The sequence below is a fragment of the Rhodococcus sp. NPDC055024 genome, from assembly GCF_053608585.1.
Map to the genome: position 1 here is coordinate 956,646 of NZ_JBSGVT010000001.1, position 113,263 is coordinate 1,069,908.

103 protein-coding genes and 1 pseudogene (1 of these 104 running past the window's edge) are annotated in these 113,263 nt (G+C 62.1%); 46 read left to right on the forward strand and 58 right to left on the reverse strand.

Features of this window, described 5'->3' with window-relative positions:
• Window positions 1-14 precede the first annotated feature (14 nt).
• Both ACWF6P_RS04365 and ACWF6P_RS04370 read right to left on the reverse strand, forming a co-directional pair.
• Window positions 15-1,157 (reverse strand): Ig-like domain-containing protein, encoded by a 1,143-nt coding sequence (locus ACWF6P_RS04365; protein WP_452620119.1) that lies wholly within the window; start codon window positions 1,155-1,157, stop codon window positions 15-17.
• Window positions 1,158-1,428: 271 nt separating this feature from the next.
• Window positions 1,429-3,351 (reverse strand): O-acetyl-ADP-ribose deacetylase, encoded by a 1,923-nt coding sequence (locus ACWF6P_RS04370; RefSeq protein WP_452620120.1) that lies wholly within the window; start codon window positions 3,349-3,351, stop codon window positions 1,429-1,431.
• Between the two features lie 78 nt (window positions 3,352-3,429).
• On the opposite strand from ACWF6P_RS04370, the gene ACWF6P_RS04375 reads away from it, so the two are divergent.
• The 3 genes from ACWF6P_RS04375 to ACWF6P_RS04385 all read left to right on the forward strand — a co-directional run bounded on the left by ACWF6P_RS04375 (window position 3,430) and on the right by ACWF6P_RS04385 (window position 5,772).
• Complete coding sequence (locus ACWF6P_RS04375) at window positions 3,430-4,110, forward strand: NUDIX hydrolase (RefSeq protein ID WP_452620121.1); 681 nt, start codon at window positions 3,430-3,432, stop codon at window positions 4,108-4,110.
• 61 nt (window positions 4,111-4,171) lie between these two features.
• Entirely contained in the window at window positions 4,172-5,296 is a 1,125-nt protein-coding gene (locus ACWF6P_RS04380) for an NAD(P)H-dependent amine dehydrogenase family protein (RefSeq protein ID WP_452620122.1), read from the forward strand.
• Window positions 5,293-5,772, forward strand: coding sequence for a carboxymuconolactone decarboxylase family protein (locus ACWF6P_RS04385; RefSeq protein ID WP_452620123.1), 480 nt, complete (start codon window positions 5,293-5,295; stop codon window positions 5,770-5,772). The genes ACWF6P_RS04380 and ACWF6P_RS04385 overlap by 4 nt, the downstream gene beginning before the upstream one ends.
• Before the next feature lie 2 nt (window positions 5,773-5,774).
• Here ACWF6P_RS04385 and ACWF6P_RS04390 read toward each other — a convergent pair whose 3' ends face one another.
• Genes ACWF6P_RS04390 through ACWF6P_RS04415 form a run of 6 tightly spaced genes read right to left on the reverse strand, consistent with a single transcriptional unit; the run spans window position 5,775 to window position 13,552 of the window.
• Window positions 5,775-6,563, reverse strand: a complete 789-nt coding sequence (locus ACWF6P_RS04390; protein WP_452620124.1) for an SDR family NAD(P)-dependent oxidoreductase — start codon at window positions 6,561-6,563, stop codon at window positions 5,775-5,777.
• Entirely contained in the window at window positions 6,553-8,298 is a 1,746-nt protein-coding gene (locus ACWF6P_RS04395) for an N-acyl-D-amino-acid deacylase family protein (RefSeq protein ID WP_452620125.1), read from the reverse strand. The genes ACWF6P_RS04390 and ACWF6P_RS04395 overlap by 11 nt, the downstream gene beginning before the upstream one ends.
• Window positions 8,295-9,956, reverse strand: a complete 1,662-nt coding sequence (locus ACWF6P_RS04400; RefSeq protein ID WP_452620126.1) for a class I adenylate-forming enzyme family protein — start codon at window positions 9,954-9,956, stop codon at window positions 8,295-8,297. The genes ACWF6P_RS04395 and ACWF6P_RS04400 overlap by 4 nt, the downstream gene beginning before the upstream one ends.
• A gap of 19 nt (window positions 9,957-9,975) precedes the next feature.
• Window positions 9,976-11,016 (reverse strand): NAD(P)-dependent alcohol dehydrogenase, encoded by a 1,041-nt coding sequence (locus tag ACWF6P_RS04405; protein ID WP_378530515.1) that lies wholly within the window; start codon window positions 11,014-11,016, stop codon window positions 9,976-9,978.
• Complete coding sequence (locus tag ACWF6P_RS04410) at window positions 11,013-12,167, reverse strand: serine hydrolase domain-containing protein (protein ID WP_452620127.1); 1,155 nt, start codon at window positions 12,165-12,167, stop codon at window positions 11,013-11,015. The genes ACWF6P_RS04405 and ACWF6P_RS04410 overlap by 4 nt, the downstream gene beginning before the upstream one ends.
• Window positions 12,164-13,552: a flavin-containing monooxygenase gene (locus ACWF6P_RS04415; RefSeq protein WP_452620128.1), complete on the reverse strand. Its 1,389-nt coding sequence runs from the start codon at window positions 13,550-13,552 to the stop codon at window positions 12,164-12,166. The genes ACWF6P_RS04410 and ACWF6P_RS04415 overlap by 4 nt, the downstream gene beginning before the upstream one ends.
• A gap of 167 nt (window positions 13,553-13,719) precedes the next feature.
• Here ACWF6P_RS04415 and ACWF6P_RS04420 point away from each other — a divergent pair, with 167 nt between their 5' ends.
• Window positions 13,720-14,376, forward strand: a complete 657-nt coding sequence (locus ACWF6P_RS04420) for a TetR/AcrR family transcriptional regulator (RefSeq protein ID WP_378541686.1) — start codon at window positions 13,720-13,722, stop codon at window positions 14,374-14,376.
• Window positions 14,377-14,379: 3 nt separating this feature from the next.
• Here the strand turns inward: ACWF6P_RS04420 and ACWF6P_RS04425 are convergent, their stop codons facing one another.
• Complete coding sequence (locus tag ACWF6P_RS04425; protein ID WP_452620129.1) at window positions 14,380-14,952, reverse strand: TetR/AcrR family transcriptional regulator; 573 nt, start codon at window positions 14,950-14,952, stop codon at window positions 14,380-14,382.
• 36 nt (window positions 14,953-14,988) lie between these two features.
• On the reverse strand, window positions 14,989-16,104 hold the full coding sequence (locus ACWF6P_RS04430) for an agmatine deiminase family protein (RefSeq protein WP_452620130.1): 1,116 nt from the start codon (window positions 16,102-16,104) through the stop codon (window positions 14,989-14,991).
• A gap of 174 nt (window positions 16,105-16,278) precedes the next feature.
• Here ACWF6P_RS04430 and ACWF6P_RS04435 point away from each other — a divergent pair, with 174 nt between their 5' ends.
• Window positions 16,279-16,593 (forward strand): hypothetical protein, encoded by a 315-nt coding sequence (locus ACWF6P_RS04435; protein ID WP_378448288.1) that lies wholly within the window; start codon window positions 16,279-16,281, stop codon window positions 16,591-16,593.
• A gap of 30 nt (window positions 16,594-16,623) precedes the next feature.
• Here ACWF6P_RS04435 and ACWF6P_RS04440 read toward each other — a convergent pair whose 3' ends face one another.
• The gene (locus tag ACWF6P_RS04440) at window positions 16,624-18,210 is read right to left on the reverse strand and encodes a helix-turn-helix domain-containing protein (protein ID WP_452620131.1); all 1,587 of its coding nucleotides are present in this window, start codon (window positions 18,208-18,210) and stop codon (window positions 16,624-16,626) included.
• A 171-nt stretch (window positions 18,211-18,381) separates the two neighbouring features.
• On the opposite strand from ACWF6P_RS04440, the gene ACWF6P_RS04445 reads away from it, so the two are divergent.
• The 3 genes from ACWF6P_RS04445 (at window position 18,382) to ACWF6P_RS04455 (ending at window position 21,059) form a co-directional block, all read left to right on the forward strand.
• Window positions 18,382-19,212 (forward strand): siderophore-interacting protein, encoded by an 831-nt coding sequence (locus tag ACWF6P_RS04445; RefSeq protein WP_452620132.1) that lies wholly within the window; start codon window positions 18,382-18,384, stop codon window positions 19,210-19,212.
• Window positions 19,213-19,286: 74 nt separating this feature from the next.
• A complete protein-coding gene (locus tag ACWF6P_RS04450; RefSeq protein WP_452620133.1) occupies window positions 19,287-20,372 on the forward strand; it encodes an ABC transporter substrate-binding protein in 1,086 nt (361 codons plus the stop codon).
• Window positions 20,373-20,597: 225 nt separating this feature from the next.
• Complete coding sequence (locus ACWF6P_RS04455) at window positions 20,598-21,059, forward strand: hypothetical protein (protein WP_378541696.1); 462 nt, start codon at window positions 20,598-20,600, stop codon at window positions 21,057-21,059.
• Between the two features lie 88 nt (window positions 21,060-21,147).
• On the opposite strand, the gene ACWF6P_RS04460 is transcribed toward ACWF6P_RS04455, so the two are convergent.
• The 10 genes from ACWF6P_RS04460 to ACWF6P_RS04505 form a co-directional block, all read right to left on the reverse strand.
• On the reverse strand, window positions 21,148-22,695 hold the full coding sequence (locus ACWF6P_RS04460) for an ATP-binding cassette domain-containing protein (protein ID WP_452620134.1): 1,548 nt from the start codon (window positions 22,693-22,695) through the stop codon (window positions 21,148-21,150).
• Window positions 22,695-24,326, reverse strand: a complete 1,632-nt coding sequence (locus ACWF6P_RS04465; protein WP_452620135.1) for an ATP-binding cassette domain-containing protein — start codon at window positions 24,324-24,326, stop codon at window positions 22,695-22,697. The genes ACWF6P_RS04460 and ACWF6P_RS04465 overlap by 1 nt, the downstream gene beginning before the upstream one ends.
• A gap of 129 nt (window positions 24,327-24,455) precedes the next feature.
• Window positions 24,456-25,349 carry a hypothetical protein gene (locus ACWF6P_RS04470; protein WP_452620136.1) on the reverse strand — a complete coding sequence of 298 codons (894 nt, stop codon included), beginning with the start codon at window positions 25,347-25,349 and terminating at the stop codon, window positions 24,456-24,458.
• A 46-nt stretch (window positions 25,350-25,395) separates the two neighbouring features.
• A complete protein-coding gene (locus tag ACWF6P_RS04475) occupies window positions 25,396-27,168 on the reverse strand; it encodes a sulfite reductase subunit alpha (protein ID WP_452620137.1) in 1,773 nt (590 codons plus the stop codon).
• A 33-nt stretch (window positions 27,169-27,201) separates the two neighbouring features.
• Window positions 27,202-32,670 (reverse strand): glutamate synthase-related protein, encoded by a 5,469-nt coding sequence (locus tag ACWF6P_RS04480; protein WP_452620138.1) that lies wholly within the window; start codon window positions 32,668-32,670, stop codon window positions 27,202-27,204.
• A gap of 182 nt (window positions 32,671-32,852) precedes the next feature.
• A complete protein-coding gene (locus ACWF6P_RS04485) occupies window positions 32,853-33,896 on the reverse strand; it encodes a ParB/Srx family N-terminal domain-containing protein (RefSeq protein ID WP_452620139.1) in 1,044 nt (347 codons plus the stop codon).
• A gap of 184 nt (window positions 33,897-34,080) precedes the next feature.
• On the reverse strand, window positions 34,081-34,941 hold the full coding sequence (locus ACWF6P_RS04490; protein WP_378447589.1) for a 3-hydroxyacyl-CoA dehydrogenase: 861 nt from the start codon (window positions 34,939-34,941) through the stop codon (window positions 34,081-34,083).
• A gap of 18 nt (window positions 34,942-34,959) precedes the next feature.
• The gene (locus ACWF6P_RS04495) at window positions 34,960-35,571 is read right to left on the reverse strand and encodes a TetR/AcrR family transcriptional regulator (protein WP_378627820.1); all 612 of its coding nucleotides are present in this window, start codon (window positions 35,569-35,571) and stop codon (window positions 34,960-34,962) included.
• Between the two features lie 84 nt (window positions 35,572-35,655).
• Window positions 35,656-36,252, reverse strand: coding sequence for a hypothetical protein (locus ACWF6P_RS04500; protein ID WP_452620140.1), 597 nt, complete (start codon window positions 36,250-36,252; stop codon window positions 35,656-35,658).
• A 4-nt stretch (window positions 36,253-36,256) separates the two neighbouring features.
• A complete protein-coding gene (locus ACWF6P_RS04505; protein ID WP_058038394.1) occupies window positions 36,257-36,715 on the reverse strand; it encodes a hypothetical protein in 459 nt (152 codons plus the stop codon).
• 101 nt (window positions 36,716-36,816) lie between these two features.
• Between ACWF6P_RS04505 and pip the strand changes: the two genes are divergently transcribed.
• Window positions 36,817-37,776 carry a prolyl aminopeptidase gene (gene pip, locus ACWF6P_RS04510; RefSeq protein ID WP_452620141.1) on the forward strand — a complete coding sequence of 320 codons (960 nt, stop codon included), beginning with the start codon at window positions 36,817-36,819 and terminating at the stop codon, window positions 37,774-37,776.
• On the opposite strand, the gene ACWF6P_RS04515 is transcribed toward pip, so the two are convergent.
• The gene (locus ACWF6P_RS04515) at window positions 37,764-38,366 is read right to left on the reverse strand and encodes a TetR/AcrR family transcriptional regulator (protein WP_452620142.1); all 603 of its coding nucleotides are present in this window, start codon (window positions 38,364-38,366) and stop codon (window positions 37,764-37,766) included. The genes pip and ACWF6P_RS04515 overlap by 13 nt on opposite strands.
• 106 nt (window positions 38,367-38,472) lie before the next feature.
• Here ACWF6P_RS04515 and ACWF6P_RS04520 point away from each other — a divergent pair, with 106 nt between their 5' ends.
• A complete protein-coding gene (locus ACWF6P_RS04520) occupies window positions 38,473-39,552 on the forward strand; it encodes an alpha/beta fold hydrolase (RefSeq protein WP_452620143.1) in 1,080 nt (359 codons plus the stop codon).
• On the opposite strand, the gene ACWF6P_RS04525 is transcribed toward ACWF6P_RS04520, so the two are convergent.
• Window positions 39,523-40,644, reverse strand: a complete 1,122-nt coding sequence (locus ACWF6P_RS04525) for an endonuclease/exonuclease/phosphatase family protein (RefSeq protein ID WP_452620144.1) — start codon at window positions 40,642-40,644, stop codon at window positions 39,523-39,525. The genes ACWF6P_RS04520 and ACWF6P_RS04525 overlap by 30 nt on opposite strands.
• Before the next feature lie 132 nt (window positions 40,645-40,776).
• Here ACWF6P_RS04525 and ACWF6P_RS04530 point away from each other — a divergent pair, with 132 nt between their 5' ends.
• Entirely contained in the window at window positions 40,777-42,069 is a 1,293-nt protein-coding gene (locus ACWF6P_RS04530; protein ID WP_452620145.1) for an MFS transporter, read from the forward strand.
• Here ACWF6P_RS04530 and ACWF6P_RS04535 read toward each other — a convergent pair.
• A complete protein-coding gene (locus ACWF6P_RS04535) occupies window positions 42,044-43,057 on the reverse strand; it encodes an ABC transporter substrate-binding protein (RefSeq protein ID WP_452620146.1) in 1,014 nt (337 codons plus the stop codon). The genes ACWF6P_RS04530 and ACWF6P_RS04535 overlap by 26 nt on opposite strands.
• A gap of 88 nt (window positions 43,058-43,145) precedes the next feature.
• On the opposite strand from ACWF6P_RS04535, the gene ACWF6P_RS04540 reads away from it, so the two are divergent.
• Entirely contained in the window at window positions 43,146-43,973 is an 828-nt protein-coding gene (locus ACWF6P_RS04540) for a transglutaminase domain-containing protein (protein ID WP_452620147.1), read from the forward strand.
• A gap of 13 nt (window positions 43,974-43,986) precedes the next feature.
• On the forward strand, window positions 43,987-44,781 hold the full coding sequence (locus ACWF6P_RS04545) for a 2-phosphosulfolactate phosphatase (protein WP_452620148.1): 795 nt from the start codon (window positions 43,987-43,989) through the stop codon (window positions 44,779-44,781).
• On the opposite strand, the gene ACWF6P_RS04550 is transcribed toward ACWF6P_RS04545, so the two are convergent.
• From ACWF6P_RS04550 to ACWF6P_RS04565, 4 genes are all read right to left on the reverse strand, one after another.
• The gene (locus ACWF6P_RS04550; protein WP_452620149.1) at window positions 44,736-45,527 is read right to left on the reverse strand and encodes an ABC transporter permease; all 792 of its coding nucleotides are present in this window, start codon (window positions 45,525-45,527) and stop codon (window positions 44,736-44,738) included. The genes ACWF6P_RS04545 and ACWF6P_RS04550 overlap by 46 nt on opposite strands.
• Window positions 45,524-46,465: an ATP-binding cassette domain-containing protein gene (locus ACWF6P_RS04555; protein WP_452620150.1), complete on the reverse strand. Its 942-nt coding sequence runs from the start codon at window positions 46,463-46,465 to the stop codon at window positions 45,524-45,526. The genes ACWF6P_RS04550 and ACWF6P_RS04555 overlap by 4 nt, the downstream gene beginning before the upstream one ends.
• A 14-nt stretch (window positions 46,466-46,479) precedes the next feature.
• Window positions 46,480-47,355 (reverse strand): DUF4097 family beta strand repeat-containing protein, encoded by an 876-nt coding sequence (locus ACWF6P_RS04560; protein WP_452620151.1) that lies wholly within the window; start codon window positions 47,353-47,355, stop codon window positions 46,480-46,482.
• 65 nt (window positions 47,356-47,420) lie between these two features.
• Window positions 47,421-47,936 carry a toxin-antitoxin system HicB family antitoxin gene (locus ACWF6P_RS04565; RefSeq protein ID WP_452620152.1) on the reverse strand — a complete coding sequence of 172 codons (516 nt, stop codon included), beginning with the start codon at window positions 47,934-47,936 and terminating at the stop codon, window positions 47,421-47,423.
• Between the two features lie 131 nt (window positions 47,937-48,067).
• On the opposite strand from ACWF6P_RS04565, the gene ACWF6P_RS04570 reads away from it, so the two are divergent.
• Window positions 48,068-48,664: a CHAP domain-containing protein gene (locus ACWF6P_RS04570; protein WP_378530578.1), complete on the forward strand. Its 597-nt coding sequence runs from the start codon at window positions 48,068-48,070 to the stop codon at window positions 48,662-48,664.
• Here the strand turns inward: ACWF6P_RS04570 and ACWF6P_RS04575 are convergent.
• Window positions 48,655-49,425, reverse strand: coding sequence for an acyl-[acyl-carrier-protein] thioesterase (locus ACWF6P_RS04575; protein WP_452620153.1), 771 nt, complete (start codon window positions 49,423-49,425; stop codon window positions 48,655-48,657). The two genes, ACWF6P_RS04570 and ACWF6P_RS04575, sit on opposite strands and share 10 nt — an antisense overlap.
• A gap of 126 nt (window positions 49,426-49,551) precedes the next feature.
• Here ACWF6P_RS04575 and ACWF6P_RS04580 point away from each other — a divergent pair, with 126 nt between their 5' ends.
• Complete coding sequence (locus ACWF6P_RS04580) at window positions 49,552-49,896, forward strand: ArsR/SmtB family transcription factor (protein WP_378530582.1); 345 nt, start codon at window positions 49,552-49,554, stop codon at window positions 49,894-49,896.
• Complete coding sequence (locus tag ACWF6P_RS04585) at window positions 49,896-50,567, forward strand: cation transporter (protein WP_452620154.1); 672 nt, start codon at window positions 49,896-49,898, stop codon at window positions 50,565-50,567. Before ACWF6P_RS04580 ends, ACWF6P_RS04585 begins: the two co-directional genes overlap by 1 nt.
• A 54-nt stretch (window positions 50,568-50,621) precedes the next feature.
• Here ACWF6P_RS04585 and ACWF6P_RS04590 read toward each other — a convergent pair whose 3' ends face one another.
• Window positions 50,622-51,095 carry an SRPBCC family protein gene (locus ACWF6P_RS04590; protein WP_452620155.1) on the reverse strand — a complete coding sequence of 158 codons (474 nt, stop codon included), beginning with the start codon at window positions 51,093-51,095 and terminating at the stop codon, window positions 50,622-50,624.
• Between the two features lie 145 nt (window positions 51,096-51,240).
• Here ACWF6P_RS04590 and ACWF6P_RS04595 point away from each other — a divergent pair, with 145 nt between their 5' ends.
• Window positions 51,241-51,657, forward strand: a complete 417-nt coding sequence (locus tag ACWF6P_RS04595) for a DUF7144 family membrane protein (RefSeq protein WP_378530586.1) — start codon at window positions 51,241-51,243, stop codon at window positions 51,655-51,657.
• A gap of 96 nt (window positions 51,658-51,753) precedes the next feature.
• Here ACWF6P_RS04595 and ACWF6P_RS04600 read toward each other — a convergent pair whose 3' ends face one another.
• Window positions 51,754-51,966 carry a hypothetical protein gene (locus ACWF6P_RS04600; RefSeq protein ID WP_003943015.1) on the reverse strand — a complete coding sequence of 71 codons (213 nt, stop codon included), beginning with the start codon at window positions 51,964-51,966 and terminating at the stop codon, window positions 51,754-51,756.
• 258 nt (window positions 51,967-52,224) lie between these two features.
• On the opposite strand from ACWF6P_RS04600, the gene ACWF6P_RS04605 reads away from it, so the two are divergent.
• The 3 genes from ACWF6P_RS04605 to ACWF6P_RS04615 are packed head-to-tail and all read left to right on the forward strand — an operon-like array spanning window position 52,225 to window position 55,310.
• The gene (locus ACWF6P_RS04605; protein WP_452620156.1) at window positions 52,225-52,884 is read left to right on the forward strand and encodes a GAP family protein; all 660 of its coding nucleotides are present in this window, start codon (window positions 52,225-52,227) and stop codon (window positions 52,882-52,884) included.
• 15 nt (window positions 52,885-52,899) lie between these two features.
• Window positions 52,900-53,613, forward strand: a complete 714-nt coding sequence (locus ACWF6P_RS04610; protein WP_452620157.1) for a GAP family protein — start codon at window positions 52,900-52,902, stop codon at window positions 53,611-53,613.
• The gene (locus tag ACWF6P_RS04615) at window positions 53,610-55,310 is read left to right on the forward strand and encodes a SulP family inorganic anion transporter (RefSeq protein ID WP_452620158.1); all 1,701 of its coding nucleotides are present in this window, start codon (window positions 53,610-53,612) and stop codon (window positions 55,308-55,310) included. Before ACWF6P_RS04610 ends, ACWF6P_RS04615 begins: the two co-directional genes overlap by 4 nt.
• On the opposite strand, the gene ACWF6P_RS04620 is transcribed toward ACWF6P_RS04615, so the two are convergent.
• From ACWF6P_RS04620 to ACWF6P_RS04630, 3 genes are all read right to left on the reverse strand, one after another.
• Window positions 55,302-56,123, reverse strand: coding sequence for a hypothetical protein (locus ACWF6P_RS04620; RefSeq protein ID WP_452620159.1), 822 nt, complete (start codon window positions 56,121-56,123; stop codon window positions 55,302-55,304). The two genes, ACWF6P_RS04615 and ACWF6P_RS04620, sit on opposite strands and share 9 nt — an antisense overlap.
• Before the next feature lie 14 nt (window positions 56,124-56,137).
• The gene (locus tag ACWF6P_RS04625) at window positions 56,138-58,837 is read right to left on the reverse strand and encodes a LuxR C-terminal-related transcriptional regulator (protein ID WP_452620160.1); all 2,700 of its coding nucleotides are present in this window, start codon (window positions 58,835-58,837) and stop codon (window positions 56,138-56,140) included.
• 187 nt (window positions 58,838-59,024) lie between these two features.
• Window positions 59,025-59,648 (reverse strand): TetR/AcrR family transcriptional regulator, encoded by a 624-nt coding sequence (locus tag ACWF6P_RS04630; RefSeq protein WP_452620161.1) that lies wholly within the window; start codon window positions 59,646-59,648, stop codon window positions 59,025-59,027.
• A gap of 88 nt (window positions 59,649-59,736) precedes the next feature.
• Between ACWF6P_RS04630 and ACWF6P_RS04635 the strand changes: the two genes are divergently transcribed.
• From ACWF6P_RS04635 to ACWF6P_RS04650, 4 genes are read left to right on the forward strand one after another with little or no spacing between them, the layout of a single operon-like run.
• Window positions 59,737-60,519, forward strand: a complete 783-nt coding sequence (locus ACWF6P_RS04635) for an SDR family oxidoreductase (RefSeq protein ID WP_378643776.1) — start codon at window positions 59,737-59,739, stop codon at window positions 60,517-60,519.
• Window positions 60,520-60,568: 49 nt separating this feature from the next.
• Window positions 60,569-61,636 (forward strand): NAD(P)H-dependent amine dehydrogenase family protein, encoded by a 1,068-nt coding sequence (locus ACWF6P_RS04640; protein WP_452620162.1) that lies wholly within the window; start codon window positions 60,569-60,571, stop codon window positions 61,634-61,636.
• Entirely contained in the window at window positions 61,633-62,568 is a 936-nt protein-coding gene (locus tag ACWF6P_RS04645; protein ID WP_452620163.1) for an NAD-dependent epimerase/dehydratase family protein, read from the forward strand. The genes ACWF6P_RS04640 and ACWF6P_RS04645 overlap by 4 nt, the downstream gene beginning before the upstream one ends.
• 38 nt (window positions 62,569-62,606) lie before the next feature.
• On the forward strand, window positions 62,607-63,356 hold the full coding sequence (locus tag ACWF6P_RS04650; RefSeq protein ID WP_452620164.1) for an ankyrin repeat domain-containing protein: 750 nt from the start codon (window positions 62,607-62,609) through the stop codon (window positions 63,354-63,356).
• On the opposite strand, the gene ACWF6P_RS04655 is transcribed toward ACWF6P_RS04650, so the two are convergent.
• Window positions 63,341-64,357, reverse strand: coding sequence for a helix-turn-helix domain-containing protein (locus ACWF6P_RS04655; protein WP_452620165.1), 1,017 nt, complete (start codon window positions 64,355-64,357; stop codon window positions 63,341-63,343). The genes ACWF6P_RS04650 and ACWF6P_RS04655 overlap by 16 nt on opposite strands.
• A 100-nt stretch (window positions 64,358-64,457) precedes the next feature.
• Between ACWF6P_RS04655 and ACWF6P_RS04660 the strand changes: the two genes are divergently transcribed.
• Window positions 64,458-65,264, forward strand: a complete 807-nt coding sequence (locus ACWF6P_RS04660; RefSeq protein ID WP_452620166.1) for an alpha/beta fold hydrolase — start codon at window positions 64,458-64,460, stop codon at window positions 65,262-65,264.
• 30 nt (window positions 65,265-65,294) lie between these two features.
• Here ACWF6P_RS04660 and ACWF6P_RS04665 read toward each other — a convergent pair whose 3' ends face one another.
• The 4 genes from ACWF6P_RS04665 to ACWF6P_RS04680 all read right to left on the reverse strand — a co-directional run bounded on the left by ACWF6P_RS04665 (window position 65,295) and on the right by ACWF6P_RS04680 (window position 69,935).
• Window positions 65,295-66,485, reverse strand: a complete 1,191-nt coding sequence (locus ACWF6P_RS04665; protein WP_452620167.1) for a lipid-transfer protein — start codon at window positions 66,483-66,485, stop codon at window positions 65,295-65,297.
• Window positions 66,482-66,955, reverse strand: coding sequence for a Zn-ribbon domain-containing OB-fold protein (locus ACWF6P_RS04670; protein WP_161120541.1), 474 nt, complete (start codon window positions 66,953-66,955; stop codon window positions 66,482-66,484). Before ACWF6P_RS04670 ends, ACWF6P_RS04665 begins: the two co-directional genes overlap by 4 nt.
• A 211-nt stretch (window positions 66,956-67,166) precedes the next feature.
• Window positions 67,167-68,894: an FAD-dependent oxidoreductase gene (locus ACWF6P_RS04675; protein WP_452620168.1), complete on the reverse strand. Its 1,728-nt coding sequence runs from the start codon at window positions 68,892-68,894 to the stop codon at window positions 67,167-67,169.
• 33 nt (window positions 68,895-68,927) lie between these two features.
• Entirely contained in the window at window positions 68,928-69,935 is a 1,008-nt protein-coding gene (locus ACWF6P_RS04680; protein WP_214880718.1) for an AurF N-oxygenase family protein, read from the reverse strand.
• A 277-nt stretch (window positions 69,936-70,212) separates the two neighbouring features.
• Here ACWF6P_RS04680 and ACWF6P_RS04685 point away from each other — a divergent pair, with 277 nt between their 5' ends.
• The gene (locus ACWF6P_RS04685; RefSeq protein ID WP_378447553.1) at window positions 70,213-71,055 is read left to right on the forward strand and encodes an SDR family oxidoreductase; all 843 of its coding nucleotides are present in this window, start codon (window positions 70,213-70,215) and stop codon (window positions 71,053-71,055) included.
• A 65-nt stretch (window positions 71,056-71,120) separates the two neighbouring features.
• Here ACWF6P_RS04685 and ACWF6P_RS04690 read toward each other — a convergent pair whose 3' ends face one another.
• The 3 genes from ACWF6P_RS04690 to lanKC form a co-directional block, all read right to left on the reverse strand.
• Window positions 71,121-72,359, reverse strand: coding sequence for a DUF222 domain-containing protein (locus ACWF6P_RS04690; protein WP_452620169.1), 1,239 nt, complete (start codon window positions 72,357-72,359; stop codon window positions 71,121-71,123).
• A gap of 320 nt (window positions 72,360-72,679) precedes the next feature.
• Window positions 72,680-73,414 carry a hypothetical protein gene (locus tag ACWF6P_RS04695; RefSeq protein ID WP_452620170.1) on the reverse strand — a complete coding sequence of 245 codons (735 nt, stop codon included), beginning with the start codon at window positions 73,412-73,414 and terminating at the stop codon, window positions 72,680-72,682.
• Between the two features lie 422 nt (window positions 73,415-73,836).
• Window positions 73,837-76,419, reverse strand: coding sequence for a class III lanthionine synthetase LanKC (lanKC, locus tag ACWF6P_RS04700; RefSeq protein WP_452620171.1), 2,583 nt, complete (start codon window positions 76,417-76,419; stop codon window positions 73,837-73,839).
• A 371-nt stretch (window positions 76,420-76,790) separates the two neighbouring features.
• Between lanKC and ACWF6P_RS04705 the strand changes: the two genes are divergently transcribed.
• The 3 genes from ACWF6P_RS04705 to ACWF6P_RS04715 are packed head-to-tail and all read left to right on the forward strand — an operon-like array spanning window position 76,791 to window position 79,414.
• Window positions 76,791-77,984 (forward strand): thiolase family protein, encoded by a 1,194-nt coding sequence (locus ACWF6P_RS04705; RefSeq protein WP_452620172.1) that lies wholly within the window; start codon window positions 76,791-76,793, stop codon window positions 77,982-77,984.
• A 28-nt stretch (window positions 77,985-78,012) separates the two neighbouring features.
• Window positions 78,013-78,774 (forward strand): 3-hydroxyacyl-CoA dehydrogenase, encoded by a 762-nt coding sequence (locus tag ACWF6P_RS04710; RefSeq protein WP_452620173.1) that lies wholly within the window; start codon window positions 78,013-78,015, stop codon window positions 78,772-78,774.
• Window positions 78,775-78,787: 13 nt separating this feature from the next.
• Window positions 78,788-79,414, forward strand: a complete 627-nt coding sequence (locus tag ACWF6P_RS04715; protein ID WP_298781771.1) for a TetR/AcrR family transcriptional regulator — start codon at window positions 78,788-78,790, stop codon at window positions 79,412-79,414.
• A 73-nt stretch (window positions 79,415-79,487) separates the two neighbouring features.
• On the opposite strand, the gene ACWF6P_RS04720 is transcribed toward ACWF6P_RS04715, so the two are convergent.
• Both ACWF6P_RS04720 and ACWF6P_RS04725 read right to left on the reverse strand, forming a co-directional pair.
• The gene (locus ACWF6P_RS04720) at window positions 79,488-81,110 is read right to left on the reverse strand and encodes a long-chain fatty acid--CoA ligase (protein WP_366054722.1); all 1,623 of its coding nucleotides are present in this window, start codon (window positions 81,108-81,110) and stop codon (window positions 79,488-79,490) included.
• Between the two features lie 102 nt (window positions 81,111-81,212).
• Complete coding sequence (locus ACWF6P_RS04725) at window positions 81,213-82,898, reverse strand: dihydroxyacetone kinase family protein (RefSeq protein WP_452620174.1); 1,686 nt, start codon at window positions 82,896-82,898, stop codon at window positions 81,213-81,215.
• Window positions 82,899-82,952: 54 nt separating this feature from the next.
• Here ACWF6P_RS04725 and ACWF6P_RS04730 point away from each other — a divergent pair.
• Both ACWF6P_RS04730 and ACWF6P_RS04735 read left to right on the forward strand, forming a co-directional pair.
• Window positions 82,953-83,814: pseudogene (locus ACWF6P_RS04730) on the forward strand (patatin-like phospholipase family protein).
• Entirely contained in the window at window positions 83,811-84,665 is an 855-nt protein-coding gene (locus tag ACWF6P_RS04735) for an LLM class flavin-dependent oxidoreductase (RefSeq protein ID WP_452620175.1), read from the forward strand. The pseudogene ACWF6P_RS04730 and the gene ACWF6P_RS04735 overlap by 4 nt, the downstream one beginning before the upstream one ends.
• A 1-nt stretch (window position 84,666) precedes the next feature.
• Here ACWF6P_RS04735 and ACWF6P_RS04740 read toward each other — a convergent pair whose 3' ends face one another.
• A complete protein-coding gene (locus ACWF6P_RS04740) occupies window positions 84,667-85,677 on the reverse strand; it encodes a threonine aldolase family protein (RefSeq protein WP_452620176.1) in 1,011 nt (336 codons plus the stop codon).
• Window positions 85,678-86,011: 334 nt separating this feature from the next.
• On the opposite strand from ACWF6P_RS04740, the gene ACWF6P_RS04745 reads away from it, so the two are divergent.
• Together ACWF6P_RS04745 and ACWF6P_RS04750 are read left to right on the forward strand one after the other, a co-directional pair.
• The gene (locus ACWF6P_RS04745; protein WP_452620177.1) at window positions 86,012-86,551 is read left to right on the forward strand and encodes an HNH endonuclease; all 540 of its coding nucleotides are present in this window, start codon (window positions 86,012-86,014) and stop codon (window positions 86,549-86,551) included.
• A 19-nt stretch (window positions 86,552-86,570) separates the two neighbouring features.
• A complete protein-coding gene (locus tag ACWF6P_RS04750; RefSeq protein ID WP_452620178.1) occupies window positions 86,571-86,828 on the forward strand; it encodes a WhiB family transcriptional regulator in 258 nt (85 codons plus the stop codon).
• A gap of 4 nt (window positions 86,829-86,832) precedes the next feature.
• Here ACWF6P_RS04750 and ACWF6P_RS04755 read toward each other — a convergent pair whose 3' ends face one another.
• From ACWF6P_RS04755 to ACWF6P_RS04790, 8 genes are all read right to left on the reverse strand, one after another.
• Complete coding sequence (locus ACWF6P_RS04755) at window positions 86,833-88,254, reverse strand: DUF2252 domain-containing protein (RefSeq protein ID WP_452620179.1); 1,422 nt, start codon at window positions 88,252-88,254, stop codon at window positions 86,833-86,835.
• An 80-nt stretch (window positions 88,255-88,334) separates the two neighbouring features.
• Window positions 88,335-88,658, reverse strand: a complete 324-nt coding sequence (locus tag ACWF6P_RS04760) for a DUF6292 family protein (protein WP_283306201.1) — start codon at window positions 88,656-88,658, stop codon at window positions 88,335-88,337.
• A gap of 69 nt (window positions 88,659-88,727) precedes the next feature.
• Window positions 88,728-89,336 carry an NAD(P)/FAD-dependent oxidoreductase gene (locus ACWF6P_RS04765; RefSeq protein ID WP_452620180.1) on the reverse strand — a complete coding sequence of 203 codons (609 nt, stop codon included), beginning with the start codon at window positions 89,334-89,336 and terminating at the stop codon, window positions 88,728-88,730.
• A 6-nt stretch (window positions 89,337-89,342) separates the two neighbouring features.
• Complete coding sequence (locus ACWF6P_RS04770; RefSeq protein ID WP_452620181.1) at window positions 89,343-90,008, reverse strand: FAD-dependent oxidoreductase; 666 nt, start codon at window positions 90,006-90,008, stop codon at window positions 89,343-89,345.
• Window positions 90,009-90,055: 47 nt separating this feature from the next.
• Window positions 90,056-90,607, reverse strand: a complete 552-nt coding sequence (locus tag ACWF6P_RS04775) for an acyl-CoA thioesterase (protein WP_452620182.1) — start codon at window positions 90,605-90,607, stop codon at window positions 90,056-90,058.
• Between the two features lie 56 nt (window positions 90,608-90,663).
• Window positions 90,664-91,467, reverse strand: a complete 804-nt coding sequence (locus ACWF6P_RS04780) for a class I SAM-dependent methyltransferase (RefSeq protein WP_452620183.1) — start codon at window positions 91,465-91,467, stop codon at window positions 90,664-90,666.
• Window positions 91,464-92,123, reverse strand: a complete 660-nt coding sequence (locus ACWF6P_RS04785; RefSeq protein WP_452620184.1) for a FadR/GntR family transcriptional regulator — start codon at window positions 92,121-92,123, stop codon at window positions 91,464-91,466. Before ACWF6P_RS04785 ends, ACWF6P_RS04780 begins: the two co-directional genes overlap by 4 nt.
• 78 nt (window positions 92,124-92,201) lie before the next feature.
• Window positions 92,202-93,104, reverse strand: coding sequence for an Lrp/AsnC family transcriptional regulator (locus tag ACWF6P_RS04790; RefSeq protein ID WP_378447535.1), 903 nt, complete (start codon window positions 93,102-93,104; stop codon window positions 92,202-92,204).
• Between the two features lie 224 nt (window positions 93,105-93,328).
• Between ACWF6P_RS04790 and ACWF6P_RS04795 the strand changes: the two genes are divergently transcribed.
• Both ACWF6P_RS04795 and ACWF6P_RS04800 read left to right on the forward strand, forming a co-directional pair.
• Window positions 93,329-95,044, forward strand: a complete 1,716-nt coding sequence (locus tag ACWF6P_RS04795) for an amidohydrolase (protein WP_452620185.1) — start codon at window positions 93,329-93,331, stop codon at window positions 95,042-95,044.
• Window positions 95,044-96,378, forward strand: a complete 1,335-nt coding sequence (locus tag ACWF6P_RS04800; RefSeq protein ID WP_452620186.1) for an MFS transporter — start codon at window positions 95,044-95,046, stop codon at window positions 96,376-96,378. The genes ACWF6P_RS04795 and ACWF6P_RS04800 overlap by 1 nt, the downstream gene beginning before the upstream one ends.
• A gap of 223 nt (window positions 96,379-96,601) precedes the next feature.
• Here ACWF6P_RS04800 and ACWF6P_RS04805 read toward each other — a convergent pair whose 3' ends face one another.
• From ACWF6P_RS04805 to ACWF6P_RS04815, 3 genes are all read right to left on the reverse strand, one after another.
• Window positions 96,602-96,967 (reverse strand): antar domain protein, encoded by a 366-nt coding sequence (locus ACWF6P_RS04805; RefSeq protein WP_452620187.1) that lies wholly within the window; start codon window positions 96,965-96,967, stop codon window positions 96,602-96,604.
• Window positions 96,968-97,303: 336 nt separating this feature from the next.
• Entirely contained in the window at window positions 97,304-98,170 is an 867-nt protein-coding gene (locus ACWF6P_RS04810) for an alpha/beta hydrolase family protein (protein WP_452620188.1), read from the reverse strand.
• Window positions 98,171-98,260: 90 nt separating this feature from the next.
• Window positions 98,261-99,307, reverse strand: a complete 1,047-nt coding sequence (locus ACWF6P_RS04815; RefSeq protein WP_452620189.1) for a LacI family DNA-binding transcriptional regulator — start codon at window positions 99,305-99,307, stop codon at window positions 98,261-98,263.
• Between the two features lie 247 nt (window positions 99,308-99,554).
• Here ACWF6P_RS04815 and ACWF6P_RS04820 point away from each other — a divergent pair, with 247 nt between their 5' ends.
• The 5 genes from ACWF6P_RS04820 to ACWF6P_RS04840 all read left to right on the forward strand — a co-directional run bounded on the left by ACWF6P_RS04820 (window position 99,555) and on the right by ACWF6P_RS04840 (window position 104,782).
• Window positions 99,555-101,012: an APC family permease gene (locus ACWF6P_RS04820; RefSeq protein WP_452620190.1), complete on the forward strand. Its 1,458-nt coding sequence runs from the start codon at window positions 99,555-99,557 to the stop codon at window positions 101,010-101,012.
• Window positions 101,009-102,619 (forward strand): N,N-dimethylformamidase beta subunit family domain-containing protein, encoded by a 1,611-nt coding sequence (locus tag ACWF6P_RS04825; RefSeq protein WP_452620191.1) that lies wholly within the window; start codon window positions 101,009-101,011, stop codon window positions 102,617-102,619. Before ACWF6P_RS04820 ends, ACWF6P_RS04825 begins: the two co-directional genes overlap by 4 nt.
• On the forward strand, window positions 102,616-102,978 hold the full coding sequence (locus ACWF6P_RS04830; RefSeq protein WP_452620192.1) for a cupin domain-containing protein: 363 nt from the start codon (window positions 102,616-102,618) through the stop codon (window positions 102,976-102,978). The genes ACWF6P_RS04825 and ACWF6P_RS04830 overlap by 4 nt, the downstream gene beginning before the upstream one ends.
• The gene (locus tag ACWF6P_RS04835; RefSeq protein ID WP_452620193.1) at window positions 102,975-104,420 is read left to right on the forward strand and encodes an aminobutyraldehyde dehydrogenase; all 1,446 of its coding nucleotides are present in this window, start codon (window positions 102,975-102,977) and stop codon (window positions 104,418-104,420) included. The genes ACWF6P_RS04830 and ACWF6P_RS04835 overlap by 4 nt, the downstream gene beginning before the upstream one ends.
• Window positions 104,421-104,647: 227 nt before the next feature.
• Complete coding sequence (locus tag ACWF6P_RS04840) at window positions 104,648-104,782, forward strand: hypothetical protein (protein WP_003942853.1); 135 nt, start codon at window positions 104,648-104,650, stop codon at window positions 104,780-104,782.
• A gap of 14 nt (window positions 104,783-104,796) precedes the next feature.
• On the opposite strand, the gene ACWF6P_RS04845 is transcribed toward ACWF6P_RS04840, so the two are convergent.
• Window positions 104,797-105,450 (reverse strand): nucleoside/nucleotide kinase family protein, encoded by a 654-nt coding sequence (locus ACWF6P_RS04845; protein WP_452620194.1) that lies wholly within the window; start codon window positions 105,448-105,450, stop codon window positions 104,797-104,799.
• A gap of 124 nt (window positions 105,451-105,574) precedes the next feature.
• Between ACWF6P_RS04845 and ACWF6P_RS04850 the strand changes: the two genes are divergently transcribed.
• From ACWF6P_RS04850 to ACWF6P_RS04870, 5 genes are all read left to right on the forward strand, one after another.
• A complete protein-coding gene (locus ACWF6P_RS04850) occupies window positions 105,575-106,168 on the forward strand; it encodes a TetR/AcrR family transcriptional regulator (protein WP_452620195.1) in 594 nt (197 codons plus the stop codon).
• Between the two features lie 45 nt (window positions 106,169-106,213).
• The gene (locus ACWF6P_RS04855) at window positions 106,214-107,092 is read left to right on the forward strand and encodes a crotonase/enoyl-CoA hydratase family protein (RefSeq protein ID WP_452620196.1); all 879 of its coding nucleotides are present in this window, start codon (window positions 106,214-106,216) and stop codon (window positions 107,090-107,092) included.
• A gap of 14 nt (window positions 107,093-107,106) precedes the next feature.
• Window positions 107,107-108,750, forward strand: a complete 1,644-nt coding sequence (locus tag ACWF6P_RS04860) for an AMP-binding protein (RefSeq protein WP_452620197.1) — start codon at window positions 107,107-107,109, stop codon at window positions 108,748-108,750.
• A 99-nt stretch (window positions 108,751-108,849) separates the two neighbouring features.
• Window positions 108,850-110,403: an acetyl-CoA hydrolase/transferase family protein gene (locus ACWF6P_RS04865; RefSeq protein WP_452620198.1), complete on the forward strand. Its 1,554-nt coding sequence runs from the start codon at window positions 108,850-108,852 to the stop codon at window positions 110,401-110,403.
• A gap of 37 nt (window positions 110,404-110,440) precedes the next feature.
• Window positions 110,441-111,664 carry a PucR family transcriptional regulator gene (locus ACWF6P_RS04870; RefSeq protein ID WP_452620199.1) on the forward strand — a complete coding sequence of 408 codons (1,224 nt, stop codon included), beginning with the start codon at window positions 110,441-110,443 and terminating at the stop codon, window positions 111,662-111,664.
• Here the strand turns inward: ACWF6P_RS04870 and ACWF6P_RS04875 are convergent, their stop codons facing one another.
• The gene (locus ACWF6P_RS04875) at window positions 111,665-112,492 is read right to left on the reverse strand and encodes an SDR family oxidoreductase (RefSeq protein WP_378541819.1); all 828 of its coding nucleotides are present in this window, start codon (window positions 112,490-112,492) and stop codon (window positions 111,665-111,667) included.
• A gap of 166 nt (window positions 112,493-112,658) precedes the next feature.
• Between ACWF6P_RS04875 and ACWF6P_RS04880 the strand changes: the two genes are divergently transcribed.
• A protein-coding gene (locus ACWF6P_RS04880; RefSeq protein ID WP_452620200.1) for a PucR family transcriptional regulator crosses the window boundary here: on the forward strand, window positions 112,659-113,263 show its 5' portion. It continues 628 nt past the right edge of the window; 605 of the gene's 1,233 nt are visible here — the first part of the coding sequence; its start codon is at window positions 112,659-112,661; its stop codon lies beyond the right edge, outside the window.

Consider the following 113,263-nt stretch of genomic DNA (forward strand, 5'->3'; position numbering starts at 1 on the left):
TCTGCTCACAGATTTCACGACCCGAATCCGGCGGTGCCGAGGCTGCCGAGGCTCCCGGTGCCAGGCTCGGGCTCGGACGGTTCGACGACGTTGATCGTCACGGCGCCCGACATCGACTCCATGAAGCCTGCAGAGCCCGTGTAGTACGCCGTGATGTTGTGGTCGCCCGCTGTTGTCATCGTGCGGTTGGCCTTTGCGACACCGTTGACGACGGCCACCGGAGCGCCGAGGTCTACCCCACCGTCACGGAACTGCACTGTTCCACCCGACGGCCACGGAGTGACCGTTGCCGTCAACTCCACGGAGTCACCGACGACGGCCTTACCGGGCGCTTCGATTCGCGTCTGTGTCTGAGCGAGGCTGGAGTCGACGTTGATCACGGCGAGTGGCTGGCCGCCTGCGTTCAATCCGGCCGAACGATTGTCGCGTGGTGAGCAATTGGTGGTCAGCCAGTATTTGACGCCACCGAGCAGCGTCTCCTGTTGCAGGAAGGTCAGGTAGTTGGCGGCACTGTCGTAGGAACCCGAGTTGGTGTCGGACACGCGCAGCATGGGCTTGATCTGGGTGCCGACGGCCCCGGACGTGACGGTGACGTCAACTGCCGGGAGCTGGAACGTCTTTCTTCCACCGACCTCGATTCCGCCGCCGCCGTTGTTGTCGGTGTTGGGTCCGTTGCCCGCGGTGATGTTGTTGCCGGAGATACGAAGATGCGTCCCACTCGGATCGGGTGAACCGGCATCGTTCACCCGCGTGATCGTCGGGGCGACCCCACCCAGATTCGAGCTGGTGCCCGCCACGATCTGCGCCCCCACGTAGGTGGTGCCTGCGGGGATATCGAAATCGAACTTCAGTCGGGTCCAGTTCACGACGGACCTGAGGTCGTAACCGTCTTTGGGGACCGTCATCGGCTTGGGGGCGAGACGGTAAGTGAAGGTGGAGTTCGGCGGGACCACGGATGGGGCACTGATCGTGACGCCGGAATCGCGCGTCTCGTTGTGTGTGATCGGCCCGGGGAACTGCCACCCGTGGCACGATGCCGTGAACGGAAGGTTCACATCAGCTGCGGACGAGATTCCCGCTCCGCCGACGACCAGGGCAACGCATCCGGTCAAGGACGCGGCCACCCCTACTCCTCGGCGCATCAACGTCGACACCATTCACATTCTCCTTGAGTAGCGCTCGAAAAAATATCGAGCTCTCGGCTGAAAGCCGGGTCCGGGAACCGGCCTCGAGCTGACAGAGAAGCGAATGCGTCTTGTCGTCTGCTTACCACCAGCTCAAACCCTGGAGAGGAGTAGAACACAGAGCCGGACCGGAGATATGCGAATCGGACAAATTGTTGGACATACGTCCAACCGATGAAATTTCTCCACGTGATTGATCGATCTGGAGAGGTTCAACGTGGTGTGATGTGGGCCCGGTGAACGGTCAGGCGATGGCGCGGCGCATCAGGTCTGCCGTCTCCTTGTTGAATGCGACCAGCGTGACCGTCTCGACCTCGGTCTTCGCCGCGCGAATCGCTGAAACGGCCTGCCGGACCGCATCTTCCTTCGGCCAACCGTAGACCCCGGCCGAGATCAGCGGAAAGGCGACCGTACGGGCGCCGATCGAGTCGGCCACGGCGAGACTGCGCGTGTACGCCGATCGAAGCAATCCGGAGCGGTCCTCGGATCGCGAATATCTCGGTCCGACGGTGTGAATCACGGCCTTGGCGTGGAGCTTTCCCGCGGTGGCGGCTACGGCCGCACCCACCGGCAGACCGTCGGGAAGGCTGGTGTTGCGCAACACCTCGCAAGCCTTCAGGATCTCCGGTCCTCCGGCTCGGTGGATCGCGCCGTCGACACCGCCGCCACCGAGGAGCCTCGAATTGGCCGCATTGACGATGGCGTCGACGGTCAGCGTCGTGATGTCACCTTCGACGACTGTAATAGCGGGCATGGATCCTCCTGTGTTTCCGACGGCGGTGTTTCCGACGGCGGTGTTCCAGAGTTCGCGCTTCGGGCGAGCCCACGGCATAGCCGAGCGTACGTCGTAGGGATCACGTCCGATCAACATCGAGTACCGCGCCGCAACCGACGGCGTGCGACTGTGCGCCTGAACGCAATGCAGAAGTACGCGCTTTCCCTCAGCTCGCAACGCCTGGACAGTGCGCGCTGCGTCGTCGAGAACGAACTCGAGGTTGGAGTTGGCATCATGACCGTCGTCGACCAACCAGAACTCGACGTGTTCGGAGCTGACCTGTCGGTTTCCCATGCGGCACAGGCTGACCACGGCGTCGTAGTCCGCAGTGGACACCGCATCGACGCCGCCGAGCATGACGCCGTCGTCGTGCGGGTGCGTCGTCAGGTGGTGGGTTCCGCGGAACCTCGAGTAGTCGAGTTCTGCCGTCGACGGCCAACCGTTCTGGTCGTCGGTGCCGCCGCGAGCAGTCTTGATCGCCAGGCGAACCAGATCGGAGGAACGATATCCCGGCCAGCCGTGCATGATTCGGCGCCAGCGCGCGGGAACTGCCGATGCTCCCCAACGGGCGCCGAGCAACCCGCCTGCGATAGCCGCGGTCGTGTCGGTGTCCCCGCCGGCTCGTACGGCTGCTTCCAATGCGTACTGGAGGTGGCGAGCATCGCCATTGTCCGTGGAAGTGATTGCCCACCAAGCAGTCTGAAGTGCATGCACCACCCAACCGTTCTTGGAGAAGTCCTGCGGGTTCCCGGTTTCGGCCTGATCGAGCAGCGGGCCCCAGTATTCGGCGATCTCCTGATCGGCAACGGAGAGGAAGCCTCGAACGCCGTCGAAGTTGCCGACCACAACCGCATGACGGATGGCGTAGGTCCACAACTCGCACGCCTGTCCGGCACGCGGGTCGTCGTGCGTGAGTGAACTGATCCGGTGCGCTGCCGACCTGGCACCTTCTGCATCGTCCAAGTAGGAGAGGGCGACGGGAGCAGTCCGCATGAGCGAGCCGTTGCCGGCCTTGCGGCCGCTGATCGCCCGCGCACGATCCGCCATCGCCGCTGCGCTTTCGGAGCGGACGGACAACACTGCTCGCGTCTGGTTGCCGATGTCCGCGGGCTTCGAGTCGTACCACCGGATGAACTGTGCTGCAATGGCATCGAGACCGTCAGCGCTTCCGATGTCGATTCCGGTAGCGGCCACCTCGGCGATCGCAACTGCCATCGAGGTGTCGTCGGTCCATTCTCCCGGCGCCCAGTCGAACGGGCCGCCACCGATCATGTCGATCGTGACCTCGGCCTTCGGGTAGGTGAATTCGTAGCCGGCGCCGAGTGCGTCTCCTGCTGCGGTGCCGAGCAGAACGCCGGCCGCTCGATCGGACTGCTGTGCGGTGAGTTTCATAGCCACCTCTTCGGTTCGCGATGATCGTTTGATCAACTTTGCGCTAACCATAGATCATGTTTGAGATAACATGCAAGGGTGAATAAATGGACAGACACGAGCGGCAAGGGATTGACGGACTATCCGCGTCCGTCTGTGGCAGTGGACGTCGCGGTGCTGACGTACAGCGGTGGATCTCTGAAAGTTCTGGTGGTTCGGCACCGTCTCGGTGCGCTGGCGCTACCGGGAACATTTCTGCACGAACGCGAATTGCTCACGGCCGCTGCCGATCGTGCCCTGTCGGTCAAGGCAGAGTTGGCCCAGACGAGCTTCCACCAGTTGGCGATCTTCGACCGACCGGACCGCGACGACCGTGGATGGGTTTTGTCGGTCGCACACACGGCTTGCCTACCGGAATCGGCACTGCCCGATTCGGCGCTTCTCGTCGATGTGTACGACGACGAGGCAGTGAGCGGACTCGCATTCGATCACGCCGACATGGTGCGACTCGCGGTCACGGACCTACGCACGAGGTATGCGTCCTACGTGGATCCGGACGGATTGTCGGGCGGGACGTTCACCGTTGCCGAACTCAGAGGACTCTACGAGGTGATCTTCGATCGTCCCTTCCAGAAGGACAGCTTCCGCCGGCAGGTGATGGACGCGCTCGAAAGTACCGGCGAGATGAGCAGGCCCGGTAACGGCCGGCCGGCGGAGACGTACCGGAGACGGGGTGACGGCGCGCTGACTGCGCAGGCAATGGCTTTTTTGACCGGATGAAGTGAAACGAATTCTTGCAGTTCTGCTGACCTGACGCGCTGAGCTGGGTAATGTCCGATTGATGGGTGCAGTTTCGAATGAAGCCGAGTCCAAGATTCCAACTGTCGTGTGGGGTACCGGCAACGTCGGGCGTGCGTCGATTCGCGCTGTGACCGCCAATCCGGCCCTCGAACTTGTCGGCGTCATCGTTGCCAACCCTGCAAAGGTCGGGCGAGACGCCGGTGACCTCGCCGATCTGGGAGTGCACCTGGGCGTCGCGGCTACCGACGACGCCGAGGCCGTGCTCGCAGCGTCTCCCGGCGCGGTGGTCTACGCGGCGTCCGGCGACATTCGGCCCGATGACGCGGTTGCCGACATCACGCGGGCTCTGGCCGCCGGAGCTGTGGTGGTCACGCCATCCGTATATGCGCTGTACGACCCGAAATCGGCACCTCCGGAACTTCGAGATCCCGTCGAAGCTGCTGCCAAGGCAGGCAGCGGCGCCCTGTTCGTCTCCGGTATCGATCCGGGTTGGGGCAACGACATCCTGCCGATTCTCGTCAGCGGGCTCGCGGGGACAATCGATCAGATTCGGTGTCAGGAAATCTTCGACTACACGACCTACGAACAACCGGATTCGGTGCGCTACCTGATCGGAATGGGGCAGCCGATGGACTACGAACCTCCGATGGTCGCGCCCAGTGTTCCCACCATGGTCTGGGGCGGGCAGATTCGACTCATCGCGCGGGCACTCGGGGTGGAACTCGACGAGATCCGCGAGACCTTGCTGCGCCGCCCGCTCGAGGAAACCGTGTCGACCGAACATATGGGGGAGTTCGCGGCCGGCACCCAAGGCGCACTGCGATTCGAGGTTCAGGGAATCGTCGGCGGGGAACCCTTGATCGTGATCGAACACGTCACGCGTATTCATCCGTCCTGTGCCCGCGATTGGCCGCTTCCACCCGACGGTGGCGACGGTGCGCACAAGGTGATCGTCGAAGGACGACCACGAATAGAGATCAACGTCGAGGCCACCGATGAAGGTGGAAACCGCGCGGCCGGCGGAAACGCCACGGCCGTAGGACGTCTCGTCAATGCAATTCCTTGGTTGCGTCAGGCCGAACCCGGCCTTTACGACGCGCTGGACGTTCCGCTCACACCAGGCGTCGGCAAGCTCGGTGCCCGAAACTCGGAGGTACTCACATGAACATCGACATTCCCGAAGGTAAGAATCCGATCGGCTACGTGTGGGGTGAGATGGTCCCCGGCATCGGGCCTGCAGCGGCTGGATTCTCCCAAAAGGTCTACACGGACGGCACTCTCGGCCTCCGCGAGTTCGAAGCGGCCCGGCTCAGGATCGCTCAGATCAACGGATGCATCTTCTGTCAGGACTGGCGCACCGAGCGCGACGGCGAAACGGTGGAGTCGACGTTCGATCAGGCTGTCACCGACTGGCGCACCACCGATGCCTTCGACGACAGAACACGCCTCGCTGCCGAGTACGCCGAGAGATACGCCCTCGACCACCACGGACTCGACGACGAGTTCTGGGAACGCATGACCGCTCACTACTCCCAGCCGGAAATCGTCGAGTTGAGCATGTGCCTTGGGTCGTGGTTGGCCTTCGGCAGGCTCAACCACGTCCTCGGTCTCGACACTCAATGCGTGTTGCCCGGCAACTGAACCTAGTTACCCAGCGTTGTCAGGTCCGGGTAGTTCGAGACTTCCCAGCCACCGTCGACGACCAGACTGGTCCCGGTGATGTACGAGGCGTCATCGCTGGCGAGATAGAGACAGGGTCCGGCGATCTCGTCGGGAGTTGCTGCTCGGGACATGGGGATTCGGCTGAGGAACATGTCGCGGGCGGGTTCGTAGTTCATGACCGGCGCGACCAACGGCGTGTCGACCAGGCCGGGTAGAACGGAATTGACCCGGATTCGCGACGCAGCCAGTTCGATCGCGGCATTCTTGCTGAACATCTCGACCCCGGCCTTACCCGTCGCGTATGCGCTTCCATAGGGGCTCGGTACGTGCGCGTTGAGGGAGGATACGTTGACTATCGCACCGCCGCGACCGTGCTCTCGGATATGCCGCGCTTCATGTTTGGTGCAGAGGAAGACGCCCTTCTGAACCAAATCGATGGTGAAGTCCCAGTCGGCCTCCTCGAGGTCGACGATCTGCCCCACCCGCGATGCGCCGGCAACGTTGAAGGCAATGTCGATCCCACCGAACTCCGCTGCCGCCGCGGCAATTGCTTCGGCAACATCGGATTCCTGGGTGACGTCGGCCGGTGCGGCGAGATATGAACCGTCGTGTTGAGCCGCAATCGCCTTCAAAGCATCTGCAGCGATGTCGATTCCGGCTACCTGTGCACCTTCGCTGAGTAGCCGTAGGGCGATGGCCGCACCGATACCTGATGCCGCGCCGGTGACAACCGCGGTTTTGCCGGCAAATCTGGACGTGTTAATGGGCACCTGCCTTCAAGAACTTTCCGGTTCGGCGGTTGCCGAGAACCGGTGCTGCTTCTCCGTCGCCGAAGACGTACTCGCCGCCGACGAACACTGCGGTCACGGTCTGATCGTTGCGATTGACCATGCGTGAGAGGTTGTCGTACTCCACAACCGGGCTCTCCGCGTAGGTCTCGAGTGAATCGTCGAGATGGGCGGGATCGATGACGACGAGGTCGGCGCGGTCACCCAATCGCAGGTGTCCTGCATCCACGTCGTACCACTCGGCCAGTTCACCGGTGAGACGATGCACGGCTGCCTCGACCGTCATGAAGGGCCGGCCGATCTTTTGGGCGTCGTAGACTCGGCGCAACAGTCGTAGGCCGAAGTTGTAGAACGCCATGTTGCGCAAATGTGCTCCGGCGTCGGAAAATCCGAGTTGGACGCCGTTGTCCCGGGCGAACTTGTCCAAAATTTCCGGCCGGTGGTTAGAGATGGTTGTGCGCCACCGAACCTTCGTGCCGTGTTCGAGGACCAGATCCAGGAAGGCATCGACAGGGTGTAGGCCGCCACGTTCGACGCCGACCTGCCCGAAGCTCTTGCCGACAAGGGATTCATCAGGGCAGGCTACGATCTCGGCGTCGAAGAAATCGCGATGCCAGACTTTGACGCCGAACTTCTGGTCGTAGTCCTTGCGGAATTGTCGACGGTACTCCTCGCTCTGCATCAGAACGTTGCGTTCCATCTCATCAGTCAGATGCAGTGCCGCAGCGCCGGATCCGAACTCCTCGAAGACGACCAGATCGATGCCGTCGGCATATACCTCGAAGGGGACTGGCAGGTGCTGCCAGCGCAAGTTGCCGCCGAGTCGATTGACCAGATGCGCCAGCGGTCCGAGGATTACCACCGCCAGCTTGTTCGACTTGATGTCAGCTGCCGAGAGCATGCTCGTCTTGAGTCGCTTACGCCAGAGACCCACGCTGGTGAATGCCATCGCACCGGTATTCAAGGGGTTGGAGAGGTCAGGTCCGGCCTGAAATACACGGCCGCGGCGACGTAGGATCGCGTTGAGTCGGCGTCGTTCCTTCGTAGTCGAATAGGTCGACGGCAGGGTTCGTGAGCGGCAGGTTTCGCCGTCGAGTTTGTCGAACAGTAGTTGCTGCCCGGACATTCCGACGAAGCCGGCGTCGAGCGCCTCGGTCAACTGTGCTTCCATCGACGCGAGTTCGGCGTCTGTGGGACGCACGTCCTTCCGGGTTGCACGGTCCAGTCCCATCTCGGCGGCCCGCATGTCGGAGTGTCCGATGAAGGCTGCAATGTTGGGACCTAGCGGAAGCGCCTCGAGTGCAGCGACGTACTCTCTTGCGGAGTTCCAGGTCTTGGCCCGCGTGAGCGCATCGACGACGTGCTGACGAGGGATTGCTTCGACGCGGCCGAAGAGATCACCGGCATCGGAGGGGTTGGCGTGAATTGTGGACAGGGAACACGATCCGACAAAGATCGACGTAACCCCGTGCCGCAGGGATTCACTGAGTGCAGGCCCGTCCAGGATCTCGACGTCGTAGTGCGTGTGGATGTCCACGATGCCTGCGATCACCCACTTGCGCCGTGCGTCGATGACACGGGGACAGTCGGTTTCGTCGAGCGGATCGAGGGAGATGGCCGTGACCAGCCCGCCTCGGATACCCAGATTGCGGACAGCGGGTTTCGCCCCGGTGCCGTCGAACCACAGACCGTTGTTGATCACGGCGTCGTAGGTCATGAGAGAACCACCTTTGCGCGTATCGTTTTTCCGGTTGCGTTGCGGGGGAGAGGAGTTGTGCTCAGTTTCCACTTCACCGGCACCTTGAAGTAGGCGAGTCGTTCGGCGACGTAATCACGTAGTTCCTCTTCGCCGGCGGCGCCCTCGCTCCGCAAGACGACGACGGCTGCAACTTCTTGGCCGAGGTCAGCCGAATCAATGCCGATCACAGCGCATTCCAGTACAGCGGGATGCTCGTCGATGCACTGCTCGATTTCGAGGGGGTAGACGTTCTCGCCGCCGCGCAGGATCAGATCGGATCGGCGGCCCGTCAGGCGGAGTCGACCGTCTTCGAACACTCCGAAGTCGCCGGTCCGGAGCCATCGATCAGGACCGATGGCGGCTGCAGTCGCGGTCTCGTCGTTCCAGTACCCCAACATCACATAGGGGCTGCGTGCGCAGATCTCACCTTTCTCACCGTCGGGGACCGCAATCCCGAATGGATCACGGACCTCTACGCTCACCCCGATGATCGGCCGGCCGAGAGTTCCGGGGAACGCGGCAAGTTCCGGTGGTGTGGCAACTGAAATGCCGGTGGAGGATTCGGTGAGCCCGTAGCTGTCGACCAAGGTGTGCTGCGCAAAAGGCAGTCGTGCGCGCAGTCGGTCCTGCAAGGCCGGAGATGACGGCGCAGACGCGAGCGCAAAGGCGCTCAGTGAGGTCAGGTCGTACTTCTCGAGACTGCCGTGTTCGAGGAGACGGGTTGCCATGGTGGGGACCACCGCCCAGTTTGTGACCTTCTCGCGTTCGACGAGGGAAAGGACTTCGTCGACGTCGAAGGCGCCCTGATGGATGACCACCGCTCCGCCCGTCGCGAGTCGTGGGATCGCCAGGTTATGCAGGCTTGCAATGTGAAACAGCGGTGCGGTCAGCAGATACCGCAAGTCACTCGGTCGGCCGTCGCTGGGTTTTCCGGTGAACGCCGCAGCGAGGCGATCACTGTAGCGGTGGTAGTCGATGACGGCCAACACGTTTCGGTGAGTGTGAACAGCTCCTTTGGGGCGGCCGCTGGTTCCGCTCGTGTAGAGGATGACGGCCGGATCGTCCTCGTCGACAGAAGTGCGGGGGAGTGGCGATCCCGAGTACTTCTCCATCAAGGCCGGTAGATCTTCATCCATCGTGAGCACTCGAACTTCGGTGTTCAGTTCGGAAAGAACTTGTGCACGTTTGGCGTCGGCGATCACCACTGTGGGGGTGGTGTGATCGATGCCGTACGCCACCTCGCGGGCCACCCACCACGAGTTGAATCCGACGGCGATGGCGCCGAGGGACTGAGCCGCCCAGAAGGTCATCACCCATTCCGGCGTATTGGCGGCAAGTATGCCCACGCGATCGCCCTTGCGGACGCCGTACCGCTCGCGCAGCGCTGTGGCCAAGGCTGCTACGGCTTCACCGTGCTCGAGGTAGCTGAAGCGTCGGTCCTTGGTCACCAGGTAGTCGCGTGAGCCGTAGTCGAAGGACGCGGCGAGCACGTCGCCGAGTGCCTTGTCACGGTTCTTCATGACGGGCATCGAACTGCCGAGTACATCCTCGACTTGCATTTCGAAAGGACCACCGGGGCCGGTCAATCCGGCCATGACGGACGCGATGAATGCATGTGTATCAGCGGAAGTGGTCACGTGAAGCGCCTTTCGAAGATCAGGGTACGAGCACTGCGCGTCCGGTGACCTTGCCGTGTTCGAGACGATCGAGTGCGTCGCGGGCATCAGCGAGGTCGAAGCGGGCTACTTCTACGGTTACCAGACCGGCCTGCGCCAGGGCGATGGAATCGACGAGGTCGTTTCTGGTGCCGCCATAGGACTTCCGGATCGATGCGCCCCACGGCCAGCCTGGTCCGCCGGCAGCTTCGGCGGTGATTCCGGGGTTTCCGCCTCCGAGGCCCACCATGCGATACGCGCCGTTCGGTGCAACCGCTTGAACCGACATCTGTGCAGTTGCATCGACACCGACGAAGTCGAAGATGACTTCTGCGCCTCTGGCCGATGTGAGATCGAGGATCTGCCGCGCGGTGTCCGGTCCCGATTCGAGCGTGATGTCTGCGCCGCAGCGTTTGGCAAGATCGAGTTGATCCGGTCCGACGTCGACAGCGATGATGCGCACGGCACTGATTGCCCGAAGTATCTGTACTGCAACGTGACCGAGCCCGCCGATGCCGATTACCACGGCGGTGGCACCGGGCTGAAGATGTTCGCGGGCGCCGCGAATGGCGTGGTAGCTCGTCAGCGCCGCATCGGCGAGTGGTGCGGCCTGCAGGAAGTCGAGGTCTCCGATGGGCACGAAGGAGCGAGCCGGAATCTTGACGTACTCGGCCATGCCGCCCTCAGGGCCGAGCCCGGGGCAGGGCGGCATTGCAGTGCGTCCGGCGGCGAGGCACATGTTCTCGTTGCCGCTCATGCATTCTCGGCACTGTCCGCACGACCAACACAGGTAGACAACGCCGCGTTCCCCGGTGGAACGGCCGTCGACGGCACTGCCGACGGCTTCGATGGTGCCCGCGATCTCGTGGCCGATGGTCAGTGGTTCTTCGCGCATCTTGTACGGAAAGTGCAGGAGATGGAGATCGGAGTGACAGATTCCCGCTGCGCCAACCCGAATCAGTAGTTCCGACGGACCGATCTCCGGGACCGGCACGTCGTTGATTTCCAGGAGCCCGGGCCCCATGAGCTGAGCTGCCTTCATGAACTGACCTCGCTGACCTCGGAGTTGTATGCGGCGCTCAGGTAAGCGTTGCTGCGGTCGGATCCGATCAGACCCGGTGCCATCTTGTTCATGACGTAGGCGAAGGTCATCCGTCGGTCCAGATCGTTGACCAGCATCGAACCGCCGATACCTGCCCACCAGCAGGCGCGTCCGTCGGGAATCAGTGGCGCGGTAACCGGGTGCGGCAGTCCGTAGCCGATGCCGAACTTGAGTGGAGTCATGATCCCGAGATCGATACCGTCGGCTTGGATCTCGAAGATCAGGTCGATAGTGCTCTGCGAGAGCAGCTTCTGGCCGTCGAGCACACCGCCGCACGAGATCAAGGATTGGACCCTGGCGATAGAACGTGCGTTGCCGTGGCCGTTGACTGCGCCGATCTCGGCTTCCCGCCAGGGCGCGGTGTTGACCTCGGGGTAGTCGAGTAGTGGGCAGGTCAGGGTCTTGATGAAGATGCTGTCCTGATCGAGCGTGGACAGGTCGAATTCCAATGCGGGCGGCGGAACCAGAGTCGCGATTCGACCGAAATGCTCTGCGGACGTGCCGATGTGGAAGTCAGCGCCCAGTGGACCGGCAAGCTCTTCGGCAAAGAACCTGCCGAGAGTCCGCCCGTCGATGCGACGAATGACCTCGCCGACGAGATGGCCGTAGTTGATCGCGTGATAGCCCGACGCCGTACCGGGGGTCCACCACGGTGGCTGGGTGGCGAGGCGGGCGGTGGACGCCTCGAGGTCGTAGATGTCCTTCAGTTCGATCGGGCGCTCCCAACCGGAGACCCCGGACGTGTGTGACAGCAGGTGGCGAACTTCGATGTCTTCCTTGCCGTTTGCCGCAAATTCGGGCCAGTAGTGAGCAACCTTCTGGTACACGTCCAGTTGGCCACGTTCGACGAGGAGTAGTGCGCACAGTGCCGTCATCGTTTTGGTGATGGAGAAGGTGTTGACGATGGTGTCGCTGCCCCAAGGAGTGGTGCGAGATTCGTCGGCGTATCCACCCCAGAGGTCCACGACGGGTTCTCCGTCGACGGTGATGGCGATGGAGCCGCCGAGTTCCTCGCCGGATTCGAGTTGAGCCTCGAAGGCCGTGCGGATGGCTTCGAACTCGTTGTTGCAGTGACCGTTCACCAGACTCATGCGCGATCCGCCTTCTCGAGTTCGTGTGCGGCTGCACGCGCCGCAACAGGTAGCTTGTTTCCCGAGCCGTCGACACGCTTGGTGCCCTTGGCGATTTCCTTGTTCATGTTGCGAACGTAGGGATCGAACTCGAGCTGGATGGTGTGCCGCGGCGACTTGTAATAGGGGGCGAGGAAGTACGCCTCGTCGGCCTTGGTGATCTCCTGCATCTCGTTCGCAGACGGCAGTTGGTACTTACCGGTCAGGTAGGCCGCGACGAGCTTGCTCTGCTGCTCGGCGAAGTTGACGAGTGTCGGCATGGGCTGCGCCAGTCCCATGAAGAAGAGGTTGTCGATGCCGGGCTTCATCATTCGCTTGAACAGTGGGAATCGGTTGTCCTTGTCCGGCAGCAGATTCGGATCACTGAAGAAGGGGAAGCTGATGTTGTAACCGGTGGCGCAGATGACCACGTCTACGTCCTCGGCGGTGCCGTCCGCGAAGTGCACCTGCTTTCCGTCGAGTTTGGTGATGGCAGGCTTGAAGGTTATGTCGCCGGACCCGGCGCGTCCGAGGAACTCGCCGCTGGCCGACGGGTGGGCCTCGAAGGGGCGGTGGTCGGGCTTGGGTAGACCGTAGCCTTCCATCGTTCCCAGATTCTTGCCGAGGAATCGACGGCTCAGGAACAACCGTAGGCCACGCGGCATCCAGGGCGGGGTGATCAGTTTGTCGCCGGGCACTCCGCCCAGATATTTCGGCAGTACCCAGACTCCACGGCGAGCCGACACGATGAGCTTGTCGGCGAGGTATCTCTGGCCCAATTCGGAGGCAATATCCAAGCCGGAGTTGCCCATTCCGACCACGACTACCTTCTTGCCGCGCATGTCGACCGGGTCGAACGGGTCGTTGTAACTGTGGCTGTGCATGAGGACCCCGTCGAACTCACCGGGATAGTCCGGGATGTTGGGATCCCAATGATGGCCGTTACAGACCATCAGGACGTCGTAGGTGCGGACTTCACCGTCGGAGCGCGTGATGGTCCACAGTCCGTCTGCATCACGTTCTGCCGCAACAACACTGGTGTTGAAGATGATCGACTCACGCAGGCCGAAGTGCTCGACGTAGTCCTTGAAGTACTGGAAGAGTTCGGAATGGTGGGGGAAGTCGGGAAGGTCGGCAGAGACCGGGAAGTCCTCGAATGCCAAGCGCCACTTCGACGTGTCGATGTGCAGGCTCTGGTAGCAGGCCGACATCCCGTTGGGATTCTTGTAGTACCAGTTTCCGCCGACCTCGTCGGACGCTTCGTAGCAGTCGAAGGGTATTCCGAATTCCTTCATTCGCTTGGCTGTCGTGATTCCGGTGGGCCCGGCGCCGATGATGCACACGCTCGGCAAGGGGGAGGGGCTCATTCGCCATCGCTTTCTGTTCTGTCTCGGGCGTGCGAGAAGAGGAATCGAAGCCCGAGAAGTGACTTGAGTCATAGTGCGCCATTCGCTGACGTTGTGTCAATGAATGACGCAATGTTTTTTGATGACGGCGAGTTGGTGATTTGCCAGGAGGTCGAAATGCGAGCAAGGTGGGCGACGTGAGCACGACTACGGACGGCCCGAAGAACAGGCGGGGAACACTTCGCGACGAGCAGAAACGCGCGACGCGGGCCAAGCTCGTGGATGCCGCACGCACGTTGTTCGAGGAACGGGGATACGCGGCGGTGACGGTCGATGACATCGCCTCGGTCGTCGGATGCAGTCGAGCCACGTTTTACGTGCATTTCGCCAGCAAGGTGGAGATGCTCAAAACGATCGGCGCGGCGGGGATGGCGGCGAGTGCGTTCGCTTTCTACATCGATCTCGATCGGGTCCTCGACACGAACTCTCGCGTGGAATTCACGGCTTGGCTGCAGCGTGCCTTCGACTGGTTCGACGAGAACAAGCGCCTGCTGCCGGCGTGGGACGAGGCCGTGGCACTCGAACCGGAGTTCCGCGAGACAGCGCGAGACGGTATGACCCAACTACCGAATGCCATGCCCAAGTACCTGGGTCGGTGGCCGGCGGAACAGCACGACGAGGCGAGGTTGCGCGTCGAACTGCTCGTGAGTCAGTTGGAGCGATTCTTCACACGCTGGGCCGTGCAGGGGACGATCGACGTGACACGGGTTCAGGCCGCCGAGGTTCTGACCGACATTTGGTTCCCGGCTCTGTCGCCGGAATCAAAGGGCGTCGACGAGCGGTAGCGGCTAGTTCGGATCGATCTCCACACTGATCGCGCCGGTGAGCAGATTTCTGGCTCGTTCGATGGGGATCGAGCCGCTGAGCCAGCGTTCACTCAGACCCTCGACCAGGGCGGTGAGTCGTTCGGCGGCGTCGGCCGGGCTTGCCTTCGGATCAGCGAGCCCGGCGTCCTGCGCTTGGCGGATCAAAGATTCGACGTCGTCTGCCCACTCTTGCGTCGTGGTGCGTAGCGGTTCGCGCAGCTCGTCGGCGAAGACTGCGCTTGCTCGGAGTTCACCCCAGGCGATGCTGTTCTCCCGAATCTTCGGGGAATTCTGAAACTCCAGCAGGAGCATCTGCTCGAGCTGCGCACGAGGGTCTGTCTCGGTGAAGGCACTTTCGGTGTACAGCGCGGCGCGATCGTTGATGTGATCGAGGGCCCGGCGCAGCACACCGGCGCGGTTCTGGAAGTGGTAGTAGATGAGTGCCGTCGACACTCCGGCCTCGGCAGCGAGCGTCTCCACCCTCAGCCCGCGTACGCCGTGTTGGGCAATGACGCGGACTGCTGCTTCCAAGATTTGCGTTTGACGGTTCGACACGAGTCCGAATTCTACGAGGGTGGTCGGGACGGGTTTCTAGTCCGCGGGTTCCTGCTGGGTGGTGCAGTGAATGCCGCCACCACCGGCGGCGATGGCGTCGATGTTGATCTGCACGACGCGGCGGTCGGGGAAGAGGCGCTCCAATTCACTTCTGGCTGCCTGGTCGGCCTCGGGGTCACCGAACTCGGGTGCGATGACCGCCCCGTTGCACACGTAGAAGTTGATGTATCCGGCTGCGAAATCATCCGATTCGAAGTCGGGCCTGATCGCGACCGGCGCCTCGAGGACAACCACTTCCAGCTTCCGCCCCTGTGCGTCGGTCGCGTTCTGGAGAATCTCGAGGTGACGTGCGGTCACGTCGTGGTCGAACGACTCCGGGTCTGTGTCGAGGCCTGCGACCACGACACCTGGGCGTGCGAAACGGGCATAGAAGTCCGTGTGGCCGTCCGTGATGTCCTTGCCGGCGATTCCCGGTAGCCAGATGATCTTGTCGAGACCGAGCAGAGGGCCGAGTTCGGCTTCGACGTCCGACTTCGACCATCCCGGGTTGCGGTTGTTGTTGAGTACACAGCTTTCGGTGATGATGGCTGTGCCTTCGCCGTCGACCTCGATGCCGCCGCCTTCGAGGATTAGGTCGGTAGGCAATGATTCGACTCCCGCACGGGCGGCAACGAAGGCTGCGACCTGGCCGTCCTGATCAAAATCCTGCTTTTCGCCCCAGCCGTTGAAGTTGAAATCGATACCCGCTTTGGTCCCGTTGCCTTTCACGAATACGGGGCCGGTGTCGCGCATCCAGAGGTCGTCGAGAGGCGCGGTGATCAGTTCGACGGACGGGCCGACGAGGGTGCGAGCCAAGTCCAGTTCCTCGGAACGAACAAGCATCGAGACGGGCTCGAACTGCGCGATAGTCTGCGCGATCGTCGCGAGGTTGCGCTGGACCTCGGGCAGGAGAGCCGCTCCCCAGATCGCTTCACTGGCGCCGAATGCCATCCAGGTGCGCTTGTGCGGATCCCCCTCTTCCGGCATCACCCACTCGCGTGGATCGTCTTCGCCATTGCTCCCGCTCGAGGCGGAATCGGAATCGCTGCAAGCTGCCAAAAAGAGGCCACTGAGCGCAGCTGCGCCTGCCTGAATGAACCGACGTCTGTGCATTGCGGTGACTCCTTCTGCTCTTCGCGTGCTCGCTTGGTCTTCGAGGAATCTGTTCATCGCGCGCGAGCGGGGCAACATCCAGCTACTGTTCGATCGCACCAGATTTCTCCGGCGCCGACTTACTTGCACAGAGAATAGCTCCTGACTGAAAATTTAGTCAAGAAAGTAGTGATCATGAACGACGACATTCGGGATACCCGTCAGCCGATGGTGACTTCGCTCGGCATCATCTTGGGGTTCTTGCTGAACTTTCTGGCTCAGTGGGCAATTCGCGACGACGGCAAAGCGCCGGTGGAAACCACGACGGACTGGGTCATCGTGGTCACACTGTTCACAGCCGTCGCTCTGATGCTCGTAGTTCTCTTCCGGACTCTGAGTAGTTCGTACGAAGTGGAGCAGGCTCGCGAGAGGTACCGCGGCATCCTGCGTCTCTACTTGTTTGCCATCTCGCTGGTTTTCGCCGGAATGGCTGCCGCATTGTTCGTGTAGTGGCGCCTGTCGGAATTACTCCGACGAAGGTCACGAGTCGATGAGTCCTTCGGTCGCGCCTCGCCACCCACGGCGCTGGTAGTCCCGCGGCGACATACCGTGGGTAGCGACGAAGACCTTGGTGAAGCCGGAGGCGTGCGCGTAGCCGAGCCGGCGGGCAGTCTCTCCGGCCGAAAGGCCCTCCTCGAGATGAGCGCGGGCAAGGGTCATGCGCAACTGAGCGCGCCAGTGCGGGTAGCTCTGGCCGGTGGCCGCTACGAAGCGTTTGTGGAGCATGTTCTTGTCCACGCAGAGTCGAGCGCTCCACTCCGACAGCGTGCGCGAATCTTTGGGGTCCGCTCGGAGCGCGGCAAGCATCCGCTCGACGGGATCGGTCTGACGGCCGGCGGATGGACGCACCGCCGCGACACTTCGGACCTGCCTCGCGATCTGCGCCGGATCGTGGATCTCGGGGCGTAGGTGGGTGTAATTCGCGACCACCGTGTGCAACAGATACGCCTCCGCTTCGCGAGCGAAATGCAGCACTCGTGGCGGCGGTGCGGTGACGGGAGAGGCGCCCGGCTGGGATCCGAGCGGAAGTAACAGTGAACCCTCCCCGATCTCGACGCTGTTGCGTACTCCCGCGGGAAGCCACATCGCGTCGCCCCGCCTCAGATTCCAGGTTCGGTCGCCGAAAGTGACCCGGGCGGAACCTCGGTAGATCCAGACGACGACGTGAAAGTCGTTGACCCTTGCCCACGTTCCGGTTGCGGGGATCGCCGGGGGTGCCGGTGCAGAGTCCGACTGGGCGCCTTCCTCCGACAACAGTGCGACGCCCTGTGCCAGAGTCTCGTTCTCCTGGATCGGCGTCGAGCGTCGGTGGGCCCGCGCGTAGTCGCTGGGTGTCATGCCAGTGTGTTCACGGAACGCTCGGGTGAAGCCCGCGGGCGTCGCGAATCCCACCTGCATACCCGTCCAACCGATTTCGCGTCCGGCGTCCAGGTAAACGGTCGCCGCCGCGATCCGTGCTGTGGTGCGCCAGCGCACGAACGGCAACCCCGTTTCCTCGGTGAATCTGCGCTGCAGAGTGCGGACCCCGATCTTGAGTCGCCGGGCGAACTGGGCAAGGTCGGTGTCGTCGGCAGGCGTTCGTAGAAGCGTGCGAGCGATCTCGAGGGCCTCGGCCGAGCGTGGCAACTTCGGTGGGGCGTACGACACCGAAGCGTCGGCGTCGTGGGAATGGGCTCCCGCGACAAGCTCGAGTAGCCCGGCTCCCACAGCCGTCCCACCGCGCAGAAATCCCAAGTTGTGCGCGAACTGGTGGACGAGCCAGTCCTGCCAGGCTGCCGGGATCTCGAAGTCGATGATCCGGTTCAACGTCGGCGGCAGGTCGGCAGCGGGCATCGGAATGGGAAACGCGACCGCTCCCGGGTCGACCTGGATGCTGTATGCGATTCCCGCTGGTACCCACACTGCCGCCCCCACGGTCAGGCTGCGGACGCGGTCGCCGATCTGCAGTTCCGCGCGTCCGGTGTGCACCCAGAACAGCAGCGGTTCACGTTCATTCGCGATCGAGGCGAGTCGAGCAGCAGGGATCTTGGGTACTTCACCCGCGGAGAACACCAACCGTGGTCCCACGATGCCCTCCTGATGTAGATGCCTTCTCGCGTAGGCGGCCGATGAGTGTAAGAAGTCGGCACGCACGGATAACCGTAGCCGATTAGGGCAGGCTAGCTTTATTTATTGGCCCTCCCGCCGTGATCGAACGTGGGCCGAACCCCCGTCTGTGCGCTTCCGAGGAGTCTTTCCGTGCCCCGAAACACCCGTCCGACAACGGCGTATCCCGTTACCTTGCGCGAACTCGAGGTACGTCGCGTGACAGACGTGTCGCCGGGAATGCGAAGAGTGACGCTCACCGGAGCGCAGCTCGACTCCTTCACCAACGCGGACGGTCACGTCGAGCCTGCCTTCGCCAGCACGGGCTTCGACGACGACATCCGGTTGTTGTTCGCCTACCCCGGCGAAACCGATCCGGTCCTGCCGGTGATGGTCGACGGCAGTGTGACTTTCGCAGCGGGGCGCCGTCCACTCGCCCGCGCGTACACCGTGCGGCGCTACGACCCGCGAACAAGGGAACTCGACGTCGATTTTGTCGTTCACGGCGGTGGAGTGGCTACCACTTGGGCGCGCGACGCCAACCCGGGCGACCGAATGCATATCGCGGGTCCCTCGGTATCACAGGGACTTCCGAATGATTACGAGCATCTGTTGGTCGTCGGTGACGAGACGGCGCTGCCTGCGATCGCACGTCTGCTCGAGGAATTGCCCGCCGACGCCAGGGGGCAGGTGTTCGTCGAAATTGCGGACTCGGTTCGCATTCAATCGGTGCGCGAGTTGCCCGGGGTGAGCATCACGTGGTTGCCACGCGAGGAGGCCGAGCCCGGCATTACTTCTTTGTTGCTCGATGCGGTCCGTGCTGCCGAATGGTCTGACGGACGCGTATTCGCTTGGCTTGCAGGAGAGCAGGCGACGGTTCGATCGCTCCGTCGATACCTCATCCGTGATCGGGGGATCGCGAAGACCGACATCGACTTCACCGGCTATTGGAAGCGCGGGGACACCGTGCGCGCAGATTCCTGACCTGGATCCATCACTCGGTAACACCCAAGGCGCTCAATAACACCGAAAGTGTTCGATAACACCGAAAGGCAGAAATGACAGTCCTGCGCACCAGACGATCACGGATCACCGGACTGATCGGGGCCGCGCTCGCCGCAGCGCTCCTCGTAACCGGGTGCTCGGCCTCGGCCGAAGACTCGAAAACGGCATCCTCTCCCGGTTCGGAAGGGAGTGCCCTTCCTGCGGCGGAAGGAACAACCACCTACCCGCTCACCTTGGAATCGCCCTACGGTACAAGCATTCTCGAGAAGCGGCCGGAGCGGATCGCCGCCATCGTGCCCAACGCCGTCGACACGGAAATGCTCCTCGCCCTCGGCGTCAAACCCGTCCTCTCTTCGTCGATGGTCAAGGAGTCGGCTTCCAAGTCGTACTTGGTGCCTTACGACGCGGAGGAACTCGACACCTTCGAGTTCGCGATGGGCGGCACACTTCCCGTCGAAGCGATCGCCGCGAGCGAACCTGACCTCATCGTCGCCGTCGGCTGGGCCGACGGCCTGGGTGGTTTGTCGATGGGCGATTACTACGAACGTTTGTCCTCCATCGCACCGGTGGTGACGAGCCCCGACACGAAGTCACGGATGCTGGTTCCGTGGAAGGAGTCGATCCGCGTACTAGGCGAGACACTCGACCTCTCGAAGGCTGCCGAAAAGATCGTGACCGACCACGATCAGTATTTTGCGAAGGTGCGTCAGGAGAACCCCAACCTCACTGGCCTGACCGCAACCTGGGCGATCTTCTACGGAACCGGCAATGGGTTGCAGTACCTTTCAGCGCCCGGTTCGGCTCCGGCAACTTTCTTGGGTGAGCTCGGTTTCGCCGAGAACCCGCGCGCAAGAGAGTTCGTCACCCAGAGCACTGTCGGCGAGGAACTTCTCGAGAACATCGATGCGGACTTCCTGCTGATCGGCCGCAGTGCCGCCGGCAGCGAGGAAGATTTCAACAAGCTGACCGGCGGGAAGCTATTCCAAGCACTTGGAGCTGTGTCCTCCGGTCATTGGGTTGGCCTGCCTCCTCGCACCGCCGACGGAGGGGATGTTCTGTGGGCAATCACGAGCGGAGGCCCGATCGGAACGATGTGGGCGGCTGAACATATCGTGCCGCTCATCAGCGCGAAGCTGTAGGTACACAACTGCAGATCGGAAAGCACTCACCCGTCGCCACATGATCATGTGGCGACGGGTTTGTTCTTGTTGCGGCGATGACTGTGGGCATCTGCGCCGAGCCTCATTGTCGATGGCTTCGTTCACTGCGACGTGAAATACTTCACAATTCGGGCAGGCGTGAATGATCCGACCGGTCGTTCGCTTATGGTTCGCTGGTCGAGTTCGCGAGTAGTGGGAGAATCAGTGAAGGACAAGTTGGTCGGGGCACTGTTGTGCGCCACGGCATCTACAGGTTTGATTTTCGTGGGTGGCGGTGTCGCAAACGCAGGCACCTACATTCCCGCCGGTACCGATGGCACCTACCGAGTCGGCAGTGGCGAAGGCCAGATGCTGCCTGGTCTGTGGAGTACGTCTGGCGGCCGGTCTTGCTACTGGGAACGGACAGGTTACGGCCGGGACATCATCGCCAACAACTTCGGCGGTGGGCCGGAAACAGTGGAAATCATGTGGGGCGACACTAGTTTCACTTCCGACAGATGTGGTGCTTGGGAGCGCCACGCGCCCGTTCCCAACCCTATCCCCGGACTTCCGCCCATCGAAGCCGTTGATTACCGAAACATGATGTCGGCGCTGATTCCCCTGGGCGTTGGGTCGGCCGTCGTCGGCTCGTCAATGCTCCCAGCGTTGGTGCTCACGGGGAGCTGATTTACAGGTCCGTTCGCTGTGCGGGTCGAACGCTTTCATTGTGTTCGCCATGCCCGTCCATGCAGACCTCGCCTTAGGGCAAATGACATCAGAGAGTGATCCTGCGGGTGGGCTCCCAGATGGCAGGGTCGCGGTGGGTGACGACGAAGACGGTTGCCGCCAATTCCCGCACGGCGTAGGCGATGCGGCGTTCGGTGCCCTCGTCGAGAGCCGAGGTCGCCTCGTCGAGCACCAGGACGGGAGCGTCTTTGAGGAAGGCGCGAGCGATCGCCACCCGCTGACGTTCGCCGCCGGAGAGAGCGGCACCCTGGTGTCCGATGTCCTGATGGATTCCTAGCGTCGAGCGATCGAGAACGGCACCGAGGGCAGCACGCCTGGCGGCGTCCTCGATCTCGGTTTCGGAAGCGCCCGGTCTTCCGAGTCCGATGTTCTCACCGAGAGTGCCCGAGAACACGAGTGGATCCTGGGGGACGTAGCCGATGTGCGCCGCCAGGTCGTCGTAGGGCAAGTCGCGCAATGAAACTCCGCCGAGAGTGACGCTGCCTTGGTCAGGGTCGTCGAAGCGCATGAGTAGCCCGAGAAGTGTGCTCTTGCCCGTACCGGAGCGCCCTGCGACGAGAACACGCTCACCAGCGGGGATCTCCGCGTTGATACCATGCAGAACCGGAGCGTGGTCCACCACGACGACCTTGATGTCCGTCCCCACAGGGCGCGCGGCGTCCTGGGGTGCGGGCTCAGGCAGTGCGGGAGCCGAAGTCGCGGCGCGGTAGTCGCGAACCGTTGCGCGCAGTTCGTTGACTCCGATTCCGGCCAGGGCGAGTTCGTCGAGCGGCGCAGCGGCGCGAGCGGTGAGGATGACGAGGGCGAGTGCGGCTGCGGGATCGTCGAATCCGGTGGCGGCGAGGAAAATCACTGCGCCTGCCAGCGGCACAATGGTGGCGATCGCCGAAATGAATGTCGCTGGTGCCGCGGCGAGGTTTGTCCGTGCAAGTGCAGTTTCCTGATCCCGCCAGCTTCGCTCGATACGTTCGACGGAACGTGTGGGACCGGCTGCCGTACGCAGTAATTCGAGATGGTCGGTGAGCTCGAGTGTCGACTGCGTTGCTGCGAGTTCGGCTTCGTGTCGGCGCTCGTCCGCTCGGCTGAGCGCGCGTTGGGCCAGCGTCTGAGCGGCGAGCGACACGGCGAGCAGTCCGCCGACGAGCAGCATGACGCCGGGTCCCGCAACGACCGCGATTCCGGGAAGCAGGAGCAGCGGGATCAGTGGTGCAACGAGGAAGGTCTGAAGTTGGTGTGCAGGAACGCTCATCAGTGACGGGATCCCGCGGCCGGCGACGGTGGCGAGCAGTGCCCGGTTGTCGTCGGTGAACCAGGACAGCTTCGCGCGGGCGAACGCGCCACCGAGGGCGTCGTAGAGATCGCCGACGAGTCGGGCGCCGGTGAAGTATCCGGCTCGCGAGACGAGCACGGTCACGAAGAGCGCGATCGCCGCCGTGGCCAGGACAAGAACCGGTGACCGGTGATCGGCGATCGAGAGCGCGAGGGTGGTGTACGCGATCGCTTCGAGGACGGCAACGGACACCCAGCCGAATCCGATGGTGATCAAGCGTCGGCGGGCCGCATTGGCGCTGTTCATTATTCGGCTCCAATCAGGGCTGCATTGTGCGAGGTGGCATCGTGCACGTTTCGACCGCCGAGGTCGAGTCGATCGTCGGCATCGCCTGCGAGAGCGGGGTCGTGGGTGACGATCACAATCGTCTTTCCTTCGTCATGTGCGAGGTGTCGCAATTCCTTCAGCAGTTCGGCGGCCGTGCGATCGTCGAGTGCACTGGTCGGCTCGTCGAGCAGCAGTACTGTTGCGGGCGATAGGAATACCCGAGCAAGCCCGACGCGCTGGCGTTCTCCGCCGGAGAGTGAAGTGGCGTCGGCATCGAGGCTGACGTCGATCTGCGCCCGGCGTAGTGCGGCGGTGTATTCCGCGTCCGTTGCATCGGGTGCGGCCAATGCGATGTTCTCGCGCACCGTGGCAGGCAACACGTCTGCGCCCTGGGGTGTGAGCAGAATGGACTGTGGCCGCAGGTTCTCGTCGATCGCAGTGATGCTACGACCTGCGTAGCGGACGGTACCCAGCTCCGGGACTTCGAAGCCGGCCAATGCTTTCAGGAGCGTCGACTTGCCCGCTCCACTCGGTCCCGTGATCGCAGTGATCGTGGCTGGGCGGAATGCATGCGTAACGTCGTCGATGACTCTGCGGTCCGCGATCGTGACAGTCAGGTCGACGATCTCCAGTCGATCGGAGGGACTCGAGGCCGGAACGGTTGGCGCTTCACCGGCAGGGAGGGTGGGTTCGTCCAGAGCTGCTGCGAGTCGGACTGCAGCAGAGCGTCCCGCCGTGACGTAGTCGAGGCCGTGCCCGAGCCGCAGGGCCGGTGTCACGATTGCGAGGCTGAAGAGGATGGTTGCGGCTAACGTCGTTGCATCCCAGCGGAATCCGACGGCATAGGCGATCGCGAACGTCGCCGTCGCCTGCATGAGGGAAACTGCGACGGCCGCAGGGGTAGCCACGAGTCGAACGCGCTCCTGCATTCCGCGAGTGAACCGTGCCGTCGATGCTGCATAGTCGGCGGCAGCACCGGTCTGCGCACCGTAGATCCGACAGACGCGGATGCCGCGGGCATAGTCGTCCACGGAGGTCACGATGTCGCCCATGACATCCGCGCTTTCAGCGCTGTGCCGCGCGGCCATTCGGGGGATCACGATCAGGTAGAACAGTGCGGCAACGATGCCGGGGACCAGAGCGAGAAGCGCCACGGGGCCGGCCGAGATGACCAGCACCGTGATCGTGACCGCGGGGACCACGATCAGCGTCGAGAACTCGGCCGGTAGGTGCGCAGTCATATGGTGCAGCGCCGAGATGTCGTCCGAGACGAGCCTTCTCAGTGCGTCGCCGCTGTAGCGGGACAGCGCACTTGCCGGCAGACGAACGAGGTGGGCTGCGAGCTGGCGTCGGAGCCTGGCCTCGAAGAGCGACTCGGCGTGGTGCGAGAGCCACGACGACGTGGCCGCGAGCGTTACGCCGACGAACCAGAGCGCACATGCCCATCCAGCCCAGCTCATCGACGGTTCACCGATGAGCTGCACGACGCACCAGAGCGCACCGAGCATCGCGATTCCCGACGCCGCCGCCGAGACCACCCCGGCTGCCAATGCAGGCAGCGCCGGGCGCAAGGCCGGGACCAGCGACGGTTCGACGAGAGGGCGGGGCATGGATAACTCCTTGAATCAGCGTCAGGATGCAGGCACGACAAGTGACCGAAATCCAAGGCTAGGCTTCGGCCATCCTGTCTGGTTATCGCGGTACGCCGATTTCTTACACTCGATCAGCAGCTGTCGGTGTCAGGACGCGGCCGAAATCGAACTCATGACGTCTTCCCACGTACCCATCACCGCGGATTCGGTTGGGCCAGTCTGAGTGAACACGGCTACGCACTTGCTGCGGAAGTCGTACACCTCGATCGAGCTGGTCAGTCCGTGAACGCCGTGGGCGCGGGTCAGCCAGCACTCCGAGACGCCGTTCAGATCGATCATCGTCCGGCAGGTGTCCGACGCCAAAGTCAACGTCCCCCCGAACATCGCTGCGGCGTCGAGATCGCCACGGTGGATCTGCAGGCAACCGTTGCCTGCGACGACGGTCGTGACGGGCAGTTGGTGGTAGGACAGGTGCTCCATCCCGGCAGCCATGAGGTGTGGATCGATTCGCCGGTAACCGAGGGCGCCCAGAGCGACCAAACCGCTGCGGCGTTCGCTACCGCCGTCCGCGAGGATGAAGTCGAGTTGTGTCAGTTGATCGGCTTCGGCCCAGAAAGCGGGTGTATTCACTGACTGGACGGGAGGGCTTGTCTCCCTAGCAGTCTCCGGTGCGGCTCGCATCGCCTCGAAGGCGAGACGATCTGACGTCGGGGTCAAATAGGTGGTGTGTGAACTGGATCCGTGGGCATCGAACATCCGAAGTGTTGGCGGGAGGTACTGCTCTGCGTCAGTGGTCACCACCGAACCGAGGGCGGAAGGGTTCAAACGCAGAGAGACACGTCCGGGCGTGCAGACCAGTGGATCACCGGGAAACGTGGGAACGGCGTACTTGCCCGAGTTGTTGACAGCCGCTGGCCCCGCAACGGTGATGGCTACGACGTCGCCCAAGAGTGGCAGTATTTCGCCGACTACCGCGGGTGCAGTGTCGATCAGGCCACCGCGGAATCCTGGACGCGCGAGCAGTGCGTCCAGGTCGGACATGCGCGCCAAAGCTGCGCAACGACATTCGCCACGGTGTGGGCACATCTCAGTAAACATCCCGTAGATACCGCTTCGATCGTTTGAGGTTGTTGACGTAATCCTCAGCGGCATCCGCACCCAATCCGCCGTGCTCGGCGACCACCTCGTGCAACGCGTCGTCGACGTCCTTCGCCATCCGCGTGGCGTCGCCGCACACGTACACGTGCGCGCCCTTTTCGAGCCAGGCGAACAACTCCCGGCCCTTCTCGCGCATGCGGGTCTGGACATAGATCTTCTCGGATTGATCACGCGAGAAGGCCAGATCGAGACGCGTCAGGACGCCGTCACGGGTCAGCCCGGTCAACTCGTCCTCGTAGATGAAGTCGCTCGACTGATGCTGATCCCCGAAGAAGAGCCAATTCTGCCCCGACGCTTTGCGTGCGCGACGCTCGTACAGGAAAGCACGGAAGGGAGCGATACCGGTGCCCGGGCCGATCATCACGACGGGAACAGCGTCATCGGCGGGTAGGCGGAACGAATTGTTCTTGGAGACAAAAACTCCGACCCGATCGCCCTCGCCGACGCGATCTGCCAAATAGGTCGAGCAGACGCCACCGCGATCCCGCTCGCCGGAGCGGTAGCGCACACTCGCTACCGTCAGATGCACGGTGCCATCGTGGGCCAGCGGACTGGACGAGATCGAGTAGACCCGATGCTGAAGCGGACGCAGGAGAGCAAGCAACTCTTCGGGATTCATCCGAACGCTGCTGTCCAACCGCAGGAGATCGAGAACGTCCTTGCCCCACAGCCACGCGTCGAGCGCTTCCCGATCTTCGGTGTCGAGAATGTGTTGCAGTTCGGCGTCTCCGCTGCGTCGGGCGATGTCGTCGATCAAATCGCGCGAGGGAATCGAGATCTCGTAATCGCTGGTCAACGCCTGGTCCAACGGTGCGGAAGAGCCGTCTTTCGCGGTGACGACGTAGTCACTGCTGACACCGAGCTGATGGATGATCGCCTCGACGAGAGCAGGGTCGTTGATCGGGCGGATGCCCAATCCATCTCCGGCCTCGTAATCCAGACCGACCTCGCCGAGTGCAAAGGTGAAGTGTCGGACTTCCTTGGCGGAGTCCTCGCCGGACAACAGTCGGTTGTCGAGGACTGTTGCAGGATACGGGTTCTTGCGTGTCCATTGGGACTTGGTCTTCGTCGGAGCAGGCGCAACCGGCGAGACAGCCGCCCCCGCATCACCGTCGACACCGGCCACCGCAGCGACTGCACGAACGATCCACTCGGCAGCGGCATCCTCGTAGTCGACGTCGCAATCGGTGCGGTCGACAACCCTGGTCCCGCCGAGCGCTTCGAAACGGGCGTCGATGTTCTTGCCCGACTGGCAGTAGCCGTCGTAGCTGGTGTCACCGAGCGCGAGCACGCCGAAGTAGAGACCGTCCAATCTGGGTGCACTCTCGGATTCGACTGCTTCCCAGAACAGTTGCGCGTTGTCAGGCATTTCGCCCTCGCCGTACGTCGAGGTGATCACCAGTACCCGGCGCATCGCCGAGAGGTCGCCTATGTCCACGGTATCGAGGCCGGCGACGAGCGGTTCCAAACCGTGGGCACGGGCAGCAGCGGCCACGTCCTCGGCGACGGACTCCGCATTACCGGTCTGGCTTCCGAAGAGGATGTGCACGGCTGCGCCAGCAGTTCTCTCCACTGTTGCTGTTGCAGTACCGGTTTGACCGGTCATGACGGTTCGTGAGTGTAGGCCGGCCAAGAATCCGGAAAGCCACGCGCGCTGGTCGCCGGTGAAGGGTGCGTATTCGGGGATGTACGGAATTTCCATGATATGAAGCTCACCTACGTTCGGGGGAGGAGGTCAGGAGACCAGGTCGGGGATCGCACGCGAGGCGAACAACTCGTCGAAGTTCGGCAGCGATCCGAGCTTGTCCCGGTTCTTGTTGTCTTGAAACAGAATCCACCCGTACGTCGCCGGGCTGTCCATCGCCAGCACGTTGCGCAGACTCAACGCCTGCTTGTAGTCGTCGACCCGCTTGGCTGCAATCAGCGCTGCCAATTGTTCGTCGTCGTAGCCGGCCAGAATCTCTTTCGAGTACTTGACCAGGTGCTGGACGAGTGCAAAGTCCTCGGTCAGCACCAGGTTGCGGGCAGCTTTCTGCAGCGCCGGATCGTCGGGTCCGGACGCACCCGGCGTGCGGGCGGCGGCGAGTTGTTGCGCAAAGTGAAGCACGGTGTACTCACTGAGCAACGCATACATCGTCGCAGTATCGGTCTCGCCGTAGGCGGGGACCGCACCGCCCAGTGCAGGGCGCCCGTCGCGCACAGCGAGTTTGAACGTGCGAACCTGACGTGCTGCGATGGCGGACGCCAATTCTTCGAGAAGTTCCTTGTGCGTTTTGGCAGCCAGGATGGCGTCGCTGTCCTGGTAGAGCATCAGCGCCTTGGGCATCGCGTAGACAAACGAGTGCTGTTCGACTTCCCAGTTCTCGAGCAGCCGGATTCCGAGCGCGGATCCCGTTGCCTCCACATGCAGTTCGAGCAAGAGTTGCACTGCGTGGTTGTGGACGGCGGCAAGAGGGTCGGTCGCAGCCGTGATCGAACCCAGTAGCACGGAATCGGTACTTGCTCGCAGCGCCAGTTCGCCGCGAGGGTCGTACTGATAGAAGAACCCGCCACTCATGCCGTTGCCGACACCTTTGCCGAACTCGCCGAGATTCACGACAGCACCGTTTGTCATGTATTCGCCGGCGAAGTCGCCGACACCTTCGACGACAGCACTGGCGCCAGAATTGCGGACCGCAAAGCGATCGCCTGCTTCACCTTCGACGAACACTCGTCCACCGGTGGCGCCGAAGAGCGCGAAGTTGCCGATCAACACGTTGCCGCCGGCGTCACTGGAGCCGCCGCCTGGGCTGCGCACGGCAATCACTCCGCCGCTCATACTCTTTCCCACACCGTCGTTGCACGTCCCGGTGTGCTCCAGGTGCATGCCGTCATTGCAGAATGCGCCGAACGAGAGGCCCGCAGATCCAGTCGTCAGGACGCGCACGCTGCCCGGAGCCAGATACCGTCGCCCGCGCTCGTCGGTCAGTACTCCCGGAGCGAGAAGTCCGGCCGCTCCGTAGTTGAGTTCACGTTCGAGGTCGACCGCCAACTGCCCGCCGACACTCTTGTTCCGGTTACCCAGGCGCAGTGCACCTTCGGCGAATTCGGGTCCGGACACGGTGACCGAGGCCTCGCCGCGGTCGAAGAGCACCGCGCGAACCTCGCCCATGATCTTCTCGTCCAGCGCGTACTCACGCTCGAGGTACACGGGATTGGCGATAGTGATGTCCGGCGCCGACGCGAACATCGCATCCAGATTCAAATTGCCGACGATGGACGGGTGATCGATCAGATGCAGGAGATCGGTTCGGCCTCGCGCTTCCTGAAGAGATCGCATTCCCAGATTTGCCAACAGTTCCCGAGTTTCGTGAGCGATATTGAGAAGGTACTGCGCCATGGCGCGGGGATCGCCGTCGAACAGTTCCGGGTTGGTGGTCAGACCTGCCGGGCACTTGACGTTGCAGTTCTTGGCCATGACGCAGCCCATCATCATCAGCGCCGACGTACCGAACTCGAAGCTGTCCGCGCCGAGCAGCGCCGAGGTGATGATGTCGCTACCGGTCTGATGCGCGCCCGAGCATCGCAGAACAACCTTCTGCCGAAGGCCGTTGGCACACAGAGCCTGATGGACCTCGGCGATACCGACCTCCGCCGCACGGCCCGCGTACTTGAGGCTGGTCACCGAGGCAGCACCGGTGCCACCGGTGTTTCCGGCGACATTGATGACGTCCGCGCCGGCCTTGGCAACGCCGACGGCGATGGTGCCGATTCCTTCCGAGGACACCAACTTCACGATCACCCGGATGCGCGCTGCCTTGCAGTCGTGGATGAGCTGAGCGAGGTCCTCGATGGAGTACGTGTCATGGTGCGGCGGCGGCGAAACCAGTTCGACGCCGGGCGTTCCGCCGCGGGCCGCAGCGATGTCGACGGTGACCTTGGCGGCTGGAAGCTGCCCGCCCTCACCGGGTTTTGCGCCCTGGCCGAGTTTGATCTCGATCTCTTCGAGCATCGGATCGGCGAGGTATCCCGCCCAGATTCCGAAGCGGCCGGATGCAAACTGCTTGATACGCGAAGCTCGAATTGTGTTGTAACGAGACAGGTGTTCACCACCTTCACCGCTGTTGGACATCGCGCCGACCATGTTCGTGCCATGTGCGACGGCTTCGTGTGCCGGAGCATTGAGAGCGCCGTGACTCATGGCTCCCGACGCCAACTTCGGGGTGATGGCGCTGGCGCTCTGTACTTCGGAGAGAGGCACGCCTGCCGGTGCGACCCTCAGCTTGGACAGGAACTCTGCCGCAACACCGGTTGCCTTCAGCACCAGATCCGGCGCGGTGGCTTCGATGGTGACGTCGTCGGCAAAGGCGGCGGAGAGAGCATCGCCGAGTGCTACCACCCGAGCGGCGTCGTCGGCCAGGGGACCGTCCAGGCCAAGCGTGTACCGGTCGTCTGCGCCGGATTCGCACTGGATTCCGCGCATCACGATCGTTGTGTTGCCGCGCACCGAGAATCGACTGATCTGCTCGGTGAACTCGGCTGTCGTCACCGCAAACGTGACATCACCGGGCACGGAGATGACATCGCGCAACGCGGCGGGACGACGCGATCGTTCCGCAGCCATCACAGTGGAAAAGTCCCGGTACCCGGCGGTGATGTCGAAGTCGTCGATCTGCTCGGTGGTCAGCCGGTCGAAGCTCGTCGCCCGGTATGCCCCGGCGTCGAGGCGGAAGGCGTCGTCGAGCCGTCCGAGGGGAAGGAGACGCAGAGCCTCGAATTGTTCTGTTCCCGAGGGGCTGTCGAACGCGATCTTCTCCTCGGTGAGCTCGACGTACTTGCGGACCGCGGTGGTACCGAACGAATGCCCTGCGCCGTCTGCACGCTCCTTGAACAGGCCGAGCAGTGGCAGGTCCTTCTCACCCCCGACTTCGCTCGCACGCTCGTGCCACTGCTTCGAGGTCACCGCAACCGTCTCGAATCCGACGCCGCCCACCGGTGACTTCATGTTGGGGAACCACTGGCGCAGAACAGGGTCGGACGTATCGAGGAAGTTGGGTTCGAAGAATTCGCCGCCGATGTAGCTCTCGACGGTGCACAGGCCGACGCGTCCCATCGTCTTCATGAGGGATTTTTCGGCGGCCTTCGCGAAGCGCCGGAACGCGGCATCCGGGTCGGCCGCGAACTTCTCCTCAGCCCGTAACTGAACGGAGAGCGGGTAGACGGCGGAAGCGCCGAATCCGAGCGCAGCTGCAAGGTGGTGCGAAGACTCGATCTGGCCGCTCTCCACGATGAGAGAAACACGCAATCGCAGGCCTGCGTCGATGAGGCGCTGGTTCAGTGCTCCGACGACCATGATCGCGGGAAGTGTTGCACGCTCGTGAGATACGTGGCGGTCGGTTAGGACTGCGATCCCGCCCTGCTCGGCCGCGAAAGCCACAACTGCGTCGCCGAGCGCGGTCATCGCGTCGACCATCGCCTGTGCGTCGCCCTCGGCGGGATAGAGCATTTCGAATCGGCGGTGAGGCGTGTGGTTCTGCTCGCGGATCTTGAGCATGTCCAGATGCCGGAGGATCGGTGACGAGATGACGATCTGCTTGCCTTGTCCGGCCGTCATCTTCGCTCCCAATGCGACCCGGAGAGTCATACCGTCCGCCTCACGGATGCTGTCCAGCGGAGGGTTGGTGACCTGGGCGAATCGTTGCGAGAAGTACCGTGCCACACCGCCTTCACGGTCACTGAACGCGTTGATGGCGTTGCCGTACCCCATGGCCGATACCTTCTCGGCTCCGTGCGTGAGCATCGGATCCATCAGGAATTTGAAACTCTCCTGATCCAGGGAGTACGCCATGTAGCGCTGATGAACCTCGAAAGTGCCGTTGTAGCGCGTCGGAGAGCTCACCTTCTCCGCAGGTACGGCGGGAATGTCTTCGATCAGGATTCGCGAGTGCGCGAGCAACGACTGGTAGTCACGCTGCGCGGCAATCTTCTCCAGAGCTTCACGAGCGGTGTAGGTATGGCGATCTCGATGATCGAAGTAGAGCATTCCGCCGGCTTCGACGCGGCCACGGTGGATCACCGTCTCGGGTGGGAATGCGATCTGACCGGCTTCGGAGAATGCGCATACGTAGTCGTGTGTCTCGATCGTGCGCAGTGGACGCAGACCGAGGCGATCCAGGCGTGCACCGATGATGGTGCCGTCGCCGAACACCAGCGCTGCCGGTCCGTCATTCTTCTCCTCGTACAGCGAGAAGTACTCGAACATCGCCCGCACTGCGGGGGAGAGGGTGATGTCGTTTTCCCAGGCCGGCGGCATCATCGAGACCACAGCCGTCACCAGGTCGACGCTGTCCTCGATGACGCGAGCTTCCAGAGTCTGATCGAGTCGGCAACTGTCGGACTGGCCGGGCGGACGGACGATCGCACGTCGTTTTGCGCTGGCCACTGCAGCTTCGGAGAGCCGATTCTTCTTGTCGGTGTTCAGTTCTCCGTTGTGAGCCATGAAGCGGAACGGCTGCGCCATCGTGGGATGCGGGTCCGTGTTGGTCGAAAATCGCGTGTGGAAGTACATCGTGTGCACCGCGTGATCGGGGTCGACCAGGTCTCGGAAGTACGGGATCACTTCGTCGGAGTTCAAGCGGCCCTTGAGAACCTGAGTTCTCGCGCTGAGTGACAGCGGGTACAACCCGCGCAGCGCAGGCGTGTTGTACGCGATGGCTTCGATGGCGAGCAGAGCTTCGTGAACGAGGCGATCGACGACCGCAGGTTCGGGACGCGGAGTGGGGACCTCGAAGATCCACTGCCTGATCGGAAGCTGATGTGCGATCGCGGCCGGCCGAATCGCCGAGTTGTCGACCGGAACGTCGCGCACTCCGAGAGTGGTGAATCCTCGGTCGAGTAGTTCGCGTTCTACCAGTGCGGCTGCGCGAGCATGCTGAGCGTCGTCGTCGGGAAGGAAGAAGTTGCCGACGCAGAAGCGTCCGGCACGTAGGTCGGAGCGCCCGGTGACCTTGCGGAAGAACCGGAGGGAGAGATCCACCGAGACGCCGCCGCCGTCGCCGACGCCCTCAGAGGACATACCGCCGCGATGCGGAACCGAGCAGAGAGCTTCGCTGCCCTTGATCAGGACATCGTGGGTCTGCACGCCGTCCTTGCGCGTGATGAACCCGACCCCGCAACTGCTCTTGTCATCTGCGGGGTCGTACAAACCGACGATGGACGTGCTCACTGCAGCAACCTTCTCCCTGTCCTGGTTGCCCGGAGATTGTTCGACCGGGCAGATACGACGGCATGTATTCCGTCAGGGCAGGGCGTCGCTGCTTCGATGAAGCGGCACCCGAATGGGATCAGACTACTGAGTAGAGGCTTACCTTAGTCAAGTCTGTTGGGTGTGACTTGGATCCGAGCAGGTCAGAGGGTTGCTTGGTAGGCAAGTGCGTAAGCGATCTTGCCCGGCTTGTCGTCGGTGTACGACTTCGACAGCTTTGCGAACTCTCCCTTGGACTCGGCTTTGCCGTCGTTCCAGGCCGACAGGACGCCAAGATCGGTGGCTGTGAATCCGCTGTCGACGACGGCATCGCCCGTCAACGCAGTCTGTGCTTTGGTCACCGACTTCACGGTGCTCAGGTAGCTGGAGAGATCGTCGCGATTCCAGCTGGTGAGGTCGACGGGCGCGGTGTCGCGGACCCACGCACCCCAGTAGAACTCCTGGAAGGGGATAGAGCCTGCGGCAAACCCGATGTCGCGGGAGAAGTACATCAAGCTGCGGTACTTGTCGTCGGCGAAGTTCGCCAGGCCGACGCTCTTCGGCAGGGACTGGACCGGAACCGGGTTTCCGTCGACGTCACGCGACCAGACCCACTTGTTCTTTTCCATCTCGGTCCAGAAGGCACCTTCACTCAGGCCGCTGAGGTTACCGAGAACTCGCAGTCGCACGTGAAGGTCGGGACCCCCGTCTGCCGTCTCGATGAAGGACGTGAGGGTGTGGTGGCCGTCGGTCAGGTAGAGATCGCCGCGGGGGCCGACGACCACGGTCTTCATGGGCGCGATGCTCTCGGCGGTTTCCTGACCCACCGGGAGCTGGCAGGTGAAGGACGACGGGTCCTTCAGCGTCGACGCCGCAGTAGCGGTCGCGGCCTGGACCTGGCCGTTCGCCTCACACCAGTCGTCGAACTTCTTGTTGATCGTGTCTTTTCCGAGCGTGTATCGCCCGAGCTTGTAGTACACCTCGTCGTAGCCGAGGGAAGGTTGCGTCGCGTGAACGTCGCCGATGCGCACGTCCAGGAGGTCACCTTCCTTGGCGCACAGGTACTCCGAACCACCGGCGGAACCTGAGAACGAACCGGTGGAGATGCCGCCACACGCGAGGGGAGCGGCGACGGCGGGTGTGCCGGCCAGTGTTCCGGCACCGAGCAGTGCCAGTGTTGTGAGTGCCGAAATGGCGGAACGACGCATGTGGGGATCTCTCCTGAGGATGGGTTCGCACGTGAAGAAGCTTGCGTCACAATCGCTCAGGGTGGTTTCGGACTTACGGACAACAGACGTCCGCGCGGTGGCTACCACGTGAATTCACGTCGTAGTCACCGCGCGGTGAGCCGGTAAGTCGGTCAGCCCTGCAGTCGGTCAGCCCTGCAGTCGGTCAGCCCTTGTAGTTGTAGAAGCCCTCGCCGACAGCAACGCCGAGCTTGCCTTCGTCGATGTAGTTCTTCTTGATGTAGTCGGCGAATTCGCGCTGCTTCTCGCCGCCCTGGGAGGAGATGTTGTAGACGGTGGTCAATCCGACGACGTCCATGATCTGGAAGGGGCCGAACGGGGCTCCGGTGCCGATGCGCCAAGTCTTGTCGACCATGTCGGGATCAGCGATGCCGTCGATCAGCAGGTCGGAGGCCGCGTTGAGGAGCGGGACCAGGAGCGAGTTGAGTACGTAGCCCGCCTTCTCCTTCTTGAGTTCGATCGGCACCATGCCGATGTTCTTCGCGAACTCGACGACCTCGCGGTACACGGCGGGGTCGGTGGACTCGGTGCCCATGACCTCGGCAGTGTTGTTGACCCACACGTGATTTGCGAAGTGCAGTGCGAGGAACTTCTCGGGGCGGCCGGTGAACTCCTTGAGGTCGCTCGGCAGAAGCGTCGAGGAGTTGGTGGCGAACACCGTGTGCTCAGGGGCTACTGCGGCGAGCTTCTCGTAGGTGTCGCGCTTGATGGCGATGTCCTCGGGAATTGCCTCGATGATCAGATCGGCCTTGGCGACGGCTTCGGTGAGATCGTACGAGTACGTAATCCGTTGCAGCGCTTCGTCGGCCTTGCCATCCTTGGCGCCCTCGACGTTCTCGGCCTTGTAGGCCGCGGCCAACGAATCGAACCGAGTCTTGGCCTTCTCGATGACCTCCGCATTGATGTCGTACGCGACGACGTCGAAGCCGTGGTAGGCGGTCTGATAGGCGATCTGCGAGCCGAGAACTCCGGTACCCAGAACGGTGATCTGCTTCAGTTCAGTCATTTTCGATCCTCAATCCTTTTAGGTGGGTAGTCCGGCAAGGGTCAATCGGACCTGTGCGGCAACGATGTTCGTGAGCTCGTCTGCCGTGATCCGGTCCAATGCCGCGCGGGCTATTTCGAAGTGCAGCACGTTGGAAATCGTTCGCGCTGCAGTGGTGGTTCGGGTGGGGTGGTGGGGGTGACCCTCGTGCAGGATTTGTGCAATCCGCGTTTGCAGGCGTTGCGAGAGTTCGAGGCCTTCGGCCCGGAAACACTCGCTGGGCTCGCCGAACAGCACTTCGCGTTGGTAGATGCCGGTGTTCTCGTCGTTTCGGCGACTTGCGATCAGCAGGGGTGAAACAAGCTCGAGCACACGGTCTTCTGTGCCCGTCGACTTGGCCTCACGCTCTTCTCCCAGCTCGATCTGCTTGCGGTACTCCGCGTTGTACACCATGAGAAGTAGCTCGGCTTTGCTTGCGGCGTAACGAAAGAGTGTGCCGCCGGCCACATCGGCGCGGTCGGCGATTTCTTGAGTTGTGACCGCGCTGTAGCCCTTTTCTGCGAACAGTTCGGCTGCGGCGTCGAAGATGCGTGTCTGCTTCTCGAGCTTGTTGCGTTCGCGACGGCCCAACTCCTGGTCCGGCTTCGTCATCCCGCTCACCTCGCTTCATTTCGGATCACGCTCATAAATGAGTCTACTCCGAAATATCTGGAGGGTGGAGTCTCCTCCGTCACATCACCGCAGTCCGCTGACCCAACCGGCGAACACGTCGGAGAACACGTCCGCTTCGCACGCATGCGCCGATTCGGCGTAGGCGCACTCCGGGTATCCGGCGACGACGGTGGCAAGTTCGACGTTGCAACACTGTGCCAAGAGGCCACGCAGGAGATCTGCAGCCGACCAACCGGCAACGGATACCGCAGGGATCCCCTCTTCCTCGTACACCTTCACCAGATCGGCGTGCCTCCAGGATAATTCCTCGGCTACCAGTGCATCAGGGTTGAAAGACATGGCGCGGTCGAGTGATCCGCGCAAAAGTGAGTGTGGATCGTCCTCGCCGCGAAGCCTGGTCGCGAGGTCGGCCGGTGCCTTCTGCATGACGAACATCCAGGGTTTGCCGTCGGGAAAGACTCCGCCGAAGCCTGCCACGTTGAACGGTAGGTGACTACTGAGAAAATCGGTCTCCACGTCGACGTGCTGATCGTCACCCAGATGAATGAAGTGACCGGACGCAATCTCCTCGCCCATTGCCGGCTCGGCCCATGTGTTGTTCCACAGATCAGTCATCCGACTGCCTTCGGGAAAATCGAGTACCTCGAAGAGAAAACCCATGTCTCTACAACTCCCCGTCGAAGTGGGTGGTTACTCCACCGGTCAATCGAGAAACCGTCTGCGCCGAGGTCGCGAGGACGACTCGGCTTGTCTCGAAAGTCATCTCGTCGCGTTCGGTGTCCTCCGATTCGGGATCCTCGGCCAGTGAGAAGTCGAGTTCCACCTCTCGATCAGTGCTGGAACAGACCGAGATCATCAGCCCGAGTCGTTCGTCGGTGAACGACGGGAGCGAATTCTCGGGATGGAAGTCTGCGGCCGCGTGAAAGAAGAACGCCGCCAGCCGTTCGACAAACCCCTCGTCCGTGTGCCGGCTGAGGTACTGATTGAACCGATCGGGGCTGAGCAGTCCGACGTCGAAAACAAGTGTGGGCACGTCGGATTCGAAGACAGTGGCGGGAACCGCGTGACTGCGAAGGAAGACCGCGGCGCCGCCGTACCCCGGCAACCTGAACCCATCACGCATCTGGTGTACTCCCGTCGCAGAGGTGTCCTGTCCACGCTAGGCCATTGCCCGGCTGCGTGCTGCCTACTCGAGTAGGGGGCTTGATGGAAGAATCACCGCCTATGAGTGCTGTCGTGTACCCGCCTGTCGAACCGTACGAGTCCGGTCTGTTGGAAGTGGCGGATGGTCAGAGCCTCTACTGGGAGACACTCGGGAATCCGACGGGTATTCCTGTTCTCTATCTCCACGGCGGTCCAGGTTCGGGATGCACTGTCGGTGCCAGGCGCTTCTTCGATCCCGAAGCCTTTCGCGCAGTTCTGTTCGATCAGCGGGGCTGTGGGCGCAGTCTTCCGCTTGCGAGCAGTCCGGACGTCGATCTGACCGTGAACACCACGGCGCACATCCTCGACGATATCGACCGCCTTCGTGAGCATCTCGGTATCGAGCGATGGATCGTCACGGGACTTTCCTGGGGCGTCAGTTTGGGACTGGTGTACGCCCAGGCGTTTCCCGAGCGGGTGATCGCGATGGCCTTGGGTGCGATCACCGGCGGGACGAGGGTCGAAATCGAGTGGATCACCCGCGCTATGGGCAGAGTATTTCCGCGCGAGTGGGAAGAGTTCGTCGCGCCACTGCCCGTGGACGAGCGTGACGGAAACCTCCCCGCGGCATACGCGCGACTGCTCGCCGATCCGGATCCTGTTGTGCGGGAGAATGCTGCGTTGCAGTGGTGCCGTTGGGAAGACGTGCACGTGTCGCTGATGCCGGGGTGGACTCCGAGTGTTCGATACCAGAATCCGGATTTCCGCCGCGTGATGACCAGGCTGGTCACGCATTACTGGGGTAACGACTGCTTCCTGGCGCCGAATCAGATATTGGACGGAATGGACCGTCTCGCTGAGATTCCCGCGATTCTCGTGCACGGACGGTATGACATTTCCGGTCCACTGGATACTGCCTGGGCGATCCACCAGCGGTGGCCGGGTAGTCAGTTGGTGGTGCTCGACGACGCCGGGCATGGCGGTGGCGGATTCGACGAGGCAATCGTGGAAGCTCTGAATTCACTGGCTCATTCGGTCTGATCGAGTGCCCCGGCGCGGGCCGCGGCGAGCGCGCCGGCAGCAGCACGATCGGCAACCGACTGGTCGACGGGTAGATCGGCGACCAGCAGGCGATAGTAGATGGGGGCGGCGACGGCCGCCAGAAGATCAGCGGCTGAGACCTTCTCGGAGATTTCCCCGCGTTCGACCGCCCTGCGGACGACGATGTCTGCCAGTTCGTAACGTGCGGAATAGAACTCGCGCTTGAGTGTCGCCACCTCGGGCGTGCGGACGGCGTCCGAGAACAGTGCAGCCACCAATGCGCCGCCCGACTCGCTGGTCACCAGTGCGACTATCGATCTGGCCATCTCGCGTAGGTCGGATTCGATGGAACCGGTATCCGGGATGGGAACGGTGGTTGCCGACACCTCGACGGCAGTGTCGGCCACCAACTGGGCGAGCGTGCTCCACCGCCGGTAGATCGTGGTCTTGTGGACTCCGGAACGGGTGGCTATGTCCTCGATGGTCATCGCCGCGAATCCGCGTTCGGACAATTCGGCCGCGGTGGCTGCCAGGACGGCCTCGCGCACCCTGGCGCTACGCCCTCCGGGCCGCTGTGGTGTCGAGGTCATGGGCCAACCTTATCGCAACAAGGCGTTGTGTTAGTTCCAGCCACGTGGTTCACTGAGCTAATGCAACTGATCGTTGCATTAGAGATGAATTGAGGGGTGTTTTCCCATGTCATACGAATTTCCTGTCGATCACCGAGGCCTCTTCGAAGAGCGAACAGGTCAGTTCCTGAGCTTCGGGCTCCCCGTCTCGGATCTCGAGGAATTGCGCGCGTCCATCGACTCGACCTGGGCCGACGCGCCGGGTGGTTGGTCGTACGAATGGTCGGCGCTGGCGGCAAAGTATTCCGCCGACGGCAATCATTCACTCGCGGCGATGATCTACGGAATCGCCAAGTTTCCCGTCCTGGCCAACGAGTCGCGGCGCCGGGCCCTGCAGAATCAGGTGGACGAATACGTCAAGGCAGCTCCAGGCTTCGGGCTCGAGTTCGAGCGTCGAATCCTGTCCCTGCCTTACCGATCCGGCGAGATCGAGCTACCGGTACACATTCTCTCCGTGGACGGAAGGTACGAAGACGCACCCGTCCTGTTGTTCAGCGGAGGCGTCGACGGCTGGAAGATGGACATGCATCCGTTGGTCAGTGCGTTCGCGAAGAACGCCGGCGTGACTGTTGTTGCCTTCGATCAGCCCGGAACTGGTGAATCACCGGTTCCTCTCGATGCTTTCGGTGACGAGGTGATCGACGGATTGGTGGCGACGGCTCGCACTCTCGGCAATGGCCAGGTGGCGCACCTGGGTGTCTCTTTCGGTGGCAACTTCGCCGTGCGGTCGGGGCTGACCGGCGCCGTCGATGCGGCGATCAACATCGGCGCCCCGGTCAAGGGTGCATTCGAGACCGCGAACGCGGAGCGCCTGGTCTACGGCATGGGTGACATCGTCGGAAACGCACTGGGTTTCGATGCACCGGCAACCAAAGAGGCACTGGTACAGGGTCTTCGCGCCTTCGATCGCAGTTCATTGATGGCCGCAGACGACGGCCGGACCCCGATGCTTGTGGTCAACGGGGCCGACGACGTTCACATTCCGCTCTCGGACACCACTCTCTTCGAAGAGCGTCCGAACACTCAGGTACACGTCATCCCGGATGCGGGGCACTGCGCAGTGACCAAGCTGCCCGAGTTGACGCCGATGATGATCGACTGGCTACGAGATGCCCTGTCAGGAACCGCTCCACGAACCGGTCGATGATCCGCCGCCGAAGCTGGCAAAACGATACGTCGCAAGAACGGCCTTGTGATCGGTCGGCCACGGCGTCGGCGAAGCGATGAAGTTGTCTTGGGAGTTCTCTTCCACTCTTTGGTTGTGCACGATCGTCTTTCGCGGACCGATGATTCCGACAGATCCCAGCTTCAGGTCGGAAGCGCGGTCGGCGAAGATGTAGTCGATCCGATCGCGTTCGTCCGCCTCGGGTGCCCAGGTGAGCTGTGATGTGTCGACGTCGGGATTGTCGGACGGCCAGGTGAAGCCCGGGTGGGTGGCCGGGTTCGGGTACTTACTGCGGTAAGCGTCGACGAATCCGGCTTGGTCGAGCAGACGAGTGGATTCCCAGGGAATGACGACACCGTTGTGGTCGAACAGATTTCGCGTCCCGTCGGTCCAATCCAGGGCCGACGGTTCGTTGAAATCGCCACCGAGAATGACGGATCTTCCCTTGGCCCGTTCTTTGGCCGCATCGTCGATGAACGTCGAAATTGCCTTGGGTCGTCCCGAATTGACGTTCACACGCTGAACCGTCTCGGGGTCCGTGACCGGACCGGACGGCATCTTGTTCCAGCCGAACTCGGAGAACTCTCCTGGCTTGGGAACGCCCGCGCCGTATCCGCGCGGTAGATACGTCGCGTAGGACGTGTAGGCCAGATGTGCCGAGTAAGCAGCGATTTGTTTGCCGTCGACCGTCACGACTGCCTTGATCATCGAGTTCAGGTCAGCTGTTTCCTCGATCGGAAACTTGGAGAGAATCCCCACGTCGGAGGACGCTGCTCCGTAGAAGGTGGTTCCTGATTTGGTCAGCATGTCGGCCAATACAGTTGTCGCAGTGCCGGCTTCCGACAGGAGAACTATCGACGCCTGTGTCGAGATGATCATGTCGGCGATCAGCTGCAGGCCACCGTTGATCTTGGTTCCGCCGTGCCAGGTATTGAGGGAGAGCACTTTGATCTCCTGTGCGGGGTTCGCCCCCGCGACGGAGGTATTGGCACCCAATGTAAATGCGCTCGCGGTGACTGTGCCCGCGGCTACCGCCATCGCCTTGACCATCTGGCGGCGCGTCAATCCATTCATCAAATCCCGGCTCTCGTTGTCGTGTGCTCGAACCCCCGGAAGATGATTACCATCGCTACCTAAACGGACAGTTAACCAATTGCAAAATGGCAGATTTCCACAGAACGCCGTGCGGGCAATAGTCTTCTGATCGTGGTCCTCAGAGAGCGTTTCCCCGGTAACAAGACCTTCGCGAAGGTTCGTGTCCTGCCGCCGGTGGTGAAGCTGCTCCTGCTCTCGATGGTGCTGTTCAACATCGGGTTCTATCTGGTTGTCCCCTTTCTGGCGGTACACCTTTCGGAGGATCTCGGATTTGCGGCCTGGATTGTCGGCCTGGTCCTCGGGCTTAGGATGTTCAGTCAGCAGGGCATGTTCTTCATCGGTGGAAGCCTCGCCGACAGGTTCGGCAAGCGTCCGATCATCCTGCTGGGCGTAGCCGTTCGTGTGGTCGGTTTCCTGATGCTCGGTCTGGCCGAAAGCATGACCGCCGTGATCGTCGGCGTGCTCCTGGTCGGCTTTGCTGCCGCGCTCTTCGCACCCGCCGTGGAGTCGGCCAACGCGGAATACGGACGCGAACTCGAGTCCGCCGGAGTTATGCGTCGTACCGATTTGTTTGCAGTGGAACAGATGTGCAGTCGACTGGGAACGGTGATCGGTCCGGCGCTGGGAGCTGCTCTCCTGATGTTTCCGTTCTCGTGGACGGCGTCGAGCGCCGCGTTGCTCTTCGCGATCATGTGGGTCGGGTTTTTCATCTGGTTCCCCCGACCCGGCGATGTACACGACGGCCCGGTGTCGACCTATACGCTGCGCGACGTCTGGCGAAGCGTCCTGACCAACAACAACTTTCTGCTCTTCGCGACGCTCTGCAGTTTTCAGCTGGTTGCGTACAGCCAGCTGTACCTGATGCTCCCGGAACAGCTCGAGCGCGGAGTCGGTTCGCAGGCGGCGCTGGGATGGTTCTACGTGGGCGCGGCGGTGTTGGTGATCGTCGGGCAGGGACCGACGGTCGCGGTGGCCCACCGCATCGGGCATCGGCGCGCGATCACCTTCGGGCTTGTACTCATTTCGGTGTCGTTCCTGGTTCCGCTGGTCACCGGCGTCAGCGCCGCAGCTTCGGCGTCGACGCAGATAGTTGGTCTGGCGGTGTGGATCGGGCTGCTGCACCTGGGACAGATGTTGATGGTGCCGCCGATGCGAGACACCATCGCGATTCTCGGTCGTGAAAGCAACCTCGGAGCGCACTTCGGCATGCTCAACACGATCGGCGGACTGCTCGCGCTCCTGGGAACGGTGGGAGTCGGATTCGTGTACGACCTCGTCGACAACGGCCACGCAGCGCCGGCGTCACCGTGGGTGATGGTTGCGCTCTGCGTGGCCGTGTCGGCTGTGGTGTTGTGGGTGTGGTCCGGCCGAACGAAGGTTATCGACCCGCGATCGTCTGATTGATCTTTGCTACGAAATCTTCCAGCACAAACGGAATGGTGAGCGGGTTCGGCATGGACACCGCGTCGCTGACGATGGGGTCCAAGCTGATCAGGCCGCCGGTCTTGACCACGTTCAGATTGGTGAATGCCGGCTGCGACTCCATCTCGGGACGAGCCTTCTCGTAGTTGTCGAAGAGCAGGTAGTCGCACTCGAGGAGGTCGTAGTTCTCCGCGGAGATCTCGTAGTTCAGCTTGCCCGCGAACCGATCCTTCAGTGCGGCAGGCGCCGTGAACCCCAGTTGCGTGAGCAGCTGAGCGCGCGCTGCCTCGGGGCTGAACGCTCGAAGATTTCCGTCACTCCAGCGAATGACGAGAGCTGCTGTCTCGCCCTCGAACTGGGGGTTTTCCGCGCGAGTACGGACGATGAGGTCTTCGACTTCCCGGACCTCCTGCTTCGCCTGCGCGGGTACGCCGACAGCGGTGCCGATGCGGGTCGTGACTTCCTGCCAGGGCAGAACCCAATCCGTCTGATCGGCGGCGTGCAGCACCGTCGGCGCGATGGCGCTGAGCTGCTTGTACAGATCCTCGTCGATCGCGTTGTTTACGGCGATGATCAAGTCAGGCGCTGCAGCCACGATCGTTTCGATGTCGAAATCGGTGGTGGCGTTGGCCAATGGCGTCGGCTCGGCGCCCTGGACTGCAGAGTCGGCCCAGACGCCGATTCCGTCGTCGGTCGAGCCCTTCCACACCGGGACCAGGACGGGAGTCAGTCCGAGGGAGAGCAGTACGTCTGCGTCGCCGATGCCGACTGCTGCGATGCGGCTGGGTGCCTGCTCGATGGTGGTGGAGCCGAACTTGTGGTCGATCGTCACCGGGAAGGCGTTGGCCTCGGCGTGACCACCTTCGGTGCCGGGAGTGGATTCGTCTTTTGCACTGTCGCCGCAGGCAGCAAGGGCAAAACCTGCTGCCGTGGCGAAGGTGACGGACAGCATGGCACGGCGACTCAACATAGGGTTCACGGCAACCTCGGGTTTCATTGTTATGGGACCCTAACCATAGTGGAGTGGCTGTGTCGGCAGTGTTTGTTAACCTCCGCCCATGACGGCGGTTCTCGACTACACATCAGCAGGACCGTTCACCCGCATCGACAAGGTGGACCTGCTCGCCCTCGAGTCGATCTCCACCGACCCCGTGAAAATATGCCGGGTAGTGCCGTACCTGGTGGTCCAACCCGCCGATGCTCAGTCGCTTAATCTGCCTGCCGACCGATTCGACGAAAACCAGATCCGGCCGGTAAGCGTTCTGCTCCAACGCCTGCTTGCGCTCGATCCGGCACCGGTGACCGCCGCCCGGGAACCCGACAAGCGGGTCGTCGGAACCTGTCGGCACTTTGCAGTTTTGAGTTGTGCGTTTCTGCGCTACCGCGGTTTTGCCGCCCGGGTCCGTTGTGGTTTTGCCACCTACTTTCAACCGGGACAGGGCGTGGACCACTGGATCACCGAGTACTGGGACGACGCGGGCAAGCGGTGGATCCGCATCGATTCCGAGATCCTCGGACAGAACGTCCTTCCTCACGCCCATGATCTGCAGCCGGGAGAATTCCTCAGTGGTGGTGAGGCGTGGCTGGCGTATCGACGCGGCGAGATCGACGCGTCCCAGTTCGGGGTGTACGGAACCCAGAACTGGGGAGCAGCCGAGATCCGCGGCAACGCTGTGAAAGATCTTGCCGCGGTGAACAAAGTCGAAACTCTGCCGTGGGACGAGTGGGGCCGCATGACCGATGCCTACGACGGAAAGACAGGAGAGGAGTACGACGCACTGCTCGACGACATCGCCGCCGTGTGCGCCGCCGACGATCCCTTGGCCGTGCGAGCACTGTACGAGCACGAGGATTTACGCGTGCCGGAGAAGCTGCTTACTTTCTGAGAGACTTGCCCACATGAATCAGGAGCACCGCCAGTTCGAGTACGGACTTCGATTCGACTGGGGCCTGCGCGGCGCCGAGGCGATCGCGGCGGGCGTCGATATAGCGGTCGTGGTCGACGTCCTCTCGTTCACGACCACGCTGAGCGTCGCCGCCGACGCGGGAATCGACGTACTTCCCTTTTCCTGGAACGACGAGAGCGCGGTCGACTACGCGCGTAATGCCGATGCGGTCCTGGCGGTGAGGCGAAGCGTAGCCACGGAGGGTCAAATCAGTCTGTCTCCCAAGACGATTCGCGAGGCCGAGGTGCCGAGTCGGCTGGTGCTGCCGTCGCCGAACGGGTCGACTATCGCGTTTGCGTTGGCGTCTCAGGTTGCGGTGTGTGTCGGCGCTTCATTGAGGAACGCTTCCGCCGTCGCGGATTGGATTGTGCACGAACATGGTTCGAGATCGAGGGTTGCGATAGTCGCGTCCGGTGAAAAGTGGCCCGGTGGAGAGTTGCGTCCGGCGGTGGAGGATCTGTGGGGCGCCGGTGCGGTTGTCACGGCGTTGACCGCGACTGGTTGGGAAGGGTCCCCATCGCCCGAGGCGCAGATGGCGGCGGATGCGTGGGCGGCGGTGTCGGATTCGTACGAGGAACGGTTACGGGACTGCGCCTCAGGACGCGAGTTGATCGCCATGGGGTTTCCACACGACGTCGCCATCGCCTCGGAACTCGACGACAGCGACACCGTACCCGTTCTCGAAGAACATGTGTTTCGAGGTCAGCGCACCGGGCGTCGGTTGAACAAACTCCGCGCCCAGAGGTAGGAGAGGAAGGTGATGGCGACGCACCATCCGATCGCGAGTATCGCGTTGTTCCCGATAGCTTCGCCGAGAAGAAGTCCTCGAAGAGTCTCGATGATCGGAGTGAACGGCTGATACTCGGCGAACCATCGCAACACGGTCGGCATCGAGTCGGTGGGGACAAATCCGCTTCCCAGGAAAGGTAAGAGGATCAACACCATCGGGAGATTGCTGGCCGTCTCGACGCTCTTGCTGACGAGGCCGAAGGCAACGGACAACCAGATCATGGCGATGGAGACCAGGATGAGAAGCGCAAACGTCGCGGCCCATTCCACGAACCCTGCAGTCGGCCGGAAGCCGACGGCTATCGCCACGGCGATGACAACAACGAGGCTGACAATCGTCTGAAGGAGACTGCCGAGAACGTGACCGGTCAGGACGGACGTGCGCGTGATCGCCATCGTGCGGAATCGTGCAATGATCCCCGCGGTCATATCGGTTGCGACGGAAATGGCAGTACCTTGTGCCGCAGATGCCACGGTCATCAGAATGATCGCCGGTGCAACGTAATTGACGTACTCGGCTCGGCCACCACCGCCGGGGCCGAGGCCGTTCCCGAGCGTCCCACCGAGCACGTAGACGAACAGTAGCAGGAAGACGACTGGCATCCCGACAAGCATCACAGTCATCGACGGATATCGAAGGATGTGTCGAATGCTGCGACGCAGCATGGTTTTCGAGTCCTGATAGGCAAGCGTCATGGTGGTCATCGCGCGTCGGTCCTTTCGGTGGCGGTCAGAGTCAGGAACACGTCGTCCAGGTCCGGTGTGTGTACGGAGAGTTCCTTGACGTCGATCGAGTGGGCGTCGAGTTGGTCGAGAAGAGAACGCAGCGAGCGGACACCCCCGTCGCTGGGGACCTGGAGGACATAGGCGGCGTCATCACGCGATGAATCGTCGAAAACAGCTGCAGCAGAATCGAGCTGATCTCGGTCGAAGAAATGGAGTCGAATGTGGCCGCCGGGGATGTGCCGTTTGAGTTCCGCCGCCGTACCTTGGGCGACTATCCGTCCCTGGTCGAGGACGGCGATGTGGTCGGCCAGCTGATCAGCTTCCTCGAGGTACTGCGTCGTGAGGAAGATGGTGACACCGCCCTTGACCAACTCCCGGATGATCTGCCACATTGTGCGTCGACTCCGGGGGTCGAGACCGGTGGTGGGTTCGTCCAGGAAGATGATCTCCGGCCGCCCGATCAACGTCATTGCCAGGTCGAGCCGTCGGCGCATGCCGCCCGAGTAGGTCGAGGCCAGCTTGTCTGCGGAGTCGACCAGATCGAACTTCTTCAGGAGTTCGTCAGTGCGAGTTCGGCGTTCGTCTTTACCGAGATGATGTAGGTCGGCCATGAGGAGAAGGTTTTCCTCACCGGACAGATAGTCGTCGACCGCCGAGAACTGCCCGGTGACGCCGATGCGCGAACGCACCGCGTCGGGATCGTCGGAAGGGTTGTACCCGGCGATGCGGATGTTGCCGCCGTCTGCCGGAACGAGGGTCGAGAGAATTTCCACGATGGTGGTCTTGCCGGCGCCGTTGGGACCGAGGAGCGCAAAGACGGTTCCGCGGTCGACGGAGATGTCGATTCCGTCCAGTACCGTCTTGTCGTCGTAGGCCTTCTTCAGGCCCGTCGCGGTGATGGCTGGTTTACTGGACATCAGCGTTCCTTTCGCTAGATCTTCTTGTTGGATTCTTCTCGAGGCTCCGAACGTCGAATGACGATGTCGCCGTAGCTGGTGTGCGCCCGGACGTCTACTCGGCGTTCGGTCGACGCCGGACCGTGCGTGGCATTCATCTGGTTGTCGACGCGACCGAAGGACGTATGAGCGTCGAATCGCGCGGCGGTTCCGGATCGAACGCCGATATGGATTCGCCCGGCAGCCGTCTTTGCAGATACGACTCCGCTCTCGATGGTCTCGAAACGTATGTCGCCGTTGGCGGTTGCGGCCGTTGCGTCGGACTCGGCGTGCTCCACGGCGACACTGCCGTTGGCGGTCTTTGCCTTCAGCGCGCCTGTGATCGTGCCGATGTTGATGTCGCCGTTGGAATTCTTGACCTCCGCGTTGCCGTCGACGCGGCCGATGCGGATGCTTCCGGACCCGGTGCTCGTGTCGATGTCACCGGCTACATGCTCGACGGTGATCGCGCCGGCCCCGGTGCTGACGTTGAGCGGTCCCGTGGTGTCCAGTGTGCAATCGCCGGCCGAGACCTTCACGCGGGATCGTCCGAGAGTGCCGTCGGCGCGGAGGCTGGCAACTGCGGCAGTGCCTTCGAGTTCCGAGGCGGACGGAAGTTGAACGGAGATGTCGACAGATCCTGTCTTCCCGAAAATGCCGAGGCCGCGCTGCTTCGGAGTCTTGATCTGCAGCCGGCCACCGGCGAATTCGACGCGCGTTTGTTCGGCGACTCGAACGTCGACCTCGCGAGACGAGTTGCTGGGCAGCACTTCCACGACAGTGTCGTTGCGGTCGCTCGCAGCGATCCGGATGTGCCCGACTGCCACGTCGAAGTTCAAGGTGATGGGGTCAGGTGTGCTGAATGTAGGCATGGTGATACTCCCGATGAGGTTGTCTCGGTTGGTGAAAGAGGGTGGTGCGAAAAAGTGGGCCGGTGTCAGTGCACCCAGCCGGTGAAGCTTTCGGAACCTTGGGACGTGCGTTGTCTCGGAATGCTTCTGTTCATGCTGCCTTCCAGAGCCGTCGCAGCGGAGCGAACCAGCCACGCGTTGACGGAGATTCCGGCTTCCCTGGCCGCCGCCTCGATCCGGTCTTTCAGGTCTTGCCCCAGACGCAGGTTGATTCGAGTCATCGAGGCGTCGTCGGACTCCGTGGCAGGACGCGGTGCCGGAGTCGGTTCCTCTTCGACGGGGGCTGGAGCCGGTTCACTGATGGCCGGTGCCACCACGAATTCGGGTTCGCGTCCCCGCAGGCGCAGGTCCACCGAACCCGGGGCGAGGTCACGCGTGATCTCGGCAGCTGCCGCAGACAATGCGTCGAGAAGAGTGAGTCGCACTGCTGATTCCAGCGGTGCGGTCAAACGATCGGCGAGTGCCTTTGCGTCGTCTCCACCTGCTTCGGCTGCCACCGCGAGTTCGTGGCGAAGGTTGTCGACGTACGGTGTCAAGTCCATGGCATCACTATGGCATCACTTTGGTGCCATGACAATAGTTTGATGGCACATTCGTGTGGGTTTGGTGAGAAGTGCCAGGTCATGAAGATGGTTGGCGCTTTGATTATCGGCTGACTGGCACACTCGTAAGGGTGAGTCCTGCCGAACCCAATCGTCGCCGCCGTATCTTGCTCTGGATTGCCGGAGTGCTCGGCGTCGTCATCGTGGTTGGTGCGGTGGCCGTCGTGGTCGCGCCATCGCGATATCTGCCCTGGGATACCGCCGAGTTCCCGACGGTCGACGCCAGTTCGGTGACTTCGGACCAGGCTCGTGTGCTCGAACTACTCCGATCCGAGCACGAGCAGGATCGCCCGGGCACCTTCTATTCCGACGGTATCGACGAAGAGTGGTGCGCCGATTTTGTCAGCTGGATCATGAGGGAAGCGGGTCGACAGTTGTCGAACCCGAACTCCGGCAGCTGGCGCATCCCGGGGGTGTACACCTTGCAGGAGTACTACCAGGGGATCGGCGCGTACGCCGAGAACGGCAGCGGGTACACCCCGAACGTGGGTGATGTGGTGATCTACGACAGTTCGAGATGGGTCGGTCAGCACACCAACATCGTGGTGGCAGTGGACGGCGATACAGCGATCACGGTTGGCGGCAACGAGTTCGGCAAGGTGCGGGTGCACGATCTGGACTGGCAATCCGACTCTGCCGTTGTGGGATTCGGAAAGCTTCACCCCTGATCGCTGCTCTTCGGAGTCAAGGCGAACCACCGCGCTGACGCGCGTGCCTCGCTGCCGGCGTCGATGTGGAGGGTGTTCGTGCCCCCTCGCGCAGTCACCTGCTCGCCTCTTTTGATGGGCTGCGTGTACTCGAGGATCGCGCGAAAGGGTCCGCGTCTCAGGCCGTCGGTCAGCGCGTCTTCCACAGGCTGCCAGTAGATCGCGTTGTTCACGTGATCGAAGGGGTCGAAATCGCTCGAGCGCAATGGGAACGGCGTATCCGTTGACGGCGTCGTGTCAGGGGCCGGGTCGATCCACCGACGCCAATGGAGATGCTGGTCGATTGCGGTCGACGCCAGCGCGGCAGTGAACTTTTCACTGATGGTTGCGGGCATTCCCGTCTTCGGGTCGATGTTGATCCAGAATGCCTCCGTTTCGATCAACCCCCCGGCATCGGACCTGATGCGAACCCGCATCGAACACCATTTGCTCGACAGTCCGGAACACCAGCGCTGCAGGTGAACTCGATCCGGCCAGACGACGGGTTCGAGTACGTCGATCACCGTCCTCCTCACCATCCACAGTGGATGGGTCTCCATGGCGCCGCGGTCGACAAGATTGTCGAAGCCCGCGTCTTGGAGGTATCGCGCGATCGCGTCGAGGCGCAGGCTTTTGTCGGTGTGAATGTCCCCTGTTCGCACCGGCCAGGAGGCATGAAAGATGCTGCCGGTGGTCGGAAGTTCTGGCATCGCTATGTGATCGTCGATTTTTGTGCGGTTCATCTGATGCGGGCTCCCGCTGGTCGAAGTCTGGTCGAGCGTTCCAGGCTTGCGGTACCCGATGACTAAATCTTGAACCATTGAAGTTCACTGTTTTCTGAATACAGATTTCGATGTACTGTCGTTCGCATGGATGTCGAGGGCATGAATGTGGTGACCAACGTGGCGGTGCTTGCGAGGTTTGGGCATGCTCTCTCCGATGAGACTCGAACACGGATACTGCTCGAGCTGAAGACCTCGCCCCGGTATCCGTCCGACCTCGCTGAAACATTGGCTGTGACCAGGCAAAAGCTGTCCAACCATCTTGCCTGTCTGCGTGGCTGCGGCTTGGTGGTGGCCGTCCCGGAAGGGCGCCGGACCAGATACGAACTTGCCGACGCACATATCGGTCAGGCCCTCGACGACCTACTCGGGGTCGTTCTCGCGGTGGATCCGTCGTACTGCCCGGACAGCGAGTCAGAGGGGTGCTGCTGATGGTTGCGCCGCTCGATCACGCCGGTCAGTCGGCTGCCCGACGAGCGCTCTTGTCCAGAAGAATTCGCATCTTCGTGGCGATCACGATTAGCTACAACGTCGTCGAGGCGATCATCGCGTTGACGGAGGGGACGAGAGTGTCTTCCGCGGCCCTGTTCGGGTTCGGTCTTGATTCGGTGATCGAAGTGTCCTCGGCGGCAGCCGTCGCCTGGCAGTTTTCGGCTCCGGATCCGGCGAGTCGTGAGAAGACGGCACTGCGAGTGATTGCCTTCTCGTTCTTCGGGCTCGCTGCGTATGTGTCGTTCGACGCGATTCGGTCACTGTTCGGTCTGGGTGAAGCGCAGCACACAACTGTCGGAATAGTCTTGGCTGCAGTGAGTTTGGCGATCATGCCGGCCCTGTCCTATGCGCAGCGCCGAGCGGGTCGGGAGTTGGGTTCGCTCTCGGCGGTCGCGGACTCGAAGCAGACGTTGCTCTGCACTTACCTCTCGGCGGTGTTGCTTGTCGGTTTGCTGCTCAACTCGCTGCTCGGCTGGTCGTGGGCGGATCCGATTGCGGCACTGGTCATCGCCGTCATCGCGGTGAAAGAAGGCATCAACGCGTGGAAGGGTGATCCGTGCTGCCCGGTTGTGGCTGTGCCCGAGAGCGGGCACGAGTGCGACTGCTGCTGAGTGGGCACTGGTTTTGTCGAGTGAGCACTCTCTGCAGGGCGTCAGAGAGGGTGCTCACTCTGTGAAAGGGGTGCCCGCTTCTGCACGGCTCTTGATGTGCGCGGCCCGTTGCTCGAGGAGGCGCCGCAGATAGGGGGCGACAGCCAACCTCAGTGCCAGGTGCCCGAGCACGCCGAAAGGGGCCGTAACCGTGAAGCGGTCATGCATCCGCGTCCAGCCGCCCGGCTGACTGTCGAAGATATGCTCGTGCTGCATTGCGGCGAAGGGGCCTCGGACCTGCTCGTCTGTGAACGAGTACGGACGGTTGTGCTGCGTGATCCGGCTTGTCATCGAGAATCTCCACCCGAAGTGCCGAGCAGTGAAAGACACCTCGTCGCCCTCCCCGAGCGTAGATCTACCAGTACTGGTGACGGCCACCTCACCTGTTGCTCGGAGCGAGGCGGAGTGTTCGTCCATGTCGAGTTCGAGATCGAAGATCACCGCAGGTGAAGCGTAGATATCGGTGACCACCACTACGGTGTGTTGCACAGTGCCAGTCTGCCAACATTGGTTTGCGACGCCCACAAGCGGGTACGGGTCGGCGACCTGCGGTTCATCCGCGACGGGTGATGTTTTCGCTTTCCAGCCCCTCGAGACTGAGTAAGGGAAGTGCATTCTGTCGAAAGGAACGCTGATGACTGCTCCACCGCGGGAACCCGCGAATCACCCTGTCCGGCAGGGTTTCGCGGTCGGTACGACGTTTGCAGCAGCAATTCTGCTGCTCACCGCAGGCATTGTCGCTCTGCTTCAGGGCATCGCGGCCGTCGCCGACAACAATCTGTTTGTCGTGGGTATCAACTACACGTACAAGTTCGACATCACGACGTGGGGTTGGATCCACATCATCTTGGGCATCATCGGAATCTTGGTGGCCCTCGGCCTCTTCACCGGTGCAGTGTGGGCCAGGGCGGCGGCAATCGTCATTGCGTCGCTCTCGATCATCGCCAACTTCTTGTGGATGCCGTATTACCCACTGTGGTCGATCCTGGTCATCGCGCTCGATGTCGTGGTGATCTGGGCCGTCGCGACCTGGGATGGAGACAGAGTCTAGGCACCGAACAACTCGAGAGCAGTTGGTCCCGACCGAATCGACTCGGTCGGGACCATCGCTCGTGCGCGGGGCAATCCGTCGGATGGGCGGCTCGGATCAGTCTGGGAGCCGACGCATTTCGGCGACGGTCAAGCCGAGGGAATCGAGGCGGGCCATGATGCTTCGCATAGCAGTGTGGTCCGCGACGGGGCCGTACAAGCTGGTGAATCCACCGGCCGCACTGGCAACACTGAGTTCGGGAAACGCGGCTTTGACGCGGTCCGACACCTCGCCGTCGATGAGGAATTGATACCGAGTGGGAGCATTCATCAGTGTCCGCTCCATTTCGTAGGGCCATGAGGTCCGGGACGGCACCGCTCCGAGCCTCGAAATCACATGTCGTCAAATGTAATCGGCGTCGCTGCCCGATCCAGGACTCCGCATCCGTGAGATCCAGTCTTACTCCCGCGCGCTTCCGAGGCGTCATCCCCAACGGGTGAAAGTCGTCGCGGGTCCGTTCATCCCTTTTGTGTGAGGCTCCACAGAGCGGTCACCCCTAGTGTCGACCGGGAGAGAGAAGAGGTCGGCATGGGATCTGTCATCGGGGATCTGTTACCCCTCGCGGTCGGCGTTGCGGTATCGCCGATCCCGATCATCGCGGCAATCTTGATGTTGTTGTCCAAGCGTGCCGGCAGTACCAGCGTCGGATTCGCCTTGGGCTGGATACTCGGAATCATCGTCGCCACTGTGATCTTCGTGCTCCTGTCCAGCAAGCTCGGCGACTCGGAGGGCGATCCGTCAGCGACGGTGTCGTGGATCAAGCTGGCGTTGGGTGTGCTGCTACTTGCGTTCGGAGCCAAGCAATGGCGCGGCCGCGGAGGTGAGCACGAAACCCCGAAGTGGATGCAAGCCATCGACGACATGACTGCTGCCAAGGGCCTGGGCTTGGGCTTCGCTCTGGCCGCGATCAATCCGAAGAATCTCATGATGTGTATCGCGGCCGGAATCTCGATCGGATCCGCCTCGCTTGGATCCGGAGAAGTGATTGTCGCTGTTGTGGTCTTCACGATCATCGCCGCCTCCACGGTGTGCGTACCCGTGATCGGCTATCTCGTTGCCGCGGAGCGACTGCGCAGTCCGTTGGCGAGTCTGAAGGTGTGGTTGCAGGACAACAATGCCACCGTGATGAGCGTGCTGATCCTGGTCATCGGCGTCGTTCTCATCGGCAAGGGCATCGGCGGTCTCTGACAACTGGAGGTAGTTATGGGATCGCTGCTACTGCAACAGATCCCGCTGGCACTCGGGATCATCATGAGCCCGCTGGCGGTTGTCGCCGTTGTCGCCGTACTCTTTTTCGAACGAGCGCGTGTCAACAGCATTGCGTACCTGATCGGGTGGTATCTCGGAATAGTTGTCGCGCTGGCCGGTTCGTACATCATCTTGACCGCACTCCAAGTCCACCAGCGCACACACCCGCCGCTGTGGGTCCCCATCCTCCATCTCGTTCTCGGGGCGACGCTGCTGGCCGGAGCCTGGTTCGTCTACTCACGCAGTCGCCGCGGCGTCCAGGCGATGGCGGCCGCAGTTGCGCCCGGCGACGTCGTGGCTGCGGCCCCTCAGCTGCCGAAAATGCTCCAGTCGGTGGAGCATTTCCAACCCGTGCGGTCAGGTGTGCTCGGTTTCGCTCTTTTCGTTCTCAACCCCATCGACATGTCGTGTGCCATCGCCGCCGCCATGAACTTTCGGCTCAGCACCGTGGCGCCCACGTCGCAGATCGTCTCGGCCGTGATCTTCTCGCTGGTGTCCGTGACCTCGGTTGCTGTGCCCGTCGCCCTCCTTCTGATCAAGAAGGAGGAGGCAACCGAACCGTTGCAGAAGATCCGCACCTGGATAGCCACCAACACGCACTTGCTGAACGTCGGGCTCCTCGTCCTGATCGCGGCGATGCAGATCAGTAAAGGGGTGCAAGGACTATGAGTGCTCCGCACACGCGGACCTGGTGGGTCTTCGGGTCGTTGTCCGACTACCAACGCGCTTGGCTTCGCCCCGACATCATTGCGGGCCTTACGGTGTGGGCTGTCCTTGTCCCGGAAGCGCTCGCCTACGCCACCATCGCCGGAGTTCCACCGGTGGTCGGGCTTTATGCGGCGGTGCCGTCGCTGATTCTGTATGCAGCGGCTGGCAGTTCGCGCCATCTGATCGTCGGGCCGATGTCAGCGACCGCAGCGTTGTCCGCGGCGATGATCGCGCCGCTGGCCTCGGGTGACGACGAGCGTTTCATTGCCTTGTCGGTCGGGTTGGCGATCATCACCGGGCTCGTCGGGCTGCTGGCGGGGTTCATGCGCCTCGGATTCATCGCCTCCTTCATCTCCGAACCGGTTCTGAAGGGATTCATCGTCGGTCTGGCGCTCACGATCATCATCGGTCAGGTGCCCAAACTTCTGGGCGTGGACAAGGGTGAGGGAAACTTCTTCGTCCAGGCGTGGACAGTGGTGAAGGAACTGGGCGAGGTCGACGGACCGACCGTGATCATCGGATTGCTCAGCCTGGCAATGGTCCTGGGCGTCAAGAGATGGCTTCCGCTTGTGCCGGGTTCGCTCCTCGTCGTACTGCTCGGCATTACCGCAGTCGTGTTGTTCGGCCTCGATGATCGTGGCATCGACATCGTCGGGCACATCGACTCGGGCCTGCCGTCGATGGGTCTGCCTAGTGGCGTTGGAGCCGAGGACTACCTCGATCTGGTCGGACCGGCGGTGGGTGTTCTGCTCATCGGATTTGCGGAAGGTCTGGGCGCTGCAAAGACGTACGCGGCCAAGGCCGGTTACACAATCGACGCCAATCGTGAACTGGCTGGACTGGGCGCGGCAAACCTGGGATCGGGCCTCTGCTCGGGAATGGTGGTCAACGGCAGCCTTTCGAAGACTGCTGTCAACGGGGGAGCGGGCGCGAAATCTCAGGTCAGTGGATTGGTGGTCGCTGCACTGACTCTGGTGACGCTGTTGTTCCTGACTGGGTTGTTCGAGAAGTTGCCAGAAGCGACGCTCTCGGCCGTGGTCATCGCGGCAGTGATCGAACTGGTCGATTTCTCCTCTCTCGCAGCGCTGTACCGGGTGTGGACGAAGCGGTTGGGCAGCATCTACGGGCACGCCGCGCGGGCCGATTTCGCCGCAGCGATCGCGGCGATGTTCGGAGTCCTGCTGTTCGACACCTTGCCCGGACTGATCATCGGAATCGCCGTCTCGATGTTGCTGCTCCTGTATCGAGTCTCAAAACCGCATGTGGCAGCGCTGGCCAAGGACGGCACGCGCTGGGTGGACACCAGCAGTCATCCTGATCTGAAGACACTCGACGGCGTCGTAGTGGTCAGGGTTGAAGCGGGGATGTTCTTCGCCAATGCCGACCACGTGCGTGATCAGATCACCGGCTTGGTGACTGCCGGCACCACCATGGTCGTCCTCGACGCCGAGACGTCACCGTTCATCGATGTCAGCGCGGCCCAGATGCTGGCGCAGCTTCGAGATTCGTTGGCTCGCAAGAAGGTGAGTTTCCGTGTGGCACGCGACATCGGACAATTCCGGGACGTTCTGTCCGGCGCTGACCAGGGCGCGCTGAAGGTCGACGTCTATCCGACAGTCTCGCAGGCGCTTGCAGGTCGGGACAACACCTCAGCGTGAGGTTCGCAGCCAGATTCCCAGCGGACCGGAATCTTTGGCCACTGATCCGACGATCGACGACGCGACAACCACGATGGCCGAGAAGATGAACAACCAACCGATGACGGTGAACATCACGCCCAGGAGCCCGAACTCGTCCTGAGATGTCTTGGTCATCCGCGGCAGAAAAAGAGTGCCGGCCACGTGCAGTCCGGTCAGACCGGTCGCGGTGAGCAGTCCGGACCCGACGCACATGCGAGTGGTCATGCGATTGGCCGTCAGCAGCATGGGCACGGCAGTCCACACGAGTGCCCACACCACATAGACCGCAACAAATTCCAGGAGATTGCCTACTCCCGGAACGCTGTTCAGTTCGCGGCACAGGGCCGCACCGACCACCGACCCGGCCACGACGAAGACGACAGCGATCCACCGCCACGCCTGACGAAGCGTCGCGGTCGGCACGCTCCAGATACGCCCGTACATGCGGCCGAGAGCGCGCGCGTAGGACGTGGAACTGATCAGCAGCATGAGCAAGCCGACGATCCCGAAGGCGGCCGCAGTAGAGGTACTCGTGATTTCGGCGTCGGGGAGTTGGACGCCGAGGTCGTCCTTGGCCGCATCAGCCAACGGCTTCAACTTCTCCAGGGTGGACGCCGCGATCATGACCGGGAGCAAGGACGTAAAGGCCTGGGCTGCCAACGTCATGGCGCTGTCCACGAGTCCGACTTCGAAGACCCCGATGGTTGCATCGGTCGCCAACCGTCGACTCGGTGTACGTCTCGCCCACACGGTCAATCGATCGCGCGTATCGGAATACAGCTTCGGGGGCATGGAAGCAGTCTTGCTCAGATGAGTCCGCCGCGTCGCGCAGCCTTGAGTGCGTCGCGTCGGTTGCTCACTTCCAACTTGCGATAGATCCCACGAAGATGCGTCTTGATGGTGTTGACGGACAGGAACAGCGTGTCGGCAATCGACTCGGTGGTGTCTCCCGAAGCGAGTTCACGCAGCACGGTGTATTCGCCCGGGGTGAGGATCGGTGCACTCACCAATTCTTGTGGACGAATGCGGTTGCGTACCTGCCCGGCGAATGCTTCCTGATCGCCGAAATGCCCACTGAACTCGTCGAACACCGGCCGCAGGGATGGGCCGTAGTCGAGGAAGGGGCGCAGCAAGTTACCGGCTTCCGCGGCGCGTAGCGCTTTGTGAAGGGAACGAAACGACTTGCGCTCGTGACCTGTTGCAGCGTGGATCCCGGCTTCGAGTGTCCAGGCGTAGACGTGATGTGCGAGCAGCGGGATTTCGGAGGACCCGAGAGCTTCGGAAACTTCGGCGAGTGCTTCCGCGAACTTGTTGGACGAGAAGGCGACGGCACCCCGCGCGAGATGTATCTCCGCGGTCTCGCCGAACCGGTCGGCCGCATCCCGTACGAGTCTGGCTGCCCATTCCACTTCGCCGACGGAAAGGCACGCGTTGACGACGGGCGGTAGAAGAGCCAAGGTTGCGAACGCGAAAGTACGTAATTCGATCGCGCTGAGCATCGCGTCGCGGACATCGGCGGCGGTCGAGCGTCGGTCGGTCGAGCCGTCGAGACTGTGAAGGCCGAAGGTTACGACGGAGTGCCACCCAAATGCCGGCGCGCTGGCGCCGAGAACGTCTGTGCTCCGGTAGTTTCCGATCGTCGGGATGCGGTACGGAAGCTCACTCGAAGCGCAGAGATATGCAGCAAAGGCGGCCACCGACGCGGACAAATCGTACTCCGCAGTCGTCGTGATGCGATGTTCGACCGCGTAGTCCAGAGCGTAGATGGAGTGAGCCCTCATGGCCCCGATGTCTCCGCTGAGGGAAGCGACGTAGCCCAGTCCGGTCAGCGACTTCAAGACGAATCGCGCCCTGCCCCGCAGCGTCCCGAGAGCGACGGCTTGAGTGTATTCGACAGTCGCCCTGTCGAACTCACGTCGCAGTAAGTGCGCAGTCGCCAACTCCATGTGTGCGTAGGCTTCGACGTCGGAGTGGGTGCTGTTCTGACGCCGCTCCAGACGTGACGCCAGCGGCGCGCTGTCGGAAGTTGCCGTAACGCAGGAGATTTCCAGGCTCATCGCCTGAAACAGTGGGTCGTCTGCAATCGGTGGATGAGTGGCTTCGAGAAGATCGAGGCACGTCGTCGCCGAGGTCACGTCACCGGAATGGAGGGCGGCCGCCGCCAGCACCAGCCGGGTGATCGGGGATTCCGAGACCTGCGTCGACACGGATTCGAGGATTCGCACGACGTCTCCACAGTGTCCGTCGAGTACCAGGCCCAGACCACAGCGTTCGAGAAACGCGATAATGCGGCGTGGATCGCCGATCGACACCTCGAGTTCGAGCGCTTCGAGTTCGAGGTGATTGCTTTCGAACCAGGACGCGGCTCGCAGGTGTGCGCGATTTCTCTCGTCGTGATCGACGCGACGGAACTCTGCCCGAAGATGTTCGCGCAACAGCGGGTGATAACTGAACCACGTTGTGTGATCGGCGGAGTCGGTACGGGTGACAGGGAAGTTGAACTGAATCAGCGAGTCGATCTCGGACCGTGCGTTCGAGTCGGTCAGAGTTTCCGCCAGTTGGGCTGAGAAGGAATCGACCACCGATGTCCGCAGCATGAACGAGGTGACATGTTCGGGCAAGGACGTCAGTACCTCGTCGACGAGAAAGTCTGCGATCGGGCGGGGCGTGTGCGTGAACTCGTCGAGCGCATCGCCGATGTCGCTGCGGCCCGCCAGAAACGCTGCGGTGAGGCGAACGACGGCGCCCCACCCCTTGGTGAAGTTCTCGACGATTGCAAGCTCGTCGTCGCCCAGCGTGATGTTGTACTCACCGAATATCGCGGTGATCTCGGAGCGGTCGAAAGCAAGATCGGTGGATGCGAAGCGGGTGAGTCGGCCGTCGAGAGCCAGGCGATGCCACGTGAGCGGTGGTTCGTAGCGGGCGGCGACGATGATCGACAGGTTGCCCGGCGTCTGGGTGAGTATTCGATCGAGCAGACTGATCGACATCGGATCGTGGAGGGTGTGAACGTCGTCGAGGATCAACGTTGTTCGGCGCTCATGCGTTTCGAGGGTTTCCGCGAAATGCGCGAGCCATTGATCGACAGGTTGCCTGGATCCCGTCTGCGCGGGAAGCCTCTGGCCTGACGTGTCGACGGATGTCGCGATCGCCTCGGCGAGGGATTCACACAGTATCGACACGTTGTTGTCGCGCTCGGCCAGTGTCAGCCAGGCCAGCGCAACATCAGGGGAGGCTCGCGAATATTCGCGAGCCCAATCGGCCAGCAGCAAGGTCTTCCCCGCCCCGGCCGGAGCCGAGAGCAGTCCGACGGGCCCGGGTCCTGAGCCTTTGGTGGCAGTGGAGGCGGTGAGTTTGCGATGCAGGCGCGGACGCGGGACCAGTCCTTTGACGGCAGATGGCGGGTGAAAACGACCGTTGAGTACGGCACCTGGCACGTGAGCTTGCCCGACGCGGTGGGACGCGTCGAGCGTTACTGCAGCGGCATCACGAAATGGGCTGCTCATCCGACTCCTGTTCGACTGGCTGCACTGGACGTGACCGCTGGATCGAAATTTTGAACGAGTTAGATGATGTGAAACTACCCAATTCGGACACCTGTTAAGCGTCCAAATCAAAAATTCGGACCAAAGTCCCTGATTTAGCGAGTCCCGATTTCGAACTCCACGAATCGTCCGTTCGGCTCTACCGCGCTCAGGTGATGTCCGGGTCCTTCGGCGTGACGCCATGGAGCAATATGTCCGGCATTCGTTCGACCAGGGGCGCGGATTCGTCCTCGGGCATCAGCATTCTCAGGACCATCGTGCCGCCGACGATGAACAGCATCGTTGCCTGAGCGTCCCGCATCGCGTCGGCATCACCGTCGCCGCGGTTCAGCATCTGCGCGAGCATGGCGATGCCGGGGCCGCCGAACTCCGACCACAATGTCGACGGCAGGTCGCCGCGCTCGGCGAATGCCGAAAGTAGGCCCGGCAATGCGGCCTTCACCTCCGGCTTTGCAAAGAGTTCCAGGGTGTAGTTGCACGAAGCCCGTACCCATTCTTCGGGGTCGGTGGCGTCGGCGACGGGCGGAGGCTCGTCGACCCAACCGAAGACTGCTTCGAAAACCAGGTGGGTCTTGGACGGCCACCGACGGTACAGGGCGGGCTTGCCGACGCCGGCGCGCTCGGAGATCGCCACCATCGTCGTCTTGTCCCAGCCGACCTCGGCCAGCAACTCGCGTGCTGCGGCCAGGGCTGAATCACCGATGGCGGGATCGCGGGGCCTCCCGCGTAGCCGTTCGGTGTCTTCGTCTGGGGTGACTTCTTCGAAATCCATTGTGAATAGCGTAACGCAGTGTTACGTTTCTCCATATTCGTAACACGGCGTTACGTTATCCCTCGGGTGCCCTGTGGAGGTGCGCGTCATGACTCAATTGCTCGAAGACTCGACCGTGGTTGTTTCCGGTGTCGGAACCGGTTTGGGGCGTGAAATCGCTTTGGCTGCAGTCCGTGACGGGGCCAATGTGGTGCTCGGCGCAAGAACCGAAGAGAATTTGAAGTCCGTCTGCGAGGAGATCGACCCGACCGGCGCTCACGTCGCCTATTCGGTGACGGACATCGCCGATCCGGAGTCGTGCTCGCGCTTGATCGATACTGCCACCGAACGTTTCGGCCGGGTGGATGCGCTGGTCAACGTCGCGGCCAAAGAAGACGTGTTCGGCGGACTCGAAGGCGCTGATCTGAGTGCCTGGAAGGCGATGCTGGACGTCAACGTCATCGGAACTCTCACTTTGACGCAGGCGGCGTTGCCCGAATTGAAGAAGCGCGGCGGCTCTGTCGTCATGATCGGCTCGCAGGCCATGTTTCATCCGCAGTTGCCCCAATCGGCGTACGCGACGTCCAAGGGTGCGCTGTACGCAGCGATGTGGTCGCTGGCAAAAGAACTGGGACAGTATCGAATCCGTGTCAACACCGTAGTTCCCACGTGGATGTGGGGACCACCGGTACAGCTTTACGTCGGCCTCGCGGCGGCCGACCGTCGGGTCCCCGAAGAAGACATCATCGCCGAGATCAGCAAGAACATGCCGCTCGGTGAAATCCCGGCAGACGACGACGTAGCGGACGCCGTGGTCTTCTTCGCGTCCAATCGTGCTCGGATGTTGACCGGGCAGACGCTGTTCGTCAACGGCGGCGAGTTCTTCCGCTGATCGTCGATACACCATCTGCTGACTCTGCTCTGGAAAGGACTGTACTGCAATGAAACACAAGGTCATCGTCTGGGGAACGGGCGTCGTGGGGAAGTTGGTCATCCGCGAACTGCTCGATCATCCCGAATTCGAACTGGTCGGCGTGATCGTGCACAACCCGGAGAAGGACGGCGTCGACGTCGGCACACTCATCGGAGTCGAGCCGGTGGGGCTGGCAGCCACGATCGACAGCGAGGCAGCACTCGCCGTCGATGCCGACGCGGTTGCATACTTCGGTCCGACTGCTGAATTCGCCGTCGAGAACATCGCGAACATGTCTCGCTCTTTGCTGTCGGGTAAGCATGTGGTGTCGACGTCGATGACGCCGTTGGTCTACCCGCAGGTGTGCCCGAAAGAAATGCTGGAGGACCTCGAAAATGCTTGTCGTGAAAGCGGAAAGTCGTGCTTCACCACGGGAATCGATCCGGGATTTGCCAACGATCTCTTCCCGATGACGCTCATGGGTGTCTGTGGTCGGGTGGACAGCGTCCGCGTGCAGGAACTGTTGGACTACGCGAATTATGCAGGCGACTACAGCTCCACGATGGGAATCGGCGTGTCGGTCGACACTCCGGCGGTACTCGAGATTCCCGAGGTGCTGATCTTCGCCTGGGGTCACACCATTCCGATGATCGCCGACGCCGTCGGAGTCAAGTTGGACCGTATCGACACCGTGTACGAGAAGTGGGCCGCCACCGAGCCGATCACGTATCCGTTCGGTGTCATCGAACCCGGTCAATGTGCCGCAGTGCGATTCGAGATCCGCGGTTGGGTGGGTGACGAGGCGAAGATCGTGATCGAGCACGTCAACCGCATCACCAACGATGCCGCAACACACTGGCCCAGAGCAACTTCCGTGGAGAACGACGTCTACCGCGTGATCATCAAAGGCAGTCCGGACATCACGCAGGAGACCGCGTTCCGTGGGGCGCTCGACGGAGATCCGATCACCGGAGGTTGCCTGGCGACGGGGATGCGAGCGATCAACGCCATTCCGATGCTCGACGACATCGAAGCCGGGCTCGTTTCAGCGCTGGATCTTCCCCTCATCGCCGGGCGAGGCACCATCCGATCATGAAGGTGCTCTTGACGGGAGCCTTCGGGAACATCGGTTCGCACGTTCTGACGGAACTCGTGCACAGAGGTCACGACGTTCGTTGTCTTGCGCTGGCAACTCCCGAGGATCGCAAGCGGGCGACCGCCTTTCACGGGATCGAGACGATCTGGGGCGACATTCGTGACTACCAGACCGTCGAGGCCGCGGTGGCAGGGGTAGATGTCGTAGTTCACCTGGCCGCAGTCATTCCGCCTGCCAGTGAACTCGACGTTGCTGGTGCGGCGAAGGTCAATGTCGAGGGAACTCGTAACGTCGTCACGGCAGCGCTGGCGCAGAGCGGTCCACCGAAGGTTCTCTTTGCGTCGACATTCGATGTTCACGGCCGAACGATGCATCGGAAACCGCCTCGTAGAGTGGATGATCCACTCGAGGCGACGGATGGTTACACCGCCCAGAAGATCGAAGCCGAACGCATAGTGCGAGAGTCCGGTCTGACGTGGTTCATCCCGCGGTTCGCCGACGTTCCGATCATCGCCGCACGTGGGGCCGATCCCATCATGTTCGAGATCGGCTTGGACAACAGGATCGAGGTGCTGCACCCAGACGATGCGGCCGTCGCTCTCGCCAACGCACTGGAGACGCCGCAGGTGTGGGGCCGGGTGCTGTTTGTCGGTGGTGGTGAGTCCTGTCAGGTGACCTACCGTGACTATCTGGCGAGGATGCTTCGCGCCATGGGGTTGGAACCGTTGCCCGAGAGAGCTTTCAGCGGCAAGGAATATGTGACGGACTGGGTGGATACCGAGGAGAGTCAGCGGCTGTTGCGGTATCAGAGCCGTAGCTTCGGCGACATCACCGCCGACATCGCAGCCACGCTCGGCTGGAAACGGTGGATCATTCCGGCGATCAAACCGGTGGTGAGACGATCGATGTTGAAGATGTCGCCCTATCTGTGATTCTCGGGCCATTCGGCCGGCTGTGGAAGACTGGTTCCATGAAGCGGATGTCGAGAGCTGTCCTCACAGGCGGAATAATCGCAGCGTCGGTAACCGGAGCCTTGGTGGGTTGCAGTTCTTCCGACACCTCGGTTGCGCCGACCACCGCGTCGTCGTCAGCGATGGCACCGCCTGCAGATGCCAAGCCGCCGTCGACGCCGGAATCCGAACGGGCACTCTTCGATGCGGTGGACCGCAATGATCCGGCAGCGATCACCGCTGCCCTGGCTTCCGGTGCGAACATCGAAGCCCGCGATCAGGACGATCGGACTCCGCTCGTCGAGGCCACCAAGAACAACGCCGTCGCTGCGGCGTCCACGTTGATTCTTGCCGGTGCAGACGTGAACGCGAAGGATTCCATGCAGGATTCGGCCTTCCTGTATTCCGGAGCTGAGGGATTGAACGAGATTCTGGCGCTCACGCTCGCCCACGGCGCGGACGTCGACAGCGTGAACCGTTACGGCGGTACGGCTCTGATTCCCGCGAGTGAACACGCTCATGTCGAGACCGTTCGGATGCTGATCGCTGCCGGGGTCCCGGTCAATCACGTCAATGATCCGGGGTGGACGGCGCTACTCGAAGCCGTTGTGTACGGCGACGGTTCCGCGCGCTATATCGATGTGATCACTCAGCTCCTCGACGCTGGGGCAGATCCCTCGATCCGGGATGCGTCAGGAAAGACCGCGTTGGACAATGCCGAAAGTCGTGGTCAGTCAGACGTTGTGGCGCTGCTTCAATCGCGGAGCTGACGCCAACGAGTCGGGCTGATTCCGTAGGCCAGCCGAAAGCGTCGGCTGAAGTGGCCGGCGTCGACAAAGCCCGCCCGGTGCGCGATGGTCGCGATCGGCAGGTCGGCGGTGGCCGGTCCACGAAGTTCTTCGCGAGCTTTTTGCAGACGCTGGGTGATGATCCACTGCTCGATCCGAAATCCGTTGTCCGAGCAGATCTTGTACAGCTGTCTCAGTGAGATGTTGTGGGCGTGAGCAATTCGTGCGGGATGCAGCGCCGGATCGTGAAGGTGTTCGCGGATGTATCGACGGATCGAAGCCGCGGCGAGTGTCGATCTCGGGGCCGAAGCGTCGGGATTGGAATGCGCGATGGAGGTGACCAACGCGCGCGCGAGTTCGATCGAAGCTTCACCCAGTTGTTCGGCCGCGGGATCGGTGTCCAACAGGTCGGCGCAGCGGAACAATTCGCGAACGTGCGCGATCATCAAGGGGTACAGATTGCTGTGATGAGGCCGGGTCGCTGCGTCGCGGACGGTGTCGATCGGCAATCCCAGCCGATCCATCGGAACGTAGAGGCACTGGGAAGCGCCCGTTCCTGACCAGGAGAAATCGTAGGTCGACGTCAGGTCCGTCATCAGCAGTTCACCGGCGGGCACTCTGCGTTGTTCGTCGTGTTGGTCTAGATGGCCGATCCCGCTCTCCTGCAGGGCAATCGCAAGGACGGGCATCGAGGCGGACCGGACGTGGCGTGGTGTTCGGGTCAACCGCATACCAGTCGACTCGGAGCGGAACAGTGATGCTGCACCGAGGTTCCACAGGTTCATTCTTGCGCTCACCCGTTCCGGAGCCTCCAAGTGGATTTCGCACGGAACCGAGGCACGACCCATCGCGTCGACAAAGGCGTCCGTGCGTTCGTCAGGCTCCAACACGGATGTATCCAGGAGCAAAGCCATGCAGCCCTGATACCCCGCGATGCGGACGCTCAACCAGAAGTTGTGCAGTGTGAGCCCAGAAGTCTGCACGGACAGTCACGTCCGTCGCGCCAGTGATTTCTACGATCGAAACGGGCATGTCCCGGCTTACCGCAGTTTCTCGCTTTTTCGACGAGAGTGAAGGAAACGCATGAAGATTTCACGTGCATTCACAGCAGTTCTGGCATTGCTCATGACAGTTGCGACCGGACTGATCTTCGGCTCTGGTGCCGCGGTGGCAAGCCCCAAGCCCACTGTCGTTCTCGTTCACGGCGCCTTTGCCGACGCGACCAGTTGGGACGGGGTCGCCGCCGACCTGCGCTCGCGTGGCTATCGCGTCGTGGTGCCGGAGAATCCTCTACGCGGGCCCGCTTACGACGCATCCGTGATCGAGAAGACGGTTGCGGACATCGACGGACCAGTCGTGCTCGTAGGCCACTCGTACGGCGGCGCGGTAATCACCAACGTCCATGACCCGAAGGTGCAGTCGTTGGTGTACATCGCGGCGTTCGCTCCGGTGCAAGGTGAGCCGGTGCAGATCACGATCGATCCCATCAGGTTCCCGGGCAGTCAATTGCTGCCTCCGGCTCTGGGGGTGAAGATCGTTGACGACGCACATGCCATCGGCGGCAAGAACGTCGACGGCTACGTCACCGACGAGTATTTCCATTCGGTCTTCGCTCAAGATGTTTCGGACGGAACAGCGGCAACGATGTTGGCGCATCAGAAGTCGATCGCGCTGTGGGCAAATCTGGAACCGGGTGGTGCGCCATCGTGGGCGAACACACCGAGTTGGTATTTGGTCGCCGGTGACGATCGCGTGATTCCGCCGACAGCGCAGCGGTTCATGGCAAATCGCATGGGCGCGAGCACCAGCGAACTCCCGACCTCGCACGCATCGCTGGTTTCACAGCCAGGGGCAGTGGCAGACGTGATCGTGGCGGCCGCTCACGGTTGAGTGAGCGACCGCCACGAAAGCAGAACAGGGTCAGGCGGAAACGATTACCGAGGAGCCGTGGCCGAACAGGCCCTGGTTGGCGGTGATGCCGATGCGAGCACCGTCGACCTGGCGGCCTTCGGCCTGCCCACGAAGCTGCCAAGTGAGCTCGCAGACCTGCGCAAGTGCCTGTGCGGGAACGGCTTCGCCGAAGCAGGCGAGACCGCCGGACGGATTGACCGGGATGCGGCCCCCGATGCTGGTGTCACCCGCACGCAGTAGGTGCTCGGCCTCGCCGCGCTTGCAGAGGGCGAGGTCTTCGATCCAGTCCAGTTCCACCGAGGTGGCGAGGTCGTAGACCTCGGCGACGTCGACGTCCTCGGGAGAGATCCCGGCTTCCTCGTACGCGGCGTAGCCGATGGATTCCTTGAACGTGCGTTCCGGAGCGGGGACGGCGGAGCTGGAATCGGTGGAGAAGTTCGGCATGTCCATGATCGTCTGCGGGAACGTCGGCGTGACTGTCGAAATAGCCTTGATCCGAACAGGTTCCGCGATACCCATCTTGTGGGCGTATTCCATCGACGTCAGCAAGATTGCGGCGCCGCCGTCCGAAGTCGCGCAGATGTCGAGCAGGTGCAGGGGATTGGACACGACGGGGGAGGCCAACACGTTTTCGACGGTGACTTCCTTGCGGTAGCGCGCATTCGGATTGGCCAGCCCGTGCTTGGCGTTCTTGACCTTCACGTTGGCGAAGTCCTCAGCGGTTGCGCCGTAGAGGTCGATGCGACGACGCGCGTTGAGCGCGAAGTACGCCGGGTTGGTCATGCCCATGAGTCGGAAGCGCAGCCAGTCCGGGTCGTCCCAACGCTCACCGGCGACGGGTGCGAGGAAGCCCTTGGGCGTGGTGTCGGCGCCGACGACCAGCGCAACCTCACTGAGGCCGGCCAGGATTCGAGCGCGGGCGGTGTCGAGTGCCTGGGCACCCGTCGCACACGCGGCGTACGACGTGGCGACGCGAGCGCCGTTCCAGCCGAGTGCCTGGGCGAAGGTGGCTCCGGCGACGTATCCGCCGTACCCGTTGCGGACGGTCTCGCCGCCGACGATGAAGTCGACGTCCTGCCAGTCGACACCCGAATCGGCGAGCGCGGCGCGAGCGGCGGCAACGCCGTACTTCACGAACGACTGGCCCCACTTGCCCCAGGGGTGCATGCCCACACCGAGTACTGCGACGTCCTTGCTCATGACTGCGACTCCTGATCGGCGGCGACAGGCTTCCAGCGCCACGTCGTACGAACTCCGGTTTCGTCCGTGTACAGCGGCTCGACAACCAATTCGACGGTATTGCCGACCTTGAGATCGTCGACGCCGAATCCGTCGGCCACCTGGCCGAGGATGACGATGCCCTCAGGCAGCTCGACTGCGGCCAGAGCGAAGGGCTCGTACGGATCCGAGCGCGGGATGTACGGCGGTGGCGGCTGGTACTGCGCGTCGGTGTACGACCAGACGGTGCCGCGGCGGGAAAGTTCCACGTCGTCGAACTCCTCGCTGAAGCAGCTCGGGTTCTTGCAGAACGTCGCCTCACGAGGGAAGGAAATGGTGCCGCAGGATTGGCACTTCGTGCCGATCAGAGCAGGTTCGTCGCCGGTGGTGAACCAACCCTCTACTGCAGGTGTCACACTCCCGTTCGGCGCCGGCGTTGCAGTCTCGCTCATGCAATCCTCATCTGGTTGGCGCGCCTGATCCTGAGATCGTGGCCCGCTGTGCCGCTTACTGGAACAGGTTGCAGTATTACACGATTTCCGCCGCTGACGGGCAAAAATTTTCGCTGAGTGGGACGCCCGGCTCAACGCAGACAGCCCCGCCGGGCAGACGAGTCTGCAGGCGGGGCTGTGTGCGTGAAAGTAGCTGTTTACCTGTGGTGGATCAGCGAGCGCGAACGGGTCGACCGAATCGACGGGCCGGCTTCACCCGAGCTGCGGCTTGGAGGATCGACGTGACCTCGCCTTGATCGAGAATCTTCTCGCGGACGCGATCGTGTGCAGCGCCGCGTTCCAACTCTGCCTTGTCGATGGAGTGCCAACCCTCGCGGTCGACGACATCGGACTGCCTAGCTCGAACCAGACGATCGACGGCGGAGTCGTCGGCGACAGGGTTGGTCAAGCGGCCGTCGTTGAAGTCGTCGACGAGCATCCTGATGGTTTCCTGCGCACAGGACTTGTTGGTGCCGATGAACCCACTCGGTCCACGCTTGATCCATCCGGTTGCGTAGACGCCGGTGGCGGGATCACCGTTCGGAGCCTCGAGGACGCGGCCGCGCTCGTTCGGAATGACCGAACCACGCTCGTCGAACGGGACGCCGGCGATGGGCACTCCGCGGTAGCCGATCGAGGTGAGAACGAGCCCGGCGTCGATGGTCTCGGTATCGCCGGTCGCCTCGATCTGCACGGTTCCGTTGACGTCGACCAGGGCGTTGCGAGCGAATTCGATTCCACTGACCTGGTCGTCGCCGGTGATAGACGTCGGCGTGAGCAGGTAGCGCAACGTGATGCGCTTGTTGCGGACGTCGACGTGATCGCGGTTTTTCAGGGCTTCGAGTAGACGCAACTTCTGCTCGACGGCGTGTGGAAGCTCGCCGCGTTTTGCCAGTTCTTCGGTTGCCGAGTCGAGAACCATGTCGTCGGGTCCGACGGACAGTTCGATGTCCGGCAGCGCCATCAGACCGGTGAACTCGGGAACTGTGAACGCTGACTGCGCGATTCCGCGGCGACCCACGATGACAACTTCTTCGACACGACTCTTCCGCAGAGCGGCGAGTGCGTGAGCGGAGATGTCGGTACCCGCCAACTTCTCGGGATCGGCCGTCAGGATGCGAGCGACGTCGAGGGCGACGTTTCCGTTTCCGATGATGACCGCGCGGCGATGCGAGAGGTCGAAGACGTCGTCTGCGTGATCGGGGTGGCCGTTGTACCAGGCCACGAAGTCGGTGGCCGAGGCCGTGCCAGGCAGATCAGCACCCGGAATGCCGAGACCACGGTCGGACGATGCGCCGACTGCGTAGAGCACCGCATGGTGATTTTCGAGCAGTTCGCTGTGCGAGATGTGCTTGCCGATCTCGACGTTGAGGTAAAACTCGAAGCCCTTTTGCGCGGCGATCTTGTCGAACAGGCGGGTGACCTGCTTGGTCTTCTGATGATCCGGAGCAACGCCGGCTCTGACCAAGCCGTACGGGACCGGAAGGCGATCGAAGACGTTGACCTGCACATCGGGCTGCGTCAGCAACTCGTCCGCGGCGTACATCGCGGACGGACCGGAACCGACGATCGCCACTCGCAACGGCGGGCGGCCCTTGTCGACATGGGCTGCCGGGATGACCTTGGCGAGAAGTGGCCGAGGCCGCTCTTCCTTGTAGAAGTCCGCATTGATGGACAGGAACACTCGCTGCGGGTCGGTCAGCTTCGATTCGGGGACGATGGCATCGACCGGGCAGGCCGAGACACATGCCCCGCAGTCGACGCAGGCCTGCGGATCGATGTGCAGCATCTCGGCGGTGAGGAAGTCCGGCTCGTCCGGCGTCGGATGGATGCAGTTGACCGGGCAGGCGTAGACGCACGAGGCGTCGCTGCAACAGGACTGCGTGACTACGTGTGGCATGGCGCTATGAGTCCGATCTCGACTGTCCGGGAGCTACGCGGCGGCATTGTGCGAGCTGCGGTGAGGTTCGCTACGGAAGCGTGATGCGCGGCCGTCCATCTTGCAGGCCTTCCACACCAAGCGCGAGGCACGGTTCATCAGTCCGGTGTCGGTGGCCAGCATGCGGACGTCACCGAAGTAGTTGCGCAGGGTCTGACGCGATTCGGGCAGATCCCAGAACAGGTCCTTCTTCACGGACTTGGGGATGTCGAACTGCTTCCAGAAGGACTTCGGCGGGATGACGATGGCGTCACAGAGAATGCGCATGACGATCGGGAACAGCAGCGAGAGGACAAACCGGTTCGGGCGTGACATCAGCGGGATGCGACGGCTCAGAAGCTTGTGCGCGAACGAGATGTGGCGCGCTTCCTCGGCCACGTGGATGGCCATGACCGACTGCATGATCGGGTGGATCTGGCCGCCGGCGCGCAGGATGCTCTTCTGGATGTGGTCGATCGGCTCTTCACCGGCGAGGACACCGACGAAGAACAGTTCGGGGAATGGACCCGCGGCGAGGGGGATGAAGGGTGCAAGCATCTTCATCGGACGGCTCATGCCCGGAGCGTCGGCACCGATGCGGTTGACCATCTCCTGGAACATCATCGTGTGGTTGCACTCTTCGACGGACTCGTGCGTGCAGTAGCGTGCCTCGGCCGAATCGTTGGGCAGTGAGAAGACGTACTGCATCATGCCGCGGATCAGGATGTTCTCGAACTGGAGACCGACCTTCGCGACGTTGGCCTGGCGCCACATGCCGATCTCGATCTGCTTGGCCTCGGACTGCGCCTGGTACCAGGGGTGTGCACCCAGCGGGTCTGTCTCGGCCGGGAGGATCCAGCGGCGATCGTTCGGGACGACGGCGAACTCGGGGGAATCCCAGTCGATGTCGAGGTACGGGTCGAAGTGCTTGTGCACCGAGCCCTCGGACAGGAGTCGAAGCGTCTCGTTGTACGAGTCGTCGGATGCTTCTGCGCGCTTGTCGAGCGGCGATGTGAGCGTCATGGCGTCTCCTCTTCGTTTCGGTCACCGCTGGTGTTTCTCGCGGTATTCGGTGGAATCGAGGGCCGGTTGTGTGATCGCTGGCACTCGGTCTGGATTTAATGTAACCCGAGGTATCAGGAAAAGCTAGTGGCAGATACTCCTGGATCTCGACGAATTCTTGACACGGCCGAAACGGCGCCATAACTTACTTTTGAGTAATTTCCGCGGTGCGTCCGAAGTGGGCTGTTCAGGGACGGGTTCGCACCGAATCGCACGCGAAGATCGAACCGAGGCCGACGTGATCAGATCGATTCTCAGCAATCTTGCATTGAGTCCGCCGACGCGTCTGCGCTCACTTGTTCCGTCGCGTGGCGTCACGCTCTCCGACAAAACAATCGTTCTGACGGGAGCCTCCTCGGGGATCGGTGAGGCGACTGCCCACCTCCTGGCCCGCCGAGGAGCCGAGATGATCCTGGTCGCGCGTGGTGAGGAAAACCTCGAACACGTGCGGGACGATATCCACCGCCAGGGAGGGTGGGCGCACATCGTGCCAGCGGACCTCTCGCGAGGGGAAGCTGTGGACGAACTCGCGGAGACCATCGCCGATCGATTCGGGTCGGTCGACATACTCGTCAACAATGCGGGTCGCTCGATCCGGCGTACCGCGTTGGATTCGGTCGACCGATTCCACGACTACGAGCGCACCATGGCACTGAACTATTTCGGACCTACACGACTGACGCTGCGTCTGCTGCCCGCGATGCTCGAGGCGAAATCCGGACACATCATCAACGTCGGAACCTGGGGAGTTACTGCCGGGGTGATGCCCAGGTTCAGCGCCTATCACGCGTCGAAGTCTGCGCTCAGTGCCTTCGGCCGAAGCCTCGGAGCGGAGTGTCACGGCACCGGCGTCGATGTCACCACAGTGCAATTCCCGCTGATACGAACACCGATGATCGCGCCGACGGCAGATTACGTGAGCCAGCCGGCGCTGACAGCCGATCAAGCTGCGTCGTGGATCTTGCGGGCGATCAATACTCGCCCCGCCGAGATGTATCCGCGGTACGCGGGGCTGTTACGAGCGATTGACGTTGTATCCCCTTCTGCCACTGACGCTCTCGTGCGAAGGGCCGGGATCTGACCTGAACGCGCGTCAGCACCAGGGCATGTTTCGTTCCCGGTGCTGATGTGTTCGATTGCCGCGGTTCAAGCCGCTGTGGGTAGGCTGTTCCCGCCGATCGGATGTTGATACGGATCGATCGATATCGGCGGATAGAACACCGTTTTTCGATCGGGGCCGATCTCCGCCCGCCACTCGGTGTGATGCAGTGTCCGATGATGATGACCACACAACAAGACCAGATTATCGAGATCCGTTGGGCCACCATCATTCCAGTGCACAATATGATGAGCATCGCACCACCCCGAGGGAGTCCCACACCCCGGAAACGCACACCCACCATCACGCACAGCCAACGCGCGCCGCTGCGGTACTGTCGCCGTTCGCACTTCCTTACCGCAGTCGAGCGGAACCCCGTTCTCATCCAACAGAATCCGGGTCACTGTGCAGTCGCACGCCAACATCCGTGCGGTGTCGATGCTGATCGGGCCCACCCAATCCGTCCACGCGAACCCCAACTCCTCCGTGGAGGGCAACAGATCCTTCAAGGCTTTGAGGTCCGTCATGTCTTTCGCCGACGCAGTCACGGTGATGTGCGGTTTTACTCCGCCCTCGATCGGACCCAACCCCGCCCGCTCGTACCGCCGCAGAAGTTCGCAGAACCCATCCGCGCGTCGCAGTGCCGGAGTGCGAGTGTCCTTCACGCCATCCTTCTCCGGTGTCGGCGCCGACAAACTCGACAACAGCGTGATCAGACGGGCCCCGTTGACGGCATCCAGATCACCCTTCACCGACACACGCCCGTACAAGCCTTTCGAGGCGTAGAACTCGTTACGCTCCGAATCCTCACCCGCTGGGACGCCGTCCTCACGTTTTCCGTACTGCTTCTCGATCCGCCGGATCGCCGCCCGCACCGCATCACAATCGGCAATGTTCTTCGACGCCAGGTCAAGCAGGATCCTGCGGGCCTTGTCCACATCCGCCGGGGTCATGTTCTTCGGCGGATGCTGACAAAACGACGCCACCTGACGGGCCTTCAGTGCATCCACGTCACCGCGGTGGAACGCATCGGCGACAACAGGTTCGAGCAACAGCAACCGTGCCAGACTGACCAGCAGGCTGCACTCACCGATCTCCAGATTCGTCGAACCGTGCAACCACTGCGCGATCGCCCGAAAACCCTTCCCGACCACAGTCTCCCGGGAAAACATCTCCACGATCAACAGCACCATCCGCGATTGCAACTCGTGCCGGACGCGCACCAGATCGAGAACCTCACTCTTGAGGCCCTCGCCATCCAGTTGCCACGCTTCTCGACTGTCCATGCCGAAAGTTTAATCGAACAAAGTTTCGAACACAAGGGGATGTGGGTCGAAAATTGCTGCTATCGAATCGATTTCGACATTTCCGACATTCGGTTATAGGCGGATCGCCGACGTCGCCCACATGCGCCGACGAGTGCGAGCGCCACCATCAACCCGGAGCACAACAGCATCACGGCAGTCTCGATGAACTGAAATTGCCAGTACCGGCTCTGCGGGTGATAGATCACGGCATAGTGATCGATTCCCTGTTCTCGAAGGCAGTTGTCGACCTCGAGGTCTTGCTGCTTGCGATCGGAATTGTCTGAGCCCCAGCACATTGTCTAATCGGCGTCGATCACGTTGCCACCCGTATCGGCGAAGCCGGCACCGATGACCCACCTCGAGTCGAGATTTTGGTACGGAGACGGTGCGTATTCTGCGGCACGTGCCCGTCCGTCGATGGGTTGGACTTCGATGTCGGGAGCCGTGTAATGCTCGCGGACCATTGCGCTCAACGTGACGGGCACGATCAAGAACACGAGAAGAGTCGTGACCATCGCGACGACTGTGTTGCGTACGAGCAAAGCGGCCGCGCTGCCGGTGACCATAGCGACAAAGGTGTAGGCGCCGAGGACGATTCCCGTCGTGTGAAAATTGGGGAACTCCATCAACGAGAACGAGGTCATTTCATCTGTTGCGGTTGTTCCCCGGCCCAGCGAATGGGTCCAGCCGAGCACCAAACCCATGAGTGTCATCGCAAGTGTGACCGGCACGAAGACCACCAGGATCCGCAAGAAATACCATCGAACAAGGCTGGTGGACTCGAGAAAATCGAGGTTTTCGGGGCCTTGCTCGAAGTCTCGGGCGAATGTGGTGACGCCGACCAGCATTCCTGAGGCGAAGGGAAGCAGGAGTGCGAGAAGCGTCGTCAAGGTGAGAGCGGTGTCGGCGCGGCAACCGCCACCTCCGTCGTACCAGCGTGAGCAGATTTCTCCGAAAACCCAACTCTCGCGTGAATGCTGAACGAACCAGCCTGAAGCTGCGACGGTCAGGATCAGGAGGAATATCACTGCCAATGACCATACGATCTGCCCTCGGCATTGCCGCCAGGTCGCGTAGATCATCGGTGTATGCGGCTCGGTGATGTGTTGATGCGTCTCATGATCAAACAATACTGTTCGTTTGGTAATTCGCATGGATTTCAAAAGCCGATACCCCGGACCTTTGTCCGAGGTATCGGCCGGAGGTTAGAGGCAGAAGAAACTGAGCGAACTGATTGCCGCGTTCTGCTCGAGTTGGCCGGCATCTCCGACGTTGCCGGCGGCGACTGACAGATCCTGAAGGGAGAGAATAGCGTCCATTGTCATTTCCTTTGTTGATCGGCATGTTTGCCGATGGATTTGATCGATCGAATTTTCTTGCGGTGCTGATTTCATTTCAGGTTTTTGGCCTGATACTTCTGTGCTCCAATCTTCCGGGGATGATTTCTTCCGAACATTTAGGAGATGTGGCTGTTTGACGCGCACATCAGTGGAAACGACTGTCGGGAAGTTGCCGATCCGGCATGTCGGAGCAATGCCAGTATTCCTGCAGATCCGGTTGCCCAATCTGTCGACAGTCTCAGGTTCTGCTCACCTGGAAAGTGCAGGCTTCCTTGGTGATTGACGGAGTGAAGGCCTAGAAGTTCCAACTGTTGGGCCAATGCGCTTTCGCAATCGGAGTCGGCATAGGGGGTCTTGGAGAGCTCGACCAGAAAGAGAATCAATCCAGCTCGACCGTTGACCAGCCCAGCTTGAGCGGTGAATTCGACTGTGGTGGCGCGGGATATCGCACGCACCGCAGTCGCGTAGCGAGGTTCGTCGACATGGCGCAGAAGCTGTAGAAGCACTAGGCCGACACCGACGGATCCCGATCCGAGATACGGCATCGTCCGGCGCTCCTCTCGCAGCTGCATCGACCCGTCAGGGCACATCGACATCACCGACAGATCGATGTCGACGAGCTGGCGTGCGTGTTCCAGCGATCGAGGATCACCGCTCAGTTCGTAGTGGCGAGTCCAGAACAGCGCTTGTCCGCTCGGTCCCCGCATCAACCCACCTCGGCCGGCCACTGCCCAAGGCTGCCCGTCGGTGTTGCGGACATGCGCGCGAGCAGCTGAAATTCGTTCGCTCAGAGTTTCAGCCACGACGGCGAGAGTGGGTGACACGATCGGTCGTGAAACCGATTCCTCGAGTAGGAGGCAACCGATTCCGGAAAGGCCGCTGAAGAGGCTGGAGTCGAGCTCGTCGAGTGGGGCTCGACACAAAGTCTCGACCCATCTGTCGGCAGTCGAATGTCGCCCGTGATGCCGAAAGGTGTGCACCGCACCCGCGAGTCCGTCGAAGAATCCGAACTGTGGCTGCGTATCCGAATCAATTTGGTGTTCAGTCCATTCCAGAACTGACTCCAAGGTATCGGTGGGAAGATCATCAGCGAGCAGGTTTCCACACGAGCCGTGCGCAATCCCGTAGCCGTTCACCTCGAACTGGGCGATGTCCCCGGGAAAGAGTCGATCAGAGCGGGAAAGATCGAGAGAGGCGAGCATGCCGCAGCGCAATCGAGCCTCCGTACGTTGCCGAGATTCCCTCCGCGACGTGTCCCATCGCTGCGGGCGATTCTCCGGCTCCGGCGCGTGTACGTCGAGCATCGAATGGAGCGAGGCACCGAAGGCTCGCGGTAGACCGAATCGAGACACCGCGTAGTCGATGAGTTCGGGAATCTTGTTGCGATCGAGAGGGAACAATGTAGTAAGTGGGACAAAGAGTCCCAGCTCGATGCATCCCAACGAGTATCGATCCGCCGCGATTCCTGTCAACTGTCGAGGTGCTGTGTATCCGGGGGCTCCGGTGGACCGGGGCGGATGCTCGTCGATGTTGTGGGCCATCTCGAAGTCGATGATCCGAATACCGGACGGTGAGCACATGACGTTACCGGGATGAAGGTCGGCATGAACGATTCCAGCGTTGTGGAAGCTCTCGACTGCGGTAGTCAATTGTTGTGCAATGTCGAGTGCCCAGGTTCTGTATTCCGTTCGGGAACCGAGTGTCTGGTCCGCGCGTATCAGCGGGTAGCGGAGTGCAACTTCCTGATTCAGGGGAGTGCCGGGAGCGCGCTCGGTGACAAGGAAGTGATGTCCCTCGCGCTCGAACAAGCTGATCGCAGAAGGTGGGTACGGGTTGTCGGCCAGGTGAGTCAACTTGTCGTACTCGTTACGGATCCGGTCGATTGCGTACCGGCCGTTGGCGTCCGGGGCGGTAAAGGGACGGCCTTCTTTGATGACCAGATTGACGCCGTTGCTGTCGAACGCAGAGTAGATTCCTCCACTGTTGCTGAAGTGCAGGGCTTCTCGAATCGAGAAGGGGAACTCACCTGGTGATTTGAGTTTGTCTTGTTGTGCACGAACAAAGTCCGGGATTTCTACCCAGTCGGGAGTCCTGAAGGAAGTGCCGCGCAGATCTGGTTCGAGCGATCCGTCAGGACGCCGAATTGCCGGGACACGATCGCCGAACGAATCGTAGGTCTGCATGGGCAGGTACGCGCCGTATCGTAGGTAGAGCGGTCCACGGTTCCAGCGCACATCGCTGAGGATGTAGGGTCCGTCGGCACCCGCGACAAGCCCGTCCAGTTCGGTGACGACTCGTTGTGTGGCAACACCATCCGGCGGATAGATCGTGATGAATTTTCCGCTGGAAGTTCGATTGGCCTGCTTGCTGTTGGACAACATGAGGTCTGTCGCCGTCCGAAGAAATTTGAACGGCACCAGATTGTGGCCGCAATACGCGGAAACGGTATCGAGCAGTTCCTGTGCATTGGCTTGGGTAGCGGAGCAGTGGATCTTCCATCCCTGTTCGGGCAGCGGATTTTCAGGCGGTTGGAAGTAGTTCCACGGTCCGCTTTGGGGGCCGCGCCGCCAGAGTGACCACTCCACCGACTTTGCGGGGACAAAGTGCTGGTCAGTCGGTGTCTCAGGTCGAGTGGCAGTTCTGATTCGGTCGTAGAAATGCGAGTCGGCACGTGTGAATGCAACGTATCGCAGGTCCACGCTCAACCTCCCGGTCAGTCCCCCTGCGGTTTGTCATCGATTGGTGCCACGTCCCGAATCCCCATGTGGCTTGGATTGCTTGTGGCGGAAGGTTATCCGATTCCGGACATTTCGGGCGAAGATTGAAAACCTATCATTCGAAAGTACTAACGGTTGGCTGAGGCCCGGCGAGGTTACTGATCGTGTGAACCGTCGTTGGTGAGCATCTGCTTCGAAGCCCGGCAACTCCTCTTGACGTGCGGGTCGCGTCGATGGTAATCCTTTAGCGAGCGCTAAGTCAGGGTGCTCCCTCGATCTCGGTCCGGCGCTCGGCGCCACGAAACTCGGGTGCCGGACCGCCCCAGCAGTACACGTCCTCGAAGGGAACGAAGATGACCAAGGCAGTGATCGTCGATGTAGTCCGGATCGCATCAGGCAAGGGCAAGCCGGGCGGAGCACTGTCCGGGACGCACCCTGTCGAACTGATGGCCCATGTTCTACGTTCCATCGTCGATCGAAACGGCCTGGACCCCGCCCTGGTGGACGACGTTATCGGCGGTTGCGTCGGACAGGCCGGTGAGCAGGCTCTCAACATCACCCGCAGCGCGGTCCTCTCGGCCGGATTCCCCGAGTCGGTACCCGCCACCACGATCGATCGCCAGTGCGGATCAAGTCAGCAGGCTGCGCACTTTGCCGCGCAGGGCGTGATCGCCGGTGCATACGACATCGTGATCGCGGCAGGTGTCGAGTCGATGAGTCGTGTCCCGATGGGCACTACGACGATGGGGAAGGACGCTTCCGGTCCGGGCATAGCGGCTCGCTACCCCGAAGGCCTGGTCAATCAGGGCATCTCCGCGGAGTTGATCGCCGCGAAGTGGAAGTTCGACCGCGAGGCTCTCGACGCATTCGCTGCGCAGTCCCACCAGCGGGCAGCGGAGGCAGCGGCGAAGGGGCTCTTCGACAAGGAGATCCTGCCGATCTCGGTGATCGATGCCGCCGGTGAGACGGTCTCGCACACCGTCGACGAGACGGTTCGCGCGTCCACTACCGCCGAGGGTCTCGCCGGCTTGAAGCCGTCGTTCTACTCGGAGAAGTACGCGCAGCGTTTCCCTGAGGCACAGTGGTCGATCACTCCCGGTAACTCGTCGCCGCTCACCGACGGCGCATCCGCGGCACTGATCATGAGCGAAGAAATGGCGTCGAAGTTGGGGCTGACCCCGCGAGCACGCTTCCATTCCTTCTCCGTCGCGGGCGACGACCCGATCTTCATGCTCACCGCGCCCATCCCGGCGACCCACAAGGTGCTCGCTCGCGCCGGCCTGAGCATCGACGACATCGACACGTACGAGGTCAACGAGGCATTTGCTCCCGTGCCGCTCGCCTGGGCTCACGAGTTCGGTGCCGACCCGGCAAAGCTCAATCCGTGGGGCGGCGCCATTGCTCTCGGCCACGCCCTGGGGTCCTCGGGTACACGCCTGCTGACCACGATGGTCAACCACCTCGAGGCCACCGGCGGACGCTACGGTCTGCAGACCATGTGCGAGGGCGCCGGCATGGCCAACGCCACCATCATCGAACGCATCTGAAACACATAACCTTTCGAAAGGAACTCTCATGATCGTCAACGACAGCGTCGCCGTCGTCACCGGTGGAGCATCCGGCCTCGGCCTGGCCACCACCAAAGCCCTTCTTGCCGACGGCGCCAGCGTCGTCATCATCGACCTTCCGTCGTCGAACGGTGAAGCCATCGCCAAGGAACTCGGCGACCGGGTCCGCTTCGCGGCCGCAGATGTCACCGACGAGGCCGCGGTCACCGCTGCACTCGACGTGGCCGAGTCCCTCGGACCCCTGCGCGTGGCAGTCAACTGCGCCGGAATCGGCAACGCAGTCAAGACGGTCAGCAAGAAGGGTGCCTTCCCGCTCGACGCTTTCAAGAAGGTCATCGACGTCAACCTGATCGGCACCTTCAACGTCCTTCGTCTTGCTGCGGAGCGTATTTCGAGGACCGAACCCATCGACGGTGAACGCGGCGTCATCATCAACACCGCCTCGGTTGCAGCCTACGACGGCCAGATCGGGCAGGCTGCGTACTCCGCGTCGAAGGGCGGCGTCGTCGGTATGACGCTCCCGATCGCCCGCGACCTCGCGTCGCTGCTGATCCGCGTCAACACCATTGCGCCCGGCCTGTTCAAGACCCCGTTGCTGGCCGGACTGCCCGATGCAGCCCAGGCATCGTTGGGTCAGCAGGTGCCCCACCCCTCACGCCTGGGTGATCCCAGCGAGTACGGCGCGCTTGCCGCACACATCGTTTCCAACCCCATGCTCAACGGTGAGACGATCCGCCTCGACGGTGCAATCCGTATGGCACCGCGTTAATTTCGGGTATTTCATGACTGGTGAGGTGGAGTCGGTGAATTCGGTGGCAGTGGACTGGCGGTCCTTCCCGCCGCTGGTGATGACCGACATCCTGACGGCTTCGCTCGAGCTGTTCGACGAGAACGGTTACCACGGTACGACGGTGCGACAGATTGCCAATCGTGTCGGGGTAACCGTTCCCGCGCTCTACTATCACCACGCGAACAAGGAGGCGGTTCTGGTCGCTCTGTTCGAGATCTCGATGAGCGAACTGAATACCAGAACCGAAGCGGCAGAAGCGGAGGCCGGTGAGAATCCGGTACGACGCTTTGCCTTGGTGGTGGAGGCGATTGTTCTCTACATGACCCACCGGTCGCGGCATGCAGCATTGGACACCGAGATCCGGCATGTCTCACCGGAAAGCCGAAGCCGATACGCCGCCAGCCGTAAACGGCTCGAGTTGCTGATGCGCAGGATCGTCGACGACGGTGTTGCGTCAGGTGATTTTTCGGTCACCGATACCGAGGAGACCGTCCGGGCAATACTCGGTATGGCACAGTCGCTGCCGCGTTGGTTCCAGACCGGCGGTCCGATGTCACCGTCGCAATTGGCGCAGAAGTACGTCGACATCGCTTTTCACACGGTCGGGTATCGTCCTTAGCAGTACCTCGCCGGTAAACGAAGGTGGGCAACAGGCCGAAAACCTGTTGCCCACCTTCAGTATTTGATGCGTGTCAGAGTCGCGTGACTTCGAGCCCACCCTCGTGGTAGTCGGCTCGCAAGCGCTTCTTGTCGAACTTGCCGACGCTCGTCTTCGGAACTTCCTGGACCACAGCCCAGTTCTCGGGCAGCTGCCACTTGGCAACCTTGTCCGAAAGATACTGTTGCAGTTCGGACATGGTGGTTTCGGAGCCGGCGCGAAGAACAACCGCAACCAACGGGCGCTCGTCCCACTTCTCGTCCGGCACGCCGATGACGGCAGCTTCGGTGACGTCGGGGTGGCCCATGACGGCGTTCTCGAGGTCGACCGAGGAGATCCATTCGCCGCCGGACTTGATGATGTCCTTGGAGCGGTCGGACAGGCTCAGGAAGCCGTCGGCCGTGATGGATCCGACGTCGCCGGTCTTGAGCCAGCCGTCGTTGAACTTGTCTTCCGCGTCGACGCCGTAGTACGACCCGGTGATCCAAGGGCCACGCACTTCGAGTTCGCCGACGGAAACACCATCGTGTGCAACAACTTTGCCGTCGTCGTCGATGAGACGTGCCTCGACCGATGCCGGGAATCGACCCTGCGAGTAGCGGTACTTCCACATCGCGTCGCCGGTGACACCGGCCGGCGGGCGGGCAACGGATCCGAGCGGGGAGGTTTCGGTCATGCCCCAGGCGTGCAGGACGGACACGTTGTGATCGGCTTCGAATGCGTGCATGAGGGCGGGCGGTACCGCGGAGCCACCGATCAGAACTTCACGCATCGAGGAGATGTCCTGAGGGTTCTGCTCGAGGTAGAGGTGCAGGCCCTGCCAGATGGTGGGTACGGCTGCGGCGAACGTCGGCTTCTCGCTGGCGATGATCGCAGCCAACGGGGCAGGCTGGAGGAAGCGGTCGGGCATGATCAGCGAGGCGCCGATCATGAACGCGGCGTAGGGAAGTCCCCAGGACATGGCGTGGAACTGGGGCACCACGGCGAGCGCACGATCGCCCTGGGCGAGATTGGGGCCGTCGCTCATGCAGACCTGCATGGAGTGCAGGTAGATCGAACGGTGGGAGTAGACGACGCCCTTGGGGTCACCCGTGGTGCCGGATGTGTAACACATTGCAGCAGCGCTGAGTTCGTCGACCTCGGGCCAGTCGAACTCGGTGGGCTGATCGGCGATCAAGCCCTCGTAGGTGTGAACCTGCACGCCTTCGGGAGCTTCGAGTCCCGCAGTGGAGGAGCCGGTGACGATGATGTGCTTGACGGTCGTCAGTGACGGAAGCTGCGGAGAGAGAAGCGGAATCAGGGACGGGTCGACGATGATCACGCGGTCCTCGGCGTGATTCGCGACGTGGATCAACTGCTCGGGGAACAGACGAATGTTCAGCGTGTGGAGCACAGCGCCCATCGAGGGGATCGCCAGGTACGCCTCGAGGTGCTCGGAGTTGTTCCACATGAACGTGGCGACTCGCTCGTCGCCCTCGACGCCGAGCCCGCGCAGGGCGTGCGCGAGCTGTGCGCAGCGCTTGCCGACGTCAGCGTAGGACACACGGCGCGGGCCGGACTCGGTCCACGTGACAACCTCGGAGGCGCCGTGAACGGAGGCGCCGTGGCGGAGAAGTTGAGCAATGGAGAGGGGGGCGTCTTGCATGGTGCTCAGCATGGGCTGCTCCTGTGTGGTGTGTGAGACCGGTGCTTTTTGCCCACGGGCCGTCACAAACGATGTGCTGTGGCTGCCAGATTAGTCACAGCACAGAAGTGCTCGCTAGTGCCCCACTGCACAAGCGAAGAACCACGCTATGAGCAGCGCTCCCGGATCGACCACTCCGCGAGCGGCTTCTCCCACATAACTTGCACGTCCGCGGTTTGCGAGCATGGTTTCGGTCGACTCCGCCCCGGCCGCTGCGGCTTCCGCTGCGCTCGCCAGAGCAGCCTCCCGATCGGCGTCCGAGATCACGGATTGCTCCAACGACTCGACCGCCGGAACTATCGCGTCGACCATCGTCTTGTCGCCGACGCGTGCGCCGCCGAGCGAGGTGATGTTGTCGAGTCCCGCCCGCGCTGCAGCCGCGATCGCCCCGAGGTCGAGTTCGGAGTCCGCCGAGTCTGCGGCAACGCGGAAGAAATGCCTGAACCAGATGCCGAACAAAGCGCCGGAGGTGCCGCCGGCGTGGCCGAGGTAGGCCTGCGAGACCGCGTCGAATATCGTTGCAGTGGAATAGGTGTCACGGATCGACGAGATGTCGAGCTGATCCAGCGCGGCCACCATGTTGGTCCCGAAATCACCGTCACCCGCTCGTCTGTCGAGATCGGTGAGGGCCGGTTCCTGCTCCAGTACCTTCTCGGCCCAGTCCGCAATCCAGCCGCCGACGAACCTGCTTTCGGCAGTGCGTGAGATGTCGGGTGTGAATGTGGGACCGAAAGATTCGCGCTTGCCCATGCCGGTGTACTCACGCGCCATAGCATTCGGCCAGGCGGGCGCTTTTGTTGGTGCGTCCCATAATTCGAGGATTTCTTTGTCTGTGCGAACAAGAGTGATGGACGCGCCTGCCATGTTCAATGCAGTGACAAAAGTTCCGATCAATGTCCGCTCGATGTGAATTCCCTGTTCGTCCAGATACTCTCCGAGTTCGGCGAACAGTAGTTGCAACTCCAGCGGGTGGGTGGCGCCGAGACCGTTGACGACGGCGATGACGCGGTCACCTTCGGCGAGACTCAGGGACTTGATGATCGGGTCCGTCAGCCGCCGCACCAATTCCGGCGCGGGCAGGGCGTCCACGCGTTCTGTGCCGCGTTCGCCGTGGATGCCGATACCGAGTTCCATGTGACCCGCCGGCAAGTCGAACGACGGCTCGTCAGCCCCCGGCAAAGTGCACGGGCGAAGAGCGACGGCCATGCTCCGAGCGGAGTGCGCGACGTGTTGTCCGATCCGGGTCACCTCGGCCAGGTCGTCGCCGCGGGCGGCGGATGCGCCGCAGACCTTCTCCACCACGATGGTTGCCGCAGTACCGCGTCGCCCCGGGCCGCTGCCGTCTGCGCGTTCGGTCGCGACGTCGTCGTCGACCAGGACGACGTCCGTATCGATCTTGTCCTCGCGTAGCAACTCTCGGGCGATACCGAAGTTCATCACGTCGCCGGTGTAGTTCTTCACGATGTGAAGGACGCCGCCGCCGGCGTCGGCAGCCTTGGATCCCTCGTGGATCTGAAGTGCATTGGGTGAGCTGAAGACCAATCCCGGGCAGACGGCCGTCAGCATTCCTTCGCCGATGAATCCGGCGTGCATGGGTTCGTGACCGGAGCCGCCGCCGGAGACAAGTGCGACCCGTCCGCGAGGAAGCGGCCTCGCGCGTGTGAGATATCCAGGGTCGGGATTCCAGGCGATGTCGTCGGTGGATGCGATCAACCCGCGGAGTGCGTCGGGAACAAATGTCTTTGCGCTGCGCATGAACATCACTTCAGAGTAGGTCTAACGTCGACTTCGGGCACGGATCACGATCGACGAGAGGTGGACGGCGTGAAATTGGGGTTGGTACTTGCCGGCGGCGGCGTTGCGGGAATCGCCTGGGAAACCGGTTTTCTGTTGGGCGTTCAGGACAAATCGCCTGACACTGCAGCATCGCTGCTGACGGCGGACGTGTTGATCGGCACGTCCGCAGGTTCCACGGTGAGCGCTCAGATTGCGGGCGGTGCAACACTGCAAATACTTTTCGACGCACAAACAGCGGACGCGACCGGCGAAATCGATCCGAAGGTCGATGTCGAGGTACTCGGTCAGATGTTCGTGGACGCGATCGCAGGATCGCAGGACCGGGCCGAGCAGCTCCGTCTGCTCGGCGAGGCAGCGATGGGAGCCGACACCGTCGAACCCGCCGCGTCGTGCGGTCATCGAGGCGCGGCTGCCGAATCGGTTGTGGCCCGACCGGGAGTTGCGCATCCCGGCGATCAACGCGGAGACCGGTGAGTTGAGGGTGTTCGGCAATGCCTCCGGCGTCGACCTGATCGACGCAGTCGGAGCGAGTTGCGCTGTCCCCGGGGTGTGGCCGGTAGTCACGATCGACGGTCACCGGTACATGGACGGCGGAATGGCCAGTGGCTCGAATGTTCTTCTGGCTGCGGACTGCGATGTAGTCGTGGTTCTTTCACCCGCGGCAGACCCTGCCCCGAATCTGCTGGGCGGCAGTCTACGAGAGGAAATCGATGTGTTGGCGCCCGCGCGCGTACTGCCGATCTTCGCCGACGACGCCGTCGTGGAAGCGATCGGAACGGACTCGCTCTCGCCGACAACCAGGCGCCCGGCAGCTGAACTCGGCCGTGAACAGGGCCGGCGAACAGCCGACGAGATCGCCGCTTTTCTGGTGACGGCATGAGTACCGCACGGATTGCTGTCGTCCTGCGCCCGGAACAGCCCCCGGAGGACCTTGTCAGCCATGCGAGGTATGCCGACGAGAGTGGTATCGGTGAGGTCTGGCTGTGGGAGGACTGCTTCTTCGGCGGAGGAATAGCCACTGCTGCAGCTGTATTGGCTGCAAGTGAGCGCCTGGGAGTAGCGATCGGCGTGCTGCCGACCCCGATGCGCAACACCGCGATCACGGCGATGGAGATTTCGGCGCTCGCAAGAGTTCATCCGGATCGACTGCGGGTTGGCTTCGGTCACGGCGTTCAGAGTTGGATGCGGCAGATCGGGGCCAAGGCCGAATCGCCGTTGACTCTCCTGCGGGAGCAGTTCGGAGCGGTCGAGCGGCTACTGCGCGGTGAGTCGGTGACGGTGTCCGGTCGATACGTGAATCTCACGGACGTCACGCTGGCGTGGCCACCGGAGAAGGTGCCGCAGTTGCTCGTCGGTGCCACGGGGCCAAAGACTTTGGCGCTCAGTGGCGAGTTGGCGCAGGGCACTGTGCTCTCGGGTGGGACGACCCCGGACGGCGTGCGTCGGGCGATCGCTCACATCGGGGCGTCGGATCACGAGGTTGTCGTTTACGTCATCTGTGCTTTCGGTTCCGGCGGTCGTGAGCGCGCCCTTGCCGAGGCCGCAGCGTCCGGTAGCGAGTCGCCGGAGGATGCGATTGCCGCGGGCACCGCGTCCGAAGTCGCGGCAGCAGCACGGCGATGGGTGGCAGCAGCTGCTACCACCGTGGTACTCCAACCGACTGTTGACGAGCCGGATGTCCGCGAGTTCATTCGCTTTGTCGCGCAAGGGGTTCAACCCCTGGTGGCGTAGCTCAGAAGGTTACTCTGGACAGAACCGCGTCGATGTCGGCAGTGCTCACGTCGCGATGCGTCACGAACCGGACCTTCCCGGCAACAGTGACCGCGCCGACGTCGACAGCGGCGAGCTGTGCAACGGTGGCCGACGGATCGGGTGTTGCGGCGAGAACGATGTTGGTGGCGGGTTCGTCGACAGCCCAACCGCGTTTACGAAGCCCCGACGCGAGGCGCTGCGCGTTGTCGTGATCGTCGGAGAGGCGAGCTTGTGAGCGCAGCGCGACGATGCCGGCTGCGGCCAGCACTCCGCCCTGGCGAACACCGCCGCCGAGCATCTTGCGGATCCTTCGGGCTTCGGTGATCAATTCGGGTGATGCGGCGAGTATCGAGCCGACCGGCGCACCGAGTCCCTTGCTCAGGCACACCTGAACGGTGTCGGCGCCGGAAGTCAATTCGGTGGGCGAAACATCGAGTGCAGCAGCGGCATTCCAGAGACGGGCGCCGTCGAGGTGAATCTTCAAGCCGCGTGATCGCGCCGCGTCGACCAGTGTCGTCCACTCGGTCGGATTCATGACGGCACCGCCGGCGAAGTTGTGAGTGTTCTCGAGACAGAGCAGTGTGGTGTTCAACGTGAAGTACGGGCCGGGGGAGCCTGCCGCCTTCACGACGGTCTCGGGGCTGGGACGCCCGGGTCCGCCGTCGTGCGGCAAGGCCATCGGCATTCCCTGGGCGAGCCAGGCGGCGGTGCCCAATTCGGAACCCAGGACGTGAGAGTGCTCCGGTGCCAGGAACTGATCGCCGCGGCGAAGGTGCAGCATCAGCGCAATCAGGTTGCCCATCGATCCGCTCGGCACCCACAGTGCGGCTGTGAACCCCAGAGTGTGCGCCACTTCTTCCTCGAGCGCCGCCATGGTCGGGTCGTGATCGAGGACGTCGTCGCCGACCTGTGCGTCGGCCATCGCCTTGCGCATCTCCGCGTCAGGCTTGGTGACGGTGTCCGAGCGAAGGTCGATGTACGACGAAGTCATGGCTCATTCGATCAAGCCGCGTGTTCCGGCGTCAAACCGCGGTATTTCGAGGACGGCGCTTCCGGCCTGATAAATCGATATCGCTGAGGATGCCTTCCGTGTGATGATGAGCGCCGGCAATCGCCGGTGAAGAGAACAAGAGTGGAAGGGGACGGGCATGCGCGACTGGAAGCAAGCGTTGCACCTGCGCGGGCACTCACCCCGCGGCATTTCCCATCCCGCATTCGGGGAACAGAGTGGCGCTGAATACATGCCGTTCCCCATTTCCTGCACTTGCTCCTGACCCGCCATCGTGTCCAGGAGTTTCACTCCTCGACACGAACTGAGAACTCTCATGCGGAACCCGAACCGCGCACCTACCGCCACCTCTCACAGTTGGATGAACCGGTCCGTCCACGTACTCAACGCCACGTACGAGTACCTCGGTGAAGTGAGCGCCGATCGGGCGGTCGTCCTGATCGCCACCGGTTCCGCGCAGTCCACCGAAGACGTGATCCCGATATTTCCGGTGCGCTCCAAGTACATCGAGATCCCACTGCCTCGGACGATTCTGCTCGCCGAGTACGTGTACGTTGCTCACCGGGTGACGGTCACCGATTCCAGTCGGGCAACTTTTGCCGGTATTTTCGACCGGGACGGTCGTCAATGTGCGTACTGCGCCGCCCGGGCGACAACCATCGACCACGTCCAGCCACGAAGCCGTAACGGCCCGAACACGTGGGGAAATCTGGTGGCGTGCTGCAGTTCCTGCAATCAGCGCAAGGCGGATCGCACACCGGCTGAGGCTGGTATGCGGCTGCTGTGGGAACCAAAGGCACCTCGGCGCATCGAGAAAGTGCAGCAGAAGATCTGGCGTGAATTGAGTCGGACGTGACGGTCGAAGGGAGCAAGTAATGTACGCAGACGTGATCTCGAATCTGGCTGAGCTTCTGCCGATTTCGGACGACCGGGTCTGGTGGCAGGCGGAATGCAGAGGGGACCCGGAGCCGGACCGCTGGTTTCCTTTTCCGTCCGAGGGGTACGACTACGCGACCGACTTGTGCAGCAGGTGCCCGATTGCGGATTCATGTCGTGAATTCGCTTCTGCCACCGGCCAGACCGGAATCTGGGGTGGAGTGAAATTCGAGCAAGGCAGGATCGTCGCGGCGTGAGGGATCAGATTCCCGGCTCCGCGGCGATCGTGCCGGCAGATACCGCCCGGCACAGGGCGTCGTGGTCACGTTCGGTCTGATCGGCGTAGAGCCGAGCAAACCGGGTGAGGGCGGTATCGACCGCGTCCGAGGTTCCCAGGTAACCGGAAATCAGCGACGCGCCACTGGTGCGGGCGTGTCCCTTCGCCAGGAGGCGACCGCAGATCGCGACATAGTCGGTCAACGCTGCTGCGTCGATATTGTTCAGGTCCACAGAACCTTTCATGTTCCGGAACTGGCGGACGTAGTACTGGCGGTCGTCGACGGTGCACCAACCGAGCAGTGGATCGCTGACGGTCTGGAGAGCTTGCTGGTATTCCGCGACGCGCCGTCCTTGGTGGTCGTGCCAGGCCGAGTCGCCGTGGACGAAGGGTGCAACTACGGATCTGCGAGCCTGTTTGAGCTGCAAGAAGATGACGTCATCCGGGATGCTCCCTTCGCACAGAGCGACATAGGCTCGCAGGGCGACGCTTCCGACTCCGACGACTCGGTGCGCCACGTCGATGACGTTGTAACCCGAGACAACTCGACGCCAGTGTGGTGCAAGGGTTTCGAGATACTCGTCGAGACCCTCCAGGAGGAAGTCGGTGTCCTGTGGGGTGAGTCGTGTTGTGAGCGGGGGATTCTCGAGTAGCTGGCGTCGGCCGTGGTCCTCGACGGTGAACCGGGGAACCGCGTGATCGCTCGTACGCCGTCGTGCCCGCTCCGCGGCGCGGCGGATCTCGGCCAGCAATCCGGGATCGGTGACGTGATCGGTGAGTCCGTCTAGATCGACCCGGTCGAATGAACGATCGAACAGTGGACGCTCGGACAGCTTTGCCAGGTGGAGGCGATACGCGGACACACACGAGGTTGTTGCTGTCTCGCACTGAGCTTCGGTGAGGCCGTTCTGCCGACCGGCCACCCAGATGCTCGCGGCCAGCCTTCTCAAATCCCATTCCCAGGGGCCTGGATGTGCTTCGTCGAAATCGTTGAGGTCTATGACAAGTTCGCGTTCCGGGGATCCGTAGAACCCGAAGTTCCCGACGTGTGCATCTCCGCAGATGACGGGTGTGATGCCGGTGGACGGGAGCTGCGCCATGTCCTCGGCCATCAATCCGGCAGTACCGCGCAGGAATCCGTAGGGCGAAGCGACCATGCGTCCCACACGGATCGGAACCAACCAGTCGAGTCTTCCCTCGTGTGCTGTGTTGACCTGATCGACCGGGTCACGTCGGTTGGGTGGTGGCGTCCAATCACCGAGCGACGATCGTGCCACTCGCTTGCGCAGGCCTTTCCCGATCTTGCGACGCTCGCTGCGGGGTGTCTGACGCGCCCGCAAAGTCGCCCTGCCGTCCGGTTCGTTCTCGAGAGCCAACTGACCGGCAGGCCTGCTCAGCGGGTCCATGTCGGGCTCTCTTTCGTCGGGCGTGCGAAACTCGCGCTCGATCTTATGCCCGCTGGACTGAGCGCCGCGCGACGAGTTCCTTAACTACCCGCCTGCGCAATCAACTCGACGGCGCGGTCGGCGCACAGTTCCGGATCCGGCATTCTTCCGATACCGAGGCATTCGACAACGGCGAACGACGTATCCGGTGTGGTTTCCACACCGAGAGCCCACCCGAAGTAGTGATTCCAGGCGAGCACCGCTCGGTGGCCGCTGTGCTGCGGAATTTCGCTACCCAGCACGATCACCGCGTCGAACGCGGGACCGTCGCACCAGATCACCGATTCGGCGAAGGTGGAGCTGGCGACAGCGACGACGTACCTGTGACAAGTCGATTCACTCGGAATGGCGATGTGTGCACGCATGGTCGCTCCTCCGGCTCGGTTGCGATCGGAGGGTTCCCCATTGCCGGTGCCGAAAAAACGCTTGGCAGATTACGTCCCGGCCACAGATCCACGACGCAGACGGTGCCTGAGATGTTTTTGTGCTGCCCGAGCGACCGAGCGAGCCGAGAGATACTGCTCGGCAGGTATCAACCGGGAACCGAACAAGTAGAACCTTTGGGCTTCGCCTTGGTCATGGGTGGCCGCGGAGATGAGCAGACGTTCGAATACGGTGAACTTTCGCCCACCGGCGTAACCACTCATGTAGTCGATGTGACTCGTCATACTCGCTCTGGCACTGCGGTATTCGGTCAGTGCAGCATTCACGTTGCGATGTGAATCGAGTGTGTGTGCCGTCGTCTCCACCAGTACTTGCGCGGTGGCGTCGACCAGCATCTGCGCGGTCTCGAGTGCCCACGAGCATCCGATGCCCCACAACGGGTCGTTTGTCGCCGCGGCGTCGCCGATGAGTGCGAACCCGTTACCTACCGGTTCGGTGAGGGTTGTGGAGAAGTGTTTGGTACCAACGATCTTCCCGACGATGTGCTCGCGGCGAATCGGCGGAGCGCCGGGTAATGCGTTGGCGTATTCGAGGAAAGCGGTAGACAGGTCGTCAGTGAACGAATCGAGTTTGTCGAGGGCGGGGAAGACGACCAGCACGCTGATTCAGCCGTCGTTGGGGAGCAGATAGGCGACGTCGGGATCCATGAACCACGACAGTGAGGATTCTCCGTCGAGTCGTTCGAGTCCGGAGAGTTGGGCGAAGTAGCTGAAGCGACCGTTTGTCACGGTCTCCGAGTCGCATCGCGCGGATCGTGCGACTGTCGAATCCTTGCCGTCCGCTCCGACGGTCAAGTTCGCTTCGAGAGTGAAGGCCGAGCCCTGTGCGGTTCCGTACACGCCGGCCGTGGTGCCGTTCTTGGTCAGCAGCCCGGAAACGCGATGTCCGAGAAGAAGGTCGACGTTCGGGTAGTCGTTCGCGAGTTGCCGCAGGAGCGGGTCGAGCGTCTCCCTTCGGACATTGAATCCCGGTGGCGACGAGGCGTCGGTGGCGTCAGGGGCGATCCATCCCCACGGAGTCCAGAACTTCGGAACGGTTTGCACCATTCCCAGGGCGAGCAGTTTTTCCGTGGCGCCGAGCCTTTGCAGGATCGGGGCGCCGCACGGTTGTAGATGGTGAGTGCACAGGACCTTGTGGGCTCGGGCGTCGGAGCGGGCGTCGAGAAGCGCTATTCGCAGACCTTGCTGGGCGTACATGATTGCGGCGGCGCATCCAGCAATGCTTGCGCCGACAATCACGACGTCATATTTGTCTTGCGCTTTCGAAGTCACACCGGTCAGTTTAATGCATAAGATTATAACTTAAATGCTTGCAATATTCAGTCATCGTGTTCGGGCGTTAGGTCCCGAACTGCGGCCCGGATGGACTGTTCCCGCAGTTCGTTCTCCCTTCGCAGCTCACGGCGTCGACGCCCGGCCTCGAACCGTTGCCTCGCGATTGTTCCGGTCGGTCGGAGTTGGGGTACCTCAGCGGGTTTTCCGTCGCTGCCCATTGCCACCATCGTGAAGTAACAACTGTTGGTATGTCGAGATTTTCCGAGAAGAATGTCTTCGGTTTCGACGCGTATTCCGATTTCCATCGACGTGCGCCCGGTGTAATTGACGGAAGCGGTGAAGGTGACAAGTTCTCCCACGTGCACCGGCTCGCGGAACACCACACGATCCACGGACAGGGTCACGACGTACGTCTGGGCGTATCGACTCGCGCACGCGTAGGCAACCTGGTCGAGGAACTTCAAAATCGTTCCGCCGTGCACGTTGCCCGAGAAGTTCGACATGTCCGGCGTCATGAGGACGGTCATGGACAAGGTTTGTTTCGATGCTTGCTGCGATGCTTGCTTCAATTCAGGTAGGGAGTTCGATTCAGACATCGAGCGGGCCTCTTCGGGTCGGTGGACGGTGAAGAGACCGTATCCGGCGAAGTGGGTTACCCGCGCGTTCGAAGGGGCGCGGTCCTAGGGTTCGGGACAGTCCCGACGTGCAGGATGTATTCACTGGTGGCGACGGGTCCGGTTACGCTCGACCTGAGATAGGGCGCAAGCGTCGAGCGCAGGTGAGCGGACATCGAAGCCCAGCTTCCGGTTTCTCTGACCGCCTCACGAAAGTTCTTCAACGCCGGTGCCTGGTCGCACAGTTCCTCTATGGGATCCGACCCGGCTGGTAGTTGCCACTCGAGCACATGAGAGGACGAGCTCACCGACTCCAATCCAGCTGCTGCCTTCTCGAATTCGCTCGAGCGCGCCCACGTCGTCGGTAGCGGTGTGATGCCTTTCCATGCTGAGGCTGCTTCTCTGCGGAGTGCTGCTGCCCACCCGTTCTCCGACCACGTTGCGACGCAGATCTTTCCGCCTGGCCTGGTCACCCGCATCATTTCTGCGAGAGCGATCGCGGGATCGGGGCAGAAGATGATCCCGAAGATGCTGACGCAGGCGTCGGCGCTCGAATCCGGCCACGGCAACGATTGTGCATCGCCGATCGTGAAGGTGGGTTCAGTGATGCCGGGGCGGGGAATCCAGCGTTCGCGCGCGGCCTCGAGCTGGCTGGCGGAGAGGTCGAGTGCGTGGACCGTCATGCCGCGCTGGGCCGCCGGGAGCGCAAAGTTCCCGGTTCCGGCGCAGACGTCGTACACCGTGCTCACGTGTCCGATCGAGCGCAGTGCTTCCAGTGATGCAGGTGAGAGTTGTTCGGCAAGAGTTGAATACGTCGCGCCGTTCCAGTTTCCCCGAGTCATGACAAGCTCCTCTCGATTGCGTCGATGACCGTATCGAGCGCTGCGCCTGCCGCGCGTGCTGCTTCGTCGGGGTTGCGTTCCTCGATAGCTGCGATCAAGGGTCGATGCTCGCCGACGTGGAATCCCGGACCGATACTCACGGCGGACAGTGAATCCGACACGGCGGCAAGAACTCCCCGATAGACGTCGATCAGGGCGGAGTTGTGTGACGCCTCGACGATCGAAAGGTGCAGGGCCATACCGGCTTCGGTCGTGCCGGAGCTGCCGGCGTGATCGGGGTGTGCGTTCCATGCTGCGTGGATCCGTGTGAGGTCTTCGGGGGAGCGGCGCTGCGCTGCGAGCCGTGCGGCTTCGACCTCGAGTCCGCGTCGCAAGCTCAGTACGTCGAGAACGTCGCCTCTGGCGAGTCTGCGCCCGAGCAGTCCTTCGACCGGCGACGCCGCCGTCACGTACACGCCGCCGCCGTGGCGAACGGACAGAACTCCGGCATGTGCAAGCGCCCGTACCGCTTCGCGCATGGTGTTTCGGGCGACTCCCAATTCCTCGACCAGCGCGATCTCCGGTGGGAGTTTTGATCCGACGGGCCATCGTCCGGAGGCGATGGCCTCCTCGATCGTCGCGGCGACAGTGTCTACCTTGCGTCCGGAATCGGACATGTATGCAACCTCGGTTAAGTGGGTCAATGACTTGTCCGAGGTTAACGTGCTCGACCAAGTGGGTCAATGACTTGCCAGCTACCCGCGTACATCCAGGCTGCGGGCGTAGTGCTCTTTGAACACCTCGAGATGTGCCCAGGATTCCAAGCCACTGACACCGTCGATCCCGCGGATCCGCTCGGACAGGGAGTGAAGGTCGTTGGAGGAGTTCGCGGCAACGGTCGCGATCACGTCGTACCGCCCCAGGGTTCGGGCGAGGAACTCGATTCCGGGCAGCGACTCGATCTCCGACACCGCGTTATCGTCCCGTGAGCCCAGGTTGACGCCGATGCCCATCGCCAATGTCCGGCCACCGCCTCGCCGCTTGACGACGGCTCCGACGCGAAGTGCCGTGCTCGCGATCAGGTGATTGACGCGGTTGCGTACGGCACTCGGCGACAGGCCGGTGTGTTCGGCCAGCTCGAGAAATGGCATGCGCCCGTTGCGTTCGAGTAGTTCGATCAACGCGACATCCGTCGAGTCGAGTCGGATGTCGGCTTGTAAAGCGCTCTCGGGCATGAAGATTCCCTTGATGACGTCGACGTAGACCAGCGTGCTCACGGATCGAACGCCCCGCTGTGAGCGGAGCTCGGCGATGGCGCGATACAGATCGTCGTGACTGGGCACCCGAAGTTCCGCAATCACGTTGTACTGCCCGCTGACTGCCGAGATGTAGACGGCGGCCTCGGACTCGATCAACGCGTTCAGCACGGGGGTCATCGGTCCGGACACGGCGATCGAGACGTGTGCGAGTGCCTTCAATCCGAGAAGTTCGGGATGCGCGACCGCAACCACGGACACCGTTCCCGAGTCGAGCAGTGCCTGCACTCTGGTGGACACCGCTGCACGTGGTGCGTCGACCGCCGCGGACAGTTCGCGGTACGTCGCGCGCCCATTGCGCTGAAGTGCGGCAATGAGCTTGGAATCGAGATCGACGGTCATGGATGTCCCAACTTTTCCAGAGATTTTTCTGTACCCGCTTCCTATTAGAACAGTCGCATGTGGCCATGAATAATGCGGATAAGTGCAGAAATGCTCGAAAGTCACTACAAAAAAGTTGTATACCGCCTGGTCTGAAACTTTGATGCATTGCATAGCTCCAGGTCAGGGCGTAGTTTTCGCTCAACACGCAGTGACCTGCACCACCATCTCGACGAAGGACCACCATGCGCAAGTTGCACACGCACGAAGCCTCGCCGCTCGACGCCACCGCCACGATCTTCACCGGCGCCAAGATTCACACCGTTGACGACAGCACGGCGGGAGCCGAAGCGTTCCTGGTGTTCGGAAACCGCTTTGCAGCGGTGGGAACACTCGAGGAATGCCGCACCGAGGCGCGTCGCCTGAGCACTCGCACAATCGCGGTGGTCGAACTCGACGGCGCCACCGTCGTCCCCGGCTTCGTCGATCCGCACGCACACCCGCTCATGTACGGGCAGATGCTCAGCTGGGTGGACTGCGGTCCGGAGAAGGCTCACTCGATCCCCGGAATCATTGCGCTGCTTCAGGAAGCGGCACTCACAGCACCTGCGGGTGTCCCGATTCGCGGATACGGCTACGAGCACCGCAACCTGATCGAAGGGCGTCATCCGCTCAAGGAAGAGCTCGATCAGGTTGCCACCGATCGCGAGGTCTACCTCATGAACGCGAGCGGTCACGGTGGCGTCGTCAACTCCTTCACTTTCGACAAGCACGGCATCGATGCGAGCACCGAGAACCCGGCCGGTGGAGAGTTCTTCCGAGATTCGGACGGCGAGCTGACGGGCGAGCTGTCCGACGCCGCGTGCAACATCCTCACCGGCGTCAACGGAGTGAAGGTCGGTCATCACGGACCCAACTTCCATCTCGAGGACGAGCCCGAAGAGCACCTTCGCCAGCTGTCGGTCGCTCAGGACAAGTTCCTGGCCGGCGGCGTCACCACCATCGGTGACTGCCAGGTGACCCGTCGTGAATTCGACATGTACCTGCGTCTGGCCGAGCAGGATCAGCTCAAGACCCGCGTCTCCATGTACATGCTCAGCCACCTCCTCGATCACGTCATCGACACGGGAATGCACGGCGCCTTCGGCAATTCCAAGCTCGCGTTCGGCGGCATCAAGTTCTATGCCGACGGCACTCTCGGTGGCTGGACCGCGTACTTCCCCGACGGATACGTGGGCGACCCGTGCCGCACCGGGCAGCTCTACCACGAGCCGGCGGACTACTCGGAGCTGATTGCCAAGGCACACTCGGTGGGTCTGCAGACCGCCACGCACGCTCAGTCGCCGACGGCCATCGACATGGTGCTCGATGCCATCGAAGCTGCGCAGAAGGCTCACCCCGACGCCGACGCGCGTCACCGCATCGAGCATTGCGGACTCCCGACGGCCGAGCAGATCGCCCGGATGAACCTGGCCGGTGTCTACCCGGTCAACCAGCCGCAGCATTACTACAACTGGGGCGAGGGCGTCACCGCTGCGATCGGGACTCCGGGTGAGCGGTTCAACCCGCTCGGCGAGTTCATCGCTGCCGAGGTTCCCGTGACCATCAGCTCCGACGCCCCGGTGGCCGAGCCGAAGCCGCTCGAAGCGATTCAGGCTGCTGTCACCCGTGTGACGCGTCAGAGCCATCAGCTCGGCTCCGATGCACTCCGCATCACCGCCGACCAGGCACTGCAGGCTCACACCCTCAACGGTGCGCGTGCGCTGGGCCGTGAAGCAGAACTGGGCAGCATTTCGGTCGGCAAGCGGGCCGACTTCGTGATTCTGGGCGCGGATCCCCTCGAGGTTCCGGCCGACGCGATTGCGCAGATCGATGTCCGGGAGACCTGGATCGACGGCGAACTCGCACATTCAGGTCATAACCACCTATTGTCGAGCACTTCGACCACCGAGGAAAAGTAATGAACCGAGAGCAACAGATCGTGAAGGCCCGCAAGGCGGGATTTGCAGCCTTCGTCGGTACAACTATCGAGTGGTACGACTTCTACGTATATGCCACGGCAGCCGCGCTGGTGTTCGGTGACATCTTCTTTCCACCTGGAACCGACCGCCTGACCGGTGTTGCGGCGGCGTTCGCGACGTACGCCGTCGGCTTCTTCGCTCGCCCGCTCGGCGGAATCGTGTTCGGCCATGTCGGCGACAAGATGGGCCGACGCACCGCACTGGTCGTCACCCTGACGCTGATGGGCGCAGGCACGTTCCTCATCGGCATGCTGCCCACTTATGCGTCGATCGGCTTCTGGGCGCCGCTGCTGCTGGTTCTGCTCCGCTTCGTCCAGGGCTTTGCCGTCGGCGGCGAATGGGGCGGTGCCGTCCTGATGGCCGTCGAGCATGCTCCCGAGGACAAGAAGACCTTCTACGGCGGATTCGCCCAGCTGGGCAACCCCGCCGGCGCGCTTCTGGCCACCGGTTTCTTCAGCATTCTCTCCACCCTCGGCGACGACGCTCTGCGCGAGTGGGCGTGGCGTCTGCCCTTCCTCTGCTCGGCGCTGTTAATTCTCGTCGGCTTGGTCGTTCGCCTGAAGGTCGAAGAGTCCCCGGTTTTCGAGTCCGAGGTGAAGTCCGCGGACGTACCGGAAATGCTGCCGCTCAAGTACGCGCTGGTGACCAACTGGCGCCCGATCATCCTGGGCATCGGCATTCTGCCCGTCGCAGTCGGCGGCTACTACCTCGTGACGACCTTCATCACGGCATACGCAACCGACCCCGACGTCGGATTGTCGGAGACGTTGATTCTCAACGCGCTCAGTGTCGCTGCAGTGGTCGAGTTGATCGCGACTCTCGGCGTGGCGTGGCTCGGCGACAAGGTGGGACGCGTCCGCGTCGTCATCTGGGGCCTTGCGGCAGTCGCGATTCTCGCAGCGCCGCAGTTCCTGGTGCTGAAGTCCGGATCCGTGTTCCTGATCTTCCTGACCTTCGCTGTCATGCGACTGGTGCTGGCGGCCACGTACGGCCCGATCGCCGCCGTCCTGTCGCAGATGTTCAAGCCGCAGGCGCGCTACACGAGCATCTCGTTGGCGTACCAGGGGGCCGGCGCTATCTTCGGCGGATTGTCACCGCTGGTGTCGACGCTGATGTACAAGGCAACCGGCAGCATCTGGCCGGTCATCGCACTGCTGATCGGCATGTGCATCCTGAGCATCGTCTGCCTGCTCTTCGCTCCGCAGCACGTGGACGAGGCGACCGATACCGACAGTGCACCGCAGGGCCTGAACAAGGAATCGGCTTCCGCCTGACTGCCGAGACTCGGCTTCCGCCTGACTGCCGAGACTCGGCTTCCGCCTGATTGCCGAGACTCGGCTTCCGCCTGACTGCCGAGACTCGGCTTCCGCCTGATTGCCGAGACTCTGCTTCCGCCTGACAACCGCAAACACGAAGCTGGGGCAGTACACGATTTCCGTGTACTGCCCCAGCTGTCGTTTCAGGTCAGTTTGTCGTTCAGCTGTCCTTCAGCGCCGATTACGCGCCGACGAGATGGCGATGAAAGTGATCGCTGCGTCGGTGTGCCTGGCTGAGATTCCTGATCTCACGCAGCCAGAAGTGAGACGCCAGTGCGTTACCGCTTCCATAGCTGGTGCCGGACGTGTCTTCGTCGATCAGGGCGACAAGCGCCTTGATCAGGCTGGTGACCTTGAGATTGTTGGTCTGAGAATGTCGGACCAGCAGGTCGGCAGCTTCGTCGGAGCTGCAACGGTAGAGGGTGCAGACGATTTCGATCCCGCGCTCGCGGATCCGGCCCGAAGTTGTCGGGAGCCGTAGACCGTTTGTCGAGTTGCTGTTCGTCTGGTTGTTCGTGTTGTCGGGGTGAATCATGGTGTTGATCAAGGTATTCCTTTGAACCGCACGGGTTTTAGGCCCGTGCAGTGTGTAGCGCATGTTGATGCTGGTGCAGTCGGTACGCGATTGGCGGCGGACTCCGTCGGAGCCTTCGGCCTGGTCAACAATCTGCGGGACTGATGAAAGTGCGTAGTGATCAAAGGCGCGGATTTGCACCGAACTGGAAGTCTGCCCCTGGAACGAATACTGGAACCGTTGTTCCGGGCGAAGCGACCGGCTGCCTGACTGACGGCTGCCCTCTGATTACCCCACCGTACGTCATCGATACGGTTTCAGCTAATTCTTTATCGGGCGATCGTGATCACAGCGCATGCTTTTACCTGCTCAAGAGGTATTTACGTGGTCGATTATTGCTTGCTTGGTGATAGCCCAGGCGTCGGTTGTCGGGTTCCCGAATTCGCCGTGGCCGACTCCGGGTAGTTCGATCAGGTCGACCACATCGCCTGCTGCTCGGGCGGCACGGGTATAGCGTCGGCTCTGTTCGATCGAGACGACCTTGTCGCCGAGTCCGTGGATCGCCGTGACAGGGAGGCCGGTGGGGAGGTGTTCGATCGGTGATGCGATGCGGTAACGGTCCGGATGGTCGACGGGCATGCCGCCCAGAAGATTTCGAACAAATCGATCTTTGCCAGCGGTTGCGGCGAGCGTCATGTCGAAGACACCGGCCATGATCGTTGCCGAGCGAACCGGCACGGTGAGGTCCGGTTCCGGAGCGTCTGCACCCTGCTGTGATCGCGACGCGACCCAGGCGGCAAGCTGTCCACCCGCGGAGTAGCCGGCGATGTGTACACGGCTCAAATCCAGTCGCCCGGAAGCTCTTTCCTGAACAACGCCGGCCAGGGCGTTGGTAGCCGCAACCGTATCGGAGAGCGTGGTCGGCCAACCGCCCTGACCACCTACACGCCTGTATTCGATGTTCCAGACCGCAATTCCGTACGGGGTCAAGGTTTTTGCCCACGCACCCGCGTACTCGAGATTGCTTTTTTGAGCCCAGCCGCCGCCGTGGATGAGGACAACGACCGGCAGGTCGCCGTCGGATCCGGTTGGAAGATACAGATCGCCGAACGTGTCTGCGGCCGCGGCGTATGCGATGCGTACGGGAGCCACTTCACGATCGAGACCCGCTGCACTGCTGACAGACAGGAGGAGAGTGAGAACACAGACGAGCGCTACGGCGAGGTACCCGGCCAAGCGGTCGCGGGAGCGGTGCGCGATGACCTGATTCCTCTCGGCGTGTGACGGACGATAATTCGGAAATCAGTCTATCGGTGCCGAGTGAATTTATGGTGTGAGCGAATGGGCCGTGCTCGCGCGCACGCGGAGTTCGCTACGCGTATAGCTCTGAACTGGGGGTTCGTCACCGTTGACCAGAGCCAACAGCGCATGCACGGCCGCTGCTGCCTGTTCCTCGGGGAAGAAGTCGAAGGCCGTGATCGGGGGGTCGGAAATCAGCAGTGCAGGTTCGTCACTGTCCTGAGCAATCAAGACGTCTCGAGGAATCGACAAGCCGAGATCGTGTGCTGCTCGAGCGGCGGCGGGGGCGCAACCAAGAATCAACGACAGGATCGCATCGGGTGGATTCGCTGAGGTCAGAGCATCGTGGGTGGCCGAGTAGGCTGCGCGAATAAGGCCCTCGACGGTGTTGGCGCCGGGAAACGATGTCAGTTCGTCGCTGGTGCGTGCAGCCACGCCGCGGGCGCGGCACCACTCGTGGTAGGCGATTGCCGTCGCGCGGGTCCACTGGGAGTGCATCCCAGGGGTGAGAACAAGTATGTCGGTTGCACCCCGTTCGGTGAGGTGGTTCAGGAGCGATTCGGTGGTGGCGACGAGATCCGGTGAGGTGGAGTATCCGAACTGCTCGGGATTCCCGGGACCCACTGAGACAGAGGGGATTCCGAGTTTCTGTAGTATCTCGATACGCGGGTCGTCTACTGCCGGATCCACAACGAGGGCTCCGTCCATCTCGATACGGCGTAATCCGTTCGGGTCTTTCATCGACGGCAGCAGCAGGAGTGAATGATCAGCGTGGAATGCAGCTTGGGTCGCGGCTGTTGCCACGCGCCCCGGCCAGTCGAAGTTGAGATACTCGGCCGGCGACAGCACATCTGGGGCGGGGAGCATCAACCCGAGGGTGGCAGTGCGACCTGACCTGAGGTTCTGAGCTGAACGATTGGCCCGGTAACCCAGGCGATCTGCAACTTCTCGGACACGGGTCCGGGTTGCCGCATCGACGCGGCCCTTGCCGTTGAGCGCATACGAGACGGTTGACACCGCTACGCCCGCGGCGGCCGCGACGTCGCGAAGCGTCGGGGGATTGGGGGAGGCCACTGTGGCTCGTTCCTACTCGGCGGTCGGTTTGGGATTCCAGCGTATCGCTCAATCGTTTCGGCACGTCGCGTGCGGCGCGAAGTTGTTGCGCAAAACAAATTGCCGAATCGTTTCATCGCAGGTATTGACTCTGACGAAACGATTCGGCACTCTCATAGAACACCGGGAGAACGTCGAGCGACATTCAGGCGAACCTCGGATATCTGACCAGGCAGGCGCACACTTGCCTCAACTCCCGGAGTCGTCAATGACCGAAAGAACCGAACCGCGTAGCGCGGGATCATCGCCCGAGCCGTCAGTTGCCCAGGGCGCGTCACCAGGTCTCCGTGCCGGAACGATCAACAGCCGGCATCTCGTGTTCTTCGTTATCGCAGCTGCGGCGCCGTTGACGATCCTGGCAGGATTCGCGCCACTGGGATTGATGGTGGCAGGCGCCGCGCTCCCGGTGGGTTACATCGTTCCGGGAATCGTCTATCTGCTCTTTGCGGTCGGTTTTACAGCGATGAGCAGGCATATTCGCGGTGCGGGAGCCTTCTACGCCTACATCACCGAAGGTCTGGGCAAGGTTGTCGGCGCGGGCGCAGCGGTACTGGCCTACGTCGGCTATCTGGGCGGGCAGATCGGATTCGTGGTCGCCTGCGGCATCTTCATGTCGTCGACGCTCGACTTGTTCTTCGGGATCTCGATTTCCATCTATGCCTGTGCCTTGGCGGTGGCAGTTCTCGTCGCAGTAGTGGGATATCGGCGGGTCGATATCGGCGCCAAGGTTCTTGCGGTGCTGATGGCGCTCGAACTGGGTGTTCTTGCCGTCTTCTGCGTGGCGGTTCTGATCAAGGGTGGGCATGAAGGCCTGTCGCTCGACAGCTTTTCGCCGTCGACTTTCATGACAGCCGGATTGGCGAGTGTCTTCGTGTTGACCTTCACGTCATTTGTCGGCTTCGAGCAGACGGCGATCTACAGCGAAGAGGTTGTCGACTCCAAGCGCACGGTCTCACGTGCGACGTACACGGCAGTGATCGTCCTGATGATCGTGTACTCCTTCTGCGCTTGGGTGATCGTGCAGGCCGTCGGGCCCTCTCGAATGGTGGACTTCCTCGGCGGAGATCCGTCGGAGCTGATTTTCGACCTCAACAGTGAATTTGCCGGGACGATGATGACCGACGTCATGCATCTGCTGATTGTGACGAGTTTCTTTGCCGGCTGTCTTGCACTGCACAATGCCTGTAGTCGTTACCTGCTGACCATGGGCCGAACGGGGATCTTCCCCTCGGCGCTCGCCAAGGTTTCTCCGACGACGGGAACACCAAGTGCTGCCGGTATCACCCAGGGGGCACTGGTTTTTGTGGCCATTGCCGGGTTTGCCTTCACGCCGGCCGATCCGTACACCCAAGTTGTGGTGTGGACGAATACGCCGACGATCATCGGAGTACTGACGTTGCAGATCCTGACTTCCATCGCCGTGCTCAGATTCTTTTCACGGGGGACTTGCGGAGAAGGGTTGTGGCAGAGACTGATTGCTCCGTCGCTGGCAGCAGTCGCGCTCGCCGTCGCCCTCGGCTATCTGTTGGTGAACCTGAGCGACATGACCGGACTTACCAATGCACAGAATGTTCTGCTGACCGTGCCGTTGCTGGTGGCTTTCGCCTTCGGAGTTGTCCGTGGGCTGATGATTCGCAGTAATTCGATCGAGGAGTTTTCGGCATGACGGAGTACGCGTGGTCTGTGCCGGGAGGACTGGTCGAACGGCCGGGTTTTGTTCCGGACAGCCCTGAGATTTGGGTTTACGCCGAGAAGTTCTCGTACTTCGCCGGCGACACGGTTTCGATCCGAGTGCACACCACCGCAGACGCGTACGACCTCGAGATCGTGCGAGATGGCGCGCGGTCGCAGCAAGTGGCTCAGTACCTCGGACTCCCGGGCAAGCAGCAATTGACTCCCGACGACGCGTACGCGGCCGGATGCGGGTGGTCGGAATCGCTTGCGGTCGAAGTTGATCCGACTTGGACGTCCGGAATGTACTTGATTCTGGTCCGGATGCGTCATGAGGATGTAATCGTGGAGCGAGAGGGCTTCTTTATTGTCAAGGCAATAGAACCCGAGCCTGCCGACTTCGTTCTCATTCACACCACCAGCACGATGTTGGCCTACAACGACTGGGGTGGTGCAAACCACTACCGAGGTGTTCCAGACGGCTCCGGAGATGTGGCGACGCCGATCTCTTCGACGCAGCGTCCCCTTGCACGAGGGATGCTGCGCAAACCGGAGGGTGCGGCCCGAAACATTCATGCCGACACCCCTGGGGTCGGCTGGATCCCGCGTCACCCCCCGTACGAATGGGCGTGGCTGAACGGCTATTCGCGTCACCATGCCGATGCATTCTGGGCGACGTACGAACGGCCGTTCACGGTCTGGGCGGAAGAGCAAGGGTTCCGGGTACATCACGTGACTCAACATGATCTGCACAACGATCCCTCAGTGTTGCAGGGCTATTCGTGTGCCGTCCTGGTCGGCCACGACGAATACTGGTCGTGGGAAATGCGTGACCGCATAGACGATTTCGTCGAAGAGGGCGGTGGTCTGGCGCGCTTCGGCGGGAACTTCCTGTGGCAGGTACGCCTCGAAAACGAAGCACAAGTCTGTTACAAGAATCCGTTCGACGATCCGATGAGAGAAGTCGACCCGACCCGGGTGACCACGGCGTGGGATTCGCCCGAGGTTGCCCGACCGGGAGCGTGGACGATGGGATTGACCGGCATGGCCGGTGTCTACAATCGTTACGGGGCTACAACTCCCAGGTCGTCGGGCGGTTTCACGGTATACCGGCCGGATCATTGGGCGTTGAACGGAACCGACCTGTACTACGGCGACAACTTCGGGATCGCCCCGATCTGTGTTGCCGGATTCGAGATGGACGGCGTGGATTTCACGTTCCGGAAGGGCCAGCCGTATGCGACCGGCGTCGATGGCGCTCCCGAGGATCTGGAGATCATCGCGATGGCGCCGGCAGTTTCGGGTTCGCGGGACAAATGGAACGGGAAAGTTCCGATCGGTGCGCCTTTCGCCGAAGTGCAGGGAATCATCGAATGCTTCTACGGCAGTGAGCCTCCCGATCACCTTCGTGATCTCGAATACGGATCGGGAATGGTCGCCTGTTACAAGCGAGGTCTCGGCTCCGTGTTCAACGCTGGTTCTACCGAATGGGTGAACGGGCTGATCCATCACGATCCGTTCACCGAACAAATAACTGCAAACGTACTGAATCTGTTTGCTGCACAAATTTCCAGCTCCCAACACGAAGGAAAAATGACATGAGTGTCAACGACATTCGAACGTTCGGGCCAGGGCAGGGGACGCGGTTCATCCCGGAGTGGGGTGACGATGCGAGCCCGAACTGGTCGGAATCCGAATGGAGGTCATTCGGAGATCCGAACGGGGAGTACTTCGGCGGTGGTTGGGAAGGCGAGCCCGGCGCGCTCTTGTGCGACCCGTATCCATACGACGAGGTCTGCATCATGATCAGCGGCCGGGTGGCACTGATCGACCTCGATGGAAACCGTCGCGAATTCTCCGCTGGGGAAGCATTTTTCGTGCCGCAGTCGTTTCGCGGTACCTGGGAGACGGTTGAGCCGTCGAAGAAGTTCTTCGTCGCGCTCCCCGGATCGCGCTCATGACGGTGGAAACTTCGATGACTGTCGCAGCGTTTGGTCACGTGATCGACGGAACGTGCGAGAGCCCGGCAGGTAGACTTTCCGTGCTGGTCGATCCGGTGACCGACAATGCATATGCCCGTGCTGCCGTCGGTTCCGCCGATGACGTCGACCGAGCCTGCCGTTCGTCCGAGAAGGCTGCGCGGTCCTGGCGCCGGTCCACCCCTGCGCGCCGTCAGGAGTTGCTGCTGGCCCTCGCGGACGCGCTGGAAGCAAACGCGAAATATTTCCTCGAGGTCGAATGCCGCAGTACTGGAAAGCCTCTCAGGCAGGTGCGAGACGACGAGATCCCGCAGTGTGTTGACTTTCTGCGGTACTTCGCGGGTATTGCCCGCTCTCTGCCGGGCGTTGCCGCAATGGAGTACACGGAGGGTGCTACGTCTTATGTCAGACGTGAACCCATAGGCGTGATCGGTGCGATCGCTCCTTGGAACTACCCGTTGATGATGGCGGTCTGGAAGATCGCGCCGGCACTCGCGACGGGAAACACCCTCGTGCTCAAGCCGGCCGAGGAGACTCCGGAAACCGCGGTGATGCTGGGAGTGCTTGCAGCGCAGATCTATCCGCCCGGGGTGTTGAACGTAGTGTGCGGCGATCGCGATACCGGGGCCGCGCTCGTCGCTCATCCGGTTCCTCGGATGATTGCGCTGACGGGATCGACGAGAGCGGGTATTTCGGTCGCAAAGGCCGCATCGGAAGACGTCAAGCTGTTGCATCTCGAACTCGGAGGCAAGGCACCCGCCGTTGTTTTCGCCGACGCGGACCTCGACGGCGCAGTCGCGGGGATTGTTGCCGGAGCCTTTTACAACAGCGGTCAAGATTGCACCGCTGCGACGAGGATTCTCGTTCAAGAGGAGGTTGCGGAGGAGTTCACCGAGAAGTTGACGGCTGCGGCCGCGGACTTGAGGTTGGGAGGACCGGAATCGGGCGATTGTCTCGGCCCCCTGGTCAGCCGCGCTCACCGTGATCGAGTGGCGGAGTTAGTAGAGAGACGCTCCGAAAATACGAACGTATGTATTGGCGGGGGAAAGCCAGCTGGACCAGGGTTTTTCTATCTGCCAACTGTTATTTCCGGGGTGCAGCAGGAAGATGAGCTGGTCCAGGAAGAGATATTCGGGCCGGTTGTCACCGTACAGTCGTTCTCCACCGAGGCTGAAGCGATCGAACTTGCGAACGGGACCAAGTACGCTCTCGCGTCGAGCGTGTGGACGTCCGACCACGGCACCGCGATGAGGATGACGGCCGAACTGGACTTCGGCTGCGTCTGGGTGGGAGCCCACGGAATGCTCGCCGCTGAGATGCCTCACGGTGGCTTCGCCGGGTCGGGTTACGGCAAGGATCTGTCGGAGCTTGCACTGGCGGAGTACACGAGGGCCAAGCACGTCATGCATGTGACGAGCGTCTGACTCCTCGGCAATATCCAACCCCGGCATTCGGCCCGCGCTGGGGGCAGTTGGCCGTCGTCGTGCCTCGGTGGACCTGCAAGATGCTGTTTAAATATGTTGCAGTGCAACATATTTGGAGAGAATTTTCGTTGATCCGGGTCGCGAATGCCGGTAAAGTGACGTGTGCAACATTGCGCACTTCGGTGCACATTCAACCCCACTTTCAATTCTGACTCCAGGAGACTGCCATGGGTTCATCCGACACCGATCTCAAAGCGCTCGACAGCGTTATCACCGTCGCCGGTGCATTGGCGGCGATATTCGGCGGAATCGCCGGAGTTGCCGGGCTGGCCACTTTTCTCGGAACCGGCGGCGGTTCTTAGGTTTTCAGCTGACATCAGTGAGGCTCGGACCGATCGATTCTGACGATCAGATCCGCGCGTGGCCTGACTGCGCTGATCAACTCGGCGTTCGGCTGATCTACCCGTTTCACCCACTCTGCAGCCGCTTCGGAACTCTTTCCGAAGCGGCTGTGGCGTTTCACCAAGCGCTTCGTCCGAGTTTCCTCCGGAACGTCGAGATACCAGACCTCGTCGAGTGCTGCTCGCACTTCCTGCCATCCACCACTGGGTAGGAGGAGATAGTTCCCCTCGGTGACTATCAGCGGTGTACATGGGTCGACAGCCGTTGTGCTGCCTATTGATTCGTCGAACTCGCGATCGAAGACCGGAGCATAGACCGTCGAGTTCGAGGCTCGGAGTCGGCGTAGTAGAGCCGCGTAGCCGTCGACGTCGAAGGTGTCCGGTGCGCCTTTGCGTTCATGCCTGCCGAGTCGGTCGAGTTCCCGATTGGCAAGATGAAAACCGTCCATCTCGACGATGGAGCAACGAGAACCTAATTTCCGCACAATTGCCTGTGACGCTGTCGATTTTCCGGCTCCCGGTGCGCCCGTGATGCCGAGGATTCTCCGACCGTCGTCGGTGATCAGGGAAGCAGCGCGTGAAGCAAGTTGGTCGAGCGTCAGCGAGACGGTCGGCGGTGAGGTCGTCACGTGTTGCTCCGATCAGTCCGAAGGGCCGGTGCATCGAGAGTACGCCGGAGGCTTTCGGCCATTGACAGTCTGAATGGACTGTGAAACTGTGAGCCATGCCACTCGGGAAGTTGGAGGTGAGACCGTGACCCTGCGCGATGCGCAGCGCGAAGCGACGCGCCACCGGATTCTCGATGCGGCAACGGATTTACTGATAGCGGACGGTTATTCATCTCTGACGGCGCAGTCGGTGCAAACCGCTGCCGGAGTCAGTCGGGGCGCTCTGCTGCACCACTTTCCGAACATGCAGGAGCTCACTGCGGCGTTGGTGTCGAACATCGTCGTACGGAACGAGGTGGCGGTAAGAGCTGCCATGTCTCGGCAGGATTCGTCGGTTGACACGATCGAGAACTCGATCTCCGCTCTGTATTCGGCGTTGACTCAGCCGCCATTTCAAGCGGAACTCGAACTGTGGTCCGCAGCTCGGACGGATCCGGTGTTGGCCGAGGTGCTCCGGGAATCGGAGCGAATCGCCGGACGGGATCTGCGGCGAGTTGTCCACGACGCTTTCGGTCCCGAAATTGTTGCTTCCGAGAACTATTCGCAGATTGCAGATCTGACGGTGCTGATGCTCCGTGGTTTGGCGCTGTCCCGCGCAGTGCAGAAGAGCGACGCCTCTGCGCGTCGTTCGATCAGTCAATGGGCAGGCGTCGTTCGCCTGCTCGTCACCCAGAACTAGCGCAACTCGTTCCGATCGAGGTGTGCTCTGTCGACAGGACCGATGATGACGGATTTTGCGACCCTGAAGTACGAGACCTCGGACGGTAAGGCGTATATCACGCTCAACCGACCCGATCGGCTCAACGCGATCGATGACGTGATGCCGTCGGACATTCGAAATGCGGTGGCAGCAGCCAACGACGACGACGATGTTCGCGTGATCATCTTGCAAGGTGCGGGCAAGGCGTTTTGCGCCGGGTACGACCTCAAGAAATTCGCTGAAGGAGACCTCGACGGAAAGTGGAACCAGGGCCCGGTATGGGATCCCATCAAGGACTTTCGGGGGATGAAGCAGAATACCGACGACTTCTTCACGCTCTGGCGATCACTCAAGCCGACGATCTGCAAGGTTCAGGGTTACGCAATCGCCGGCGGGAGCGATATCGCGCTGTCCTGCGACATGCTGATCATGGCCGACGACGCCCGCATCGGATACCCGCCTGCGCGCGTCTGGGGTTGCCCGACGACGGCGATGTGGGTGTATCGACTGGGAGCCCAGCGGGCAAAGCGAATGTTGTTGACTGGCGACACTATTGACGGTGTTAACGCGGCCGATTGGGGATTGGCGCTCGAAGCGGTGCCGGCCGATGAATTGGACTCGGCAGTGGAAGCGTTGGCGGATCGCATTGCCGGTGTCCCGCTCAATCAGTTGGCTATGCAGAAGATGATGATCAATCAGGCGTACGACAATATGGGGCTGCAGGGCACTCAGGTGCTGGCAACCCTGTTCGACGGGATCACGCGTCACTCCCCGGAAGGGCGCTGGTTCAAGGATTTTGCCGAGCGCGACGGATTTCATGCCGCGGTGCAATACCGCGATTCCGGGCGCAAGATTCCAGACGGAGGCGGGCCGCTCCCCGCGTCCGACACCCCTCCTCGATAGAAAGTGGATGTGAGATGAGCAGTGTTCTCGAAACGTCGTACTTCCCCGCTGACGTGTCGGACCCGATTGCGGAACAAACGGTGGGCGGGTTGCTGCGAGAGTGCGCCGCGGACTCGCCGAATCTGGTTGCAATCAGAGAAGTAGTTCCGGCGCAATCGCATTCGTTGTCCGGCGCCGCCCAAACCGATCGTACGTGGACCTTCGCGCAACTGCTGGACGAAGCGGAGGGGTGTGCGCACTACCTCTTGTCCCAGTTCGATCGCGGAGACCGGATCACCGTCTGGGCTCCGAACGTTCCGGAGTGGATGATCCTGCAATACGGCGCCGCGCTCGCCGGAATGGTTCTGGTGACTGCCAATCCGGCGTTGGGTGCGGAGGAACTGGCGTACGTCTTGTCGCAGTCCCAGTCTCGCGGGCTCTTCCACACCGGAAAGTTCCGCGGCGGTGACATGGCGGCGGTGGCGTCCGAGGCAATTTCGATTGCGGGAGAGGAGGTTCTGGCAGTCAACTTCGAGGACTGGGATCGTCAGGTTCGAGGTTGGACCGGCGAGCGGGGCGCTCTGCCGGAAGTCTCTCCCGATGACAATGCGCAGATTCAGTACACGTCGGGAACCACTGGCGTACCCAAGGGCGCATTGCTGCATCACCGAGGTTTGGTCAACAACGCCGATTTCGTCAGCCGGAGGGGTCAATTCCCCGAACGGGGTTCGGTCGTCTCAGCCATGCCACTGTTCCACACGGCCGGATGCGGCATCCTGGTTCTCGGTGCCGCACAGCGAAGAATGTCCATCGGCCTGATCCAGTACTTCGATCCGACTGCGGTTCTCGATGCGGCAGAACGCTTTCACGCCGACGTCGTCAGTGGAGTACCGACGATGCTGATCGCCATGATCAACGACGCGACCTTCGCCAGCCGCGATTTCTCGGCGTGCTCAGTGGTCGTATCCGGTGGATCGTCGGTACCGCCCGAACTCGTCAGCACGGTGGAGTCGGCATTCGGTGCGGGATTCAGCATCGTCTACGGACAAACCGAAGCCAGTCCCGTGATCACGCAGACCAGTCCGGCCGATACCCCCGAAGACAAGTCGGAGACGGTCGGCCTCGCGTTGCCACAGGTCGAGGTGAAGATCTCCGACGTCGTGACCGGGGACAGCGTTCCGCTCGGCGAACAAGGTGAGATCTGCGCTCGCGGGTACCTCGTCATGACCGAGTACTTCCGCAATCCAGAGGCCTCGTCCGCGACCGTGGACAAGGACGGGTGGTTGCATACCGGCGACTTGGGGACGATGGATCAACGTGGATACGTCCGGGTCACCGGGCGCCTCAAGGACATGATCATCCGCGGCGGGGAGAACATCTATCCGCGTGAGGTCGAGTCCGTGATCTTCGCGCATCCGAAGATCCTCGATGTGGCAGTCGTCGGTGTTCCCGACGAGGTGTGGGGTGAGCGGGTGGTTGCCGTCATCCGCTGGAAGGACGAATCCGACCAGCCGACCGCCGCCGAACTGGTCGAGTTCTGCAACGAACGACTGGCGCGCCACAAGGCACCCAAGGAATGGTTCAGCGCGGAAGCATTCCCACTGACAGGCTCGGGCAAGATCCAGAAGTATCGGATCGCGAGCTTGGTCGGCGAAGGCATGTACGGCGTCGTCAGCTGATCGGAGCACATAGCACGACGGGGCATATAGCACGTCGGAGCGATTCTGTCTGGGTTATCCCCGCAAATCGCTTCGACGTGCCGTGTTTATCCTGATGGCGTGAGTTCAACCCTCGGTGAGACCGGACACAAAGCTATCTCCAACCGCATCCGCGCCACAGCCTTCGCGTCGAAGGTGATGTCCGCATCCGACGCCGTGAAGTTCATCAATCCGGATGACACTGTCGCGATCAGCGGTTTCGCAAGCGCCGGTACACCCAAGGTCGTCATCCCGGCCCTGGCCGAGCGTATTCACCAGACCCGCGGCAACGGATCGAACTTCACGATCAATCTCCTGACCGGTGCTTCGGTGTCCACCGAGACCGAAAGGCTGCTTGCCGAAGTCGACGGAATCGCACTGCGCATGCCGTATCAGTCCGAGGCCACCGCACGTCGCCGGATCAACGACGGTCGTATGGACTACGTCGACATCCACCTCTCCCACGTGGCTCAGCAGGTGTGGGAGGGCTACTACGGCAATGTCGACGTCGCGGTGGTCGAGGTCGCCGGTATCACCGAATCAGGTGAACTGATTCCCTCCGCGTCGATCGGCAACAACAAGACGTGGCTCGACGTCGCCGACAAGGTCATCCTCGAGGTCAACTCCTGGGTACCCGAGGCAATGGAGGGTATCCACGACGTCTATTACGGCACGGCGTTGCCGCCGCATCGCAAGCCGCTCCAGATCATCCGCGTCGAGGACCGGATCGGTCAGACCACGTTCCGGGTGGACCCGGCCAAGGTGGTGGCCGTTGTCGAGACCAACTGCCGAGACAGTGCGAGTCCGCTCTCTGCGTCCGACGCCGTCAGCGAGGCGATCGCCGGGCACGTACTGGAGTTCTTCGACTTCGAGGTGCGCGCCGGACGGATGCCGGCCGATACGTTGCTTCCGCTGCAGGCGGGCATCGGCAATGTCGCCAACGCGGTGCTCGGAGGTCTCGATCGCGGGCCGTATCGCGGGTTGACCTGCTACTCCGAGGTCATCCAGGACGGGATGCTGAAGCTGATCAAGGACGGCACCGTCGCGCATGCGTCGTCGACGGCTTTGGCGCTCACCGACGAAGGCATCGAGGAACTGACTGCGAACATCGACTTCTACCGCAACCACATCACGCTCCGTCCGCAGGAGATCAGCAACCACCCCGAGGTGGTGCGCAGACTCGGAATCATCGCCATGAACGGGATGCTCGAGGCCGACATCTACGGCAACGTGAACTCGACGCACGTCATGGGGACGAAGATCATGAACGGAATCGGCGGCTCGGGGGACTTCGCCCGCAACGGCTACGTGTCCATGTTCCTGAGCCCGTCGACGGCCCGCGGCGGTGAGATCTCGGCGATCGTGCCGATGGTTCCGCACGTCGACCACACCGAGCACGACACTCAGGTCTTGGTCACCGAGCAGGGGTTGGCTGATCTGCGCGGTTTGTCGCCGCGGCGCCGCGCACGCCTGATCGTCGACAAGTGTGCTCACCCGGAGTTCCGGCCACTCCTTCACGATTACATCGCTCGCGCCGACGCTCAACCGGGTGCCGGGCAGACTCCGCACCTCCTGGGCGAGGCATTCTCGTTCCATCAGCGCTACATCGACACGGGCTCGATGCGGCTTTCCTGACGCCAAGCAAGGCCGCGCACAGTGAGAGAATGCGAGGGTGAGCCGAACCGGGGTACCTGACGACGCCATACGCCGGGTCGCGGCGGCAGGGGCGGACGACGCCGGTGGCCTACCCGTCGAACTGCTGGGCGACTTCCTCGACGTACTCAGCGACGCTGTCTGTGACGGGAAACCGCTGCAGCGTCGTCAGCTGCACCGTTTCCGCGCCCGCGGTGAAGAAGCAGCGCAGCAGGGTGTGGCCCTGCGAGCCCTGCTCGATCTGTATCTCTCGTCGGCGTGGCGCCTGTGGCGTGAGCTTCCCGCTGTTGTTGCGGCGCAATCGGATCCGAATGCCGTCGTGGCGGCCGGCGAAGTCATGCTCCGCGCCGTCGACGATGCCGTGGCCGAACTGGCCGAAGGATTTCAGCTGGCCAGGCGATCTCTGGTCCGCTCGCAGGTATCGGCACGCCGTGAGTTCGTCGACGACTTGTTGACCGGCGGCGCCGACGTCGTCGGATTGTTGGGTCGCGCTTCAGGATTCGGTCTCCACCTCAGTGGTCCGCATGCCGTGGCAGTAGTGACCGCAGCCCGCGAGTTCACCGACGACAACCCTTTGGTGCGAGCTGTCGAACGTGCCGTTCTGGGCAGCAAAGGTGACGCCGACGCGCTGGTTGCCAGCAAGAGCGGCAAACTGGTCGTCGTTTTCGCCGCGCCGGATCGCGATGCCGTCGACCACGTGCTGGCCGGTATTCGGTCGGCTCTCGGACCAGGTACAGGCCCCGGAACCGATGACGACGGGCGAGTGCAGTTGCAGCGACGCGCATTGGACGACACGTGGCAGATCGCGGTCGGGCGCCCGCGCGCCACCGCTTCGGGCGTGGTGGCGTCGTACCGAGAGGCACTCGACGCACTCAACCTGGCGCAGCGACTGTCGTTGAACGCACCGATCATCGACGCTCGCGATCTGCTGGTCTACCGGGTTCTGGTCAACGACAGACCAGCGGTCACCGACCTGATCCAGACGCTTCTCACGCCGCTGCTCGAGGCACGCGGCGGCGCTGGGCCGATGATCGACACCCTGCTTGCGTACTTCTCCGCCGGCGGCAACACGGCGAAGACCGCCCGAGACCTGCATCTGTCTGTCCGTGCGGTGACGTACCGCTTGGACCGCATCCGCGAACTCACCGGCCAGAACGTCAACGACCCCAACGACAGCTTCGCGCTGCACGCAGCTGTGCTGGGCGCGAAGTTGCTCGATTGGCCTGCCACCGAGCTGACCTGATCAGCTTGCGCGGGCACGCTCCTCGTAGGCAGCGCGCGCTGCGGTGTCGACATCGCCGAGAAACTGCGTCTCGACGCCGAACAGGCGGCTCAATGCCTCGTACGGTCGCCGGGGGAAGAACCCTTGCGCCTGGACGAGTAGTCCGGACGCTCGCGTAATGCGCACGCGTGGTCGAGGTTTGGTGATCAGTCCGACGATGGCTTCGGCGATTTCTTCCGGCTGAACCTCGCGGAATCCCTTCATTCCCGAAGTGCCCGAGGTGAGTTGGGTGTTGGTGAGCGTCGGCAATACGGACGAGACGTGCACTCCGGTGCCACGAACTTCCTTGCGGACCGAATCGGTGAATCCCAAGACTGCATGCTTGGCGCCGCAGTAGGTCGACAAACCCGGGCAGGGGAGTTCGCCGGCAAGCGAAGCGATGTTGATGACGTGTCCGCGCCCCCGCGGCAGCATCCGCCGCAATGCGAGCTTGGTTCCCGTGATCACGCCGAGGACGTCGATCTCGATGATGCGCCGGGTCACGGTGTCGTCCTCGTCGACGATCCGGCCGACCGGCATGATGCCCGCATTGTTGACCAGTACGTCGATCGGGCCGAGTTCACCTTCGACGGTGTCGAGGAAGTCGAAGAACGAGGCGGGATCGGTGACGTCGAGACGTCCGAACGTACGTATGCCCAAATCCTTGCTTGCCTGCGCGAGGGTGGCTTCGTCGATGTCGCCGATCGCGACCGTCGCACCGAGGCTGATGAGGCGCTTCGCGGTGGCGTATCCGATGCCTCGGGCGCCGCCGGTGATGACCACTACCTGACCGTCGAAAGGCTTGTCCATTTGCTCCAGCGTCTCCAAAGATAGGGGATGGGGTTGTAATGCGGTGAATCTGCAGTGAGATGTGATTGTGGACCAGTCGAAACCGGGTTACTAGGGCTTCTTGGCCGAACTGAGACGATAGATTTGTGACTGAGTCACAATCAGGGTGACAAGTCGGGGAGGCGCCATGGACACATCGGAGTTGGACGGCTGGATTGCAAATCTCGCGCCCATCTATCTGCAGCCGGAGGTGATCGACGGTTTTGTCCTACGCATCGACGACGCCATTGCTCTGGCCAATCCGGAAGTCGCAGCGGACCGGGAGCTGCGACGCGATGTGGATGCGAGCACCGCGGCGCAGCTTCGCGTCATCGTGGCCGCGATCGCGGGCGGTTCCGAGGAAGTCACGCCGCCGGCGGAGTCGATTGCGCTTGCGCTCACCGTTGCCAGGCGGGGAATGGATCTTCGAGTCCTGCTCAAGATCTACGGCGCCGGACGCCTCGCGATGCTGGGTTTCGTCGACGAGTCGATCGAGGCACTGCCGATCGGTCCGGAACTCAAACGCGCGCTTCTCGTTCGGGTGTGGGGTTCGGCGATGCGATGGCTGGAGGTGACCACCGAATTGTTGGTGGCCACATATGCGAAGGAGCGGGAGAGTTTGGCGCGCGGCGCTTTTGCGCGTCGATCGGAGACGGTGCACGCGATTGTCGCAGGCGAAGCTCTTCACTCCGAAGAGGTTTCGCAGATTCTCGATTACCCGATGCGGCGCCACCACACTGCATTTGTTCTCTG

What these genes read in the sequence shown, in the direction of transcription:
- ACWF6P_RS04660 (WP_452620166.1), top strand. Translation starts at nt 64,458, where the DNA reads ATGAAGATTTCACGTGCATTCACAGCAGTTCTGGCATTGCTCATGACA.
- ACWF6P_RS04515 (WP_452620142.1), bottom strand. Translation starts at nt 38,366, where the DNA reads ATGACCTCGACACCACAGCGGCCCGGAGGGCGTAGCGCCAGGGTGCGC.
- ACWF6P_RS04735 (WP_452620175.1), top strand. Translation starts at nt 83,811, where the DNA reads ATGAGTACCGCACGGATTGCTGTCGTCCTGCGCCCGGAACAGCCCCCG.
- ACWF6P_RS04465 (WP_452620135.1), bottom strand. Translation starts at nt 24,326, where the DNA reads ATGCCCCGCCCTCTCGTCGAACCGTCGCTGGTCCCGGCCTTGCGCCCG.
- ACWF6P_RS04520 (WP_452620143.1), top strand. Translation starts at nt 38,473, where the DNA reads ATGTCATACGAATTTCCTGTCGATCACCGAGGCCTCTTCGAAGAGCGA.
- ACWF6P_RS04365 (WP_452620119.1), bottom strand. Translation starts at nt 1,157, where the DNA reads ATGGTGTCGACGTTGATGCGCCGAGGAGTAGGGGTGGCCGCGTCCTTG.
- ACWF6P_RS04830 (WP_452620192.1), top strand. Translation starts at nt 102,616, where the DNA reads ATGAGTGTCAACGACATTCGAACGTTCGGGCCAGGGCAGGGGACGCGG.
- ACWF6P_RS04755 (WP_452620179.1), bottom strand. Translation starts at nt 88,254, where the DNA reads ATGGACCCGCTGAGCAGGCCTGCCGGTCAGTTGGCTCTCGAGAACGAA.
- ACWF6P_RS04485 (WP_452620139.1), bottom strand. Translation starts at nt 33,896, where the DNA reads ATGCGTCGTTCCGCCATTTCGGCACTCACAACACTGGCACTGCTCGGT.
- ACWF6P_RS04370 (WP_452620120.1), bottom strand. Translation starts at nt 3,351, where the DNA reads ATGAAACTCACCGCACAGCAGTCCGATCGAGCGGCCGGCGTTCTGCTC.
- ACWF6P_RS04680 (WP_214880718.1), bottom strand. Translation starts at nt 69,935, where the DNA reads ATGACGCTCACATCGCCGCTCGACAAGCGCGCAGAAGCATCCGACGAC.
- ACWF6P_RS04875 (WP_378541819.1), bottom strand. Translation starts at nt 112,492, where the DNA reads ATGGACAAGCCTTTCGACGGTCAGGTAGTGGTCATCACCGGCGGCGCC.
- ACWF6P_RS04555 (WP_452620150.1), bottom strand. Translation starts at nt 46,465, where the DNA reads ATGTCCAGTAAACCAGCCATCACCGCGACGGGCCTGAAGAAGGCCTAC.
- ACWF6P_RS04585 (WP_452620154.1), top strand. Translation starts at nt 49,896, where the DNA reads ATGGTTGCGCCGCTCGATCACGCCGGTCAGTCGGCTGCCCGACGAGCG.
- ACWF6P_RS04855 (WP_452620196.1), top strand. Translation starts at nt 106,214, where the DNA reads ATGACGGATTTTGCGACCCTGAAGTACGAGACCTCGGACGGTAAGGCG.
- ACWF6P_RS04705 (WP_452620172.1), top strand. Translation starts at nt 76,791, where the DNA reads ATGACCAAGGCAGTGATCGTCGATGTAGTCCGGATCGCATCAGGCAAG.
- ACWF6P_RS04610 (WP_452620157.1), top strand. Translation starts at nt 52,900, where the DNA reads ATGGGATCGCTGCTACTGCAACAGATCCCGCTGGCACTCGGGATCATC.
- ACWF6P_RS04430 (WP_452620130.1), bottom strand. Translation starts at nt 16,104, where the DNA reads ATGCACAGACGTCGGTTCATTCAGGCAGGCGCAGCTGCGCTCAGTGGC.
- ACWF6P_RS04775 (WP_452620182.1), bottom strand. Translation starts at nt 90,607, where the DNA reads ATGTCTGAATCGAACTCCCTACCTGAATTGAAGCAAGCATCGCAGCAA.
- ACWF6P_RS04560 (WP_452620151.1), bottom strand. Translation starts at nt 47,355, where the DNA reads ATGCCTACATTCAGCACACCTGACCCCATCACCTTGAACTTCGACGTG.
- ACWF6P_RS04415 (WP_452620128.1), bottom strand. Translation starts at nt 13,552, where the DNA reads ATGAGCCCCTCCCCCTTGCCGAGCGTGTGCATCATCGGCGCCGGGCCC.
- ACWF6P_RS04490 (WP_378447589.1), bottom strand. Translation starts at nt 34,941, where the DNA reads ATGACTGAACTGAAGCAGATCACCGTTCTGGGTACCGGAGTTCTCGGC.
- ACWF6P_RS04675 (WP_452620168.1), bottom strand. Translation starts at nt 68,894, where the DNA reads ATGCCACACGTAGTCACGCAGTCCTGTTGCAGCGACGCCTCGTGCGTC.
- ACWF6P_RS04625 (WP_452620160.1), bottom strand. Translation starts at nt 58,837, where the DNA reads ATGAGCAGCCCATTTCGTGATGCCGCTGCAGTAACGCTCGACGCGTCC.
- ACWF6P_RS04550 (WP_452620149.1), bottom strand. Translation starts at nt 45,527, where the DNA reads ATGACCACCATGACGCTTGCCTATCAGGACTCGAAAACCATGCTGCGT.
- ACWF6P_RS04645 (WP_452620163.1), top strand. Translation starts at nt 61,633, where the DNA reads ATGAAGGTGCTCTTGACGGGAGCCTTCGGGAACATCGGTTCGCACGTT.
- ACWF6P_RS04605 (WP_452620156.1), top strand. Translation starts at nt 52,225, where the DNA reads ATGGGATCTGTCATCGGGGATCTGTTACCCCTCGCGGTCGGCGTTGCG.
- ACWF6P_RS04750 (WP_452620178.1), top strand. Translation starts at nt 86,571, where the DNA reads ATGTACGCAGACGTGATCTCGAATCTGGCTGAGCTTCTGCCGATTTCG.
- ACWF6P_RS04460 (WP_452620134.1), bottom strand. Translation starts at nt 22,695, where the DNA reads ATGAACAGCGCCAATGCGGCCCGCCGACGCTTGATCACCATCGGATTC.
- ACWF6P_RS04725 (WP_452620174.1), bottom strand. Translation starts at nt 82,898, where the DNA reads ATGTTCATGCGCAGCGCAAAGACATTTGTTCCCGACGCACTCCGCGGG.
- ACWF6P_RS04635 (WP_378643776.1), top strand. Translation starts at nt 59,737, where the DNA reads ATGACTCAATTGCTCGAAGACTCGACCGTGGTTGTTTCCGGTGTCGGA.
- ACWF6P_RS04825 (WP_452620191.1), top strand. Translation starts at nt 101,009, where the DNA reads ATGACGGAGTACGCGTGGTCTGTGCCGGGAGGACTGGTCGAACGGCCG.
- ACWF6P_RS04595 (WP_378530586.1), top strand. Translation starts at nt 51,241, where the DNA reads ATGACTGCTCCACCGCGGGAACCCGCGAATCACCCTGTCCGGCAGGGT.
- ACWF6P_RS04385 (WP_452620123.1), top strand. Translation starts at nt 5,293, where the DNA reads ATGAACATCGACATTCCCGAAGGTAAGAATCCGATCGGCTACGTGTGG.
- ACWF6P_RS04495 (WP_378627820.1), bottom strand. Translation starts at nt 35,571, where the DNA reads ATGACGAAGCCGGACCAGGAGTTGGGCCGTCGCGAACGCAACAAGCTC.
- ACWF6P_RS04785 (WP_452620184.1), bottom strand. Translation starts at nt 92,123, where the DNA reads ATGTCCGATTCCGGACGCAAGGTAGACACTGTCGCCGCGACGATCGAG.
- ACWF6P_RS04600 (WP_003943015.1), bottom strand. Translation starts at nt 51,966, where the DNA reads ATGAATGCTCCCACTCGGTATCAATTCCTCATCGACGGCGAGGTGTCG.
- ACWF6P_RS04505 (WP_058038394.1), bottom strand. Translation starts at nt 36,715, where the DNA reads ATGCGTGATGGGTTCAGGTTGCCGGGGTACGGCGGCGCCGCGGTCTTC.
- ACWF6P_RS04470 (WP_452620136.1), bottom strand. Translation starts at nt 25,349, where the DNA reads ATGTCCGACCTGGACGCACTGCTCGCGCGTCCAGGATTCCGCGGTGGC.
- ACWF6P_RS04535 (WP_452620146.1), bottom strand. Translation starts at nt 43,057, where the DNA reads ATGTTGAGTCGCCGTGCCATGCTGTCCGTCACCTTCGCCACGGCAGCA.
- ACWF6P_RS04630 (WP_452620161.1), bottom strand. Translation starts at nt 59,648, where the DNA reads ATGGATTTCGAAGAAGTCACCCCAGACGAAGACACCGAACGGCTACGC.
- ACWF6P_RS04620 (WP_452620159.1), bottom strand. Translation starts at nt 56,123, where the DNA reads ATGCCCCCGAAGCTGTATTCCGATACGCGCGATCGATTGACCGTGTGG.
- ACWF6P_RS04435 (WP_378448288.1), top strand. Translation starts at nt 16,279, where the DNA reads ATGAACGACGACATTCGGGATACCCGTCAGCCGATGGTGACTTCGCTC.
- ACWF6P_RS04500 (WP_452620140.1), bottom strand. Translation starts at nt 36,252, where the DNA reads ATGGGTTTTCTCTTCGAGGTACTCGATTTTCCCGAAGGCAGTCGGATG.
- ACWF6P_RS04665 (WP_452620167.1), bottom strand. Translation starts at nt 66,485, where the DNA reads ATGAGCAAGGACGTCGCAGTACTCGGTGTGGGCATGCACCCCTGGGGC.
- ACWF6P_RS04615 (WP_452620158.1), top strand. Translation starts at nt 53,610, where the DNA reads ATGAGTGCTCCGCACACGCGGACCTGGTGGGTCTTCGGGTCGTTGTCC.
- ACWF6P_RS04450 (WP_452620133.1), top strand. Translation starts at nt 19,287, where the DNA reads ATGACAGTCCTGCGCACCAGACGATCACGGATCACCGGACTGATCGGG.
- ACWF6P_RS04540 (WP_452620147.1), top strand. Translation starts at nt 43,146, where the DNA reads ATGACGGCGGTTCTCGACTACACATCAGCAGGACCGTTCACCCGCATC.
- ACWF6P_RS04760 (WP_283306201.1), bottom strand. Translation starts at nt 88,658, where the DNA reads ATGCGTGCACACATCGCCATTCCGAGTGAATCGACTTGTCACAGGTAC.
- ACWF6P_RS04475 (WP_452620137.1), bottom strand. Translation starts at nt 27,168, where the DNA reads ATGGAAATTCCGTACATCCCCGAATACGCACCCTTCACCGGCGACCAG.
- ACWF6P_RS04835 (WP_452620193.1), top strand. Translation starts at nt 102,975, where the DNA reads ATGACGGTGGAAACTTCGATGACTGTCGCAGCGTTTGGTCACGTGATC.
- ACWF6P_RS04800 (WP_452620186.1), top strand. Translation starts at nt 95,044, where the DNA reads ATGAACCGAGAGCAACAGATCGTGAAGGCCCGCAAGGCGGGATTTGCA.
- ACWF6P_RS04780 (WP_452620183.1), bottom strand. Translation starts at nt 91,467, where the DNA reads ATGACTCGGGGAAACTGGAACGGCGCGACGTATTCAACTCTTGCCGAA.
- ACWF6P_RS04690 (WP_452620169.1), bottom strand. Translation starts at nt 72,359, where the DNA reads ATGGACAGTCGAGAAGCGTGGCAACTGGATGGCGAGGGCCTCAAGAGT.
- ACWF6P_RS04860 (WP_452620197.1), top strand. Translation starts at nt 107,107, where the DNA reads ATGAGCAGTGTTCTCGAAACGTCGTACTTCCCCGCTGACGTGTCGGAC.
- ACWF6P_RS04575 (WP_452620153.1), bottom strand. Translation starts at nt 49,425, where the DNA reads ATGAACCGCACAAAAATCGACGATCACATAGCGATGCCAGAACTTCCG.
- ACWF6P_RS04410 (WP_452620127.1), bottom strand. Translation starts at nt 12,167, where the DNA reads ATGAGTCTGGTGAACGGTCACTGCAACAACGAGTTCGAAGCCATCCGC.
- ACWF6P_RS04580 (WP_378530582.1), top strand. Translation starts at nt 49,552, where the DNA reads ATGGATGTCGAGGGCATGAATGTGGTGACCAACGTGGCGGTGCTTGCG.
- ACWF6P_RS04395 (WP_452620125.1), bottom strand. Translation starts at nt 8,298, where the DNA reads ATGACCTACGACGCCGTGATCAACAACGGTCTGTGGTTCGACGGCACC.
- ACWF6P_RS04640 (WP_452620162.1), top strand. Translation starts at nt 60,569, where the DNA reads ATGAAACACAAGGTCATCGTCTGGGGAACGGGCGTCGTGGGGAAGTTG.
- ACWF6P_RS04820 (WP_452620190.1), top strand. Translation starts at nt 99,555, where the DNA reads ATGACCGAAAGAACCGAACCGCGTAGCGCGGGATCATCGCCCGAGCCG.
- ACWF6P_RS04710 (WP_452620173.1), top strand. Translation starts at nt 78,013, where the DNA reads ATGATCGTCAACGACAGCGTCGCCGTCGTCACCGGTGGAGCATCCGGC.
- ACWF6P_RS04405 (WP_378530515.1), bottom strand. Translation starts at nt 11,016, where the DNA reads ATGAAGGCAGCTCAGCTCATGGGGCCCGGGCTCCTGGAAATCAACGAC.
- ACWF6P_RS04795 (WP_452620185.1), top strand. Translation starts at nt 93,329, where the DNA reads ATGCGCAAGTTGCACACGCACGAAGCCTCGCCGCTCGACGCCACCGCC.
- ACWF6P_RS04745 (WP_452620177.1), top strand. Translation starts at nt 86,012, where the DNA reads ATGCGGAACCCGAACCGCGCACCTACCGCCACCTCTCACAGTTGGATG.
- ACWF6P_RS04740 (WP_452620176.1), bottom strand. Translation starts at nt 85,677, where the DNA reads ATGACTTCGTCGTACATCGACCTTCGCTCGGACACCGTCACCAAGCCT.
- ACWF6P_RS04650 (WP_452620164.1), top strand. Translation starts at nt 62,607, where the DNA reads ATGAAGCGGATGTCGAGAGCTGTCCTCACAGGCGGAATAATCGCAGCG.
- pip (WP_452620141.1), top strand. Translation starts at nt 36,817, where the DNA reads ATGAGTGCTGTCGTGTACCCGCCTGTCGAACCGTACGAGTCCGGTCTG.
- ACWF6P_RS04525 (WP_452620144.1), bottom strand. Translation starts at nt 40,644, where the DNA reads ATGAATGGATTGACGCGCCGCCAGATGGTCAAGGCGATGGCGGTAGCC.
- ACWF6P_RS04670 (WP_161120541.1), bottom strand. Translation starts at nt 66,955, where the DNA reads ATGAGCGAGACTGCAACGCCGGCGCCGAACGGGAGTGTGACACCTGCA.
- ACWF6P_RS04715 (WP_298781771.1), top strand. Translation starts at nt 78,788, where the DNA reads ATGACTGGTGAGGTGGAGTCGGTGAATTCGGTGGCAGTGGACTGGCGG.
- ACWF6P_RS04720 (WP_366054722.1), bottom strand. Translation starts at nt 81,110, where the DNA reads ATGCTGAGCACCATGCAAGACGCCCCCCTCTCCATTGCTCAACTTCTC.
- ACWF6P_RS04565 (WP_452620152.1), bottom strand. Translation starts at nt 47,936, where the DNA reads ATGGACTTGACACCGTACGTCGACAACCTTCGCCACGAACTCGCGGTG.
- ACWF6P_RS04790 (WP_378447535.1), bottom strand. Translation starts at nt 93,104, where the DNA reads ATGACCGTCGATCTCGATTCCAAGCTCATTGCCGCACTTCAGCGCAAT.
- ACWF6P_RS04840 (WP_003942853.1), top strand. Translation starts at nt 104,648, where the DNA reads ATGGGTTCATCCGACACCGATCTCAAAGCGCTCGACAGCGTTATCACC.
- ACWF6P_RS04380 (WP_452620122.1), top strand. Translation starts at nt 4,172, where the DNA reads ATGGGTGCAGTTTCGAATGAAGCCGAGTCCAAGATTCCAACTGTCGTG.
- ACWF6P_RS04545 (WP_452620148.1), top strand. Translation starts at nt 43,987, where the DNA reads ATGAATCAGGAGCACCGCCAGTTCGAGTACGGACTTCGATTCGACTGG.